Source organism: Luteimicrobium album (assembly GCF_030161555.1).
Lineage (GTDB): Bacteria > Actinomycetota > Actinomycetes > Actinomycetales > Cellulomonadaceae > Luteimicrobium > Luteimicrobium album.
In genome coordinates this window covers 2608290-2723632 of the sequence record NZ_BSUK01000001.1, presented here as the reverse complement: position 1 = coordinate 2723632, position 115343 = coordinate 2608290, and the positions used below count along the sequence as shown (strand labels likewise).

The window sequence follows — 115343 nt, the reverse complement described above, 5'->3', positions numbered from 1 at the left end:
ACGGCAGCGGTGCGGGCACGTCCACGCCGAGCAACGCGCGGCCCTCGGCCCGGTACAGCGAGCCCCACATGCGCGCGCCGACGACGAGCGACCCGCCGACGTACAACCCGACGACGGTCACGCCGAATCCGACGCCGGCGCCGATGGTGAAGAAGAAGTACGCGAGCCCGACGGAGCTCGTCACGAGGGTGCACACCAGGAAGAGGAGCTCGCTCCAGGTGCGGCGCCGGAAGGGGCGCTGAAGAACCCGACGGGCTCGGGCCGCGCGCGGGTGGGCGGGGAGGCCTCGGGGCGGGGCGGCTGCGGGGCGGGCGCCTGGGGGCTGGGTGCGGTCGTCGTGCTCATGCCTCCATCCTGTCGGCCCGGAGCTCACCGGCCCACCGGGCCGACCGCCAGGTCACACGGGGGACGTCCCCCGTGTTTCTTCGCATCCGCTGAGTGCGTAACTTTTGTGCGACACGCCGGGTGTGTCGCACAAGAGTTACGCACTCAGCGTGGTGGGGGTGCCGTCCTCCTTGGCCGCGAGCGCCGCCCGGCGGCCGGGTGCTGCGAGCACCTGGACCGCCACGACGAGCACGACGACGACGAGCGCGATCCAGAACGCTACCGCGCCCGTCGGGTAGTGCCAGAACACGAGGACCAGCCCGCCGAGCGCGATCAGCACCACCGTGAGCACGAGCGCGTACCGCGCGATCCAGACCTCCCAGGGCCGCGGCTCGCGCGTCGTGTCCCCGGCGCGCCCGCCCGATGCGCGTCCGACCAGCCACATGAACCCGTCCCGCACGGCCTGGGCGGCACCGCTGGGACCGACGAGGAAGGTCGCGAGCGCCACGATCAGCGCACACACGAGCACGAACCGGAGCGTGGTGCGCAGGGGTTGGACGACGGCGTCGAACACCGCGGCGGCGGCGTGCGTGGGCAGGACGTGCGCCGGAACGGCCCCGAGGTAGACGGCCCGGCCGATGGTCACGCCGAGGCCGAGGGCGATCATCGCGACGGCCAGCGCCGACGCGACGATGACGACAGCCCGACGGCGACTCCCCCGTGGCGCCACCCCGACGGCGGCCGCAGCGACGAGCAGCGCGATCCAGGGCAGCCAGGTCGCGGCGTGGTCGAACCAGCGGGTCCAACGCTGGGCCTTCGCGATGTCGGAGGACTGGAAGACGGTGATGGTCGTGGAGACCTGCGGGATGTTGCTCGCGAACGTCAGGCCGCGCGAGACGAGCTGCTGCTTCACGGCGTCGACGACGGGTCCGAGGTTGACGACGACGGCGCCGTCCGCCGTCGCCGTCACGGCGCGGCCACTCCCCCGGTGAGGACAGCGACGACGTTGGCGTGCGCGGCACGGTTGGCCTGGACCCACAGGTTCGCGAAGTTGTCGGACCGCACGAACCGGGTGACCTGGTCCCCGATGAACCCGTTCGCCTGGCCCGCGAGGACCGGGGCGAGGCCCACGATCGCGTCGGGCACGCGAGGCGCGTTGTCCGTGATGGCCGTCAGCGCGTTCCGGGTGAGGGTCTCGAGGTCGAGCTGCTGCACGATCGCGTCGGTGACCTTGGTCGCGACGGCGTTCTGCACGTCCGGGTCGTCCGCGAGCGGAGCGACCGTCGCGACGTACCGGTCGGTGTCGAGGAGCTGGCTGCGCACGTAGCGCGCGCCGACGGCCGAGATCGCGAGGAGCGCAGCCAGCACCACGAGCACACCCGTGGCCGTCCAGCGCAGCCACCCCTCGGCCGGCCTGCGTGCCCCGCGACCTGGCCGCCGTCGGGCGCGCCCGGGCTCTGCCCGCCCGACGGCGCAGCCACCGCCCGGAGGCGCGTCACCTCCGCGCGGAGGGACTCCAGCTCGGTGCGCTCGCCGTCGGTGAGCGGCGTGTTCTCGGTCACGCGACCAGCGAACCAGACGGCGGGCGCGGTGCGCCTCATCCGCGCGGGATGAAGCGCACCGTGTCGCGGTCAGTAGCGGTAGTGGTCCGCCTTGTAGGGGCCCTCGACCGGGATGCCCAGGTAGTCGGCCTGGTCCTTGCTGAGCTCGCTCAGCCGGACCCCGAGCGCGTCGAGGTGGAGGCGGGCCACCTTCTCGTCGAGGATCTTGGGCAGGCGGTACACCTGGCGCTCGTACTGCCGGACCGTAGGGTCGCCGCTGCCGTCGGCGCGCGAACCGTCGGTGCCATCGGTGAAGAGCTCGATCTGGCCGATGACCTGGTTGGAGAACGAGTTGCTCATGACGAACGACGGGTGGCCCGTCGCGTTGCCGAGGTTGAGCAGGCGCCCCTCCGACAGCACGATGATCGACCGGCCGGCCGCCTGCCCGTCCGGGCCGGCCTCGGTGAACGTCCACTCGTGGACCTGCGGCTTGATCTCCGTGCGCACGACGCCCGGGACCTGCGCGAGGCCCGCCATGTCGATCTCGTTGTCGAAGTGGCCGATGTTCCCGACGACGGCCTTGTCCTTCATCGCGACCAGGTGCTCGGTGCGGATGACGTCCTTGTTGCCGGTCGTGGTGATGAAGAAGTCGGCCTCGCCGACCACGTCCTCGAGCCGCGCGACCTGGTAGCCGTCCATCGCGGCCTGGAGCGCGCAGATCGGGTCGATCTCGGAGACGATGACGCGCGCGCCCTGGCCCCGGAACGCCTCGGCCGCGCCCTTGCCGACGTCGCCGTAGCCCGCGACGAACGCGACCTTGCCGCCGATGAGGATGTCGGTGGCGCGGTTGATGCCGTCGGGCAGGGAGTGGCGGATGCCGTAGCGGTTGTCGAACTTCGACTTCGTGACGGAGTCGTTGACGTTGATCGCCGGGAACAGGAGCTGGCCCTGCTCGGCGAGCTGGTACAGGCGGTGGACGCCGGTGGTGGTCTCTTCGGTGACGCCGAGGAGGCTCTCCGCGATGGTGGTCCAGCGCAGCGGGTCGGCCTCGAGCGCGCGGCGCAGCACGGCGCGGACGACGTTCGCCTCCTCCGAGTGGTCGGGCTCGCCGGGGCGCGTGTCTGCCGGGACGGCGCCGGCGCGCTCGTACGCGACGCCCTCGTGGACGAGCAGGGTCGCGTCGCCGCCGTCGTCGAGGATCATGTTCGGGCCCTGCACGCCCCCGTCCTCCGACGGCCAGACGAGGATCTGCTCGGTGCAGTCCCAGTACTCCGGGAGGGACTCGCCCTTCCACGCGAACACGGGCACACCCTGCGGGTCCTCCGGGGTGCCGTGCGGCCCGACGACGATCGCAGCCGCGGCCTCGTCCTGCGTGGAGAAGATGTTGCAGCTCGCCCAGCGCACCTGGGCGCCGAGCGCGGTGAGGGTCTCGATGAGGACGGCGGTCTGGACCGTCATGTGCAGCGAGCCGGCGATGCGGGCGCCCGCGAGCGGCTGGGTGGGGCCGAACTCCTCGCGAAGCGCCATCAGGCCGGGCATCTCGTGCTCGGCGAGGCGGATCTGGTGGCGACCGGCCTCCGCGAGCGCCAGGCTGCGGACCTTGTAGCGGCCGGGGACCTCGTCGAAGTGGCCAGCGGACGAAGCGTTCTCGGGCATACGTGCTCCTTGGACTCGTGCGCTGGGGGCTCCCGTCCGCGCGGGGTGGACGCCGCCGGGGTGGGCGGCGGATCACGTCCAGGGTAGTCGGGAACGCCGACGGCGAGGGCGTAGCAATCGAACGCGCGGGCGCGCGCCCGCGCGCGGTACCGATTGTTGACCGATATCGCAACGTCACAACGGCATAACAACCCGAGATCGGCTCTCATCCGCACCATTCTGCGGATCGTGCCCGCCCGATCCGAGGCGATCCAGTGTTGATTGCCCCCGGCGAGTTCGAGATTTGCCCAGCATTTTGGCAAGGTGGCACGTCGGCATGGCGCCGGGTCCACCGGGACCCCGGCCCTCGCCCTGCGGGTCTCGCCGCGCCTCGGCGCGCGACCCGTGGGTCGCTGGGGGTCGTGCACAGCGCCGCCGCACAGAACGTGACGGAGGTGGAGGTTCGCATGAGTGCGACCACAGCCCGGACCACCGGGAACGATGCTCCCGCGGTCCGGGTCGAGAACGTCTACAAGGTCTTCGGGCGCCGCGCCCAGAAGGCGGTCCGGAGGCTCCAGGAGGGCGCGACCCGCGACGAGGTCAAGGACCTCGGCACCGCCGCGGTGATCGACGTCAGCTTCGACGTGGCTCCCGGCGAGATCTTCGTCGTCATGGGCCTGTCGGGCTCGGGCAAGTCGACCCTGATCCGGATGATCAACGGGCTCTGGACGCCGACGAGCGGCCACGTCCGGCTGGGCGACGACGACCTCACGGCCGTCGCGGGCTCACGTCTTCGCGAGCTGCGCCGCACCCGGGTGTCGATGGTGTTCCAGCACTTCGCGCTGCTCCCCCACCGGACCGTCCTCGAGAACGCGGCCTACCCGCTCGAGATCCAGGGCGTCGACAAGGCGGAGCGTCGCGAGCGTGCCGCCCGGGCGCTCGACCTCGTCGGCCTCGAGGGCTGGCACGACTCGCTGCCGTCGCAGCTCTCGGGCGGCATGCGCCAGCGCGTCGGCCTGGCCCGCGCGCTCGCCGCCGACACCGACGTCCTGCTCATGGACGAGGCGTTCTCGGCGCTGGACCCGCTGATCCGCCGCGAGATGCAGGAGCAGCTCATCGAGCTGCAGCGCACGCTCGGCAAGACGATCGTCTTCATCACGCACGACCTCAACGAGGCCATGCACCTGGGCGACCGCATCGCCGTGATGCGCGACGGCCGCGTCGTCCAGATCGGCACGCCGGAGCAGATCCTGTCCGAGCCGGCCGACGACTACGTCGCCCAGTTCGTGAACGACGTCGACCGCACCCGCGTCCTGACCGCCGCGTCGGTCATGACCCCGACGAGCGAGCCGGACCCCGCCGCCCCGGGCACCGCCGCGACCCCCACGCCCGACGGCGTCCCCGTCGTCGCGGACGACACCCCCTCGCGGAGCTGTTCGCCCCCGCCGCGGAGAGCGACGTCCCGCTCACGGTGCACGACGACGCAGGACACGTCGTCGGGCACATCGACCGCGAGGCACTGCTCGAGGCGATGGTCCCCGAGCAGGGCACCACGCCCGACCCGGCGGCCGTCGAGGACGGCACGCCCGTCGAAGCGGTCGCCGCGACGGAAGGAGCAGCCCGATGATCGCCGCAGCACTCTCCGCCACCACGGCGGCCGTGAACGACGAGACGGGCACGGTCGTGCCCCGCATCGACCTCGGCGAGTGGGTCGACAGCTTCGTCGACTGGCTGACCACGAGCTTCACGGGCTTCTTCGACGGGATCAAGAACGTCCTCGAGGGCGCCTACGACGGCGTCCACTGGATCTTCGAGACGCCGCCGTTCTGGGCGGTCGCGCTCGTGCTCGCGCTGCTGGCCACGTGGGCCAAGTCGTGGCGGCTGGGCGTGACCGTGCTGGTGGGCCTCGTCGTCGTCGCGGGCGTCGACCAGTGGGACCACGCGATGGAGACCCTCTCCCTGGTCCTCGTGTCCGCGGTGATCGCGCTCGTCATCGCGATACCGCTCGGGATCTGGGCGGCCCGCAACGACCACGTGTCGCGCGTCGTCCGGCCGGTCCTGGACTTCCTCCAGACCATGCCGGCGTTCGTCTACCTGATCCCGACGGTCGTCATCTTCCTCACCGGCACCGTCCCGGGGATCGTCGCGACCGTCCTCTTCGCGCTCGCGCCGGGGGTCCGGTTCACCGAGCTGGGCATCCGGCAGGTGGACTCCGAGGTCGTCGAGGCGGGCCGCGCGTTCGGCGCGACCGACCGCCGCACCCTGCGCCAGATCCAGGTCCCGCTCGCGCTCCCCACGATCATGGCCGGCGTCAACCAGGTCATCATGCTGTCGCTCTCGATGGCGGTCGTCGCCGGCATGGTCGGCGCCGGCGGCCTCGGCGGGGACGTCGTGTCCGCGCTGCAGCAGATCGACGTGGGGCTCGGCTTCGAGGCCGGCCTGTCCGTCGTGATCCTCGCGATCCTCCTCGACCGCGTCACCTCGGGCCTCGCCTCCCGCGCCCCGGTCTCCCGGGCGCTGGCGAAGGTCCGCGCCTGACCCGGGCTGCGCCGTCGGGCATCCGTGCCCGACGGCGCACGCCCTCTCCCCGTCCGGCCGAACGGCCGGTCCCCCGACCCAGGTGGGCGTCAGCCTGCCGAAGGAAGGAAATCCCTGATGTTCACCGCACGCCGCACCCGCTACGCCGCGGCCACCGTCGCCGTCTCCGCGCTCGCGCTCAGCGTCGCCGCCTGCTCGTCCGACGACGACGCGTCCGGCTCCGACAAGTCCGGCTCGGCCGGCGACAAGACCATCTCGATCGCGCTCCCGCCCGCCGGGTGGGACGAGGGCACCGCCGCCTCGTACGTGATCAAGAAGGTCCTCACCGACCAGGGCTACACGGTCAAGACGCAGTCCGCCGACCTCGGCATCATCTTCACGGGCCTCGCGGGCGGCAGCTACGACATCTACGCCGACACCTGGCTCCCCGTGACGCACGCCGCCTACATGAAGAAGTACGGCGACAAGCTCGAGGACCTCGGCACCTGGTACGACGGCGCCAAGCTCACGATCGCCGTGAACGAGGACTCGCCGGCCCAGTCGATCGAGGACCTCAAGAAGTACGCCAAGGACTACGACAACAAGCTCGTCGGGATCGAGGCCGGCGCGGGCGAGACCGGCGTCGTGAAGAACGACATGCTCCCCGGCTACGGGCTCGACGACCTGAACTTCCAGACGTCGTCGACATCCGCGATGCTCGCGTCCCTCAAGAGCGTGGAGCAGAGCGGCAAGAACGTCGCCGTCACGCTGTGGCGTCCCCACTGGGCGTACACCCAGTTCAAGATCCGCGACCTCGAGGACCCGAAGGGCCTCATGGGCGACGCCGAGCAGATCCACGCCTACGCGCACAAGGGCTTCGCCGCCGCGCACCCCGACATCGCGGCGTGGATGAAGAACTTCAAGCTCACCGACACCCAGATCGGCGAGATCGAGAACCTCATGCGCAACGACGACCGGTTCAAGAACGACCCGGAGGGCGCCGTGAACGAGTGGCTCGAGAAGAACCCCGAGTTCATCAAGAGCCTCACCGGCGACGCCGCGGGCGCCACGGAGACGTCCGGCTCCTGAGCCTTCTCCCTGCCCGACGGCGCAAGGCCGGCACCCGAGCGGGTGCCGGCCTTGCGTCGTGCTCGCCGACGGTGATGTGCGGCCGCGCGAGACCGCGTCGTCGAGGGGCCGATTTCCGCGCGTCGGAGCCGGCCTGACGAACGGATCTCTGCCTCTCGTCGAGAAGTGTTCGCCGCAGCTGTTCCCCGACCGGCGCGGTCCTCCGGGTCGAGAACTGCCAGAACGGTGGTGGCCGCTCCGCGACGGTCGCGTGCCCCGACGACGACGCCGAGTCGCAGAAGTACGTCGCCATCGCCGGCGGGTCCAGGGCAGCGCGGTCGACGCCCAGTCGCACACTGAGGGTGTGGGCGCTGTGCGTCCCGACCGACACCATCCCGATGCAGCAGGTCGACCTGGACAACCGACGACGCTGCCGTCGTCGCTCGGTTCAGCCGTTCTTGGAGGCGCGGTAGCCCGCTGCCTCGGCTGCACCCCGCGTCGTGAAGCAGATCTCAGGCTTGGTGCGGCTGTACCAGCGCCCGCCCGGCACGTGGTAGATGCCGCTGTCCGCGTTGCCCTTGATGGGCGCCCAGCTCGGGCAGTTCCACTCGCTGATCGGTGCCGTGTGGTTGGGGCGCTTGCCCTTCTTGATGACGAGCTTCTGGGTGAGCGACCTGGACTTCGTCTTCGACCAGACCTTCGTGGTCGTCGTCTGCTTGGCCTGGTAGCTCTTCTTGAGGTCGTCGCCCGCGTTCAGGGTGGCGCTGAACGGCTTCCCCACCTGCGGGACGACGCGTGTCGTGAGCTCGTCCAGGTTGTCGCCGAAGCCGTAGTACGTGCCATCACCCATGTCGAGGAACATCATCGACTCCTTGCGGGCACCGTCGAAGCGGGACGACGTGCACGTCGCAACGAGGTCGCCGTAGCCACCGTCGAGATCGACCTTGCTCGCCGTGCAGGTCACCGTGACGTCGGTCCCGAAAGCGACGCCGACCTTCTTCTTCGTGACGGTCTTCGTCGTCGTCTTGACCTTGTAGGTCTTGTAGGTGGCCTTCGTCGTCACCTTGTACGTCCCGGCCGCGAGCTTCACGGACTTCTTGTTCTTGGCGACCGTCTTCTTGCCGTGCTTCACGGTGAGCGTCTTCGACTTCACCGAAACCTTGCCCGACGCCATCACGCGCGGCTTGATCGTCGTCTTGCCCGCGTAGGGCGCGGTCTTCGTCGCGATCTTCTTGATCGTGACCTTCGTCGGCGTCGTCTTCGCAGCCGAGACGGCGACCGTGCGGACGGGCGCAGCCTGCGCCGTCGTCGCGACGACGGCCGAGCCCGAGACCAGCAGCCCGCCCACGAGGGCGGTGGCGAACAGGGAACGGAGCGAGCGCATGAAGACTCCTGGGGCGGTCGGCACAGCGAGGGCCGACGACGGGGCGGACGGCTGATCGTAACGTTCCGAGCGTCATGCCCACAGCCACGACTCAGGCCGAACCGGGCACGGGCGACCGACCTCACCCGCGAATTCACCCGGTCCGATCAGCAACGAGACGAGGCGAGGCCGGCGCCCGTCGACGGACGCCGGCCTCGTGAACGAGCGACTCTGGTCAGCCCTGCGTGAAGTACTGCGTCACCGGCTTGGCCCCCGACGAGTCGGTGATCTTCCAGATGCCCTTCGCCGCGTCCGCCTTGGAGACCGTCGGCGAGGCGACGAGCGTGAACTGGTAGAAGCCGTCGTACTGGAGCGCCTTGGGCGTCACCGTCGCCGGGTACGCGACGCCTTCGACGACGAGCCAGGCCGCGAGGTCCAAGGTCTCGTCCGCGTGGGGGTCGAGCGCGAGGCCGAGGAAGCGCGAGGTCACCTTCGCGCTCGTGTCGTCCCCGACGACGGTCGTCGCGCCACCGACGGCGTCCGTGTCGAGGCCGACCGCCCAGCTCGTGAGGAAGCCGCCGTTGTCGGGGCCGTAGGGGTCCGTCGGGGACGACCCGACGGTGATGTACGAGTCGTCGCTCGCGACCTTGCCGGCCTTGTTCGACACGACCACGCGCAGGTCGTCGTACGACGTCGTCTTCGCCGTGAACGAGAAGCTCGAGCCGGTCGCGCCCTTGATGGAGCGGTACACGACGTCGTCGCCGTCATCGGTGAGGTCGGCGTACTGCCACTGATAGGTGAGGCCGATCCCGCTGGCCTGGACACGGAGCTTGACGGTGGCGCCGCTCGCGACGTCGAGCTCCTCGACCGGCTGCTTGGTGATCTTCGGCTTCGTGATCACGGTCAGCTTGGCCGATGCCGACGTCACGTGCCCCGCCTTGTTGCGGACCGACACCTTGTAGCGGTAACCGTTCTTGGCGGCGCTGGTGGTGAACGCGTACGTCGCCTTGGTCGCGCCGGACACCTTCGCGTACGACTTGCCGGGTGCGGCGCCGTACCACTGGTAGCCGAGCGCGTTGCCGGTCGCCCGGACCGAGAACGTGGCCTTCTTCCCCGAGACGACGGTCGCCGCGTGCGGCTGGCGAGTGACGTGGGGCTTGAGGGCGACGGTGAGCTTGGCGCTCTTCGAGGTCACGGAACCGTGAGCGTTCCTCACGACGACGCGGTACCGGTGCCCGTCGACCGACGCCTTCGCCTTCACCGTGTACGACGTGTGGGTCGCCTTCGCGATCTTCTTCCACGTCTTCCCGTTAGTGCTCACGTACCAGCGGTAGGTGAGGCCGACGCCCGACGTCTTGACCCGGAAGGTCGCCTTGTGGCCGGTCACGACGACCACCGACTTCGGCGACGACGTGACGTGAGGCCTGGCGGTGGTACTGGCCGCGAGCGTGACCGACGACGCGGCGTGCGGCGCGGCGAGAGCGGTCGCTCCGGGGGCCGTGACGCCCGCAGCGACGACCGCGGCGAACGCGGCGGCTGCGGCGGCGCGCCGGCCGCCCACGAAGAGCTGACGCATGGATCCTCCAGGGGACGAGCGTGAGTAGAAGTCGGACCGTCCTGGACGTTCGTGGAGGACCCGCCAGTAGGCCGGCCGTGAACGTAGCACCCGGAGCGACACATCCCGCCGCTGCCTGCGCGATTTCACCCGGTGGCCCGTCGCTCACGTGGACGGCGGGCCGCCGGATTCGACATTCCGACCAGGTACTCTCGTGCCGCCGAGCAGACGCATCGGCACTTCATGGGAATCTCTGGGGGGACCATGCGCCGACGGCGTGCCATCTCGCTTGCCTCGACACTCGTGGCGAGCGCCCTGACCGTCTCGTTGGCGGTCCCTGCGGTGGCGGCGTCGCCGTCGCCGCAGCCGACGTCACCGTCGAGGACGCTCGCGTCGCCGTCGGCGGGCGGCGACCAGGACGACACGCTCCCCTACGCCCCGCGCTCGACGCCGCCCGCGGACCTGTCGCCGCTGCTCCGTTCCGAGTCCTTGGGCACGCTGTCCGCGGCGACGGCGTCGTCGACGGTGCACCAGCTCGACGTCGTGATCGCGACGCCGAGCGGCCAGAAGAGCACGGTCACGGACACCGACGTCCGCTCGCTCGTGACCGACGTGTCGACCTACTGGTCCGGTCAGACCAACGGGCGCGCGAGCTTCGCCGTGAAGACGATCAAGCGGGTGACCGCGGCCGCGGTCTGCACCCCGACCGGCAACCCCGTCCCGGTCATCACCAAGCTGTGGACGCAGGGCTCGAAGGCGGTGTCGGGCAAGGACTGGTGGGCCGGCGGCTACCCGACGTCCGGCCCCGTGGCGCGTGAGCACCTCGTCGTCCTCTACCCGTTCGCGGCGGGCGACACGACCGGCGAGGACACCTGCAACTCGATGCTGGGTCTCGGCACGACGCCGACCAAGGCGTCCGTCGGCAACAACGGTCTGACGTTCGCGCTCTTCGGCGCGTCCGACGCGTCGTCCGACCACGCGAACGCGCCTCAGTTCTACACGTCACGCCAGTCCCTCGCTCACGAACTGGGCCACAACTTCGGTCTGCAGCACGCGAGCGCCTGGTGGTGCGTGAGCGGTGCGAGCGACGGCGCGTTCTCCTCGCCGTCGTGCCTCATGTCGAGCTACATGGACCCGTACGACGTCATGGGCGCCGGCTACGGCAACAAGGGCATCCCGGCCCTTTCGGGTCCGCAGAAGGTGCGGCTCGGCCTGCTGTCGTCGGCGCAGCGTCGCACCGTGACCGACACGTCGAGCCTCGCGCTGACGCCCGTCCCGGCGACCGAGAAGGGCGCGCCGACCGGCCTCCAGGCCGCGCAGGTCAAGGACCCGTCGACCGGCGAGACGTACACGGTCGAGTACCGGCCGTCGCTGCCCGGCGTGACGTTCCCGGTGGTCCCCGACTGGCCGGGGTATCCGTTCGGCCCGTACGACATGGGCGGCACGGGCCAGTACACGATCGACGACGGCGTCCGGATCCTGCGGCTGTCGACGACGCAGGGTTCGGACGTCTGGGGCGACTGGAGCAAGAACGAGCAGTCGCTCGTCCCGATCGGCGCCGCCTCGAACCGCACGTCGTTCCTCCCCGCCGGCAAGACGTTCACGACCCGCAGCGGCAAGGTCTCGATCCGGGTGGCCGCGCAGGGCACGACCGCGTCCGTGTCGTTCGTCGTCCACCGCAAGGCCCGCTTGTCGGTCACCCGGTCCGCGACGACCCAGCGCTACCGGCAGACGGCGGTCAAGGTGACCGCGCGCACCGCCACGACGAACGGCGTGCGCCCCACGGGCACGGTGACCTTCAAGGACGGTTCGAAGACGCTGAAGACGGTGCGGACGTCGTCGGCCGGGGTGGCCGCCTACACGCTGCCGAAGACCCTCTCCGTGAAGACGCACTCCGTCACGGCTACGTTCACGCCCGACGCCGCCACGAAGGCCCGCAGCATCGAGGCCATCGCGGTGGGCGCCAAGGTGAAGGTGACCAAAGCGTCGTCGGCAGCGAGCGTGAAGCTGGCGCACACGACCATCAAGAAGGGCGCGAAGCCCAAGGTCACGGTCAAGGTCTCCGTCAAGGGCATCCCGAAGCCCACGGGGACGATCAAGGTCTACGAGAACGGCCACAAGGTCAAGACCGTGAAGCTGACGTCGTCGAAGAAGGGCAAGGTCACGGTCACGCTGCCGAAGACGACGAAGCGCGGCACCGTGAAGATCGTCGCGAAGTACTCGGGCTCCTCGACCGTTACCGCCAAGACGACGAAGTCGGTGAAGCTCAAGGTCCGCTGAGATCACCCATCAGTCGGGTCAGGTGGGTGTCGAGCGCCCGCTCGACGCACCCACTGCAATGTCACCGTTCGGCGACATGGCTGCAGTGTCGTCGAACGGCGACATTGCGCCGAGCGGTCAGATGACCCCGAGCGCCAGCATCGCGTCGGCGACGCGCGTGAACCCGGCGACATTGGCGCCGAGCACGTAGTCGCCGGGGCTGCCGTACTCGTCGGCGGTCTCGAGGCACCGGTCGTGGATGCCGCGCATGATCTCCTCGAGGCGCTGCTCGGCGTGCTCGAAGCTCCACGAGTCGCGGGACGCGTTCTGCTGCATCTCGAGCGCGCTCGTCGCGACGCCGCCCGCGTTCGCAGCCTTGCCGGGCGCGAAGGTGACCTTGGCGTCGGTGAGCACCTGGACGGCGTCGGGCGTGCAGGGCATGTTGGCGCCCTCGGCGACGACGGCGCACCCGTTCGCCACGAGGGCGCGCGCCTCGCGCTCGCCGATCTCGTTCTGGGTGGCGCAGGGCAGCGCGACGTCGCACGGACCCGCCGGCGACGTAGCGGGCTCCGGGCCGCGCGTCGGCGTACTCGGAGATCCGGGCGCGCCGGGTCTCCTTGACGTCCTTGAGGAGCTCGAGGTCGATGCCGGCCTCGTCGACGACGTAGCCGCCCGAGTCGGAGCACGCGACGACGGTCCCGCCGAGCTGGTGCACCTTCTCGATCGCGTACGTGGCGACGTTCCCGGAGCCCGAGACCACGACCTTGCGGCCGTCGAGCGACTCGCCGCGCGAGCGCAGCAGCTCGTCGACGAAGAAGACGACCCGGTAGCCGGTGGCCTCGGCGCGCACCAGCGAGCCGCCCCACGTCAGGCCCTTGCCGGTGAGCGCCCGACTCGTAGCGGTTGGTGATGCGCTTTACTGGCCGAACAGGAACCCGATCTCGCGGCCGCCGACGCCGATGTCGCCCGCCGGGACGTCCGTGTACTCGCCGATGTGGCGGTACAGCTCCGTCATGAACGACTGGCAGAAGCGCATGATCTCGCCGTCGGACCGGCCCTTGGGGTCGAAGTCCGAGCCGCCCTTGCCACCGCCGATCGGCAGGCCGGTGAGGAGTTCTTGAAGATCTGCTCGACGTACTGCGGGTTGCGGTCGAGCACGGGCCCCAGGCTGGAGAGCACCTCGTGCGCCGCCTGGTGGAACTCCGTCTCGCCCGGGTTGCGCCTGACCAGCTCGTCGTAGACCGGGCCGAGCCTGTCGTCGATCACCGTAACGTCGTCACTCCTCCTCGCGGCCCCGTGGTCGCATCGATGCCTCGGCCACCATAACGGCGGCACACCGAAGGGCGCCGTGACGCCTCGCACCATCAGGCGGCTGTGTGTGAGGTCACGGCGCCCCGGGCGCCACGAGGAGATGCTGCGTTACTTGACGGCGACCGTGTCCTTGCCCGCCGACGCGGCGTAGCTCGGGGTCCCGGCGAACCGGACGCTCCACGTGCCGGCCACCGACTGGGTGCGCTTCACCGAGTACGTGCCCGACGACGACGTCGTGACGGTCGCGACCTTCGACGCACCCTTCGCGCCGGCCGGGTCGAACCAGACGGTGAGCGTCATGTGGGGGTACGACGTGTAGCGCAGGGTCCCGCGGACGGCCGTCGCGTGCGTCAGCCTGCCCGCGACGGTCACCTTCGCACCCTTCTTCACGGGCTCGGGCGACGCGTCGGCGGAGACGCGGGTCTTCTTCTTCACGACGGTGACGCTGTCGCCCGCCGACCGGACGGCCGCGTAGTACGTCGAGCCGGCGTACTCGGCGCTCCACACCCCGGTGGTCTTCGCGGTGACCTTCTTCGTGAACCGGCCCGAGGCGTCGGTCGTGGCCGTGCCGACCTTCGTGTGCGGGGCCGCGCCGGCAGGGTCGAAGTACACGTCGACCTTGCGTCCGCTGTAGCCGGCGTACTTCCCCGTCGACTGGCCGTAGCGCGTGAGCTTCCCGTTGACCGTGAGGGTCTCGCCGACGGCCGCCGGCTCGGGCGCCGCGTCGAGCGTCAGCGCGGTCGGGAGCTTCACGCGGAAGACGTTGTCGAGGTAGGCGGACGGGTCCTCGGCCTTCGCGTCGGCGAAGACGGCCGCCTCGACGTCTCACAGCCCGGTGCGCACGGAGTCGGGCAACGTGAACGTGGTGGTGAGCGTCGTGGGTACGGACGTGGGCGTGAGCTCGTCGATCCCGAGCTCGTCGGGCCCGGTCGCTTCGTGAGGACCGACGATCACGTCCGCTTCTTCGTCGCCGACGAGCGCCCGGTTGAGCTTCGCCGTGACCTTGACCGACACGGTGTGGTGCGGCTTGAGCGTCACGCTGGTCGCGGACACTGAGAGCACCTTCACGGGCGCGGGTGTCGACGTCGCGGCGACGGCGGGCGCGAGGGCGCCCGCGACGACGAGCCCGGCAGCCGCAGAGCTCGCGGCGATGATTCGTCTGAGCATGGGTTCCCCGTTCGCCGTCCCGCTGTTCCTCAGCGGGTCCGTGGCGCGGGACAGTGGGGGACGCTATGCGATCCGGGGTGACGCCCGGTGGACGTCAGGGAAACGGCGACCGAACGGCCCGACCCGGTCCACGTGCTCGCGTCGGGCGCGTTGCGTTGTCTCACAGATTGGCATCCGTGTCCACGATGCGGCAACACCCGCCCTATCATCGCCGAATGCCTTCCGGCAGCACGGCCAGCGACACGACCGGCCGCCCCTCGACCACCCGTCCGACACGGCCATGAGCGTCGACCCGGCCCTCGTCCTCGGGGGTCTCGTCGTCGGCTTCGTGGTCGGCCTCACCGGAATGGGCGGCGGGGCTCTGATGACGCCGATGCTCATCTTCGTGTTCAAGGTCGACCCGCTCATGGCCGTCTCGAGCGACGTCGTCGCGAGCCTGTTCATGAAGCCCGCGGGCGCCGTCGTGCACCTGCGCCGCCGCACCGTGAACCTTCGCCTCGTGGGCTGGCTGTGCCTCGGCTCCGTGCCGGCCGCGTTCTCCGGCGTGCTGCTGCTGCGCGTCCTGCCCCTCGGAGACGGGTTCGACGACGCAGTGAAGGTCGTCCTCGGCGTCGCCCTCCTCCTGGCGTCCGCGGGCCTGGTGGTCCGCGCCGTGCTCCAGATGACCCGCCGCAGCACGCCGTTCGGCGAGGGACCAGCCGAGCCGTCCTCCCCCGACGTCGTCGTCCGCCCCGTGCCGACCGTCGCGCTCGGCGCGGTCGCAGGGCTCCTGGTCGGTATGACGTCGGTGGGCGCCGGGTCGATCGTCATCGTGATCCTGCTGCTCATGTACCCCGCGCTCCAGGCGTCACAGGTCGTCGGGACCGACCTCGTGCAAGCGGTCCCCCTCGTCGCCGCGGCGTCGCTCGGACACCTGCTCTACGGCGACTTCTCCTCGGCCTCACGACGTCGCTGCTCATCGGCGCGATCCCCGGCGCCTGGCTCGGCGCGCACGTCTCCAGCCGCGCGCCCGGCGGGATCATCCGGCGGGCGCTGGCGATCCTGCTCCTCGCCTCCGGGCTCCGGCTCGTCGGGCTGCCGATCGGGTGGGTCGCAAGCGCGGCCGTGGTCGCACTCATCCTGGGGAACGTGGTGTGGATAGTGGTGAAGCGGCGGCTCGTCGCTCTGACACCGATACCCGCACGGGTGCCGTGACGCGCGAGGGCCCCTCTCCGGCGGAGAGGGGCCCTCGGCTGCACGACGGACGCGCGGCTACTTCACGTCGACGTGATCCTTGTTCGACGTCGCCGCCGCGTAGGTGCTCGTCCCCGCGAACGTCACCTGCCACGTGCCGTCGACCGACTGGGCGAGCTTCTTGGAGAACTCACCCTTCGCGTTCGTCGTCACCGTGGCCATCTTCGTCGCACCCTTCGGACCGACCGGGTTGAACCACACCGTCAGCGTCTTGCCGTGGTACGACGTGTAGTGCGCCTTGCCTCGCACGGACGTCGCGTGGGTCAGGCGGCCCGCCACGGTCAGCCTGGAGCCCTTCTTCGCCGGCTCCGGCCCCGCGTTCAGCGTCAGGTGCGTCTTCTTCTTGGCCACCACCACGTTGTCGCCGTTCGAGCGCACTGCCGCGTACGACGACGTGCCCGCGAACTGCGCGCTCCACACGCCCGTGGTCTTCGCCGTGAACTTCTTGGCGAACCGGCCCTTCGAGTCCGTCGTCACCGTGGCGACCTTGGCGCGCCGCGCCTTGCCCGCGGGGTCGAAGTAGACGTCGACCTTCTTGGCCTTGTAGACCGTGTCCTTCTTGGCGGTCTGGCTGTAGTGGGTCAGCGCACCGGCCACGGTGATCGTCTCGCCGTAGGCGGCCGGCTCGGGCGACGCGTTGACCGTGAACGCGGTCGGCAGCTTCACGTGAAAGCGCGCGGTCACGTCGACGAACGGGTCCACCTGACCGCTGTAGACGTCGGAGATGGTGCCGTCGAAGACGCCGACCTCGGCACCCCAGCTTCCCACCGGAGTGTCGGACTCGAGCGGGAAGGAGGTGCTGAGCGACTTCGCGCCAGGCGCTCCGTCGAGCGGCACGAGCACGACGTCGTCCGAGTCCCACGGCCCGACGACGACCGCCGCGACTTCACCCTTGACGAGCGCGCGGCTCAGCGTCGCCTTGACCGGCTCATGGGACATCCGGTGGGGGCTTGAGGTCGAGTCCGCCGGCGGCGAGGAGCATGCGGAGGCGGTAGTTGTCGCGGTTGCGGTAGCCGCGGGCGAGGCGGCGGTGGAGTTCGATGAGCCCGTTGATGGCTTCGGTGGGTCCGTTGTTCTGGCGGCCGGTGGTGAAGTAGGCCAGGAATGCCCCGGACCAGCGCCGCAGGGTCCGGCCGAGGCGTGCGACTTCGGGGATCGGGCAGGTGTGGAACGAGTTCAGGACCTTCTCGGCGCGCTTGCGGCCCTCGGCGAGGTCCGCGGCGCGGTAGGCGGCGCGTAGGTCCTGGGCACACTGCCACGCGACGAACACTTCTTCGTGGGCCTCGTTCGCTTCGATCGCACGGGTCAGGCGCGCCCACTGCTTGTCGGTGAGGTTCTCGGCCCCGGCACGCAGGATGGTCTGGATCCCCAGCAGCGGGTCGCCCTTGCGTCCGCGGTGCCCGGTCGTGGTCTGCTGGACGCGGCGTCGGACCTCGTCGACCACGGCGGTGCCGAGCTTGACGACGTGGAACGCGTCCAGGACCGCGGTCGCGTCCTCGAGCTGTTCGTCGATCGCGGACTTGTAGCCCCCGAACGGGTCGAGCGCGGCGACGCCGATCCCGGCCCGGAAGCCTTCGCCGCGCTCGGTGAGCCAGTCGACGTAGGCCTTCTTCGATCTGCCCGGGACCAGGTCCAACAGGCGGGCGTGCACCCGACCCCCGCCGTCGCGGGTCAGGTCGACCATCCCAGTCAGCTCCTTGGGGCCCTTGGTGCGGCGGTCACCGTGGTGCCACACGTGCTCGTCCACACCCAGCGACGTCACGCTGGCGAACCGGGACTCATCGCCCGCCAAGTCCTCCAGGACCGGCCTGACCGCGCGCCACAGCGTCTTCCACGCGACTGCGAGGCGGCGGGCCAGACCAGCGATCGTCGCGTGATCATGACGCAGCTGCCCGATCGCCCAGATCACCGCCCGGCGCGTGAGCGACCCGCGCGGGCGCACCAGCGCGCGATGCTGCTCGACGAAGGCCCCTACGCCGCATCCCGGGTCCGGGCACCTCCAGGTGCGCTGACGCCACCGCACGACCACGGGCTGTTCACCGGGCACGTCGTGCAGCACCCGCACCCGCCGACCGCGCGCCTCGGCCACGACCCCGCAAGCCGGACAGCCCATCACCTGTGACGGTGTGGAGACCGTGACCGTCAACCGCGTCGGGCCACGCTCGACACGCTCGACATGAACACCCTCGACACCCAACAGGGCATCACAGCGCGGGCACGGCTCGATGGTGGGTGCGCCGACACACCCCGTAGCGTTGGACAACGTCGAGGTCCTCGAGAAGAGCAGAGAGCTTGGTCGCCTCTGATCCTCGGGGACCTCGACCCCATCACTCCAGCACCACGCTCACCGGCGAGCCGCCCCCACCCGATGTCCCATGAGCCCCTTGACCGTGAGAGTGCGGGTCGCGTGGGGCTTCAGGACAACGTCCGCAGCCGAGACGTGAACGCTCAGCGGGACCGGCGAGGCCGTCCCGTCTGCCGCCACTGCGGGCGCCATCGTGCCCGCGAGCAGCAGACCTACGGCCGCGGATCCCGCGGCAACGATCCGTCGAATCATGGATCCTCACTTCTTCGTCCCGCTGTTCCCCCCATGGGCCCGTGACGCGGAACGGTGGACGGATCCTATGTCACCGTCAGGCAGGCTCCGGCGCTCGGCGCAGAAGCCAACCCGTGGGCGGGCGCACCATCCAGTGGGTCGCTCGCTCGACCAGCGGCGATCCAAGGAAGGCCGCGAGGACGACGCCGGCTATCGCGGCGGTGACGGTGCCCGCCGCGCCCCACGCACCCCCGGGCAGGCTCTGCAGATTCAGGGGAAAGATGATCGCCGCCTGCAGCAGGTACACGGTCAGCGAGTTCCGGCCGACAACCGTGCACCAGGTCTGTGCGCGCGACGTGACCGCGAGGACCGCTGCGGTACCGGTGATCCCGATGGCGAGGAGGAGGAGCCGGAGCAGTGCGCCGTCGAGCCAGCCATGGCCCGCCGACTCGTAGGAGCCACGCAGGTAGAGGTCGGCGTGCGCCAGCCTGGGTGAGTAGATCCACGCCGGGATCGCACCCAGGACGAGCACTCCTGCACCGACCCACCGCGCCCACGTCCGTCTCAGGATCTCGAAGTACTCAGGTCGCAGCACGAGGCCGAGCACGAAGTACGGCAGGAACCCGAAGATCCGCCCCAGCGTGAAAGTCGTGCCCAGCGATGAGTCCAGGGGCACGGTCACGAACAGGATCACCGCGAGGATGAACGGGTACCGCAGCACCCGCAGAATCGGTGTGGCGAGCCGCCACACGAACAGGGCGAGCAGGAACCACAGTGCGAACGAGGGGTTGAAGAGCTTGACCGAGAAGCCGCCCGTGACGAGCCAGCGCTCGACCTCGTGGATCGTCCGGAAAACGACGTACGGCACGAGCAGCGTCGCGACGAGCGCCTTCGACTGACGCGCGCTCGCGGTGAACGACTTCGACAGGTAGCCCGAGATCAGCACGAACGCCGGCATGTGGAACGCGTAGATCCACGTGTAGAGCGCGTCGGACGATCGTGTACCCATCTGCTCGATGAGGTGTCCCACGATGACGAGGGCGATGAGGATCGCGCGCGCATTGTCGAACCATGGGTCGCGTGGCTTGTGTGGTTGGAGGCCCCCGTCCTCGGCGAGCGCAGGCTCGGCAGGGGGATCGTCTGAACAACAGTCATCGACTTCACGGTAACGCGAGTACCGCCGCGTACACGGCGGCTGGAAACACGGTGGGTGTCGCTCGCTCTGGGCACCCCACGCACCGGTGCAAGGTGGCGAGGCGCACGCTCGGCACGCGTTACACCGGCTGCGGTGCCTTCTCACGCGCGAACAACCACCCTGTCGGGGGCCGAACCAGCCAGCGGGTGGCGCGCTCGACCCACGGCGAGCCGAGGAGAGCGGCCCCGGTGAAGCCGGCGACCACTGCGGCGGCGGTGACATACCAGTCCCAGTCGCCGTGGAGGGTGCCGTTCAGCTTGAGCGGGAAGATCAGGGCTGCCTGCAACAGGTAGACGGTGAGGGAATTGCGCCCGACCACGGCGAACCAGTGCGATCCACGGGGCGTTATCGCGAGGATCGCCGCGCTGCCCACCAGGCCGCCGATCAGGACGACCAGGTGGTGCGCGGGGCCCGAGATCCAACCTTCGCTCAGCGAATGGTACGAGCCGCGGAGGTAGAGATCACCCCGGCGGACGACAGGCGCGACAACCCAGGCGACCGCGAAGCCAGCGGCGAGCACGACCGCGCCGGCCCAGCGCACCACGGTTCCGGAAAGCAAGCGGAGGTGCCGGTGCTCGAGCACCAGACCGACAACGAAGTACGGCAGGAGCCCGAAGACCCGTCCGAGGCTGAACGTCGATCCGAGCGACTGATCGAAGGGTGCAAGGACGAAGAGCACCACCGCGAAGAGGGCGGGGTAGCGCAACACCTTCAGTACCGGGGTGAGCAGCCGCCAAACGGCAAGGGCTAGCAGGAACCACAGGGCGAACGAAGGCACGAAGAGCTTCAACGAGTAGCTCCCGGTCACCCAGTAGCGTTCCAGCTCGTGGATCGCGCGGAAGACGACGTAGGGCACAAGCAGGGTCGCGACGAGCGCGCGCGACTGACGCGGACTGGCGGTGAACGACTTCGAAAGGTAGCCGGAGACGAGCACGAACGCCGGCATGTGAAAGGCGTAGATCCAGGTGTAGAGGGCGTCCGCTGATCGCTGGGACATCTCCTCGACGAGGTGCCCGACGATGACGAGGGCGATGAGGATCGCGCGTGCGTTGTCGAACCACGGGTCACGCTGCTTCGCGGGCCTGGCGGTCGAGCCGACGATCGCGGTCTCAAGGTTTGACGCAGTCACCGGCTCACACTAGCGGTCGCACAGTATCAGCATGAACGTGCACGACCAGCGTAGTTATGCATGCGACGAGCGGCACCCGTGGGAGGTCATCCCCTCCTAGAGACGACCGGTTTGGTCCGACGCGACGCCCTGATCGACCGGTCGAAGGCGCGGGCGCTGTCTCTCTCGTCGAAGACGGTCTCGAAGCCGTTGCGGTGGAGGAACTCGAGGTAGGTGGCGAACCGCTCGGGCTGGAGCCTGTTGAAGTCGGAGTAGTCGGACCGCTCGTAGAGCTCCGCTGCGGTGGGCGGCTCGTCGAAGCTGTCGATCAGGGAGTGCGGGATGCCGTGGTACTCCGCGAGCTCGAGGGTGCGGGTGTCGTGCGCGAGCAGGTGCGCGGGCGTCCCTGCGAGCAGTGCCGCGATGTTGCCGTGGAGCCGGCTCCCGAAGGCGAACCGCTGCTTCTTCATGGAATCGATCCACGCCCACGGGCTCGGGTAGTACAACAGCCGACCTTCACGGTAGAGCGAATGCTCCGTGTGGATCGGTGTCCGGGGGTCACGCTTCGTGAGGTCGAACGTGTCCTCATCCGTGATGATGAGACGGGCCGAACCAGAGTCCTGAACAGGGCTCGTGAGACGCGGGTAGAGCGCGGCGTTCCGCTCGACGATCCCCCCATGCCCGCGACGCGGTAGTCCACGTTCATCGAGACGCGGGAGCGTCGACTGAGGGGACGTCGCCCCTTGCTGATCCGTAGACCAGGACCCCAGGTGAACAGCGAGGGGCAACCGATGACGTCCACGCGGTCCGCGTCAAACCCCAGGGAGACCAGGTAGCTCTGAGTGATCGGGCCACGAACACCGATGCTCTCCGAGCGCTCGAGCACGGCCTTCACGAAGCGTCGAACGACGTCGTCGTGCCGTTCGAGCTTCGCGTCGTTGGCCGACGAGCTCGACCCCGTCCGCCCCATGCGAACGCGGCCGGTCTCTGGATCGACGGCGTCAACGGGCGCCTGCGCGCCGACGCCGATCACGGTCACCGGCATGTCGAGGCCTTCGACGATTCGCGTCAGCCCCTCGAGCCCTTCCGAGAACGAGACGCGGAAGGCGTTGGACATAGGGACGACGAACCGGTCGAACCGCTTGTTGACCTTGGCGAGCCACTCTGCCGGGTCCTCGAGCGAGTGGGCTCGGAAGGCACCCGCAGTGATGTCAGCCGACTCCGTGCTCAACGAGCGGTAGACGCCGTTGATGTAGAGGAGATTGCCGAGATTGCTCCCGATCCGCCGCGTCGACGTGATCGGGTCAAGGCGCTCACTAGGAGCTTGCGGCGAGCGGATCAGAATCTTCTTCACGGATCTCACCGTCTCCAGGTGGTTCTCGGATAGCCGCGGCACCGCTCACACATTCCATAGACCGAGGGCGGCACTTTTGGCAGCACAACCTAGCACATTTCGTAAGAATTACTTGTCACTCGTGAACGTTCCGCAGCCAACGTAGACGGGGTTCGACAAGGGTTCGCGTCAGCCACCTGACGGGGAGTATCGACGTCACCGCCGCAAGGAGGAGGGCGCTCCCGACGATCGCGATCGTCGGGAGCCAGCCCGTGCCGTTGCCGAGCACGTCGTAGCGCGTGCGCAGAACGTAGATGGGAACGAGATGCAGCATGTAGACGTACATCGTCGCGACGGCGCCCCACGCCGTGACGACAGGTATCACGCGGGGAACGACCGACACGACCGCAGCCACCAGCAGACAGGCCAGGCCGATGCAGCCAAGACGTACGAGACCTCCGTACCAATGAGCTTCGCCGATGTCTGCGAAATTCGACTGCGCTTGGAGCCAGGCCCGCAGCGCATGCTGCCTCGAGAACGACTCCGTGAAGATCGCGACGGCCAGAGTGCCGGCCAACACGACACCGGACACGACGCGCACGACCGGCAGCCGCAGGACGCGCAGGACCGGACGGATCGCGCCGTGGCGCGCCAGCGCCCATCCGAGCACGAAGAACGGCAGGAAGCTAAAGATCCGGGACGCGTCGAACTGCCAGCCGACACCGTCGAAGTAGCCCATCGTGCACGCCAGCATGACCGCCCAGAGCACCGGCCAGCGCACGCTCGCGAACAGAGGAACGCTCAGGCGCCAGACCGCGAGGGCGACGAGGAACCACAGGTGCCAGTACGGCGACGCGAGGTTGAGCACGAAGCCGCCCTCCACCCACCAGCGAAGGAGCCCCCAGAGCACGGAGAAGGTCACGTAAGGGACTACGAGCTGGCGTACCACGACCCAACCCCTGGACGGTGTCACCTCGTCGCTTCGAAGCACGATCCCGGAGACGAACGCGAACAAGGGAACGTGGAAGGCGTAGATCCACAGGTAGAGCCCGTACGCGAGCTGGTCATGAGTCCGCGCCTCCACCGAGTGACCGATCACAACCAGTGCGATCGCAACCCAGCGCAGCGTGTCCCACAGCGGCTCGCGGGCCGTGGCGCCCGCGCCGGATCCCGATGAGTCGGGCGACGACGAGGGTGTCGGGCCGGCGTCGGCGCGGGAAGCCGTGTCCACGGGCAAGGGGCTACGCCTTTTCCAGCGCAGGCGCGTCACCGCGAGGGACGAAGACAGCGTCCACGAACCGTCGCGCCGCGTGCCCGTCCTCGAGCGAGAGGTAGCCGTCGGTGAACGACGCGTACGCCCGAGCGTAGGTGGGTACCCACGTGTCGATCGTCCGAACAAGCTCGGCCACCTCGTCGCCGGTCGAGACGAACGGGCCCGGAGCGGTGGGCTCGAAGTCGAAGAGCCAACCCCGCCCCTGCTTGTACTGTTCGAGGTCAGGCACGAGGAAGATCATCGGCTTGCCCGTGACGCCGAAGTCGAACCGCAGCGACGAGTAGTCGACCACCGCGACGTCGGCCGCGAGGTACAGGTCCGAGACCTCCGGGTACGCGGTCACGTCGATCACGTTCGCACCGAACCGGCGGCTCTGCCCGGACCGCGCGTTGAAGGCATGCCCCCGCACAAGCAGCCTCGCGCCGTCGCCAAGAAGTTCAGCGACGTGGCGGACGTCGAGCGTGTCGACGAACGGCGCCGTGTGCCCGTCAACCGACGTCCAGTCCCGGAACGTCGGGGCGAAGAGGACCACCCGCTCGCCCTCAGCAATCCCCAACGAGCTTCGCACCTCGGCACGGAGCGTGTCGGCACGCTCGGACCGGAGCACGTCGTTGCGGGGGTACCCGATCTCGAGAACCTCGCCGTCGTAGGCGAACTCTTTCGTGAGGTAGGGGGTCGCATAGGGAGCCGGCGACACGAGATAGGACCACTGCTCGGCACGCTTGTCGTAAGACTCGATCTGCTCAGCGGAGAAGCCGGCCGTCGTCCAATAGCCGTGACCCATGGCCTTGAAGGGATAGCCGTGGAACGTCTCGACCACCACCTGCCCCGGCGGCGCGTCGTGATAGGCAGGCTGATACATGTTGTCGATGTAGTACTTCGCCGAGCGGAGGAGCTCGTACCACCGCGCGCTGTTGTGGAGTACCCGCTCGACGCCGGGCGGGCTCCAGACCGACTCGTCACGGACCGCCCAGTAGATCGGCAGCGTAGACCCCCGCCGCAAGAGCTCCTCGGTGATCGCCAGACCATTGCACGTGACGGTCTCCGCGAAGTAACTCCGAAGCAGAAGTCCGTCCAGGTCGGCTTCCTTGACTACGGTCGCCGCCGTCGACTCCTGCAGCCGACGCTGGTGGAACGCCCCGCGCTCGTCCGGCGAGAGCGCGGCGCGCACGGACAGATGCACGCAACCGGACTTCGAGACCAGTCCGCGATATTCCGACAGTCCGTCTTGGTGGGTGTGCGGGACGCCGGCGACGTAGCTCGGATCCGTGAGCAACGGGATCCGACGCACTGTCCCGGTGGCGTCGACGCACTCGAACTCGACGTCGTAGCCACCGACGGGGATGCCGACGGCGGCGAATCTGCCGTTGTCGTATCGCAGCGGCACGCACGCCCGCCAGTACGAGCCGACTCGGGCCAGCTCGGTGCGGAACTCCCTTGTCCGGCTTCGCAGCACTATCGCCCCGTCGGTCCAGGCCGTCCAGCCGACCACACGGACGGCGATCTTGCAGGACGACCCGTCGAATTCGAGCTGCGCCAACCTGGCCTTCAACGCCTCGTCGATGAAGGTCAGGTTCCCGGCCCTGCTCGCCCGATAGCTGCCGCCCGCCCCGTCGGCGCAGTCGTCCTCGCGACCCGACCACGAGATCGACTGCTCCCTTCCCGCGGACGTCACGGCCCGGACGAGCCAGGGGCCTGCCGCACGACCTGCGCACCCTCTGGGGTCGGGAACTCCAGGACCACGTGCAGCGTCCCGTCGTCATTGGGCGCCAGCACCGCGTCGACCGTCTCGTTCCCGTGCTCGCGACGCGCGACCACGGCCACGGGAGTCCTCCCCTGCGTGCTCGTGACGTCGAACTCGAGCCGCCGCTCGACCCGAAGGACGTTCGACGCGCGCTGCGCGGGCCGCGAGACGCTCAGCACCAGCGGATCCGCAGCCGTCGCGCGAGGCGCAATCGCGATCTTGGCGCCGCCTGCGCTCAGCATCGGCCCGAGCTGGTCCGGCGAGCCCCAGCGGTTCACCTCGGTGACGCGTACGCGTCGCAAGGAACCACCATCGGTCTGCAGCTCCAGGTCCAGCGACACGGCGCCCTTGGGGCCCGTGACGAGCCCTGCGACGTCCGAGAGCGGCACCGCCGCTCGAAACCCCACCGCCGGTGCGGCCGCGTCCCACGAACCGGAGGACGGCACCAGGTCCGGGTCGTCGGACTCACACGCGACGATCCGAGTCTCCGACCCGTCCGGGCCGGTCACCACGAGGTGGACCACCTGCCCGTTCTGTCGGTAGTCGACACCCTGGAGGTACGCGAACCCGGCGACCTCCAGCTCGTCGGTGTCGGCGAGATGGCGCAGCTGACGTACCTGGTGCCGCACGAGGAGTCGGTCTACCGGCCAACTCCGCGCCTCAGCAGGCAGGTGGAACGGATGCCCCTCGGGATACCGCGTGCGCCACACGGCCGTGCTTCCCCGCAGGTCATACGAATCGGCCTTGGCCTCGTAGAGCCCTGCTGAGCGGGCGTTGAGGAGTTCGTCCTGCTCATCCCGACGAAGCAGTTCGAGCGCAAGACGGCGCGCAGGCGGCACATCGCCCTCGACTGCGAGGCCACCACGGGAGTCGAGCTCGAGCAGAGTCTCCCGCAGAAGAGACCAGTACTCGGGATCGGCCACGGACGGGCTGTTCAGGTACCAGTGCACGTGCGTCGCGTAGACCGTGAGGAGCCACGCCCGGACCACCACGTCATCGACAGAGAGCTCCTCGAGTTTCTCGGCCGTCAGAGTCCAGGCCGCGATGCGATCGCGCAGGTCCTTGAGCGTGTGGGTCTGCTGGCTGATGGACGAGTTGTCGTCTCGCGCCCGGTAGTCGTAGACGCAGACGTCGAGCGAGACGACCCGCCGTGCCCGCAGCATCATCTCCGTGACGACGGGCTGGTCCTCGTACGCGACGCCCTCACGGAACCGGTAGCCCCCGGCATCCCAGAAGGTTCGGGAGTAGATCTTCCCCCACGTGTAGTTGTTGCGGAGCAAAGGGAGGTGCTCGTCGACGCGGTCGACCGCGACTAGCTCGGCATGCGCCTCTCCGACCCACTGCGGGATCCAGGACCTCGTAGCATTGAAGCGTTGCGGGTACCCGACCGCGATGTCCGCCTCGTGCTTTTCGAGAGCTTGGGACAGGTGGCGGATCGCGTCCCGGGGAAGTCGGTCGTCAGAGTCGACGAACACCAGAAACGCGCCGGTGGAGTGCTCGATCCCCGTGTTCCGAGCCGCGCCGAGGCCGCCGTTCGCCTGTCTGATGACCTTGATGCGACGGTCGGCACGTGCATGGCGTGCCGCCACGGCCCGCGAGTCGTCGGTCGAGCCATCGTCGACGACGACGATCTCGAGGTAGCGGAACGACTGCGTCCGGATGCTCGAGAGGCACTCGTCGAGATACCGCTCGACGTTGTACACGGGCACGATCACGCTGACCTTGCGCTGCCAGGCTTGCCGTTCGGTCTGACGGCGAGCGATGCGCGCACGTACTGCCCGCGTCAAACGACGTGGCGCGCGCATCGCGCGATGCACACCAGTGCTCACTGTGACTACTCCATATCCCGCGCAGGGGTACGGGCGACGGAACACGTCGCCCGGATCGCACGTCTCTCGGCCGCGGTCATGCAACGCACAGCGAGCCTCTGATCCCTTCGGCGTAGAGGATACCGGTCAGTCACTCCCTGTTAACCTGTGCCCGTCCAAAGGGGGCCCGCCGAGTGCGAGGCGGGCGTCTCGGCATGAGTGCGCGTCAAGTCGTCGGGAGTCCAGAGTGCGAACGTACGGTGTGGTCCTAGCGGGGGCGTCGGCGCGCGCCTGGGACTCAGTGTTCCGAAGCAGATGGTGAAAATCGCCGGGAAGACGATCCTCGAGCACACGGTCGAGACACTAGGCGCCTCACCCGAGATCGACGAGCTCATCGTCATGATCACGCCCGGCTGGTCGGAGCAGGTCGCGACGCTGCTGGGCGACCGCTACCCCAAGGTCATGCGCATCCTCGAGGGCGGCTCCACCCGCAACGAGACCACCCGCAAGGTCCTGGAGGCGCTCGGGACCGAGGAGTCGAAGGTCGTCCTGCACGACGCGGTCCGCCCCCTCCTCGACGCGCGCATCATCACCGACTGCGTCCGGGCGCTCGACAACTACGGCGCTGTCGACGTCGTCATCCCGTCTGCCGACACGATCGTGACCGTCGACGAGGACGAGATCATCACCGCCATTCCGAACCGCGCGTGGCTCCGCCGCGGCCAGACCCCGCAGGCCTTCCGCCTGTCGGTGCTCCGCGACGCCTACGCGAAGGCGATGGACGACCCCTACTTCAGTGCGACCGACGACTGCGGCGTCGTCCTCAAGTACCGGCCCGACGTGCAGATCAAGTGCATCACGGGCGCCGAGCACAACATCAAGGTCACGCACCCGGTCGACCTGTTCATCGCCGACAAGCTCTTCCAGCTCGCGTCGCACACCGCTCCGCGGCGCACGTCGGCGCAGCTCGCAGAGGCGCTCGAGGGCAAGACCATCGTCGTCCTCGGCGGCTCCTACGGCATCGGCGCGGAGATGGCCCAGATCGCGCAGAACGCCGGCGCGAACGTCGTCGCTCACGGGCGGTCCACCACCGGCCTGCACGTCGAGAACGCCGACGCCATCGAGGCCGCGCTGGCCGCGGTCGAGAAGGAGCACGGCACGATCGATGCGGTCGTCCTGACAGCGGGCGTGCTCCGGGTCGGACCGCTCCGCGAGACCACGACCGAGCAGATCACCGAGACCATCGGCGTCAACTACCTCGCCGCTGTTCACGTGGCGCGCGCCGCCCACGACTACCTGGCGCGGTCGCACGGACATCTCCTGTTCTTCACGTCGTCGTCCTACACACGTGGCCGTCAGAACTATGCGCTCTACTCGTCGAGCAAGGCCGCAGTCGTCAACCTCACCCAGGCGCTCTCCGAGGAGTGGGCGTCCGAGGGCATCAAGGTCAACGTCGTGAACCCCGAGCGCACCGAGACCCGGATGCGCCTCAACGCGTTCGGCCAGGAGCCCGCGGGAACGCTGCTCAGCGCGGAGGAGGTCGCCGTGGCGTCGCTCGAGACCATCACGTCGGACGTGACGGGTCTCGTCGTCGACATCCGCCGCGACCAGAGCGCGGCCACCGAGGGCGACGCGATCGCGAGCGTGCTCGAGGAGACCGAGCGAGAGCTGGAGCAGCCGCGCTCGTGAATACCGGCCGTCTCCGCGTCGCGCTGGCCTTCGCGCAGCAGCTCGGCGCCACCGGGCTCGTGCTCAACCTCCTCGCCTCCGCGGCACTCGTGTGCTCGGTCGCCGGTGCGCCCACGGCACCCGTCGTGGTGCTCTGGTGCCTCACGGCCGTGGCCCTCGTGCTCCTTGAGTGGACCCGGCGCGGCCAGGTCCTTCGGGGCCGCCAGGGGCTCGGCGACTTCGTCGTGGCCCGTCTTGCCGCCGCTGCCTCTGCGCTCGTCATGAGCAGCCGCACCGGCGTCGAAAGCGTCCTTGTCGTCGCGACGTCCTTGGTCGTCGCCGTCGTACTGTGCGAGCCCGTCCTGCGACGTCTCGCGGGCCGTGGGAACCCCATCGCTGCCAACCTCCCCGGCGCCGCCACCACGCCGGACCCGATGTTCGGCTACGGCTTCACTTTCCTCGCGGACACGGTCGCGGTCGTCGCCCTGTGCGTCACTGCCGCTGCCGGGCTGTCCGCTGTCGTCCCCCTCGTGCTCAGTGTGGCGGCAGCGCTGCTCCTCGTCGTGGCTACAGGCGACGCCCTCCGTCGCTTCGTCGCACGGCGGCGGACGGAGCACCGCCTCCCGGACGTCCTCGCAGCGCACGCACCGACGTTCGCCCTGCACTGGCAGGCGGCAGCGGGCACCGCGTACCAGGTGGGCATGTGGCTCCCTTACCTCGAACGCCTCGGGAAGCCCTTCGTCGTCGTCGTCCGCACCGGCGTCAACCTGCGCGAAGCCGCAGCGCTGACCCAGGCCCCGGTCGTCCTGAGGAGCAGCCCCGAGGACCTCGACGACGCGATCGTCCCGAGCCTCAAGACCGTCTTCTACGTCAACAACGCGCCCCGCAACTCGCACATGGTCCGCTACCCCGAGCTCACGCACATCCAGCTCAACCACGGCGACTCCGACAAGGCCCCCAGCTTCAACCCGGTCTTCCGGATGTTCGACAAGGACTTCGTGGCCGGGCAGGCCGCGATCGACCGGTTCGCTGCCAACGGTGTGCACGTCTCCCCCGACCTGTTCACGATCGTCGGCCGCCCCCAGGTCGAGGACGTCGAGATTGCAAAGAGCCCCATCGCTGACGTCGAGCGCCCGACCGTCCTGTACGCGCCGACGTGGGCCGGCTTCAACGTCGACTCGGCCTACTCCTCGCTCGGTGTCGGCGTCGAGCTCGTGCGGGCCCTCGTCGCCCGCGGCTGCGACGTCGCTTTCCGTCCGCACCCGTACGCACGCCGCACGCCGCAGTTCCGGAACGCCTGCGCTCGGATCATCGAGCTCCTGGACGCCGAGAACACGGCCGGGCGCGGGCGCCACATGTTCGGGACCGAGGCGGAGCAGACCATGTCCGTCACGGACTGCTTCAACCGGTCCGACGCGATGGTCTCGGACGTCTCGAGCGTCGTCGCCGACTTCCTGTACTCGGAGAAGCCGCTCGCGATGGTCGCCGTCTCCGCCGATGTCGACCGGTTCCCCGACGAGTTCCCGCTCGCCAAGGCGTCCTACGTCATCGATGCGCACGCCGGCACGCTCCGCGGGCTCGACGGCGTCCTCGACGCCATGCTCGGCGCGGACCCTATGCGCGACGAACGGCGCAGCCTCAAGACGTACTACCTCGGCGACATCCCCGCGGAGGGCTACGCCCAGCGCTTTCTCGACGAGGCCCGCGCGTACGTCTGACGGCGCGCATCGAGCGCCCCCGCTGAGACGCGCCTGAGGCGACCGAACGTCACCTATACTTCGGCATACGTGCTCGGAACGTCCCCTGCGCGCGGTGATCCGTCCTTGCAGGGGGAAGCACGTGAGTTCTACCCGTCATGCCCGTGCGCGCCGACTCGTCTCGATCGTCGCGGCAACACTCGTCGCCCTCGGTCTCACGACCGCCGGCCTCGGCGACGTCCTTCCCGTCGGCGACGTCTCGTCCGCCGAGGCCGCAGTCGCGCCCGCGCCGAAGGCATCGCTCACGGCCTCTGCCCGGACGTTCGGCACAGGAACCAGCATGACCCTGACCGCGAAGAGCAACGCGACCGCGAAGTCCAAAAAGGTCGTGCTGCAGGCCCACGCGACGGGCACGCCATGGAAGACGCGCTCGACGCGGACCATCGCTGCGAAGACCACCTCGACGACGTTCCGGCTGGTGCCGCCGTCGGCCGCCGTCGCGTACCGCGTCGTCGTCAGCACGAACGTCGGCAGCAAGACGCGCAAGGCCACCTCGAAGACCGTGGTGCTGCAGTGGAAGAAGCCCGCCCTCTCACTCACGTCCGCCCCGAAGAAGTTCCTCGCGGGCAAGAAGATCACCGTCACGGGAACCGCGGTCCGCACCCCCGCCACGACGAAGCTGCGCCTCCAGCGCAAGGTCGGGTCCCGCTGGACCACGGTCAAGACCGTCACCACGAAGAAGGCCAACAGCCCCTTCACGCTGGCCTGGACGACACCGAAGACAAGCTCGTCCCTGACGCTGCGCGTCGTCACCGTCAAGAAGAGCCACGCACCGGCCGCCACCTCGGCGACCTGGAAGACGACCAAGGGCAACGCCGTCTCGATCAGCTCGTCCCTCTCGCGGACCACGTTCCTCAAGGGTCAGAAGACGAGCATCAAGGGCACCGCGACCCGCGTCGGCAAGAAGGCCAAGGTCGTCCTGCAGGAGAAGCACGGGTCCACCTGGAAGAACGTCACCTCGAACCGGACGACGAGCACGGCACGTGCCTACGCGTTCAGCGTCACCGAGAAGGCCGGCAACCACACCTTCCGCGTCGTCGCGCCCGAGACCAAGAAGACCGTCCAAGGCGTCTCCGCGCAGCGGACGCTCAAGCACGCGAGCTGCACCGCCGCCTCGACCCCGTCGGCGCTGTCCGTCTTCTTCACCGACAGCGCTCACCTCAACGGTAGCGGCGTCTCGACGAACCTCGCGCGCGTCATCTGCGCGACCGCGCCGAAGGCCACCGTCTCCGTCTCGCTCTACATCCTCCGCGACCAGGACAGCCAGGCGAAGCGCATCCTCGACGCCCTGCGGTACGTGCACGCCGAGCTCGGCGTGAAGGTCCGCTTCATCCTGGAAACGACGCACGGCGGAACCCCCGTCAGCGTCGCGAACGCCGTCCGCTCCTTCGCTTCGGTCACCACCTGCGACCAGGGCTGCACCAACACGGGCAAGGTCGGCGCGCACGAGCACGACAAGCTCCTCGCCATCAGCGACATGCGCTGGAAGTCGAGGACCGACCCTGTCGTCGTGCTGGGCTCGGCCAACTGGTCGAACCGTCAGCTCAACGAGTACTGGCAGTCGGCCACGATGTTCTACGACGACGCCACCATGTACCGCGACCAGGTCCAGAAGTTCGACCGCATGCGGACGTGCGGGGCGGGCCAGTGCTCCAGCATCAAGACGGTCGGCAGCCGCTCCTGGGTGAAGTCGTCGGCCGGCAACTGGGGCATCGCCGGCGACCCGGTGCTCACCGCCTCCGGCGGCAGCGGCGCGAGCTACCAGTTCTTCCCCTCGGTCACCGGCACCGACGACATGGTCAAGGACCTGCGCGCCATCACGTGCCGCCCGGGCGGCACGATTCGGGTCGGCATGTACCTGACGACGCCGCACCGCGCCAAGAAGATCGGAACCGAGCTCGGCCGACTCCGCAAGGAAGGGTGCGACGTCAAGCTGCTCGTCGGTCAGGGCAGCTCAACGCCCACCCCCAGCAGTCGATCGATGCCTTCACCAACTACGCAGGTGTCACACCTCAGTGCGTCCGCCTCATGCACATCAAGTTCACGGTCCTCCAAGGTGTCACGCGCGGCGGCAAGAGCGGGCAGACCGTCATCGTCGACGGCTCCCAGAACTGGACGTCGTCGGGGCTCGTGAAGAACGACGAGACCGTCTTCACGCTCGCCACGGACACCGCGACCTCGACCCGCGCCGGTCAGATCAAGACGCTGGCGTCCAAGTACGTCTCGCAGTGGAACACGATCCGGAAGCACGTGCAGAAGTGCGGGACGATCGCGCCGTGACGGCTCGGCTGGTCGGTCTCGTCCGGCCGCGCGCCAGCGAGCTGGCCCTGCTCGCGGTCCTCGTCGCCGCCGCGGCCGTCGCACTCGGTGCCGCGCTGGCAGAGAACGGCCCGCTCGTCGCCGTCGCGACCGTCGTCGGCGTCGGGGCCGGTGTGGCAGTCCGCCTCGGCGCCCGGACGGTCGACCGGCCCCTGTCTCGGATCTCGGCCGGGATGCCGACCCGACGCCTCGCACGGTCGGTGCCGGTCGTCCTCTTCGCCGCTCTCACCGTCCCTCGGTGGACGACGGTGGTCGTCGCGCTGGCCGCCTTCACCCTGGTCGCGCTCGGCGTCGTCGCGGAGGCCGCCCGATGGTCCCTGGACCTCGCCGCGGCCCGCACCCCCGTCGCCCGCAACCTGTCCGGTGTCGGCGGCCCATCGAGATCGCGCCGGAGAGCGCACGCCACCGTCCTGTGGTCGGCGGTCGCCGAGCTCGCCGTCCTCCTGCCGGTCCCGTGCGGCGCGTCCGGCTCCGTCGTCACGGTGCTCGCCCTCGCGGGCGTCGCCACGGGACTCGTCCTTGTCACCGGTCTCGCGCGAGCCGTCCGCGCGTCGGGCGAGGGGGCACGCCGGCACCGTCTTGCGGAGATCGCAGACGCGATCGACGCCCACGCACCCACGGTCGTGCTCGTCTTCTCCGGCGACGCCACCGCCACCTACCAGGCGGAGATGTGGTTCCCGACGCTCGAGCGGCTCGACCAGCGTGCTCTCGTCCTGCTGCGTGACCGCGCGGTCTTCGACACGCTCGCACCGACGGGCCTTCCCGTCGTCTGTGTACCCGACGCGCAGGACGTCATGTCCCTGCGGCTTCCGACCGCCCGCGTGGCGCTGTTCCCCGCGAACGTCGCCAACAACATCCACGTCCTCCGGTTGCCCCACGTGCTCTCCGCCTTCATCGGTCACGGCGACTCCGACAAGAACGCGTCGTACAACCCGTACAGCCGCGTCTACGACGAGATCTGGGTCGCGGGGCCGGCCGGCCGAGCCCGGTACCACGCGGCGCGCGTGGGCGTCCGAGACGACGACATCGTCGAGGTCGGTCGTCCCCGGCTCGACGAGCTGGCGCTGGCTCGTTCGACTCCCGCCGCGACGGGCGACGAGCCGACGCTGCTCTATGCGCCGACGTGGGAGGGCTGGGACCTCAGCCAGGACCACGCGTCGCAGCCCGGCATCGGGCTGGCCCTCGTGCGCGAGGCGCTCTCCCGCGACGACATCCGCGTCGTGTACCGACCGCACCCGTTCACGGGTCGCCGCTCCACGGCGGTCAGGCACGCCGACCGCGAGGTCGCGAGACTCCTCCGTCAAGACTCGGCCCGGCGCGCAGCGGAAGGCCGCCCGGTGCACGAGGTCGTCACGCCCGACCAGCGACCCCTCTACGACTGCTTCCGCGAGGCCGACGCGCTCGTCACGGACGTCTCGAGCGTGCTATCGGACTTCCTCGCGACCGGGCGCCCCTACGCCGTGACGAACCCGCGTGGCGTCGGTGCCGCCGAGTTCCTCCGACAGTTCCCCGCCGCACGCGCCGGCATCCTGCTCGGGCCGGACGGCTCGGGGCTCACCCGCCTGCTCGCCGTCGTCACCGGCGCGGCGGACGACGACCTCGCCCAGGTCCGCGGGACGCTGCGGCGCGAGGTCTTGGGCGACCCCACGACACCGGCTCAGGCACGGTTCCAGGACGCGGTCTCCCGGCTCGCAGCGCGAGCCGACGAACGCTCCACCGCGCTCCGTCTGAGCGCTCAGTAGGTCACGGTCGGCGCAGGTCGGGCTCCAGGTAGATCGTCCTCGCGATCGGCACCGCGGCACGCACGCGCGCCTCGGCGTCGTCGATCGCCTGCGCGATCTCGGCCGCCGACTCCGTCGCCGAGACCTCGATCTTCGCACCCACCAGCAGCTCCTCCGGGCCGAGGTGCATGGTGCGCAGGTGGATCACGGACGGAACGCCGTCGCCGACGAGGGCCTCGCGGATCGCCTTCACGTCGGCGGGAGTCGCCGACTCGCCCAGCAGCATCGAGCGAGTCTCGATCGCCAGCACGATCGCGATCACGACGAGCAGCAGCCCGATGGCTGCCGACCCGACAGCGTCCCAGCGGCCGTCGTCGGTCGCCAGGGTCATCCCCACGCCAAACAGCGCGAACACGAGACCGACGAGCGCCCCGAAGTCCTCGAGCAGCACGACGGGCAGCTCGGGCGCCTTGGCAGCGCGGATGTACTGGAAGACCGACTTCTTCCCGCGTGCGTGCTTCGACTCGCGCATCGCCGTGCGGAACGAGGTCCCCTCCATGACGATCGCGGCGAGCAGGACGGCGACCGGAACCCACTGCCACGAGTCGATCGGGTGCGGGTCCTCGAACTTGTGCCACGCCTCGTACAGCGCGAACAGGCCACCGAGCGAGAACAGCACGATCGAGACGATGAACGCGTAGAGGTAGCGCTCGCGTCCGTACCCGAACGGGTGCTCCTCGTCCGCGGCCTTGCGCGCCCGCTTGCCGCCCAGCAGCAGGAGGAGCTGGTTGCCGGAGTCCGCGAGCGAGTGCACGGACTCGGCGAGCATGGAGGACGAGTGGGTGAGCAGGTACGCGATGAACTTGGTGATCGCGATGCCGATGTTCGCGGCCAGTGCCGCGACGATCGCCTTGGTGCCGCCTTCGGTGGACATGAACGGAAGCGTATCGGGCTCGGATACGATGTCGGGGCTCATCCCCCGCTTCGAAGGACCGTCTACCTGTGCCTCTCCTGCGCGACTTGACCACGTTCTCCGACATCGTCAAGGACACGTTTGCGCGGCGTCGCGCACAGGCGACCTGGGACGCGCACCTGAGAGCGCATCCGGCGCCGAAGCCGGGCTCCGTCGAGGCAGTGATCTATTTCGCTGACGCCCCCGTCAATCTCTACCAGGTGCGCCAGTGGTACGAGCCGATGCGTCGCCTCGCGGCGCAGCACCCGACAGTGGTCCTGACGCGGGACGTGGTGACAGCAGCTGCCTTGGCACAGGAAGCTCCGCTCCAGGTCGTGCACCTCGTGACGCTCGCCGAGGTCGAGTCGTGGATGGCCGTCCAACGCGTCCGCCTGGTCTTCTACGTCAACCAGAACACCCGCAACTTCCAGATGATGCGGTTCCGGGACCCGGCGCACGTCTTCATCAGCCACGGCGAGTCCGACAAGGACTACATGGCGTCGAACCAGCTCAAGGCGTACGACCACACGTTCATCGCGGGCCAGGCGGCCTACGAACGGATCAGCAAGAGGCTCGTCGACTTCGACGTGGACAAACACCTGGTACGGATCGGCCGGCCCCAGGTCGACGTCGAGTACGCGGGCCCCACGCTGCCCGACGACGGCCGCACCGTCGTCCTGTACGCCCCCACCTGGGAGGGCGACCGGCCCAGCATGACCTACTCGTCGCTCCGTTCGCATGCTGGGCCCATGCTCGACGTGCTGCTCGCCACGGGACGACACCGTGTGATCTACCGCCCCCACCCCCGGACGGGCGCGTTCGACCCGGAGTTCAAGGCGCTCCACTCCGCCGTCGTCAGCAAGCTCGAGGCGGCGAACGCCGCCGACGCTTCCGCGCGGCACCTCGTGGACACCGACTCGCCCTTCGGTTGGCATCTTGCCGCAGCCGACGTGTGCGTCTGCGACATCTCCGCGGTCGCGTTCGACTGGCTCGCGACCGGCAAACCGCTCCTGCTCACCGAGCCGGCCTCGGGGCAGGCCGAGATCGACCGCCAAGGGCTCGCGGGCTTGGTCGACACGTTCGGTGCGGCCGAAGCGCCGCGGGTCCTCGACGTGATCGATCACGCCTCGACCCCTGAGACACGCTCGAAGTTCGATGCGATCGTCGAGCACTACTTCGGCGACGTGACGCCTGGTGCATCGATGCAACGCTTCCTCGATGCATCGGCTCGCATCATCGAGTCGCGTCATCCTGAGGCACCCGCTGCATGAGCGTCGTCGACGACTCCGAAGCTGCGCCGCGGACGGCCGCCGCAGACGTCGCTCCCCGCAGCACAACGCGTCAGCGGGCCGACATCCAAGCCCTTCGCGCCCTCGCCGTCACGCTCGTCGTGTTGTTCCACTTCTGGCCGGGCCGGATGCCCGGCGGGTACATCGGTGTCGACGTCTTCTTCGTGATCTCGGGCTTCCTCATCACGAGCCACCTTCTCCGCGAGGTCGACCGCACCGGCAGCATCGCGCTCGGCCGGTTCTGGGCACGGCGCGCGCGTCGACTTCTACCCGCCGCCTATCTCGTGATCGCCGCCTGCGTCGTCGTCACACTCGTGGCGATCCCGCACACCGACTGGCAGCAGTGGTTCCGCGAGTTCACCGGCGCCACGCTCTACGTCGAGAACTGGGTGCTGGCGGCCGACGCCGTGGACTACCTCGCGGCCGACAACGCCCCGTCGCCCGTGCAGCACTACTGGTCGCTGTCCGCAGAAGAACAGTTCTACCTCGTCTGGCCTCTGCTGGTGCTGGGTGCGGCGTTCCTGGCACGACGCGGTCTCCTCGGTCGCCGGCGGCTCGTCGCCCTCGTCCTGGGGGTGGCGACCGTCGCCTCTTTCGTGTACTCCCTGCGCGCCACGACGCACGACCCTTCGGCCGCGTACTTCGTGACGCCCGCGCGGGCGTGGCAGTTCGGTGCGGGCGCCCTGCTCGCCGTCTGGGCGGGTCGAACCCGCCACAACCTCCCGTCGGTACCAGCAGCATTCCGCGCGCTCGCCGCGTGGGCGGGGTACGCCCTCATCCTCCTCGGCGGGTTTGCGCTGTTCGACTCCTCGACACCCTTCCCGGGGACGGCCGCGCTCGTCCCGGTCGTCGCGACCATGGCCGTCATCTGGGCCGACGAGCCCGACCATCGGCTGGCACCCAACGCCCTCGCGCGACGGCGTCCCGTGGGTTACCTGGGTGACATCTCCTACTCGCTCTATCTCTGGCACTGGCCGCCGCTCATCATCATCCCGGTGCTCCTGGGGCACGAGCTCGGCCTCGCTGAGCGGCTCATCCTCCTCATCACTGTCGTGCTCGTCGCCGCCGGCTCGAAGCGCTACATCGAGGATCGAACGAGGTTCAGCCACCGCTTCGGTCTACAGCGCACCGGCGTGGCGCTCGGTGCGACTGCCGTCGTCGCGGCACTCCTCGCCGGCACCAGCCTTGCCGGCACCGCAACCGTCGACCGCGAGACGAAGCAAGCGACGGTGTCGACGCAGCAGTACCTGGCCCACCCCCTCCGTGCTTCGGCGCCGCCTCGATGGATCCTGAGCACCCCTGCACCAATGACGACCTCGCCGGCGTCCTCGTGCCCGCTCCCGAGGCCGTCTCGAGTGACTTCGCGAACTACCCAGGCTGCTGGGTCGACGTCGACCAGAGCGATCTCAAGAAGGGCTGCACCTTCGGCGCGGTCGACGACCCCCACGTCCCGCACGTGATTCTCGTCGGCGACTCGCACGCCCGGGCGTTGCTGCCCGCCTTCGTCGCGCTCGCTCAGGAAGGGAAGATCAGCGTCACCGCGCAGCTCAAGGCGACCTGTGCGTGGACGACCGGAAAGATGAACTACGACGACCCTGAGCGGTCACGCACCTGTGAGCAGTGGAAGGCACAGCTCGGGCCGTGGCTCGTGTCCCAGGCGAAGACGACGGATCTCATCGTGACCACCGGGTACCTCAAGACCATCTCGGGTGACGCCGAGCGCCGTGTCGACGACATGGCTGCAGCTTGGAGACCGCTCACCAAGCTGGGTGTGCCGATCGTTGGGATCGCCGACAACCCGTACCACACGTACCTCCCGTACAAGTGCCTGGCGAAGCTCGACGTCGTCCAAGCGGACAGCTGTGCCGTCTCGCAGAAGAAGGCGTTCCCGTTCCCCGACCCGTTCAAGGCGACCGCGAAGGTCGTGCCCGGTGCGAAGTCTCTTGACCTCACCGACTTCTACTGCCGCGATGACGTCTGTCCGTCCGTCATTGGCGGCGTCGACGTGTACCGCGACAACAGCCACATGACGACCACGTTCACCAAGACCCTGTCCCCGTACATCTGGCGCGGGCTGCAACGGCTCGACGTGCTGAACTGACCCATTCCCCACCGGAGGTTGCTGTGCGCTGGCGCAGGAAGACCACACGCCGTCTGCTCCTGGAAGCCACGCAGAAGCAGACGAAGAAGCTCGACGAACTCATCCGGATCGAGAAGGCACAGCTTGCCGCCATCGACCACCTTCGCGGGCAACGGACCGACGCCGTGCTCGCGCACCTCGCGGAGATCGAGTCGGAGTCGGCCGAAGCGAGGCGGAACCTCCAGGCGATCCGCTCGGCCGTGGCCTCGGCGACGTTGCACGAAGTCTCGACCTTCTACGCCGAGCGGCAGCTCGACTTCATAGCGACGCTCGAAGCCGTGCGAGACGACGAGCTCTCGCTCACTCGCTTCGGTGACGGCGAGATCCGCATGATGCTGCGCCCTGAGTACCGGCTCCGGTTCCAGCAGAACCGGCCCGAGCTGCAGCGGGCGCTGCGCGCGATCCTCACGGAGCCGGCGGAACGGACCATAGTCGCGCTCCCCACCTTGTACCACGACCGACACTGGGCAGGTGTCTGGTCCGACTTGTGGCCCGACTTTCGCGAGATCGGCGAGGGATTGCCTCGTTTCGGGAATGCGCACGTTTCGCGCCCACTCTTCTTCCAGCTCTACGGCGACCTTGGCGTGGCGCTCTGGCGGTCGATCTGGGACGGTCGCAGCGCGACCGTGGTGACCGGAGAAGGCTCACGCTTCGAGCTCCTCCCTGCACTCTTCGACGGTCTCAGCGGCGCGCGCTTCGTGCGCACGACGCCGACGGACGCCTTCGCGGAGCTCACGAGCATCCTGGAGCAGCTCGAGGACGACGACTCGGACCTCGTCCTCATCGCGCTCGGTCCGGCGGGATCCGTGCTCGCCCATCTCCTCGCCGCGCGCGGGCGAAGGGCGCTCGACATCGGGCACCTCAGCGACAGCTACCTGAACGTCTTCGAAGGAGGACGGTGGCCCGAGGAGAAGGATCTGACGGCACCGCCGCAGCTCTGATACCCGCGTTCAGGAAGCGAGCTTCCACGGCCAGTCGTAGTACGGGTCCGCGACACCCCAGCCGTCGCCGTACCGCTCGGCGAGGAAGCCCTTCGGATCCGCGGGAGCCCGGAGCGTCTCACCTCGGAACGCCAGCGTCGAGGCGGGCAGGACGAGTGCCGCGTCGATGTCCCTCAGCTTCATCTTCTCCATGTGGAGGCGGGCACGGTCGCCCTGGATGAGCACAGGGAACAGGTCGACGTGGAGCTTCGTCTTCGGGTCGGTCAGATGCAGGTTGAGCGCGGTGGGGCTCTCGTTGCGCCAGATCTTCCAGCCGCGCTCGAGGAGCTTCTCGCACAGCGCGTCGATGAGTGGCCGTGCGTCGTCGCGGTCCACCGCGTCGATCGGGTAGATCATGTCGATGTCGTCGTCATGGACCAGGAAGTCGCCCTCGCGCACCACCCCCAGCAGCGTCCCGTAGCTCATCATGAGCGGGACTCCGAGCGACTCGAACTCGTCGGTGACGCGGCGCATGAGTGCGACATAGGCGTCGCCGTCCTTGCGCAGCGCGCCCACCTCGCGTACGCCGTGCCGCGTCACCGTCAGCTCACCGGCCCCGAGCCGCGCCGATGCGTGGTTGAGCTCACGGGCGAGGCGGTCGAGCGCGGCACGGCTCGGTAGTGCCGCGGCGAAAGACCGGAAGCTGGTAGCCGTGTCCATCCGGAGACGCTCCAGCACCAGCAGGTGGGCGAGGAGGGTCCACTCGTCGTCCGACAGCTCGACCTCGGCCGTCGGTCCACCGGTGGGGAGCACCGCGTACAGGAGCCGTTGTTCCTCGGCGTCGTCGGTGAGCGGGCCTTCCGAGGACCGTTCAGCGAGCAGGCGGACGACCTCCTGCGTAGTGCCGCAGCGTCACTACCGCGCGCTTCGCGCAGGACCAGACCCGTCAACCGTTCCACGAGCGCGAGCGTGCGGTCGGCCGCCTCAGGGCTGCTGGCGTCACCGACGGTCTGCCATGTGCCGCTCTCGTCGAGCACGGCGACCTGGAGGGCGCGCGCCAGGGACCCGAAGGCATCCATGCGGTTGTAGACGCGTACCTCGTCGATCTGGGCGGCCGTCTCGAACCGGACGGACCACCACGGGTTGAGCTGGTCGCCGGTCCGGATCCCGCCGAACTCCAGGCCACGGCGCGGTGCGATCGCCGGTTTGCCGATGCTGCTCTGCTCGACGTTGCGAACCGCAGGCGCAACGCGCTTTCCCTTGCGAGCCACGGTGACGCCCCGGAGCTCGAGCCGCTGCGCCGACGGGCCTGCGAGGAACACCTTCACACCGAGCACCGGCGACGCCGTGACAGGAACCCGCCACAGGCTCGCGTCGATCCCCCGAAGAAGCCGAGCGACGGCAGCAGCAGTGCGACCGGGTCAGCCGTGGACTGCAGCGCCTCGGCAGCGGGCGACGGTGTCGGCTGCGGGCCACGCCGTCGCCCCGAGAACCAGCGTCGAGCGTCCACATCGATCCCTTTCGTCTAGGTTGCGCGAGCGTACCAGCGCTCAGGGGGACCTAGGCCGTCGCAGCCCGGTCGCCGGCCACGGGCGCGGCCACGCCCAGCCCGGGAAGCTTCGCAAGCACCCGCTGGGAGGCATTCCCGTCGTCGAGAGGCGCGAACTCGGCGACGAAAAGGTCGTAGCGCTCGCCGAACTGTGTGCGGTTGTCCTCGACGAGCGCCGCCAGAACCTCGCCCGTGGTCGCGCACAGCGGCCCGGGAGCGATCTCGGCGAGATCGCGATAGAAGCCACGCGTCGTCGACGAGTACAGGGCCAGGTCCGGAACCAAGAAGTAGATCGGCTTCCGGGTCACGGCATAGTCGAACATGATCGACGAGTAGTCGGTGACCAGGGCGTCCGACGCGAGCATGAGGTCGTTGACGTCGGGATAGCTCGTGACGTCGATGACCTCGGGCGGCAGGGCCGCGGCCGACCCCGCTGTGTTGGAGTGGCCCCGATACAGGATGACGGTCCGACGCCCGGTGACGGCGGCGTCGGCCACCACCGCGTCGAAGTCGAGGTAGGTCACCCGACCGTAGCCGCCCGCGCCCTTGAGGTTGTCACGCCAGGTGGGCGCGTAGAGGAGGACCTGGACGTCGTCGTCGATGTCGAAGCCCGCGCGAAGGCGGCGGCGCACGTCAGCGGCGCCCGCGCCGAAGAGGCTGTCGTTGCGCGGATAACCCTCGACCAGCACCGGGCCGCGGTAGTCGAAGGCCTCGGGAAAGATCTCGGCCGAGTACTCGTTCTGTGCCAGCAGCACGTCCCAGGCCGCGGCCTCACGCACCATGAGCTCGCGGTAGGACAGGCTGAGGCTGGCTCCCGGGACGTCGTTGCCGATCCGCTTGAGCGGCGTCCCGTGCCACGTCTGGAGGTAGAGCTGGTGCTCCTTCTTCACGAAGAACCAGGGCCAGTTCGCGTTGTTGACCAGGTAACGCGCGCCGGCGAGGATGCGGAACCACTCGCGAGAGTGCCGCAGCACCGGGGTCGACCACTCCGGGACAGGCGTCGCCAGCGTGGCCACCGACCAGTACTGGGCGATGTCAGGGCGCGACCGGTGCAGCTCCGCGCTCAGGGCCAGGGGCGAGTCCCCGGCGGTCCGCCCGGAGAACGTCTCGAAGAGCACCGCATCGAGCGGTTCGGGCGGGAGCGCACGGTACTCCTCGATCATGCGGGCCTGATCTCGTCGGCTCCGCTCGTCCTCGGCGAAACGCGAGCGGAAACGCACCCAGGCCGCGCCCGCGCCCGGCGTCGAGGTCACGGTCGCAGCGATGCGGCCATTCTCGAGATCGAGGGGAAAGCCGTCCAGCAGCGTTCGAGACGCCGGCAGCCACAGCTCCTGGCCGTCGATGTCCGCCTTGATCACGAAGCCGAAGGTCGTCGACAGGGGGTTGCCACCACGGTCGTCCACCGGGAGGAGGACCGTGAACCGCCCGTCCGGGGCGACCACCAAGGGAGCAGAGACCTCGCCCGCCTTGCCGCTCAGCCGGAGCGTCATGTGCGACGTGTCGCGCGGAGCACGCAGCCATCCGCCGACCGACAGCCCGTCGTCCGTCAGATCGACGGCCGTGATCTGCCCCGTCGCGCGGCCCGACGAGACCAGCACGTTCCCATACTGGGTCGCTCCGAGAACCAGACCGACGACGTCCTCACGTGCAACTGCTGTCGATGCCTGTGCCCATGCGAGGCGACGGCTCACACCGCCGCATGTCGCCGCGATCTTCCAGGGCCGCAGGCCCCAGGACACGCGAGAGCCGACCTGGAGGTCGAACCGCACGATCGCACGGCCGTCGCGCGTCTCGACCTTGCCCGTCGAGGCCAACACGCCCGAGGTCGCCCGGAACGACGTGCCGGTCGCAGGCACCGACGCGAGCTCGAGCTCGACCTCACTGCCCGACACCCGGGCGCCGAGCACCGGGACACGGGCCGGCGAGATCCGGCGGACGGCGAGGTCCTGCGAAGCCTCCTGGCGCTCGACGCACCAGCGCCCGTCGACGGTGAGCGGGCCGAACGAGGGCAGCCGGCCTTCGCCTCGCGGGTCGGGGATCTCGAGCGGCGCCGAGCGGACCAGTCCGTCGACCTCGACCGACACGATGAACCGGTAGGTGTCCGCCGCGTCGAGCTCACCGATCGGGACGGCCGCGCTGAACCCGGACGCGAGGTGCTCGTTCCACGGGTCCCCCGCGCGTCGCTCCGTCGCGGGGTCGTCGTGTCGCTCCACGACGAGCTCGATCTCGTGGCCCCCGACGACACCGCCGTGACGGCGATCTCGGAGTGGTCGGCACGCGCGAGGTCGATGAACGAGAGGTATGCGCTCCCCGTCACGCGCACCGCGGACTCGTCGATCACGACGTCGTCGGTGTGGCTGACAACCTCGACGTCGACGGAGAGGTCGGAGACCACCTCGTCGGGTTCGAGATCGAGTCCGTCGAAGAACTCGGGTGCCAGGACGGGCCGTCCGTCCTGGACGACGCCAGGAACCTTCCAGGTCTGGGTCTCGCGGCGCACGACGAGGCGCGCGATATCGTCACGGTGTCCCTGGTACACGGCGGAGACGAACGGGCGGTCCGCCACGAGGACGTCGCGGATCACGTCATATCCCGCGTCGTCGAGGAAGCCGCGCACGCGTCCGCTCAGGAAGTCCCAGTACGTCTCGTCGGTACGCGGGATCTGCTCGTAGTAGAGGCGCATGTCGAAGCCGATGACCTTCGCCTGCCAGGAGCGACGGACATCCTCGGGGGCCTGGGCCATCGCGTCGTGCAGCGCGTCGATGACTGCCCAACGCCCGGACAGGTCCTCGATCGTCGCCTTCTGCTGCGTGATCGAGGACGTGTCGTCACGGACACGCCAGTGGTAGACGACCTCCGAGAGGACGTCGAACTTGCCGCCCAGGTACGCCTTGGCCGACGGGACCTGGTCTTCGTAGACGCCGGCCGGGTACTCCTTGACGACGCGGAGGAAGAACTCACGGCGGAAGAGCTTGTTCCAGGCGAAGACGTCCTTGAGGATCTCGACGTCGTCCGAGACGGATCGACCCTGCAGGGTCTTCGCGTGGACGCGCTTCGCCCACGGAGGCGTGTGCGTCCCGGTCGAGTCCCACCGCACGAGCGACCCGACCGCGAAGTCCGAGCCGCTCTCGAGGAGCGACTCGAGCATGACCTCGACTGCCCGGGGCGGAACCACGTCGTCGGAGTCGACGAACCAGAGGAACTCGCCCCGGGCGTGGCGGGCGCCAGTGTTGCGCGCGGCCCCGAGTCCACCGTTCGCCTGGTGGATGATCCGAACCCGCTTGTCGCGCCTCGCGATCGACTCGACGATCGCGATCGAGCTGTCCGGCGATCCGTCGTCGACAACCAGGACCTCGAGCCGAGGGTGCGTCTGAGCGAGGATCGAGTCAAGACACTCGGCGACGTACTTCTCGACGTTGTAGACCGGGACGACCACCGACACGAGGTGCCGGCGCCGGCGCAGGGCACGCAGCTCCGCCTGGGCCTTCCGGGGCGCGCGAGTCGCGACGCTGCGGAGGGTGTGCGTGACCGACGACGGCTTCATGCGTGCTGATACTCCTGCTCGGCGAGAACGGTGGACCCGGACCCGGACGGTCTAGACGAACTGGTTGGCCTTTTCCAGGTCCTCCTGGAAGTCGACCTCGACCGCGTAGAGGTCGGAGATGTCCACCGGGAGGAACCGGACGCCGTCCTTCTCGATCGCGAGCTCGAGGCCGCGCTCGAAGTAGTCCTGGTCCTCGGCCTCGTCGAGGCGCTCGACGAACGCCGCCTTGTCCTGCGGGGCCACGTAGTTGATGCCCACGGACTCGCCGAGCGCGTCCACGACCTGCTTCGAGATCTCTTTGATGTACCCGTCCGCGTCGACCGTGTACTTGACCTCCTCCTCGCCGACGGAAGCCGTGTTCACGCAGGTGAAGCTCTGGCCCTGCTCGATCAGCGGGCGCACCCGCTCGAGCACCTGAGGATCGAACACGACGTCGCCGTTGAGCCAGAGGACTCCGCGCTCACCGGTCAGCCGCAGCGCCTTGAGCAGGCTCTTGGACGTGTTGGTGACGTCGTACTGCGAGTTGTAGGCGAAGGTCGCGTCCGGGTTCGCCTCGAGGATCTGCTCGAGCTTGAAGCCGACGACGACCAGGACCTCGGCCTCGCTACCGAAGACGCTCCGCAGGTTGGCCATCTGCTGGGCGTGGATCGTCCGACCGTCCTTCAGCGGGGTGAGCGGCTTGGGGAACGGACGACCGAGCCGCGTCCCCATGCCCGCGGCCAGGATGACGACCTGTACTGACATCTCATGCACCCTTCTCGTCGGCCGCGCTGCTCGCGGCCACGGTGTCGATTGCTCGAGTCTCTCCTGACCTGCGCCCGATGACGTCGTGGCACGCCGCCACGAACCTCTTCGTCGCCGCGCCTGGAGCGACCTCGCCCAGGTAATAGCCGAGGAGCCGCTCCCGCGCCACGCGCGCGCCATCGTCGGCCATCAACGCGCCGACCTTAGCCGAGAACCGCCTGGCGTCATCGGCCGGCAACCCTGGCACGGCCTCGCGCAGCGGGCTCTGGCCCTGCCATACGCGTGAGTCCGCCGGCTCCGTGATCACGAGCGGCCTGTCGAGCGCGAGCCAGTCCACCGCGACACCGGAGATGTCGCACACGAGCAGGTCAGCATCGGCGAAGGACCGCGCGACCGGCACGCCGACGTCCACCCGGTGCCCACCGGGAGCTTCCGCCACGAGGCTACGGAGCTGCGCATCGGCGGCCGCGTACTCCGACGACCGGACCCCCGTGAGGGGTGGGGGCGGTACACGACGCGGAACCGGCCGTCGTCGAGCAGCGACCGGACGAGCGCCTCTCCGTGGGTCGCGACGCTGCCGTAGGCCGCCGTCGACTGCGGCCCCTCCCACGTCGGGGCGTAGAGGACCGTGCGGCGCGTGTCGCCGTTCGCCTCGCTGTGACCCAGGGTCTCGACCTCCTGGAGGAGCTCGTCGATCTGTGGTCGTCCGACCGGCAGACATCGCGCCGTGGCGTCGTAGTCCGCGACCGAGGCGGCAATCCTGTCGACAGCAGCCTGCCCCGCCACGAACGCGTAGTCGTACGCCTTGAGTTGGTTGGACACGGACACCGACTTGTCGCTGTCGCCGTGCATGAGCGACACGTGGACGAGCTGTCCCAGCCGCAGGTTCGTGAAGTTGGCGGGGTTGTGGTTGACGTAGAGGCAGAGGGCAATCGGGCTCCGGCTCAGGAGGTCGTCGAGGGTGGTCGACTCTGCCACCACGACGGCGTCCAGGCCGGAACGCTCCCGCACCGCGCGCGCGGTCCTGGAGTCCTGTAGCACGACCACGACGCCCAGCTCGGCGTCGAGCGCGCGCAGCGTCGGGTACCACTGCTCGATCTGATAGAGCGAGCCCGGCGGGTCGGGGAAGTACACCATGACGCGCTGCGGGAGGCTCCCACCGAGGAGGTCGGCGTCCTCGCCCAGGCGGTCCGGCTGGCCGGACGGGACCACGCCCAGGCGGCGCGCGGTGAGCCAGGCGCGCGAGCGAATACGACGCGCGACGGCGCGAGGCGACGGCATCGTCGGTCAGCTCTTCGCTCGCGACTTGGCCACGAACGCCTTGTACTGCGCGCAGACCTCCTTGGCGGGTCCGTCGGCGACGAGCTCGCCCTGGTGGACCCAGAGCACGCGCGAGCACATGGCCTCGACGGTCGCGAGCGAGTGGCTCACGAGGAACACCGTGCCGGCCTGCTCCCGGATCTTGTTGATGCGCTCCGTGCTCTTGTTGCGGAACGTCGCGTCGCCCGTGGCGAGGGCCTCGTCGATCATGAGGATGTCGGGGACCGCCGACGCTGAGATCGCGAACCGCAGGCGCGCCGCCATCCCCGACGAATAGGCCTTCATCGGCAGGTAGACGAAGTTGCCGATACCCGAGAAGTCGACGATGTCGTCAAAACTGGCCTCGACCTCCTGGGGCGTCATGCCCAGTGCAAGTCCGCCGATCATGATGTTGCGCTCGCCCGACAGGTCCCCCATGAGGACGGCGTTGACGCCCAGCAGGGACGGCTCGCCTGCGACGTACACCGAGCCCTTGGTAGGTGGAATCAGACCAGCGACCGCCCGCAGCAGCGTCGACTTGCCGGAGCCGTTGATGCCGACGATTCCGATGGACTCGCCGTGGCGCGCGACGAACGAGATGCCCTTGACCGCCTTGACCTCGCTCACCGAACCGACGTGCGACCGACCCTGGTTGAGGAGCTTGCGCACGAACGAGTCCTTGCGCTGGGTCGCCGTGCCCAGCTTCTTGCCGCCGAACACGCGGTAGGTGATGTGCAGGTCGTCCACGACCAGTGACGGCTTGGCGTCGTCGCGGATCTCGCGCGGGGCAGCGAGCGTGAGGTCTTCGGCGTCGACCTCGTAGTCGATCTCGGCGTCAGTCACGGCCGTAACGCTCCTCTCCACGCCAGAACAGCAGGAAGCCGACGACGATGAACGAGACGGCCCAGATGGCACCCCAGACCCAACGCGCGGGCGACTGCGGGATCGTGGGATCGTCCATCACGCACGAGCGCACCAGGTAGAGGAACACCGCGACGGGCTGGTAGTCGAGGATCTTCAGCCAGAACTCGTTCGTGACGTGTGTCGAGATGGTCCAGATGACACCCGATCCGTACATCAGCAGACGCATGACGAACGGGATGACGTTGTTGAGGTCCGGCGTGATCGCTACCCAGCGTGCGACGAAGAACGCACAGCCGATGTTGAACAACCACAACAGGGCCATGGCGGGCACGAGGAGCAGCCACTGCCACGTGATCGGGATCGAGTCCATGTCGGGGAGGAAGCCCGAACCGAATGCGAACGCGAGCATCACGATCGTCGCCGGAAGCGCGGTGAAGAGCTCCGACATAACGGACGACGTGGGGAGCACCGCACGCGGGAAGTGGACCGAGCGGACGAGGTTCATGTTCGAGCTGATCGACTTCGCACCCGCCGCGACCGACTGGTCGAAGAACCTGAACGTGAAAGTCCCCAGCACGATGAACGCGATGTGGTTGCCCACGCCCTTCGTCGTGTTCAGGATGAACCCGAAGATCAGCACGTACGTCAACGCGTTCAGCGCGGGATTGAGCAGCGACCAGAGCTGCCCGAGGTAGTTCGTCTGGTTGCGCGCGTAGGCCTTGGACCTCGCCAGGACCGCAGTGAACTGCCGTCGGGCCCAGAGGTTGCGCACGTACTCGCGCAGCGGCGGTCGGACGCCCATCTGCTTGAGGCCGTGCGTCTCGGCAAGGTGACGAAGCTGGTCCGAGGTGAGCGACGGCGTCACAGGAGCCGGGACGGCCCCGGTGGTCGCGGAGGCGGCGGGGGCGGGGGCCTTCCGCTGCGTCGGGACTGTCACGGGAACGAGGTGCTCCTTCGCTCGACCAGGCGGGGTACGAGGCCGGTCCACGACGACGCCCGTCGAAGACCGATACATCCTAACGGGAGCGCGCGCACGTCCTGCGCCGCTCACCGGCGCGGACGCCCATCCTCGCAGGTCGTTCACCGGTCGAGCACCTAGACTTTCCGGACGCGGGCCCCGCGACCGTCTCCCGGCGAGAGGAACGACGATGTACTCCCTGCTCCTGCTCAACGGCGGGATCGGCGCTCGGGTGGCTGCGGGCCGACCCAAGCAGCTCATCAAGGTCCGAGGCCTTCCCATCCTCGTCTACTCGCTGATCGCTGCCGACGCCGTGGCGGAGATCGACCAGATCGTCCTCAACTACCCCGACGGCTGGCGGGACGCCGTGGAACAGGTCGTCGCCGACTACGCGATCCGGACCCCCGTCACGTACGTGCCAGCGGGCGACACGCGCCACGACTCGGTCGCGAACATGCTGTCGTCGGCGACCAACGACGACGTCGTGATCCACGAGTCCGCCCGCCCCCTCGTGAGCGCCGCCGACTTCATGACCCTCCTCGCGGCCCCGGGTCGCAACGTGTCGCTGATGCTCGAGATCCCGTTCACGGTCGCACCCGTCGACCCCGCGACGCGGACGGTCACCGGGTACCTCGAGCGCTCGACCCTGCGCAACGTGCAGCTCCCCCAGAAGTTCGCCAAGGCGGACCTCGAGGACGCGCACCGCCGTGCGGCCGCGGACGGCCTGACGTTCACGGAGGACGCGACCCTCGTCGCGACCTCGGGCCACGAGGTCCGGTTCATCGACGGTTCCGACCGCAACATCAAGGTGACGACGCCGACCGACGTGCTGCTCGCCACGTTCCTGCTGGGGGGCCGTCCCGAGGAGGCCTGGAATGCCTGACGCGACCCCCGCCCCGTCCCGCACGCTCCTCGTCACCGGGGCGTCGCGGGGGATCGGGCTCGAGACCGCGCGCCGCTTCTTGCAGAACGATCCGGCGCTCACCAAGGTCTTCACGCTGGCGCGGCCGTCCCACGACTTCGACGACGCCGTCGCCGAGCTGCGCGCGCTCGCCCGGCCCGGGGTCGAGGTGGTCCGCTACGACGTGGACCTGGGCGACCGGGCCGCCGTCATCGATGTCGTCGACCGCGTCGCCGCCGAGCACGGCAATGTCGACCTTCTCGTCAACAACGCCGGTTACACGAAGCCTGTCCCGCTACAGCAGGTCGACTTCGCGGACTTCGAGCGGACCATCGCCGTCAACCTGTACGCGCCGTTCACGTTCGTTCAGGAGCTCCTGCGCCGAGGCAATCGCTTCGAGCTGATCGTGAACATCGCCTCCACCGCGGGGATCAACGGCCGCTCGGGCTGGCTCACGTACTCGGCGTCCAAGGCCGCCGTCATCAACATGAGCGAAGTCATGCGGTCCGAGCTCGCGATCTACGGCACGCGCGTGGCGTGCATCTCGCCCGGGCGCACCGCGACCGCGCTGCGACGGGTGCTCGCCCCCGACGAGGATCCGGCGACGATCATGCAACCGCAGGACGTGGCGGAGGTCATCGAGATGCTCGCCTCGCCGGTCGGCCGGTTCGTCGACTCGGCCAACCTCGTCGTCCGGCAGTGAGGGCACTCCTGCGGCACGTCCCGAGCGTCGCCGTCACCGCCCTCGCCGCGGCCGCGCTGCTGCTCGCCGCCGTCGATGCGCCGCTGTGGGTCGCCGTCGTCGTCGCCATGGTCGCGCTCGCGGGCACGCTGTGGCTCCTGCGTAGACGCCTGACGCGCCCGGGAACAGGCACCCTGGGCGCCTACGCACCCGCGCGCAGCATCGTCGCTGCGACCGTCGTGGTCTGCCTCGGCCGTACCGACCTGAGCGTCGCCGACTCCCTCGCCGTCTGCGCAACCGTCGCCGCCCTCGTCCTCGTGCCGTTCGAGCCCGCCGCGGGCCGGTTGTGGCGCGCGGGCACGCGACCCGTCGCGCACCTGCCCGGCGTCGAGCTGGACACCCCCGCCCGACGGCGCGGCGCGGCCACGGTCGTCCTCGGTGGCACCCTGGTCCTCGCCGTCTCCGCCGTGAGCGTCTTCGTCGCGTGGTGCGGGGTCGTGGCGTTCGTGGCCGCGTTCGTGCTCGCGGTCCTCACGGCATGGTGGACGCTCGACGCGATCCGTCGGCGTCCCGGGCTCCGGGACACGATCGCCGCGGGGCTCGAGGCCTACGCCGCTCCGGTCATGATCTATCTCACCGGTCCGGGTGGCACCGACTACCAGTTCAAGGTGTGGCAGGACCAGTTCGAGAATCTAGGGCTGCGCGCCGTCGTCGTCGTTCGGGAGACACCGCTCGCCTACAAGGTCGCCGAGCTCACGAGCCTGCCGGTGGTCGGGGCGTCCAGCCTCGCCGACCTCGAGGCCGTCCAGGTCCCGTCCTTCCGCGTGGCGCTGTACGTCAACAACGGCACCAAGAACACGCACAACATCCGGTACGGCGACCTCACGCACGTGCAGCTCCTGCACGGGGACAGCGACAAACCGTCGTCGTTCAACCCGGTGACCGCGATGTTCGACAAGGTGTTCGTCGCGGGGCAGGCCGGGATCGAGCGGTACTGGAACCACGGCATCCCGATCCCCCGCGAGAAGTTCGAGATCGTCGGGCGGCCCCAGGTCGCCGACATCGCGCTGGCGGGCGAGCGACCGGAGGGACCGTTCACGGTCTTGTACGGGCCGACGTGGACGGGCTTCAACGCCGACAACAACTTCGGCTCCCTCCACGTGGGCGCGGAGATCGTCCGCGGCCTGGTGCGGCGCGGATGGACCGTCATCTTCCGGCCGCACCCCTTCTCGCTGCGCGACGCCGCCTCGCGGGCCCACATCGCCGCGATCGAGGAGATCCTGCGCGCCGACGCGGCGTCGTCGGGCCGGGAGCACGTGTTTGGGGAGGACGCGAGCGCCACCATGACGCTCGTCGACTGCTTCAACGCGTCCGACGCCCTGGTGTCCGACGTCTCGTCGGTCCCCGCCGACTACCTGTACTCGGAGAAGCCGTTCGTCATCGTCCAGGTCGACGACGGACCGGTCGACGCGTTCCTCGCCGAGTTCGCGCTCGGCCGGGCCGCGTACGTGGCTCGAGCCGTCGAACCGGCGTCGATCGAAGCGGCCCTCGACGGGCTCGCGCACGACACGATGGCGGACGTCCGGCGCGAGATGCGCACCTTCTACCTCGGCGACATCCCACGCGAGACCTACGCGGAGGCGTTCCCGGCCGCGGTCCGCGCGCTCGTCGACGCCAATCCGGCGCCTGCCGTGCCGACGGAGCGTCTCGATCGCGGCGAGGAGCCGACGGACCCGCAGGAGGACGCGGACGACGAGGACGAGTGACCGCTCGGCCTACGGCACGCGGGCGTCGCTGTCCGCGAGGGCGATCATCCGCTCGCACGCGGTGACGAACGCCGCCATCGAGGCGCCGGGCGTCGTGTCACCCAGGTAGTACTCGAGCAGGGCATGGCGCGCGTCCCGGCCGGGGTCGTCCTCCAGCTCGGCGCGGAGCAGCCCTGCGGCGCCGGCCACGTCGGCCACCGCCAGGCGGGGCACGGTGTCCAGCAGGCGGGTGCTCGCGGTGACCGTCTCGGTGGACGTGGGCACGGTCACCACGAGCGGCCGTCCATTCGGCAACCAGTCCATCGCGACCGCCGACACGTCGCACACCAGCACGTCGGCCGCGGCGAACGCCTCGGCGAGCGACTCGTCGCCGCTGACCCGGTGCCCTGCCTGCGGCTGCGCCTCGGCCGCTCGGGCGAGCCTCTCGCGGATCGTCGCGTCGGCCTCGCCGTACGCGGCGTCACGAACGCCTGAGAGCGGGTGCGGCCGGTACACGACGTCGAACCCGCCGTCGTCGAGGAGACGCTCCACGAGCGCGAGCCCGTGCGTCGCGACCGAGCCGTACGCGGCCGTGGGCTGCGCGCCCTCCCAGGTCGGCGCGTACAGGACGGTTGCCCTGGCACCTGGTGCGACCGGGGGCCTCACGGCCGGCGTCTCAAGCTGCGGGCGCCCGACGATCACGGTGCGCGCGGGCGCGTCGAAGCGCGGCAGGTACCGGTCGAGACGGTCCACGGCGGCCTGTCCGGCGACGAACGAGAAGTCGTACGCCTTGGCCTGGTTGGACACCGAGATGATCTTGTCGCTGTCGCCGTGCAGCAGGGACACGTGCACCATCGACGCGAACCGCAGCATCGAGAAGTTGTCGGGGTTGTGGTTGACGTACAGCGCGAGGCGCACGTCGCTGCGCGAGTAGACGTCGTCGAGCGTCGCATACCGCGCGACGGTCACCACGCGCAACGGCGTCTCGGCCCGGATCGCGCGCGCAGTCCGCGAGTCGGCCGTGACCACCACGAGGGTGCGTCCGGTTCAGCTCGACCAGCGGGCCGTACCACTGCCGGAGCTGGTAGAGCCCGTCGGGGGTGTCCGAGAAGGGGACGACGATCTGCTCGTCGAAGCGGGTGCCGACCAGGTCGGCGTCTTCGCCGAGCCCGTCCGGGGTGCCGGCCGGCAGGAGCCCGAGCTTGCGGATCACTCCACCGCCCGCGGTCCGGATCCGGCGGTTGAGGCTCGCCCCGCGGGCCTTGGACGTCATGACCGCAGAGTCTAGTGGCCGCGGCCGCACCCTCCGGCCCCGCTCATGCGTCGAAGCGTCCCCGCCAGGCCTCGATCGACGACGACGCCGGGAGAGCGCGCGCGTACGCCCGCCGGAGCGCGCCCCACCGCACCGCGGCCCGCGCGTGCAGGAGCAGGATGCGTGCGAGTGCCCGCCGGGCCCGCCGGGGATCGCGCACGAGCGGCGCGGACCCGTCGTCGAACACGACGGCGTCACGCCCGAGCCCGTCGGTCCAGCCGAACGCGCTCGGGCCCGCGAGCGCCGCCACGGACGACCCGCCTCCGGTTGCCGCGGGGCGCACGAGCCCGACGACGGCGCGCAGGGCAGCCTTGCGGGCCGGGACGGGCGTCCCTCCGGCGGCCGGCCGCGCCGACGGTGTCGGCAGCGCGACCACGGGTGTCTGCGGGGCGTCGTCGAGCAGGGCCTGTGCGCGGGGCCGCACCGAGGTGAGGTCGTCGTCGAGCCAGCCGGGGCCGTCGAGCGCTTCGGCCAGCGCGGCGTTCCACAGCTCGGCGGTCGCGTACTGGAGGCTGAGGACGTGCTTGACCTGGTGGACGAACGAGTCGGCCAGGACACCGCGCCCGCCCCCGTAGGCGGCCGCCGTGGCGATCCGGTTGCGATGCAGCGGCCACGACGACCAGGACGAGCTCGTCCCCTTCGTCGCCCACGTGGGGTGATGGACCGCGAACCCCGGCAGCGTCCGGACCGTGTAGCCGGTGCGCCCGGCGCGGAGCCCGTACTCGGCGTCGTCCCACTTGAGGAAGTAGGGCGCGGCGAGGCCGAGGTCGGAAGTCGCGCCGGCGGGCACCACACAGCCCCACCAGCCCCCGTACTCGGCGCGGTCGTCGGGCCGCGTGAAGCTCCACGTCTCCGGGGTGCCGGGGCCGACGTCGACGCCGCCGTGGTCGCCGTCGACCCCGTCCGTCGGGCCCCAGCGGAACGGGCCGCGCGCGACCCCTCGGCGAGCGCCTGCAGACGGGTGGGGGCGGCCGCGTCGAGCAGACCGGTCCCGAAGAACGTCCGGGGCGCGAGCGCAACGAGCGCCGTGAGCCGGCGCAGCGTCTCGGGGTGGGTCTGGGCGTCGTCGTCGTGGAGGAAGACGGGGTCGTCCGGCCATCGGGTGCCGGCCTCGAGCAGGCCGCGCGAGTAGCCGCCGGAGCCGCCGAGGTTCGCCTGCTCGACGAGCAGGACCCGTTCCCCGGCTGCCGCGAGCGCCTCGCGGGCTCCGGGATGGGCGGCGAGGGTGCCGCCCTGGTCGATCAGGACCACGCGCCCAGCGACGCCCGCGAGCGCCGGCGCGGTGAGGCGGGCGAGCTGGGCGAGGGCGTCGTCCTCGGCGCGGAAGGTCGGGACGACGACGGTCAGCGGCCGGATCGTCGCGTCGCTGTCGACGGACCACTCGGCGGCGTCGAGCCTGCCGTCGCTCGCGCCCGCGGTGAGCTCGAGCCAGCACCAGTCGATGTCGGCCGCCGGGACGTCGAGCGTCCACGGCGAGCCGTCGGACAGCTCGGTGCGCGCCAGCTCACGCCGCTCGCCGCCGTGGGAGGCGTGGGCCACGAGACGTCCCCGTCCTTGGACGGTGAGCCGCACCGTGCGAGTCCCCAGGCTCGCCCACCAGCCGACGGGCGCCGCGTTGTGCCACGTCCCGAGATCGAGAGTGTCGCCACCTGCGACGGCGAGCCCGCCCTCGCCCGGGGCGAGCTCCGCAGGACCGCGCCAGAACAAGGGAAGGCGGGCGACGTCGTCGTCGGGGCCGGGGAGGGCGAGGCGCTGCAGCGCAAGAGGTGACGGCACCGGACGATTCAACCATCCGCGTCGGGCCGGGCCTCACGGCCGCGCACGCGAACCGCGAGGGTCCCAGCCGCGGTGCGGTAGGGCGTCACCTCGACCGTCCCGACGGGACGAACCGTCCCAGCCACGTCGGTCGCGAGGGTGTCGTCGGGCACCGACAGCCGTCGCGAGAACGACCGACCGAGCATCGCGAGCTGGAGGCGCACGTCCCAGATCCCGGGGTCGAGGGGGCGCCCGAAGGCAGCATGCGGCGGGTCGACCTCCGCGACGAGCCGCACGACGGCGCCGCCCCGCTCGGGCGCGACGTCGATCCGCGTGTCGACGGGCCACTCGGTGCCGACCTCCCGGTCACGCACCGTGACCTCGCCGGTGGGCCGGTCGACGTCGAGCACGCGCAGGTCGAACGTGCCGTCGTCGGGTAGGCCTGGCACCGACCAGCGCTCGCCGCCCAGGGGGTCGACGACGCGCCGGCCCGGGAACACCATGCGCACGGTCGCCTCGACGCGGAGCGTGCCCGCGCTGGTCCAGCTCGCCGAGACGAGCGCGTCCTTCGCGTGCGCCCGGGTGCGGAGCTCCTGCACGGCCCGGTATGCCTGCTCGTCGCGACGTCGCAGGGCCTGGAGCTGGCCACGGCGGACGAGCGGCTGCCGGTCGTCGAGACGCGCCGGGACGGCGTCGTCGACCCACTGCGCGGTCGCAGCCAGCTCCTCCGCCTGCCGCTCGGGCGAGTGCTTGAGCCAGCTCGCGATGAACGGACGCGTGAACGCCTGCCCGGTCGCGGCGATCTTCAGGGCATCGCTCACGTCGGGCGGACCGCCGAGCGTGTCGACGAGGTTCATCGCCTCCGCGAAGTAGCCCCAGTACTCGGCGGGGACGGTGGGTCGCGACGAATTGTTGCCTCGGTGCTTGATCCACCGGTAGCACGGGTAGGACGCGAGGACGGACACCCGCGGCGACGCGGCGAACACCTGGCCCATCACGTGGTAGTCCTCGAGCCGGACCGGGCCCTCCGGGAACCGGATGGCGTGGTCGAGCAGGAAGCTCCGCCGGAAGAGCTTGTGGACCGTCCGGGACAGGGTCACGCCGTCGCGGACGAGATCGGCGACCTCGACGTCGCGACGCCACAGCGGCCAGTACGGCGTGTTGGCACCGGACTGCACGACCTTGCCCATGACGACGTCCGAGTCGTTGCGCTCCGCCATGGCGCACGTGCGCTCGAGCGCCTCGGGGAACAGCTCGTCGTCCTGGTCGGAGAAGAAGACGTAGCGCCCGCGGGCGTGGCGCACCCCCACGTTGCGGGGACGCCCCGGCCAGCCCGACGCCGGGATCTGGTGCACCTGGACGTTGCGGTGCTCGCGGGCGATCCGGGCCAGACGGTCCGGTGTGTCGTCCGTCGACCCGTCGTCGACGAATACGACCTCGTACTGGTCATCCGGGAGCGACTGGGCCCAGAGGGACGCACACAGGTCGTCGAACCCGACCGACGGGTTGTGCAACGGCACCACCACGCTCACGAGCGGCTCACGTCGGACCCACGGCACGCGCACCCCTGGCCTCCCCTCGTTCCGCTCTTCTCCCACCAGAGCACGCGCCCGCGCCACCCGCCAGACGGCGGCGCGGGCGTCACGAAGTCCTCACCGTACGGGCACACCGTACGGGCGCGCAGCGCCCGCGCCGGGACAGCCCCGCTCAGCGTGCCAGGAAGGTTCAGCAGCGCCTCGTCGGCCTCGTCCGGCCTTCGGGGATCGGCACCACCTCGAGATCCGCGATCAGGTGCTCGTCCCTGAGCCGCGCGGCCGTCGACGCGAAGGCTAGGATCCCCTCCGCCTCGCCGCGGATCACCAGCGTGGGGACGCCGAGCTTCGGTAGGTCGCCCCGGAAGTCCGTCATCCACGTCTCGAAGCAGGCGTACGTCGCGCACGCGGACGGGCCCGCTGCGACCTGGAACGACGCCCGCAGCACGGCGTCGCCGATCCGCTCGGGCGCGAGGACGTCGGTGTTGTAGAAGTCCACGAAGAACGCGTCGAAGTAGGCGTGGAGGTCCTTGGCGATCGCACCCTTGATGCCCTCGAAGGCCTCGCCGGGAACGCCCTGCGGGTTCTCGGCGGTCTGCAGCAGGAACGGCGAGATGACGCCGATCAGCACGGCCTCGGCGACGCCCGCCGTGCCGTAGGTCCCCGAGGTACCGCGTGACCTCGCCCGTGCCCATCGAGAACCCGGCCAGGACGACCTCCTCGTCGAGGGCGAGGTGGTCGAGCAGCGCCTTGAGGTCGGCGGCGAACGTGTCGTAGTCGTAGCCGACCGTCGGCTGGGACGACCCACCGAAGCCGCGCCGGTCGTAGGTGATCACGCGGTAGCCCGCCGCCAGCAGGGCCGTCTCCTGGCGTTCCCACGAGGCGCCGCTCAGCGGGTAGCCGTGGACCAGCACGACGGGACGTCCCGCGCCGTGGTCGGTGTAGCGGAGCTGGATCTCGGTGCCGTTCTCGGTGCCGACGGTGACGAAAGGCATGGTTCTTCTCGCTCTCGGTGCGGGGTGGTCCGTGACTCCACCCTCGCCGCGCGCGTCCCTCCGGCGCGCCCGTACCCCTCCCTGGTCGATGCCCTGGCGGGAGCGCGTCGCCCTGGCCGCAGACACGACAGCGTGTTGAATGGGCGCATGCGCGGCATCATCCTCGCCGGCGGCTCCGGCACTCGCCTGCACCCCATCACCCTGGGCACGAGCAAGCAGCTCGTCCCGGTGTGGGACAAGCCGATGATCTACTACCCGCTCTCGACGCTGATCCTCGCGGGGATCCGGGATGTGCTCGTCATCACGACGCCGCACGACGCGCCGCAGTTCGAGCGGCTGCTCGGCGACGGCTCGCAGTTCGGGATCTCGATCACCTATGCGGTCCAGCCCGAGCCGAACGGGCTCGCGCAGGCGTTCGTGCTGGGTGCGGACTTCGTCGGCAGCGACCACGTCGCGCTCGTGCTCGGCGACAACATCTTCTACGGCCCCGGGCTCGGGGGCAGCTCCTGCGCTTCGAGTCGATCGACGGCGGAGCGGTGTTCGCGTACCGGGTCCAGGACCCGACGGCGTACGGCGTGGTCGCGTTCGACGACGCCGGCAAGGCCCTCTCTATCGAGGAAAAGCCGGCGCATCCGCGGTCGAGCTTCGCGGTGCCCGGCCTGTACTTCTACGACAACGACGTGGTCGCGATCGCCCGGGACCTCGAGCCGTCGGCGCGCGGCGAGTACGAGATCACCGACGTGAACCGTCACTACCTGTCCGCCGGACGGCTGCACGTCGAGGTGCTCCCCGTGGCACGGCGTGGCTCGACACCGGGACGTTCGCGTCGCTCCTCGAGGCCAGCGACTATGTGCGGGCCATCGAGAACCGCCAGGGCCTTAAGATCGGCTGCCCCGAGGAGGTCGCCTGGCGTCGTGGGTTCCTCAGCGACGACGAGCTCCGCGCGCGCGCGGAGCCCCTCGTGAAGTCCGGCTACGGCACCTACCTCCTGCGCCTGCTCGAGACCGAGTCCGCGACGTAGTACGGCTGCCGGTATACCTCGCGCGGTATACCGGCGGCCGTACTACTTCGCGAGGACCGCGGGGGCCGCCTCGGCCCAGCGCTCGCGCCAGTCGCCGATCGGCTCGACGCCGACCCGCCGCAGCGCGTCGTGCCCCAGCACGGAGTAGGCCGGGCGGGGGCGGGGCGGACGAACGCCTCGGACGTCGTCGGGCGCACCGCCTCCGGGTCGCGGCCCACCGACGCGACCGCGGCGCGCGCGAAGTCGAACCACGTGGCGTCCCCCGACGACGTCGCGTGGTAGATCCCGCCGGGCGCCTCGGCGGCGACGAGCCGGACCGCGAGGTCCGCGACGTCACGCGTCCAGGTGGGCTGCCCGCGCTGGTCGACGACGACGTCCACGCCCCCGCGCTCGCGCGCCACCCGCACGATGGTCTTGGGGAAGTTGCCGCCGCCGGCCCCGTAGAGCCAGGCCGTGCGGAGCACGAGATGGTCGAGGCTCGCGGCGAGCACGGCCCACTCTCCTGCGGCCTTGGTCCGCCCGTAGGCCGAGCGGGGGCAACGGGCGCGTCCTCGGCGTACGGAGCGTCGGCGTCGCCGGCGAAGACGTAGTCCGTCGACGGGTGCACGAGCCGGGCAGCCCCAGCGGCCGCTGCCCGCGCGAGGTTCGCGGCCCCGACCGCGTTCACCGTGAAGGCGTCGGCCTCGTGCTCCTCCGCGGCGTCCACGGCGGTGTACGCGGCCCCGTTCACGACGACGTCCGCGCCGTCGAGCGCGTCGCGGCAGGCGGCGGCGTCGGTCACGTCGAGCTCGGCGCGCGTCAGCGGGACGACGTCGTGTCCGGCCACGCGAGCCGCAGCGACGACGTCCTGCCCGAGCATGCCGGCCGCGCCGACCACGATCCACCGCACGATCCCGAGGCTACCCGGCCGTAGGCTCGGCCTGTGGATGTCCGAGAGCTCTCCGTCCCCGGCGCCTTCGAGGTGACCCCCAGCAGTTCGGCGACCCCCGAGGCGTCTTCCTCGAGTGGTTCAAGGACGCGCCCTTCACGGCTACCGCCGGGCATCGGTTCGACCTGCAGCAGGCCAACCTCTCGGTGTCGGCCGCGGGCGTCGTGCGGGGCATCCACTTCGCCGACGTCCCGCCCAGCCAGGCCAAGTACGTGACGTGTGCCAAGGGAGCGGTGCTCGACGTCGTCGTCGACATCCGGGTCGGCTCGCCCACGTTCGGCCGGTGGGACTCCGTGCTGCTCGACGACGTCGACCGGCGCGCGATCTACCTGTCCGAGGGCCTGGGGCACGCGTTCATGTCGCTCGAGGACGACTCGACGGTGCTCTACCTGTGCTCGGCGCCCTACGCTCCCGGCCGGGAGCACGGCATCCACCCGCTGGACCCGGAGGTCGGCGTCGCGTGGCCGACGACCGCACGCGACGGCAGCCCGCTGACACCGCTCCTCTCGGACAAGGACGAGGCGGCACCGACGCTCGTCGAGGCGCGGGAGCAGGGCCTGCTCCCCCGGCTCGAGGACGTCGAGGCGTTCGTCGTGACCCTCCCTGACCTCGAGCCTCAGCCCACGATCACGTGCGCGCTCGTGGCCGATGTTCCCACCTTGTCCGACGCCACGACGACCCTGAACACGCGGCTGCCGTTGGTCGAGCGCGTGACAGTGAACGTCGACCTGCCGACCGCGCCGACAGCGGCCTTCGGCGTCTTGGTCGAGCGCGTTCGCCAGCCATGCGCCGTCAGCTCCTGCAGGCGCATCGACCCGGAAGGGTAGGACGTCGCCGTGATCGTGACGCGCCGGGTGTGAGCCACCGCCTTCTTCGAGACCTTCACGCGACGCTCGGTCCGCACGCTCCACGATGACGAGGTCGAAGCGAGGAAGCTGGTGTCGCCGACGACGACGGCACGGTAGACCGTCGAGGCGTACTGCCGGGTCGCGAACGTCGCGCAGCCGGTGCCCCCGAGGTCGTTTTCGACGTCACGGTCTTCCAGGTTTTCGCACCGCCGACTCTGCGCTGCAGGCGCACGCCGGCCTTGACCATCGTGCTGCCGCTGCGGACGCACACCTGGAGCCGCTCGGTCGCACCGCGTGGCACAGGCCCAAAGCTGCCACCGGATAGGTCGGCGAGGGTGGTACGGGTGGGCACACGCGGCACGGTGACGGTCCGACTGGCCGACGACGGTTGGAGCGTGCCGTTACCTGCGAACGCGACCGCTACCGTGTGGGCACCGCCCGGCAGCGAGAACCCCCAGCTCGACGTCTGGGACCACGGATAGGTGCTGAAGGTTGCCGCCTTGTGACCGTCGACGGAGACGACGAGCGGTACCTCGCCGACCTCTGGAGACGAACCGGCCGCGTTCCTCCCCGCTGTCAGGCCCGCCGTGACCTCCGCGTGGAGCCCACTCACCGTGAGGCCGGTGATCGTGAGGGTCGTCGGCGCCCTTTCGTCCTTGACCGGCTGGGGTGCGTCGGTCGAAGCCCCGGGATAGCCGACGTCGCCGTGGTAGACCGCCGTCAGGCTGTCGGTCGGACGCACGCCCGCGAGCGTGGTCGACCCGACGCTCTTCGCGCCCCATTCCGGAAAGGTGACGGAGGTGCCCGCGAGATCGACGTGGCCGACCACCGAGCCGTTCCGCAGGATGTCGACGGTCCCCGTCGGCGCGAGGACAGTCGCCCAGGGCAGGAAGGTGTGCTTCGCGTCGAACGTGGACACTGTCACCGTGGCTCGGACCGGCGTGTCGGCCGGCCCGCTGCTCGGGATCCACGCGCTGAGATCGACGTGGACGATCGGCACGGTGGTCGTCACAGTGACCGGAACCGACTGCACGGACTCCCCGTTGCCCGGGTCGTAGGTGAGATCCAGGTCGTTCGTGCTGCCGTACGCCGGGGCGGCGGCGTCCGCCCAGCTGTACCTGCCCGACGCGACGGTCGCGGTCGCGAGAACCACGCGGTCAGTCGGATCGCTCAGCAACACGCTGCCGGACGTCGCCGGGTCCCCGGTGGCGCACGTGGACACGGTGCCGCTGCCTGCGAACTGCCGCCCGTAGGACTTCGTCTGGGTGAACGTCACGACGTACGGCTGGGTGCACGTCTCCTGGACGGGGGCCGTGTCGTCGGCGACTGCCGCCGTCGGCACGACGACTGCGGGCGCAAGGACGCCCGCGACCAGGATGAGCAGGGAGGCGGCGAGGCGGCGGTTCCGCATGGTGCGATCTCCGAAGAAGAGGACCTGAACCACGCTGGACTGCGGGCCGCCCGGATCTTACATCCTGTGGGCAGCCGGGAGCTGCTCAACGGGCGGGGGCCGGTCCGGTGACGCGACGAAACCGCTCAGGCCTGGCCCGACGCGCGGTACTTGGCCTCCGTGGCTGCCTTGCGCGGCCTCCACCACGCCTCGTTGGCGCGGTACCAGTCGACGGTCGCCTCGAGGCCCTCGCGGAAGTCGGTGTACCGCGGCGTCCAGCCGAGCTCGGTGCGGAGCCGCGTGGAGTCGATCGCGTACCGCAGGTCGTGTCCGGCGCGGTCGGTGACGTGGTCGAAGTCGTCGGCGTCGCGGCCGAAGACCTCGAGCAGGGTCCGGACGACATCGAGGTTGGACTCTTCGCCGTCGGCCCCGATGAGGTAGGTCTCCCCGGCTTCCCGTCCTCGATGATCCGCCAGACGGCCGCGTTGTGGTCGTCGACGTGGATCCAGTCGCGCACGTTGAGGCCGGCGCCGTAGAGCTTGGGCCGGACGCCGTCGATGAGGTTGGTGATCTGGCGCGGGATGAACTTCTCGACGTGCTGGTACGGCCCGTAGTTGTTGGAGCAGTTCGAGATGGTCGCCTGCACGCCGAACGACCGCACCCAGGCGCGCACCAGCAGGTCGGAGCCGGCCTTGGTCGACGAGTACGGGGACGACGGGTTGTACGGCGTCTCCTCGGTGAACTTCCGGTCCGTGGCCGGGTCGGCCGGGTCGCGGAGCGGCAGGTCGCCGTAGACCTCGTCGGTCGAGATGTGGTGGTAGCGCACGCCGTGGCGGCGCACCGCCTCGAGCAGCGTGAACGTCCCCACGAGGTTCGTCCGCACGAACGGCGACGGGTCGGCGAGCGAGTTGTCGTTGTGCGACTCGGCCGCGAAGTGCACGACGATGTCCGCATCGGCCACGAGCCCGTCCACGAGCGCCGCGTCGGCGACGTCGCCCTGGACGAACGCGACGCCGGCCGAGACCGGTGCCAGCGAGGACAGGTCGCCCGCGTAGGTGAGCGCGTCGAGGACCGTGACCTCGGCACCCGGCCGCGTGCGCACGGTGTGGTGGACGAAGTTCGCGCCGATGAACCCGGCCCCGCCCGTGACCAGAACCTTCATGTCCCTCTGTTCTCCGTCAGACCCGCACGCGCGGTGCGAGCCTGTTGTCCACCATCGACAGCGCCGACCCGATGGCCATGTGCATGTCGAGATACTGGTAGGTGCCGAGCCGCCCGCCGAAGTACACGCCACGCTCGTCGTGCTCGCGCTCGGTGAGCCCACGGTACGCGAGGAGGCGCGCCCGGTCCGCCGGCGTGTTCACGGGGTAGTACGGCTCGTCCCCGCGATCCGCGAACCGCGAGAACTCGCGCATGATCACGGTCCGGTCGTCCGGGTACTCGCGCTCGGGGTGGAAGTGCCGGAACTCGTGGATCCGCGTGTACGGCACGGCGAGGTCCGCGTAGTTCATGACGGGCGTGCCCTGGAAGTCGCCGACGTCGAGCACCTCCTGCTCGAAGTCGAGCGTCCGCCAGCCGAGCTCGCCCTCGGCGTAGTCGAAGTACCGGTCGACCGGGCCCGTGTAGACGACGGGCACGTTCCCGACGACGGCGTCCTTGTGCACGGGCTGCGACGTGTCGAAGAAGTCCGTGTCGAGCCGCACCTCGATGCGCGGGTGGTCGGCGAGCCGCTCGAGCCACGCGGTGTACCCGTCGACGGGCAGGCCCTCGTGGGCGTCGTTGAAGTAGCGGTTGTCGTACGTGTACCGCACGGGCAGGCGCGAGATGACGCTCGCGGGCAGCTCGGTCGGGTCGGTCTGCCACTGCTTCGCGGTGTAGTCACGGATGAACGCCTCGTACAGCGGCCGCCCGATGAGGGACACGCCCTTCTCGTCGAGGTTCGCGGGCTCGCGCCCCGCGAGGACGGCGTCGAGCTCGGCGGCCTGCTCGCGCACGAGCGCTCGGGCGGCGTCGGGGCCGTAGGCCGACCGGAAGAACTGGTTGATCGTCCCGAGGTTGATCGGCATCGGGAAGACCTCGCCCCGGTACGTCGTGTACACGCGGTGCACGTAGCCCGTGAACGCCGTGAACCGGGTCGCGTACTCCCAGACCCGCTCGTTCGACGTGTGGAACAGGTGCGCGCCGTACCGGTGCACCTCGATGCCCGTGGTGGGCTCGTCCTCCGAGTAGGCGTTCCCGCCGATGTGGGAGCGCCGCTCGACGACGAGCACGCGTGCGCCGTGCTCGTTCGCCATGCGCTCCGCGACGGTCAGGCCGAAGAAGCCCGATCCGACGACGACCAGATCAACGTCCACCCGTGGCCTCCTGGGCTCCTTCGACGCCCTCGGAGGGCTCCTTGACGATCAGCGTGCGGTAGGCGGCCTTGCGGAGCGCCTCGGGGACGAGACGGTAGCCCCCGCGAACGACGACGTTGCGAACGTACTGCGATCTGCTGGTGAACCCCTCGTCGCGCAGGGTGCGCTGGAGCCGCAGCTCGGAGCGCAGGAGCCGCGTGCCGCCGCGCCGCGCGTACGCACCCGCCCCGACCCGGTACAGCACGAGCGGCTCGGGGACGTTCGCGACCTGCGCACCGGCCGCGATCATCCGCGCGAACAGCAGGTAGTCCTCCATGAGGTCGAGCGTCTCGTACCCGCCCGCGCCCCGGACCGCCGACCGCCGGTACACCACCGACGGGTGGTTGAACGGGTCGTGGAAGCGCGAGTAGCGCTCGATCTCCTCGGGCGTCGTGGGCGGGGTGCGCGTGCGACCCCACTCCGCCTCGTCCTCCTCGATCTCGACGATCGCCGACCCGACCAGGTCGTAGCCCGCGGTCACCAGGGGCACCTGCACCGCGAACCGGTGCGGCAGCGACACGTCGTCCGCGTCGACGCGCGCCACGATCTCGTGGTCGCAGTGGTCGAGGCCGACCTCCAACGCGGCCGCGAGGCCGACGTTCTGCGGCAGCTCGACGAGGTCCACGTCGACCCCGGGGGTCGACGCGAGCTTCTCGAGCAGCTTCTGCAGCTTGGGCCGCACCGGCCCGTCCCGGACGACCACGACCTGCGTCGGCGGGAGCGTCTGCTCGCGCGTCGCGGACTCGAAGGCGCGCCGGACGAACCGGCGCTTGTCGCCGTCGTACACGGGCATGAGGACGGTGAACGGCTCCGTGTCGAGCGGCGCGAGGCCGTCCGGGCCGAGGTCCTCGCGGGCGACGGTCATGCGCGCCCTCCGGCGACCGGCCGCCCCGCAGCGGCCTCGACCGCGCGGGCCTCCGCCTCGACCGGGCCCAGGCCCTCGAGGACGGCGTCCGCGGGCCGCGGGGCGCTCGCGACGCCGTCGCGCAGGCCCTTCCAGCCGGACGCGAGCAGCGTCCGGCGGTCCTGCGAGCGTGCGACGGTTCGCCCCCACCGGACCAGGGTCGACGCGCCGTATGCGGCCGTGTCCACGGGCCCCAACGCGCGCGACCGCGAGAACATCCAGACCTTGTTGCGGACCTCGTTGTAGAACCGGGGACCCGGGTCGACGTCGGTGCCCGCGAACTTCGCCGTCCGGTGCTCGACGACGCTCGCCGGCACGTACAGGCCCGGCCGGTGGCGCAGCAGGCGGGTGGAGAACTCGAAGTCGTCGTTCCAGATGAAGTAGTCGGCGGCGGGCAGACCGTCCTCGCGCACCGCCCGCGCGTCGACGAGCATCGACACGAACGAGCTCGACCGCACCGGCACCGCGCCCGCGACGTGGGCCCGCCGGACCTCGTCCTGGTCGGCGCGCGGGCGGCGCCGCGGCGTGTTCATGGGGTGCTCGCGCCCGTCCGTCCACACGGCCTTCGAGCCCGCGACCGCGACCGGCTCCCCGCCCGCCGCCTCGAACGCGTCGCGCGCCACGAGGAGCTCCGCGAGCGCCGTCGGCGTGGGGATCGTGTCGTCGTCCATGAGCCAGACCAGGTCCGCCGGGGCGGCCCCGTCCGACGGCGCCACGGCGTGCGCGAGCCCGGCCGCGAAGCCGCCCGCGCCGCCCGTGTTGCGGGCCAGCGCGAGCACCTCGGGCGCGCTGGGGTGCTCGCGGGCGATCGTCAGCGAGTCGTCCGTGGACGCGTTGTCGACGACGACGACGTGGTCGAGCGGGCGGGTCTGGGCCGCGATCGCGTCGAGGGCCGCGGCGAGCAGGTCCCGCCGGTTGTACGCGACCACGACGGCGACGACACGGGCAGGCACGGCTTCCACGCAGCTCCTCAGGACCGGACGGACAACCCCCACATCCTAGGCTGCGCCGTCGGGCACCCCGGGCCGGGCCCGGGTGCCGCGCGGTCAGCTGCGCCCGAGCCCGACCGCCGACACGCGGACCGGCTTGTGGTCGAGCGTCTTCACCACGACCGTCCCGGAGCGCGCCCGGGAGAGGACGACGTCGAGCTGCTTCGCCCAGGTGGTCCGGGAGGCCGCGGTGGAGCGCGTACCCACCCGAACCCCGCCGACGTAGACGGCGAGCCGCCCCTCCCCGGGCCCCGTCCGCACGATCAGGCGCACGCGCTTGACGCTCCTCGCCGTGCTGATGATGATCGTGGCGCCCTTGGCGGACGTCTGGTAGGCGCCGTCGCGGTAGTAGCGGCCGTCCGACTTCTTCGCCCAGCGCAACGAGCCGGTCGACTTCTTGAGCAGCGCCGAGCTCACGGGCCGGGTGACCGTCCGGTAGTGCGCGAACGCGCTCGACCCGCCCGGCCCGACGGCCCGGACCGCGACGTCCCACGTGACGCCCGTGCCCTTCATGGACAGCCGGGCGTGCGTGCTGGTCGTGGTGGCGACGCGGTGCCACGCTCCGCACCCTTGCCGTGGGCCGCGGACCGATCCCAGACCTCGTACCGCGTCGCGCCCTTCGACGCCTTCCACGTGTAGATCTGGGCCGTGCCGGGCCGGACGGCGGCGCTCGCCGGGAGCGCGACCGCCCGGGGGTGGCGGCGTGGGCGGCGTGCGACACCCCGCCCGCCTGGGCGGCCTTCGTGCGCGGGAAGGCGAGCCCGCTCACGAGCTTGGGCTTGCGATCAAGCGCGACGAGCGTGATCGTGCCGCTGATCGTCTTCGCGAGCGGCAGCACGAGGACCGACGCCGCGTGCGCCGTCGTGCTGCGCAGGTCGAGCACGCCCAGCCGGGCGGTGCCGGACCGCACCTCGAGGCGTCCCTCGGTCGGTCCGGTGGGTGCCCGCAGCACCACCTGGCGGACGTCCTTCAGCCCCGTCACGGTCAGGCTGGCGGTCGGGCTCGTCGAACGCCACGCCGCGTCGCGGTAGTAGCCGCCGTTCTTGACGGTCTTCCACGAGGGCGAGCGCGTGACCATGCCCGGGGAGACGGGCCTGGTCGCCTGGGTGTGCGTGCGCACCGGCCCCAGCCGGCCGTTGGCGTCGACGGCGCGCACGGCCACGAGCCTCGTCGAGCCCGAGGCCGTCGTGATCACCGCGTGCGTGGTGGTGACGGTCTTGAGGACGGTCCAGTACCGCGTGTCGGCGAGCGACGTCGTCGCGCCGCGCGTCGCCGCCCTGGTGAGGACCTGGTACTTCTTGGCGCCCGGGACGGCCTTCCAGGAGTACGCCGTCGACGCCGCCCACTGGACGGGCGCCTGGCTCGCCGTCGCCTTGACCACGGTCGGCGCCGCCGTCGTGTACTTCACCGCGCCGTACTTCTTCCCGGCTGCGTCGACGCGCGCCTTCACGGCCTTCCGGATCGTCGGGAGCTTCTGGTAGAGGTACGTGCCCGGGCACGCCGTCCCGTTCGTATCCCGGTGCCCGAGGATGACGGGGACCTTCACCTTGATGCCGGCCTTGTGCTTGGGGACGCTGCCCGTGCTCGAGCCCGTCACGAGCGTCGTGTGGCCCGTCGGGTTGAGCCCGTACTCGTAGCCCTTCCAGGCGAGCACCTTCTCGATCCCGGTCAGGAGGGCCGCGGACGGACGGGCCGTCTGGTAGTTGCCCATCGCGGACACCCCGATCGTGCCCGTGTTGTAGCCGCCGGCCTGGGCCCCCAGCGGGTTGTCGTCGATCGCGTTCTGCCGGCCCTGGTAGATGGTGCCGTACTTGTCGACGAGGAACTGGTAGCCGATGTCCGGCCAGTTCCGCGCGCCCGTGTGGTACGCGTAGATGCCGCGCACGATCGCCGGCGCCTGCGCCTTCGAATAGCTGTTCGTGCCCGCCGTGTGGTGGACGTACATGGCCTGGAGCTTCGCTGAGACCTCCGGCCACGACGACGCGCGCTTCTCGTCCGCGCCCCACTGCTTGCGGGTGACGATCTTGGGCTGGATCTCGTAGCCCGTCGCCGCCGACGCGCTCGCGGCCGGCGCGGCGTCCCGCGCGACCGTCGCGTCCGACGCCTGGGTGCCCGGGTCGATCACGTCCACCTGGACGTCGTCGGGCGCGGTGCCGTCCGCGGTGAGGATCCGGACCTGGACGCCGTCCGCGCCACCCGTGATCAGCGGGTCGGTCCCGGGACGTTCTCCGGGCACCCCGACGTCGTCGACGTCGAGCTCCGTCCAGGCCGACCAGGTGCCGTCCTCGAGGACCCGCACGGACGCCTCGACGACCTTCGGCGAGCCGGGCGCCCAGGTGACGCCCGCGACGAGGAAGTGCTGGGTCACGGTCTTCGTCCCGAGCACGGCCAGGGCGCCGGCATCCTGCGCGCCGCCGCTGGGGGCGGGTTCGTCCCGCTCCGCGGGCCGCAGCGCCGTGCGGTCGCGCAGCGCCGTGCGGTCCACGTGACCCCGCACGTGGACGGTGTCGGAGTGCGGTGTCACGACGTGCGCCGCGGGTGCGGGCAGGGTCGCGACGGGCGCGACCACCGCCCCGCCCGCGAGCACCGCCGCGACCGTCAACCGGACCGTCGCCCGGCGTGCTCCGGCCGCCGCTCGCCCCCGCGTGCTCGCAGGCTCGACGCCACCCATGGCGACCCCCTCGTCCCCTCGTGCCCGTTCTGCGCACGTCACGCCGCACACCAGGGTGCGGGGTCGTGCGGTGGCACGCATCTCGGGACGGCCTGCGATCCCACCAGGCGGGACCGGCGCTGGGCGCCTACAGCGGTCGCGCGTCCGACTCCAGCAGCACGGGGATGCCGTCGCGCACGGGGTACGCGAGCGGCCGCTCGGGGTCCGTGGAGTGCAGCTCGGGCTCGCCGTCCGGCCCGACGCCGTCGACGAGCGTCGCGCCCGTCACGGGGCAGCGCAGCAGGTCACGGGCCCACGCGTCCAGGGGGATGGGGGTGCTCATGCCTGCTCCTCGGGGGTGTCGTCGGCCTCGGCCCGGACGAGCGACAGGACGTCGTCGCGGACCTTCTCCATGATGTCCTCGTCGGCGGCCTCGACGTTGAGCCGCAGCAGCGGCTCGGTGTTGGACGCGCGGAGGTTGAACCACCACTGGGGCGTGGAGTCCCAGTGGGAGACGGTGAGCCCGTCGAGCTCGTCGGTCGTGACGGGCCCGGCGCCCTGCTGGGTCACGTACGCCTCGACGACGCGCGCCCGTGCGGCCGACACGTCGGCGACCCGCGAGTTGATCTCGCCGCTCGCCACGTACGGCTGGTAGGCGTCGGCGAGCGCCGACAGCGGGTGCGGCTGGGAGCCGAGCGCGGCCAGGACGTGCATCGCGGCGAGCATGCCGGTGTCCGCGAAGAAGAAGTCGCGGAAGTAGTAGTGCGCGCTGTGCTCGCCCCCGAACACGGCCTGGTGCTCGGCCATCTGCGCCTTGATGAACGAGTGGCCGACGCGCGTGCGGACGGTCTCCGCGCCCGCGGCCTGCAACAGGTCGGGGACGGCGCGCGACGTGATGAGGTTGTGGATCACCGTGGGCGTGCGGCCGGCCTCGAGCTCCTTGGCGACCTCCCGCAGCCCGACGAGCGCGGTGATGGCCGACGGCGACACGGGGTCGCCGTGCTCGTCGACGACGAAGCACCGGTCGGCGTCCCCGTCGAACGCGAGCCCGAGGTCGGCGTCGTGCTCGACGACGGCGGCCTGCAGGTCGCGCAGGTTCGCGGGCTCGAGGGGTTGGCCTCGTGGTGGGGGAACGAGCCGTCGAGCTCGAAGTACAGCGGCACGACGTCGAGCGGGGGCGCGGGCAGCCCGGCGCCCGTCCCGAGGACCGCGGGGACGGTGTACCCGCCCATGCCGTTCCCGGCGTCGACGACGACCTTGAGCGGGCGGATCCCGGAGAGGTCGACGAGCCCGCGCAGGAACGCCGCGTAGTCGGCGAGCATGTCGCGCTCGGTGACGGTCCCGGCGGCGTCGGCCGGCTCGGGCAGCCCGTCGCCGAGGAAGTCGCCCGCGAGCTCGCGGATCTCCGCGAGGCCGGTGTCCTGCCCGACGGGTCGCGCGCCCGCACGGCACAGCTTGATGCCGTTGTAGACGGCGGGGTTGTGGCTCGCGGTGAACATCGCGCCGGGAACACCGAGCGACCCGGACGCGAAGTACAGGCCGTCGGTCGAGCACAGGCCGATGCGGACCACGTCGACGCCCGCGTCGGTCAGCCCGGAGGCGAACGCCTCGACGAGCTCGGGCCCGGACTCGCGCATGTCGTGCCCGACGACGGCGCTCGGCCGGGCACTCTCCCCCGCCTCGGGGAGCACCACCACCCGGGCGAACGCCGCGCCGATCGCGCGGGCGACGTCGGGCGAGAGCTGGTCGGGGACGGTCCCGCGGACGTCGTAGGCCTTGATGAGGGAGGACAGGTCGATGCGCGTCACCCGACGAGGGTATCGGTCTCCTGACCGCCCTCGGGTCGTGAGTCGACGCGCTGCCCGACCAGGGTGCGGGCGTACGCGATGGCGGTCGGTGTGTCGGCGAACACGCGGCCCGCGTCACGCAGGTGCTGGGCGACCGACAGCCGGTCGAGCACGGCGTCGTGGTGCGCCTTGGTCCCCGAGAGGAGGACCACCGAGCCGCGGGCCTCGAGCCGGTCGATCGCGTCGCCCAGGACGCTCGCACCGGTCGCGTCGAGGCTGGTGACCCGCGACATGCGGAGGACGACGACCGGAGTTGCGGCGGCCCGCGTGAGCTCGAGCAGGAACTCGTGCGCGGCCGCGAAGAAGAGGGGCCCGTCGAACCGGTACACGACGATGTGCTCGTCGAGGACCGCGAGCTCCTCGGTGGTGTGCGTGTCGGGATGGGGTACTCCGTCACCGGCCTCGAGCGTCTCGACCCGGGCGGCCCTGACGACGCTGCGCAGCGCGAGCACGACGGCCACCGCGAGACCCACGAGGACCGCGGTGACGAGATTCACCGCGACGGTGACCACGAAGGTGAGGACGAGCACCAGCGCGTCCCCTCGGGTCGCCCGCGCGACAGCCCGCAGCGAGCCGACCTCGACCATCTTGATCGTCGTGGCCAGGAGCACCCCGGCGAGGGCGGCAAGCGGGATCCTCCCCACGAGCGGCGCGAAGGCGAGCACGAGGACCGCGAGCACGACGGCGTGGGTGAACGCCGAGGTGCGCGAACGGCCACCGGTCCGCACGTTGACCGCGGTCCGTGCGATGGCGCCCGTCGCGGGCACTCCGCCCAGGAAGGGCGTCACGACGTTCGCGATGCCCTGGCCGAAGAGCTCGCGATCGGGGTCGTGGCGCTCGTCGACGGTCATGCCGTCCGCCACGGTCGCTGACAGGAGGCTCTCGAGCGCCCCGAGCGCGGCGACCGCGACGGCGGAGGCGGCGAGCGTGCCCATCGCGCCGAGGTCCACGAAGCTCGCGTCGAAGGTACCGATCTGCCGCGGGAGGTCGCCGATGGGCGCGACGTCGAGGTGCAGACCGACCACCGCGAGGGTCGCGAGGACCACGCCGACCATCGAGAAGGGCACTCGGGGCGCGAACCGCTGACCGACCAGCATGAGGACCGCGACCGCGAGCGCGACGACGAGCGTGACCACGTGCGGGGTCCTGAAGAAGTCGACGGCAGCGAACGCGGCCGTCGACCAGACGGCGCCGCCTCGCGCCTCGACGCCGAGAGCGTTGGGCACCTGCTGGAGGAAGATCACGACGGCGATGCCCGCGGTGAACCCCTCGACGAGCGACACGGGCAGCAGCCGTACGAGCCTCCCGAGACGCGCGAAGGCTGCCACGACGAGCACGACGCCGGCGAGCAGCCCGACCATGAGGACGCCCTCGCGACCGAACTTGTGCACGACCGGCAGCAGGACCACCGACATCGCGCCGGTCGGCCCGGAGACCTGGAGGTTCGACCCGCCGAGGACGGCCGCGATCGCACCGGCGACGATGGCGGTCGTGAGCCCCGCGGCCGGCCCCAGACCCGAGGCGACGCCGAAGGCGAGCGCCAGCGGCAGGGCGACCACGGCCACGGTGACCCCCGCGAGGAGGTCGCGTCCGGGGTTGCGCCGCGCCGCCTCCCAGTCCGCCCGAGCGGGGAGCAGCGTCGCGACGACGTCCGCGACCCGGCTCATCGAGCGCCGAGCTCGGTCTGCAGGTCGGCGAGCAGCTCTTCCTGCCCGAGGATCACGGACGTCAACAGCTCCCGCGCGGCCAGCATGAGCTCCGCGACGTTGGGGGCGCTGAGCGCGTAGGTGACCGAGGCACCGTCGCGGGTCGAGGTGACGAGCCGGGCGCGACGCAGCACCGCGAGCTGCTGCGAGAGGTTGGACGGCTCGAGCTCGAGGTCGGCGAGCAGGTCCCGGACCGGCCGCGGCCCGGCGAGGAGCAGCTCGAGGATGCGGACGCGGACGGGGTGGCCGAGCGTGCGGAAGAGCTCTGCCTTGGCTTCGTAGAGCGGTCGGGACATGAGCAACCTCGTGCGGCTCGCGGGATTCTGGGCGGGCGCCCCGAGTGAGAATGTCAGCGATTGAAGAATTCTTCAACTCAGCGACGAACCACCGGAGGCGCAGTTCGCCGGTCTGGAGGCGAGGTCACCCGGCGGGCGCAGGCCCCGTGGCGCCGAGGAGTGCGACCGCCTCAGCAGCGACGGGTGCGCGACGCTCGCCCGTGAACAGGACGTTGTGGTAGCGGCGGTACACGTACTCCGCGCCCGACGCATACGTGAGGTCGGACCCGACCGGGTAGGCCAGCCCGGCGTCGTCGTCCACGTGCCAGGCCCGCGTGTAGCCGCGCTCGCCGAGCAGCGCGTAGAGGGTCGCGAAGTCGTCGCGCGAGAGCACCTCCGCGAGCAGCGCCGGCTGCTCGGCCGTGAGCAGCTCGCGCGCGCCCGCGAGGACGTGGGACTCGTGCCGCTCGACGTCGAGCTTCATGAGGGCGACGTGCGGCCTGCCCTCCGCGGCCCACCAGGTGTCCAGCGTCGTGACCTCGACCTCGGACGTCGCAGCGCCCTTGGCGGCGTCCCGGTCGGCGAACCGCTCGAAGGACGACCCCGTGGCCAGGGGCACGGCGTCGTTGTGGTGCAGGGTCAGGACGCCGGGCTCCGAGGAGACGCCGACGGCGTGCACGTGCACGCGCGTCTCGAGCCCCGAGAGGCGCACGTTCGTCCGGGTGCGCCGGGCGATCCGGTCGACGACCTCGAACGCGTGCACCACGACGTCGGGAGACGACGCCCCCGCGACGAGGGAGAAGATGCCGGTGTGCGCGCCGACGTCGAGCACCAGCTCCGCGCGGGCGGCCAGCGTCGAGAACACCGCGGTCGAGAGGGTCTCGTAGGCGTTGGGGCCGAACCAGAACGTGACCGCGGCGACGAGGTCGTCCTCGTCGAACCACATCCACGCCGGCCGTCCCTCGCCCACCTGGACCAGGACCGGACCCGTGTACGGGTGGCACCGGCGCAGCGCGCGCAGCTCGGGCGACTGGACGCGGGTGTGGACCGAGCGGCCGGTGGCCAGCCAGGGCCGTGCCGCGTGCGCGGCGACGGACTCGCGGGTGCCCCGGCGCGGCGACGGTGCTGCGGGCGCCGGCGCCGCCGCGCGCGACGCGGCGTCGCGGGCGTCGAGCGCGAGCTGCACGCGCCGGTCGACGAGGCGGCGCAGCTCGTCCCCCGCCACGGCGTCCGCCCAGCGCGTCAGCGTCCGGCGCACGCGCCCGCCGCTCACGGCACCCCGGTCCTCAGGTGCTTCCCCCATGGCCCCTCCTCGTCAGCGCCGCGCCTCGCCCAGCCCCAGGCGACGGCGCACGTACCGCGCGCCTCGGCCGACGGTCGTCGCCGGCGCGGTCGGGTCGCTCACGACCTCCAGGGCCCGGCGCACCTGTTTCGCGCGCGCCACGTCGCCCTCGGCGTAGAACTCCTCCCGGCGGTCGCGGAGCCACGTGCGCGCGATCCCGGCCCGGCCGCCCGGCCGGCGGGTGCGGCTCTCGAGCGCCATGGTCTTGGCGTGCAGGCGGCTCGACAACCAGACCTCCAGCTCGCCCAGCGGCACGCACTCGCGCTCGTCCGGCATCTGTCCGGTGAGGAGGTGGTGGATCCGCGCGAGGTTGTCCAGGGAGACGTCGTAGAGCCGCTCGCGCTCCTTGGTCGCGCGGCCCTGCATGACGTCGTACTCGTCGTGGCAGCGCTCGACGTTCGCCACGATGCGAGCAGCCAGGTCGGGGTCGTCGACGTCGATCAGCAGGTCGTCGACGCCCACCTCCCGCGCGAAGTAGACCATCTTCGGGGAGGTGTCGATCGGCACCACCAGCGACCCGGCGCCGAACGGGACCATCGCCCCGTGCCCGCGCGTCGAGACGACGATCGGGACCTGCGAGAAGTACCGCGGCCCTGACAGCATGTCGCGGCCGTCGGTGTTCATCTCGACGAACGTGAAGTCGTCGAAGCCGTGCGCGCGCAGGTAGTCGGGGACCGCGGTGTCGAACTTCGCGAAGAACGACGCGAGCTCGATCTCGTACCCGGCCGCCTTGAGCGACCGGCACGCCCGCAGGACCTGTTCGGCGACGCGGTCGTCCGTCTCGGACGGCGAACGGGTCACCTGCAGGGTCACCCGGCGCGCGTTCTCCGGCACCGCGTGCGGGTCGCCGGCGCCGTCCACGAGGTGCCGCACGAACGTCGTCGGGCACGGTTGGAACACGATCTTGTCGTGGAACCGCTTGTCGACGATCTCCTTGAGCCGCTCGATCGAGCCGTGGTTCCGCAGACCGACGAAGGGCGAGTCCTCGATGACGGCCTCGAAGTGCTCCTTGAACACCGGCGCGAGGCCCGTGTGGTTGCGGTACAGGTTGAAGCCGACGGCGAAGACGATGGTCCGCCGCATCGCCCGGGCGGTCTCCACGCTCGACCTGAAGGCCCACCCCGACAGCTCGTGGTTGCGCGGGATGATGATCCCGCCGCCCGCGATCAGGCCCGCGTCGAAGGTGTTGGCGCGCTCCACGAGCCCCGGCCCGATCGTGAACCGGTTGTCCGCGCCGTCCTCGACCCGGAAGTACCGCCGGCCGCCGAACGAGTGGAACAGGTACCGGATCGCCTCGGCCAGGATCGCGTCGCCGTAGTTGTTGTGGGTGTACAGCTGCCACGAGAACAGCCGGACGGGCTCGTGCGGGGCTGGGGGCGTCGTCATGCGATCTTCCCTCGTCTCAGGCAGCCGCGAGCGCGTCGCGCCCCGGCTGCCACGCGTCCATGAGCCCGGTCGTGCCCGACCCGGCGGCGTCGTCCTGCAGGGCACCCGCGAGCATCCGCGCGTCGGTGGCCGACGGCGCCGCGATGAGCTGCGCGAGCGCCCAGGTCGCGGAGTCCGGGCGCATCGCCAGCAGCGGGACCCGCGCGCCGAAGCGCGCGAAGACGTCGTCGACGAAGTCCCCGATCCCCCGCTGGATCTCCGCGTTGCGCCGGTCGGTGGCGACGGTCGGCCCGAGCACGGGGCGCCCGTCCGGTCCGAACCCGTGGCACTCGGGAAGCGCCACCGGCGTCAGCAGGTACTCGAGCACCGTGCCGTGGCGGAAGAACGTGCGGTCCTGCGACCACGGCTCGAACCGGGCACCGGTGATGACCGCGTACTCCAGCGCGTGCTCCATGCCCGTGAAGTACAGCCCGTCCACGCGCCGCCCCAGGCTCGCCATGATCGCCCGCTGCGACGACCCGGAGTACCCGAGGTCGACGACGACCGGACGCTCCGCGCCGGCGAGCCGCTCGGCGTAGTACCGGCGCGCCCCGGCGCTGCGCTCGGCGCACGCGGCCGCGACCTCCTCGGCGTGCTCGACGAGCACGGCGGTGAGCGCCGCCGCGTGCTCCCGGCCGAGGGGTGCGTCGAGGGCGGGGACGCCGGCCCGCGCGAGCGCCGGCTCGAGCAGAGACACGACGCCCGGCCCGAATCGCGTCGTCAGCAGAGTCCGCGGCGTGTTGGCGGGGTTGAGCCCGTGCACGAAGCGGGTGCCTGCGACGTGCGCCGGGTCCCCCGAGAACACCTGGAAGGCCGCACGCCGCGACGCCAGGAGGTAGCGGGCCGGCGGCAGGTCCGGGTCGCTCGCGCGCAGCCGCTCGTAGATGCCGTGCGGCACGTACCCGTCGCGCGCGAGGAACGAGACGTCGTCGTAGGCGAGGTCGCGGACCTGGCGCGCGACCCAGAGGGTCCAGCCCAGCAGCGCGGGGCCCGCGATCCCGTAGCCGAGGGCGTACGGGCTGCCGAGCGACACGCCGCCCTTCGGGAACGCGACGAACGGGTTGTCGAAGAACCGCTGCGCGACGACCCCTTGACCAGGGACAGGCCCTTCTCCTCGCGCACCCCTTCCAGAGCCCGCCGAGCGCGTGGGTGCGCCGGGCGGCGTCGAAGGCGGACGGGACGTGCAGCGTGGCGATGCCACGCTCGGCGGGCCGCTCGACGTCGGACAGCGGGTTGTCCCCGACGTGCAGGAGCGCGTCCGGCGCGATCCCGAGGTCGCGCAGGACGACGTCGAAGAGCTCGCCACCCGCCTTGGTCGCGTCCGCGTCGGCGGACGCGAAGACGAACGCGGGCTCGACGGGCAGGAGCGGCCCGACGAGGTCGAGCAGCTCGGCCGCGGAGTAGAAGGTGTCCGACACGAGGCCGACGCGCCGGCCCAGGCGCTGCGCGAACAGCATCAGCGCCACCCCGAGGGCGCGCGGGGCCAGGAGCTGCTCCTCGAGCGCGACCTCCGCGGCGAGGAGCGCCTTGCCGTGCGTCGCGCCGCCGAGCAGGCGCGCGGTCTGCTCGGCCACGGCCTCCATCGGGTACTCGTCGCGCTCGGCACCCGCGGCGCGGTCGGCGGTGCGGAGCGTCTCCACCGCGGCGTTGCGCGCGTTGCTGAACCGCGCCATCGGGGGCAGGTCGGGCGCGAGCTCGCGGTCGAGGACGCTCACCAGGTCCGACGCGCGCGAGACGGGTCGCACGACGAGCGTGTCGAACACGTCGAAGGAGACGTAGGGCGCGATCGAGGTGCGGAGCGTCCGGAACGCCTCGGGCAGGCCCGGCGTCACAGCCCCGCCGACGCCGTGCACCGCCGCCAGCAAGGGGTCCTCGGTCGTGGGCGGCACCGAGTCGACCTGGCGCTCCAGCACGGTCCACGGGTCCACGCCGGAGTCGACGGCAGGCAGCCGGTCGACGCTCGGGACCCGGTCGCGCAGGGCCAGGTAGTTCGCGAGCTGCCCGGTGCGTTCCGCGCCCAGGCTCGCGGACATCCGGAGCCCGAAGTCGACGTCCATTAGGAACGACGGGACGCCCAGCAGGTGCGGGGCGGTGAGCAGCAGCGTCGAGTTCACGGCCACGACGGCGGCCGGCCGCGAGGTCGCGATCAGGACCTCGAGCGGCAGGTCGCGGTCCGTCATGAGGGTGAGCCCGCCGGCGGCCGCCTCGGGCAGCGACGCCGCGATCGCGTCGTAGACCGCGGACGCGTGCCGCGGGTGCGGCTTGTACGCGACCCGGTACCCCTTGGCGAGGAGGTCCTCCACGGTCCGCCGGTAGACGGCGACGAGCTCCTCGGTCGACACCGAGTCGCCCTTGCGGTCGAAGTACTGCTCGACGAGCACCACCGTGTCCGGCGTGAGCCCGGCGTCGTGCCGCCCGCACGCCCGCTCCAAGACGCCCGTGAACGCGGTCGCGTCGATCTCCTCGAACAGCTCGGGGTGGTCGAGCGCCGAGAGCGGCGCGAACGCCCCGAGGTAATGGTGGTACTCGACCCGCACCACGCGGTCGAGGAACTGCAGCGGACGCAGGTTGTCCGGGTACAGGCCGGCCATGCCCTCCTCGAACAGGCTCACGCCCGCCTCGGGGAACGCGCTCGCGAGCGCGTCGAGCAGCCAGTGCGAGTGGGACAGGAACATCCGCAGCTGCTGCGGCGCCTCGCCTCCGCACAGCCTCGCCATGCGCGCCGAGTCCGCGAGGATCTCCAGGTACCGCGCCGGGTCGCGCAGGAACGCGACGCTCTTGACGCCCCGGAGCCGGCGGATCCGCCTCCGCAGGACCGGCTCGTCGGCCGGGTCGGAGAACAGGACGACGACGTGATGGTCGTCGCCCGGCCCGACGTACCGCGAGGCGAACGAGTTGACGGCCGAGTACAGGCCCGTGACCAGGTGCAGCGTCCTCATGCGCCGAGCCCCACCGCGCGCCGGCCGGCGGTCGTGCACATCCGCGCCCACGTGCCCGCCGACGCCCGGCGCTGCCCGCGGCGCCGCTGGACCTGCGCCAGGACCCGCAGGTTGCGCACCGACCCGGGCCAGCGTTCGAGGTTGCGCAGCGCGACCCGCTCGGCGTCGTCGAGCCGGCCCGCCTCCATGAGCTCGCGCGCGACGAGCCACCGCTTGGTGCTGGCCGCGGTGGCCGGCGCACCCACCGGGAGCGCCGTCGTCGACCCGGGCTCGGCGTCGGCGGCGCGCGGCGCCGACGCGGCGGCCCCGACCCGCGCCCGCTCGCGCGCGAGCTGCCACAGCGTCAGGTAGCCCAGGTAGTCCGGCCCGAGCTGATCGATCCACAGCCCCACGAGCGACTCGGGCAGCTCCGGGTCCCGGTTCCACGGCTTGGGCCCCACGAAGTGCAGCACCTTGACGTCGCCCAGCCCGACCACGCCCGGGTTCGAGTCGAGCATCCGCCAGAGCGTGTTGTACGCGCTGTCGAGCCAGTCGATCTCGGGGAAATAGCTGTTGAGGAACCCCTGGTCGCCGCCGTCGTACGACTCCAGCGTGCCGTTCTTGGCCATCATGTCTCGGAACACATCGGCGTCCGGCGTGAACGCGAAGACGCCGCTGTTGAAGATCTCGCGGTTCAGGGTGAAGCCGAAGTCCGGCGCCGCGGACAGGCCGTCGCCGTCGAACAGGTCGTCGAGCCCGTCGAGCACGACCGTGTCGGCGTCGAGGTAGACGCCGCGGTCCAGGAACGTCAGCGCGAAGACCCCGAGCTTGGAGAACGTGTACTCGAACCGGCCCTGGTGCTTGCCGGCGAACAGCGCGTTGCGGATCCGGGGCGCCCGCACCACCGTGAGGTTCTCCGGCAGGAACGGCACGTCCGGCAGCCGGTACCCCGCCGGGACCAGCGCGAGCAGCGGGTAGGACGACACCTTCGCCAGGGAGCGCGCCATGGCGAGCGCCCCCCAGAAGTAGCCGTCGTCGTCGAAGTAGGTCACGTACGCGACCCGCCGCTCGCCCGACGGCGTCTGCCGCAGCGCGTAGAGCTGGTGCGGCGCCAGGTCGGCGTCGGGCTTGGCCTCGGGCGTGATGCGCGCGCCGGCGACGGCCGGGGCGTGCGAGACGAACTGCTTGAGCGGCTCGCTCGCGGCGCCGTCGACGATCTCCGCCCCGGGGAACCCGTCACGAAGCCGCTTGAGGTGACCCAGCTCGTAGGAGTAGGCGACGCGGCTCGTCGACCGGAGGCCCGCGCCGACGGCGTCCTCGGTCAGGATCGAGCGGCGGACCTTGCCGACGTAGGTGCCGTCGGCCTGGCCGTCGAGCACCACCACGCGCTCGAAGCCGAGCGACAGGGCGGTGCCGAGCATGACCGTGAGCATGCTCGGCGGGTGCGGGTCGCCGAGGACGGCGGCCGTCGTCGGCGTCCGCACGAGGTAGTCCGCCCAGTCCTCGACCTGACCGGCGCGGACCATGCTCTCGAGGGTGTGCCCGACGAGCTGCTGCGCGCGGCGCAGGTCGGTGAGCACGGCCCCGATCTCGTAGTCGCCGCGGTAGACCGTGGCGCGGACCTTCTGCAGGGCGGCCTGCCGCGGTGCCACGAACCAGGCGGCGATCGCCCGGCCGAACCAGAAGTGGTCCTCGGCCGACACGTCGCCCTCGCGGAACACGTACGCGTCGGCCGGGAGGCTCGCGTAGTCGATCTCCTCGAGCGACACGCGCGCCGTCACGAGGACGACGGGACGCGTGACGTCCAGCCGGTTGAGAACCTCCACGGGCCTGCCCTTCCCGGCCCCGGAGGGCCTTTCCGTCATCGTGCTGCGGTCGGTCGGCCGCCGGGTCCGCTAGGCGTCCGACGGGGCCGCTGCGTGCGGGTCGGGGAGCACGCGGCGCCCCGCGGCGCGGACGTGCTCCCACAGGTCTGCCTGGAGATTACTCACGTCCTGGCGGTACTCGGCCTCGCGAGCGAGCACTTCGGAAGAACGTTCCAAGAGTTCATCGGCGAGCCCGTCGTCGTTCACCTCGAAGCCCCATTCGGTCCGCCCGAGGTCCTCGAGGAAGTACCGGGCCTTGGGGTGGGAGACGATGCTGAGGACGGGCGTCCCGAGCCCGAACGGGATCATCGCGGCGTGCCCACGCATCCCGACGACGAGCGACGCGTCCGCGTAGAGGCGGTACCGTTCGGAGAGTCTCGGTGACTCTCTCTTCCTGTTTCATCGGCCTCTGCCCCGCGGGTGCGGGGACTTGCGTGGCCTCGACAGGCGTTTCGGGTCTCCGGGGAACTGCCCGGCGACCGTGTGCTTGGTCTACGCGGCAAGGCGTAGGAGATTGATCGCGGCCGTCCGGTCACGATCGTGGACGGTCCCGCAGGGGCAGGTCCAGATCCGGTCCGCGAGGGTCAGGTCGTGGTTGACCGCGGCGCAGGTCGGGCAGGTGCGGGTCGAGGGGAACCACCGGTCCGCGACGACCACTTTGGACCCGTACCAGGTGGCCTTGTAGGTCAGCTGGCGACGGAACTCGGCCCACCCGGCATCGGCGATGTGCCGCGCCAGGCGCCTGTTCTTGACCATGCCCGCCACGGACAGGTCCTCGATCACGATCGTCGACTTGGTTCTCGTCAACGACGTGGTGAGCTGGTGCAGGAAGTCCGCCCGGGCGTGCGCGACCTCCAGGTGGACCTTCGCGACAGCGGCGGCAGCCTTGGCCCGGTTCTTCGAGCCCTTCTGCTTACGGGCGAGGGCCTTGTTCGCGCGCCGCAGCCGGCGCAGCTTGTGCCCGAGGTGGCGCGGGTTCGGGACCTCGACCACGGTGCCGTCATCGGCCGCGATCGTCGCGAACGTCGTGATCCCGAGGTCGATCCCGACCACCGGGCCGCCGGTGGGCGCCCTGTGGCGGGCGTTGATGTCGGTGCGGTCCACCTCGACCTGGAACGCGACCCACCACCTTCCCGCCCGCCGTTCGAACCGTGAGCCCAGGACGCGGGCGCGCCGGTCGGCGATGCGGTCGGTGAGCCACCCCATGTCCTCACGCGTGGAGACCTTGCCGATCGTCGGGACGTGCACCAACCGCGACGTGGCGGGGTGGGCGGTGTGAGCGTCGAACCGGCAACTCGCGCCGTCCTTGCGTCGCCGGAACCTAGGGAACCCGACCCGTCGACCCTTACGAGCCGCCGTCTTGGACTTGGCCCAGTTGCCCAGTGCGGCCGCCAATGCCCGGCACGCCTCCTTCGGCACCCGCGAGGACAGCCCTTCATCGCTGAACCACGGGTAGGCCTGGCGGTGGGTGGCCCGCCAGTACTTCTCGAGCGCGGGCGCCGACCAGCCCATCGCGGGCGTCAGCTCGTCGTCGCGAAGACCGTAGGTGCGTTCCGCGGCGCGCTGTCCCATCACCGCCACCACGTGTGCGAGGCAGTGGTTGAACACGACCCGGTGCAGACCGGCGTGCTGCGCCAACCGGGACCCCTGGGCAGCGTCGGGTGCGAGCTCGACCCGGAACCCCTGCAACGTCACGGGCCCACCCTCCCACCCGGTGCCGACATCGCCGCCACCGCAGCATCCGCCTGCCCGCGCGCGGAGCGGCGTCCCTCGGGCACGCGCAGAACGAGGTCAAGATCGCCGTCGGGTCCCGTACCAGGTCGTCGTCGACCTCGGCCAAGTCCAGCACGACCAGTCCGCGCCCGGCCGCTCCGAGCGCCGCCTGCAGGTGCTCCACCCCGAACCTGGCAGCACGGTCACGATGCTCAACCACGATCGCCTCACCGGCGGTCCGCGAGCAGTCGGGAGAACTTCACCCGGCGGGCGTTCAACCCGGAACCCACCTCGGGCACCACCGAGTCCAGGCGCAGCCCACGCTCCAATGCCCCGAGCGTGACGCGGCCGACCTGACGCTCCAGATCCGCCTCCTGATCCGCACCCGAGACCCAGCAGTACCCCACCGTCCGGCCTCCTCGGCCGGCCGATTGGCTCAGGACGAGGTACCAGCCAGTCGCCGCTTTCACGACCGAGACAGGCATGTTCCCCTCGCGCGCCCACTTCCACGCCGTCTGATAGTGGACACTCTGCTCACGAGCCCAATCCGACTACCTCGCACCACTGAGACCGCCACATCACCACTGAGAATCGCTGACAAACACGCGAACAGTTCGCAATCCTCACACCCTGGCACCGCGCGGTGAACGCGGGCTGAACCGCAGGATCCGGCGACGGCCCCGACGACGGTCAGTCGGCCTCGCGCAGCACGCGCAGGTGGGCGCGGCGGCCGTCGGGCGTGGGGTCGGGTTCCGCGGCCTGCGCGGCCCCCGCGCGCCGGACGGCCTCCGCGAGCGCCGACAGGTCGTCGGGGCTGGGCGGCGGCTCCTCGAACCGGTCCGCGAGCCGCACGACGTCCCAGCCTCGTGGCACCGTGAGCTTCTGGGCGTGGTCGGCGCACAGGTCGTAGCTGTGAGGCTCGGCGTAGTGCGCGAGGGGCCCGAGGACCGCGGTGGAGTCCGCGTACACGTACGTGAGCGTCGCGACCGCTGCTCCGGTGCACGCCGTCCGCGAGCACTGCCTGACCGATTGCACGGAGGGAACGGTACTCCTGGTCCGGGCCGTCGTGGTCGAGGCGCGCTGCTTCCGCCCGCCCGCACCGCTGCGACGCACGTCGCTAGGCTCGGAGGGTGACCTCCTCCGCTGCCTTCCCCGGCCCCTCTGACGGCGCAGCCGCCCGGTCGCTGCCCGTGCCCGCCGACGGCGCAGCCGCGCGCCCGTTCCCGCGTCGCCGCGACCGTCGTGGCCGGGGGCCGCGCGGGCCGCTGCTCCCGCCCGGCCTGCCGGCGGCGCGCACCCGTGCGGACCGGTTCGACGACCTCGTGCTCGGCACGGTCGAGCGCCTCGAGGAGCGGTGGGGCGCCCAGCTCGAGGGCACGGAGTTCGCGGTCGAGGACGTGCCGCCGTCGGACCCGGCGCCCTGGGAGGAGTCGGTCCCCCTGGGGCGGTGCTTCCCGGCCGAGTCGGGGCAGCCCGCACGCGTCGTGGTGTACCGCCGGCCGGTCGAGGCGCGCGCGATCGACGACGACGACCTCGCCGACCTGGTGCGCGACGTCGTCGTCGAGCAGGTGGCGCACCTGCTGGCGCGCACGCCCGAGGAGATCGACCCGCGCTACGACGGCGACTGACCGCGACCCGTCAGACCGAGGGTCCCGTATCCGTGCACCACGTTCTGACAACCGCCCGCCGCCCTGTTCGTGTCAGAACCAGGTCCCTGTATCCGTGCACCACGTTCTGACAGGTCGGGTCAGGGCAGGCCGAGGGTCGGGTCCTCCTGGGCCGCGACGGTCCCGCCGGACGACACGCTCGGCACGGGCGCGAGCACCGAGACGAGCTGCCCGGACGCCCCGCCCGTCGGCACGCCCGACGACGCAGCCCCCACCGAGGTCACCACGCCCCAGGCGACGGTCGCCCCGCCGCTCGGGGTGACCGCGTCGACGGCGACCCCGGCGACGTCCTTGCCGGGCGCGAGCGCCCCGACGTCGAGCACCGCGCTGGTGCCCGCCGCGACGGTCGTCGGACGGCTGAGCATCTGCGCGCCGCTCGCGTCGAAGAGCCGCACGGTCGCCTTCGCCTCACCGGAGACCTTCGCGTCGGTCGAGCGGTCGGCGGGGAGCGCCGTCAGCACGACGGCGTCCGACGTGCCGGCCGGGAGCGCGACCTCGCCGGCGTCCGGCGACCCCGCGGGCGGGGCGTCGGGCACCGCCTGCGCGGGCACCCAGGCCCGGTCCCACGCGGTGTGCGGGTCCGACGGCGCGGGCTGACCGGCGGCCCCGGTCGTCCCGGGGCGCTGCTCGACGATGCCCGCCACCACCTTCTGGTCGGCGTCGACGGTCACGGTGTACGTCCCGGCGGGCAGCCCGCCGAGGGGCACGTCGACGACCTGGCCGGCGTCGAGCGCGACCTGCTCGGCCCCGCGCAGGTGCACGCGCCCCGACGGCCCCCACAGGCTCACGGTGGCCTTCGCGGCCTTGCTCGGAGCGAGGAGCCGCAGCACGGGGGCGCGCGTGTCCGCGATGGCCTCGCCGCGGCTCACGACGCCCGCGAGCGCCAGGTGCTGGGCGGGCGCGGACCCGGGCACGACGTCGTCGACGCCCTGCGGGACGATGCCGGAGAGGGTCGAGTGCTGCAGGTACGCGCTCACGAGCCCGCCCGACGCCTTGACCTGGACGACGAGCCGGTCCACGCCGGGGGCCGCCGCCTCGAGCAGCCGCACGACCTCCTTGCCCGCGGGCACGACGAGCGACGCGGAGCTCGCGAGCGGGATCTCGCCGTCGGGTCCCCACGCGCGGACGCTGACGGTCGCGGGCGTGAGCCCGGGGTTCTGCAGGACGAGCTGGGTGCTGCTCCCGACCTTGGTGTCGCCGCCGGCGAGCCACGCGACGGTGCCGGGGGTCTGGCAGCTCGCGGCGACGAGGCCGCGCAGGTCGCCGGACGTCGTGGTCGAGGCGACGCTCGCGGCGACCCGGTCGGCGCCGGTGTCGGGGGCGGGCGCGCGCAGCGCGAGCCCGCCGGGGACGGTGTCCTGGCGCAGCACGCTCGCGGCGTCCCCGCCGGGCGACGCGGCGAGCGTGGCGACCTTCGAGCCGTCGAGCTGCTGCAGCGTGCCGGCGCCGGACGCGAGCGCGAGGGCGCCGAGCCGCGTCGTGGTGGGCACGGGCGAGGCGCGGAACTGGGCGTCGCCGCCCGAGTCGGGGTCGGTGAGCCGTGCGGGCCCGGGGCAGACGAGCATCCGGTCGCCGGGCGCGACGTCGACGGTCGAGGTCCGGTGCGCGAGCCGGTCGGAGGCGGGGGCGGTCAGGTCGGGCAGGACGTGGGGCACGAGCGCCGCCCCGCCCGCGACGAGCGCGACGGCCACGATCCCGGTGCCGCCGAGCAGCGTCCTCCGCCACAGCCGGCTCATCGCAGCACCACCCGCCGACGGCGCACGGGCAGCGCGAGCAGCACCACCACGAGAAGGAGCACGCCCGAGGACCAGAGCCAGAGCGCACGGTGGGGCGCGTCGTAGGTGACGACGAGATGGCCGGCCTTCCCGGCGGGCACGGCGAACTCCTGCTGCCACGTGTCGTCGCCTCCGGTGGCCGCGAGCGTGCGCCCGTCGAGCGTCGCCTGCCAGTGCCGGTGCGCGTGCGAGGCGAGGACGAGCGTCGTGGCCGCGTCGCGGGCGGGGAGCGTCGCGTCGACGCCCGAGTCCAGCGACGACAGCGAGCGGAGCACCTTCCCGTCGGCGTCGCGCAGGGTCGCCCACGCGCCGCCCGTGGACGTCTGCGCCGCGCTCGTGCCCGACAGGTCGACGCGCCAGAGCACGGAGTCCTGACCCTCGGTCACGCGGGCCAGGCCCGGGACGGTGTCGAGCCGTGCGGTCAGCGCGGTGCGGGCCGACCCGCGGGTCGTGCCGTCGGCCGGCAGGAGGACGCCCCCCACGCCGAGGTCGGACATCGCGTCCGCGAGCCCCCGCGACGACGGCGCGACGCCGTCACCCGCGAGCTGGGCGACGACCTGCGCGAGCCGCGCTTCCGGGCTGGCGGACGCCGGGGCGGTCCCGTCGAGGGCCGCGCGGGCCGTTCGGCCGTCGACGACGACCGACGAGTCGACGAGCTGCGTCCCGTCGGCGCGCATCAGGGTGTAGCGGACGGTGGGGACGGCGCCCGTCGTCGGGACGGCGTCGAGCAGGAGGAGGCGCGCGCCGGCGGCCTGCATCTGCTGCCCGACCGGCGGGACCACGGGCGTCCCGGCGAGCGTGAGGTCGCCGACCGTGTGGTGCGTGGTGTCGACCTGCTGCGCGACCCAGGTCCCCACGGTCGCACAGGGCACGGCGAGCGCCAGCCCGACGACGGCCGCCCGGGTCACCTGCCTGCCCCGGTGCGGCTCGTCGTAGCGGCCGCGCAGGACGGTCCGTTCGGGCAGGCCGAGGAGCGCGGCGCCGAGGAGCCCGGCCACGACGAGGCTCGTCCCCGCCCCCGGCCACGCGCGGACGAGGCCCGAAGCGCTGGTCGCGACCGTGACCGACGGGGCGACGACGGCGATCGCGAGCCCGGCCGCGGCGACGACCCAGCCGACCCGGGCCGCGACGGGCCGGCGCGAGCGCACCACCGCGACGAGCGCCACGACGGCCACCGAGCCGACCAGCGCCACCGACACCGCGGTCGCCCAGGTCCCCGGGGCCCCGAGCGCGGACGCCGGGTCGGCAGGCCAGCCGAGCGCACTCTGCCAGGGCTCGACGGCGTCATACCCGGTGGGGTTCCCGGATGTCGCGAGCAGCAGGCGCCACCCGCCGCCCTCGCGTCCCCACGTCCGGCCGACGTGCCACAGGAACGGCCCGAGCACGACGAGCGCCGGGACGGGCACGAGCAGGAGCCGCACGTACCGGCGGGGGCGCGCCGACGTGACCACGGTCGCGAGCGCCGCGACGACCACCGCGACCACGCAGACCGCGAGCAGCGCCGGCGTCCCGGCGGCGACGGGCACGAGCAGCAGGGCGGCCGCCGCGAGGGCCCCGAGCGAGGGCGTCGCGAGCCGCCGGGCCGGCCCGCGGCCCGCGGCGTCGAGCGGGCCGGCCGCGGGTGCGATGCGGTCGTCCACCACGACCCCGACGCCCCGCAGCGTCGCGAGCACGAACCAGGGCAGCGCGGCGTGCGCGACGAGCGCCCCCAGCCGCCCCTGCCCGACGGCGAGCAGCAGCGCGGGCGACGCGGCCCAGACGAGCGCCGCCCAGGCGCGGGCCGGGATCCACCGGGTCAGGGCGCCGGCCGCGAACCAGGCGCCGAGGCCGGCCGTGAGGAACGATGTCGCCAGCAGGAGGTTCACGGCGACCTGCACGTGCCCGAACGTGAGGACCGACGCACCGAGCACGACCGCGAGCACGGGGTCGGCGGGCGCCGCGTGGCCGAACCCGGACTGCACCCACCCGCTCGTCGCGGCCGACCAGAGCTCACCCCAGCTCGACGACGCGGGCAGGAGCGCCCCGCCCACGAGCCGCTCCCCGGACGCGAGCGCGCCCGCGAGCGACGCGAACACGAGCCCGGTGAGCACCACGAGGGCGAGCGCGACGACGCCGAGGGTGACGCGCCGCCGGGTCGCGAGCTGCGCGAGCTCTGCCCGCTCGAGCTCGCTCGGCGCGAACGCCGAGCGGCGCTGCTCGGCGGCGCTGAGCCGGCGGTCGCGCCGCTGCGCCGCACCCTCGCGCCAGTCCTGCTGGAGCGGGCGGACCGCCCGGCGCGGGACGGTCGAGGTGCGGTGCACGGAACGGCGCGCCCGCACGAGGCCGGGCACCCGCACCAGCACGAGCAGCGGGGCGAGGAGCTCGTCCCGCGCGTGCGCGGGCTGCTTGAGCGCAAGCCGGTACATGGCGCGGAACGGTGCGCACACCACGAGCCAGACGGCCAGCACGGGCAGGAACAGGAGCGGCGCCCCCACGAGCCGCAGGTGCAGCTCGCTGCGGCGCCGTGCGCCGAACGACTCGTCCGCGGCGTCCTCGAGGTCGTCGTCGTCGACCCGCAGCGCGGCCGCCGGGTCGGCCGGGTCCACCCGGTGCAGGCTGAGCTGCGCGTGCTCGACGACGGCGCGCGGCACGACCACGACGCGATGCCCGGCGAGACGGGCCCGCCGGCACAGGTCGAGCCCGTCGCCGAACGCGCCGAGCTCGGGGTCGGTCCCGCCGAGCTCGTCCCAGACGCCGCGGCGCACGAGCGCGCCGGCGAGCCCGACGCCGAGCACGTCGTCGCGCGCGTCGTGCTGCCCCTGGTCGATCTCGTGGGGCTCGACGACGGACACCCGGCGCCCGGCCCGGGACGTGGTGACCCCGACCTCGACGAGCTCAGGGATCTGCCGGCCGTCGTCGGCGAGGGTCGCGGGGCGGGGGTCACGGGTCGTCCAGCGGCGCTGCTTGGAGCCGGCGACCGCGACGGCCGACGAGTGCTCGACGGCACGCAGGAGGGCGCCGAGCGCGCCCGCGTCGGGAGCCGAGTCGTCGTGCAGGAGCCACAGCCACTGGCCGTCGGGCTCTTCGCGGAGCGCCGCGGCGACGCCCTCGCCGAACGTGCGCGCCCGGGGCGCCGCGACGAAGCGGGCGTCGCCGAGCTGGAGGTCGGCGTAGCCGCTCGTCGCCGTCGACGTCGCGACGTCGACCACGACCAGGCGGGTGGGGGCACGGTGCTGCGCCCGGACCGCCGCGAGGGTCCGCCGGAACCAGGGGTTCGCGCCGCGCGTGACGATGACGGCGGTCACGCTCGCGACGACGGGGACCGTGCCCGTCACGGCGGACACGACCGACGCGCCGGCGTCCGCCGGCGCCGTGGACAGAGCACTCGCGTCGTTCATGGCTCCGCCATCATGCGACGGGCCGGAGCGGAACCGTGGGACGTCAGGGAGTCGGCGCGGCGACCCCTCGCGTCGGCGCGAGTCTCGTCAGCGCGGGTTCAGATCGCGCGGCGCTTCAGCTTGCGGCGCTCACGCTCGGAGAGGCCGCCCCAGATGCCGAACCGCTCGTCGTGCGCGAGCGCGTACTCGAGGCACTCCTGCCGGACCTCGCAGCCGGAGCAGACCTTCTTGGCCTCGCGCGTCGAGCCGCCCTTCTCGGGGAAGAACGCCTCCGGGTCGGTCTGGGCGCACAGCGCCCGCTCCTGCCAGCTGAGCAGGGAGTCCTCCTCGGCGTCACCGAAGAGGGAGACGACCGGGGCGAGGCCCAGGTCGTGGTGGACGAGCTGCGCGGGCGCCGCCTCGGCGCCGTAGCTCGTCGTCGCGTCGGACGGAAAATCGCCGCCGTCCCCGTCGAGAAGGTTCCACATGTTTCGCCCCTTTACCTGCGGTCCTCGTGAAGAAACTGCATTGGTAGAATTACACGCGTGTCATCCGTGAGCGTCAAGCCGAAATGTGGTAGCGCTCCGGGGACGAGGGGTGAAGTTCACGTGCAGATCGGCGTGTCGCAGGACGCGGGCGGCGCGTTCTCACCACCTCTAGGCTGAGGGCATGGAGCCCGCCGCCACCCCCTCGACCAGCACCGTCGCCTCGTCCTCCGGTCGGCCAGGAAGCACGGGTCAGAGCGCGTCCGCGCTGCTCACACGGGTCGCCGCGGCGGGCGGCGCGCCACGCCTCACCTGGTACGCCGACGGCGGCGAGCGGATCGAGCTCTCCGGTGCCGTTCTCGGCAACTGGATCACCAAGACGGCGAACCTCCTCGTGGAGGAATTCGATCTCGGTCCGGAAAGCACGCTGACGCTCGATCTTCCTGCGCACTGGCGGGGTATCACCTGGGCACTGGCCGCATGGCGCGTGGGCGCCTGCGTGGACCTTCGCCGTGACGCACCCCCGGCGCCGTCGTCGCGACCGACGACCCCGAGCGGTGGGCCGGCCGCGGGGCCGACGTCGTCGCCGTGAGCCTCGCGCCGCTCGCCCGCAGCTTCGGTGCTGCGCTGCCTCCCGGGGTCCTCGACGCGGCGGCCTCCGTCATGACCTACGGCGACGTCCTCGGGTACGCGCCGCCGACCGACCCGGCCGCACCCGCGCTCGTGATGGCCGAGGGCGCCGTCACGCACGCCGCGCTGGTCGACCACGCGCTCGGCGGAGCCGCCGGGGCACCCGCCCCCGGCGCGCGGACCCTCGTCGTCGCGCGCGAGCCCGGCGCGTTCCTCCTCGACGCCGTCGCGACGTGGGCGCGGGACGGCTCGCTCGTCGCCGTGACGCCCGACGTCGCCGCCCTCGCCACCTCCGACCCCGCACGCTGGGAGCGCCTCGTCGCCGGCGAACGGGTCGACGTGCTCCTCGCCGACGGCGCGGACGAGCCGCGGACGCGATGAGCACCGGCCGGCCGCGGGTCCTCGTGGTGGCGTTCACCCGCCACCAGGACGACGTGCGCGTCCGGCGCCTCGTCCACGCCCTGGCCCGCACGGCGGACGTCACCACCGCCGGATACGGATCCGTCGTCGCCGACGCGCTCCGCCACGTGACGCTCGGCCCCGCCGACAGCCCGCACCCGCCCGCCACCGCCGTCGCGACGGGCTGGCTGGCCCGCGGCGTCTCCCCGCTGCTGCGCTCCGCCGCTGCCCGCGCCACGGCCGCCGCCCTCGCGGGCGACCGGTGGGACGTCGTCGTCGCGGTGGGCGCCGACACCCTCCCGGTCGCGCGGCACCTCGCCGACGGCGCCGCGGTCTGGGCGGACGTGCGCGCCTGGCCCGACGCGGGCGCGCACGGACCGTTCGCCCCGCTCGAGCGCGACGCCCTGCTCCGGGTGCTGCACGAAGACCTCCCCCGGTGCGCCGCCGTGACGGCCGCGTCCGGCGCCCTGGCCGACCTCGTGCGACGCGAGGTCCCCGGGCTCGAGCCCGACGTCGTCGTCGTGCAGGACACCTGGCCCCGGGCCGACCTCGCGCCCACGCCCGTGGGCGACCCGGTCCGGCTCGTCCGCGCGGGCGTGGCCCGCGCCGGCGTCGGGCTGGAGACCACGGTCGAGGCCATGCGCGCGCTCGGGGACGGCTGGAGCCTCGACCTGCTGCTCGCCCCCGGGCCCGACGACACCGTCCTGCGCCGGCTGCACGAGCGGGCCGCCGAGCTCGCGCAGGTGCGGATCCTGCCCGCGCCCGACCCGGACGACCTGCCCGCCGCGCTGCACGGCTACGACGTGGCCACCTGGTGGGTCCCGCCGACGACGACGCAGGCGTGCGCCGCGCTGCCGTCCTTCCTGCTCGCCGCGGTGCAGGCGAGGTGCGCGCTCGCCGTCGGACCGGCGGCCCAGGCCGAGCGCCTCGTACGGTCGTACGGCCTGGGCGCGGTCGCCGTCGACGTCTTCGCGGCGACCTGCGCGGCCTCCGTGCGGCGCCTCGGCCGGGACGGGATCGTCGCCGCCAAGGAGCGGGCCGACACCGCCGCCGGCGAGCTCTCCCGCGGCGCGGACGACACGCGGCTCGACGGGGTGCTCGACCGCCTGCGCCTCGGCTGAGATGCTGGCGCGGTCAGGAGCAGGCCCTTCTCCACAATCCCTCCACCGCACGCGCTCCCACGCCGCGCGGGGCCTGCGCAGCGCTCCGCTTAGGATCACATCCCGTGACGACGAACAACGCCGCCGAGAAGGGCGCCCCCCGACACGCCCGCTTCCTGCGCACGCACGTCGTCGCGAAGGTCATGGGTCTGGTCCTCGTCGCGGCGATCGCGGGGGTCAGCAGCGGCGCCTACGCGTTCGTCCGGCACTACCAGGGGAACATCGACTCGAACGACACGACGTTCCTCGCCGCCAAGGACAAGAAGACCAAGGACCCGAGCGACCCCGACGCCGGGCACGACCTCAACATCCTCATCCTCGGCTCCGACTCCCGCGGCGGCGCGAACGGCAAGATCGTCAAGGACGACAACGGCGGCCAGCGCTCCGACACCACGATCGTCCTGCACATCTCGGCCGACCGGAAGCGCATGGAGGCGGTCTCCATCCCGCGCGACTCGATCGTCGACATCCCCGCGTGCCAGATCGACGCGAAGGGCCACTCGACGGGCGCCGCGCCCGCGACGATGTTCAACGCGGCCTTCTCGTTCGGCGCGGACAAGGCCAAGGCCGAGGGCGGTGACGCGTCAGCCCAGATCGCCGGCGGCGCCGCGTGCACGTGGCAGACGGTCGAGTCGACGACGGGCATCACGCTCGACGGCTACGTGGTGCTCGACTTCAGCGGCTTCGAGGGCATGATCAACGCGCTCGGCGGGGTGCCCATGTGCATCCCCACGAAGACGGTCGTGCCCAAGGCCGACCTCGACCTCGACGCCGGGTACCAGACGCTCAAGGGCAAGGAGGCGCTCGGCTACGCCCGCGCCCGCGAGGGTATCGGCGACGGTTCCGACACGGGCCGCATCAAGCGTCAGCAGGAGCTCATGGGCGCGATCTCCAACAAGGTCTTCGCCCAGAACTTCCTCACCGACGCCCCCAAGCTCTTCAAGTTCCTCGACGCCGCGACCAAGTCGCTGCACACGTCCAAGACCGACGGCGGGCTCAACCTCAGCTCGGTGACCAGCCTCGTCGGGCTCGGCCTCAGCCTGCGACACATGTCGTCGTCGGACGTCACCTTCCTGACGATCCCCAACGGCCCGTACCCCGCCAACCACAACCGCCTGGTCTGGACGGAGCCCGCCGCCTCCGAGATCTGGGACAAGCTCGCCGAGGACAAGCCGCTCACCGCGGCCGAGGAGAAGGCGGCGAAGAAGGCCAAGGCGTCGGCGACCGCGAAGGCGACGAGCAAGGCGACGTCCGGCACCTCCGACAAGTCGTCGGGCACCACGAAGAAGCCGACCACTCCCGCCACCCCGAAGGACCGGGACAAGGACGGCATCACCGCGGCCGACGTCGTGAGCTCCAAGGGGGCCTGCACGTCATGACGCCCGACCCCCGGTCTCTGCCGCCGAGCTTCACCCCGCAGTCGGGGCGCGGGTCGCGCCCCGACGCGGCAGACGGCGTCATCAAGGTCGGGCCCGACGGCACCGGTGGCGACACCCCTCCTCCCCCGCCCGCACGGCCCGCGTCCCGGGTGACGCGGCAGTCGAGCGGCCCCGTCCCCGTCGACCGCAGCGGCGGCCGGGCACGCAGCGGCTCCGGGCGCCCCCGACGATCCCGCCCGCGGGCGCCGGCGTCACCCGGGCCCCGCGCGCGACGGCGACCGACGAGCGCCGTCCGCGGACGTCCCCCACCGCACGCGCCCCCAGCGCGCCGCCGCCGGTGGTGGCGGCGCCGGGCGCCGGCCGGGCGAGGGCTCACCCGCCGGGACCGCCCCCGGCGCCGCCGCACCGGGCCGGATCCGCCTGCGCAAGGGCCGCATCGCCGCGATCGTCGCCGGCGTCCTCGTCGTCGGGATGATCGCGTGGCCGATCGGCCTCGTCGCGTGGGCCAACGGCAAGCTCGACCACGTCGACGCGCTCTCGGACGCCAACGACACCCCGGGCACCACCTACCTGATCGCGGGTTCCGACTCGCGCTCCGACGGCGTCGTCAAGGACGGCACCTCGGGGGCGCGCACCGACACGATCATGCTGCTCCAGGTGCCGGACTCCGGGACGACGTCGCTGATCTCGATCCCCCGCGACTCCTACGTGAAGATCCCCGGGCACGGCAGCAACAAGATCAACGCCGCCTACGCGTTCGGTGGCGCCCCGCTGCTCGTCAAGACCGTCGAGAAGCTCACCGGGATGCACGTCGACCACTACGCCGAAGTCGGGTTCGGCGGAGTCGAGGGTCTCGTCGACGCCGTCGGCGGCGTGCACCTGTGCCTCGACTACGACGTCGACGACAAGAAGTCCGAGCTCAAGTGGAAGGCCGGCTGCCACGACGTCGGCGGCAAGACGGCGCTCGCGTTCTCGCGGATGCGCTACTCGGACCCCACCAGCGACTTCGGCCGGACCGAGCGCCAGCGCCAGCTCGTCGACGCGATCTCGCAGAAGGCCGCCAAGCCCAGCCTGCTCTTCAAGCCGGCCACGCAGGTCAAGCTCATCGACGCGGGCACGGGTGTGCTGAAGGTCGACGACGACACGAACGTCGTCGACCTCGCGAAGCTCGCGATGGCGTTCAAGGCCGCGAACGGCAAGGACGGCGTGACGGGGCTCCCGCCGATCTCGGACCGCGACTACCGGCCGGGCGGCGTCGGCTCGAGCGTGCGGCTCGACCCGGACAAGGCGCCGACGTTCTTCAAGAACGTCATGAACGGCAAGCTCAAGGCCGGCACGGTCAACTCCGAGACGTCGTCGAAGGGCTGACCCGGCCTCGACGGTCAGGCGCCGAAGCCGACGCGCCCCGAGCGCGACGCCCGCAGGCGCGCGCCCTTCTCCCGGGCCTGGTCGCCGAGGCGCTCCTGGAACGCGGACATCCGGTCGCGCAGCGCGGCCGCGTCGTCGCCCGAGCCGGCCCCGAGGATGCGCGCCGCGAGCAGCCCCGCGTTGCGTGCCCCGCCGACCGACACCGTCGCCACGGGCACGCCCGCCGGCATCTGGACGATCGACAGCAGCGAGTCCATGCCGTCGAGGTGGGCGAGCGGCACGGGCACACCGATCACGGGCAGCGGCGTGACCGACGCGAGCATGCCCGGGAGGTGCGCGGCACCGCCGGCGCCCGCGACGATCACACGCAGGCCGCGGTCCGCGGCCGCCCGGCCGTACTCGATCATCTCGGTCGGCATGCGATGCGCGGACAGCACGTCGACCTCGACGGGCACGCCGAACTCCGCGAGCGCGTCCGCGGCGGCCTGCATCACGGGCCAGTCGGAGTCCGACCCCATGACGATCCCGACGAGCGGCGCCGCCTCCTGCGCCGTCCCGTCACCTGCGGCCTGCTCGCTCATGCCTGCTCCTCGCTCGTCTCGGTCGTCGTGGTGGTCGGGGTGTCGGCGGCTGCGTCGTCGTCGCCGCGCAGGAGCGCCGCGGCCGCTTGGGCGCGCTCGCGCGTCGTCCCGAGGTCGTCGCCGCTCACGTTCACGTGCCCCAGCTTGCGCCCCGGACGCACGTCCTTGCCGTACAGCCAGACCCGGGCCACGCCGTCGGCGAGGACCGCGGGCAGCGCGTCGGTGAGCTCCGCACGCTCCGAGCCGAGCACGTTCGCCATGACCGTCCACGGCGCGACGGGTGCGGTGTCGCCCAGCGGCAGGTCGAGGACGGCCCGGAGGTGCTGCTCGAACTGGCTCGTCACCGACCCGTCGATGGTCCAGTGACCCGAGTTGTGCGGGCGCATCGCGAGCTCGTTGACGAGCACCCGCCCGGGTTCGCCCGGGGCCTCGCCGGGGACCTCGAACAGCTCGACGGCGAGCACCCCCGTCACACTGAGCCCCTCGGCGACCGCCACCGCGACCTCGCGCGCCCGCGCCTCGAGGGCCGGGTCGAGGTCGGGTGCGGGCGCCGTGACCTCGGCGCACACGCCGTCGCGCTGCACCGACTCGACGACCGGCCACGCCCGGACCTCCCCGACGGGCGCCGCGCCACCAGCGCGGCGAGCTCGCGGCGGAACGGGACCTTCTCCTCGACGAGGAGCTGCGGTCCGCCGTCCTGCGCGGCCGCGAGCCAGTCCGCGACGTCGTCCGGGGTGCGCACGACGCGCACGCCCTTCCCGTCGTAGCCTCCGCGGCTCGTCTTCACGACCGCCTCGCCGCCGACCTCCTCGAGGAACGCGGCGAGCTCGCGCGCGCCCTCTGCCGCGTCGACGTCGAGGGGCGCCCAGCGCGGGCACGGGACGCCGAGGGCCGTGAGCCGGGTCCGCATGACGATCTTGTCCTGCGCGTGCCGCAACGCGTCCCGGCCCGGACGGACCGCGACGCCCTCCTCCTCGAGCGCGGCGAGGAGCGCGGACGGCACGTGCTCGTGCTCGAACGTGAGGACGGCGGCCGCGTCACCGTCCTCCGGGGCGACGAGCGCACGGACCGCGGCCTCGTCCGCGGCGGCACCCACCGGGGCCTCCGCGAGGACCTGGGCCGCGGACCCGTCCGGCGACTCCACGAGCACCCGCAGGCGGACGCCCAGACGGGCGGCTGCGGGTGCCATCATGCGGGCGAGCTGCCCGCCGCCGACGACGGCCACGACTGGTGCTGACACGGTCCCTGAGCCTATCGGACCCCCGCGCCCCCTCCGCCCGTAGGACGGGAGGTCACAGGCTGCTGCGCTACGGTTCCAGGATGACCGACGCGATGCCCGACGCCACCGCCGGAGGTGCGGGCCGGACCGGCACACCCGAGGCCGAGCGCCACGCCGCCGTCCCCTTCGTGCTCGCCGCGTCCGAGGCGCCCGTCACCGACGCCGCGCACGTCGCCGCCGACACCGGTGTGCGCCGCCCGGGTCGCGAGCGTCTGGCAGAGCTCGCGAAGTTCGGCTCCGTCGGCGCCGTGTCGTTCGTCGTCGACATGGGCCTCTTCAACCTGCTGCAGTTCGGCCCCGGCCACCTGCTCGCCGAGAAGCCCCTGACGGCGCGCGTCGTGTCCGTCGCCGTCGCGACCCTCGTCGCGTGGATCGGCAACCGGCTGTGGACGTTCTCCGATCGGCGCACCGAGAACCGGCCCCGCGAGCTCGCCGGCTTCCTCGTCGTGAACGTCGGGGGCCTGCTCATCGGCATCGGCGTGCTGGCCCTGTTCGTCTACCCGCTGGGGCTGGACTCGCCGCTCGCGAAGAACGTCGCGAACCTCCTCGGCATCGGGCTCGGCACCGTCTTCCGGTACTTCGCGTACCGCCACCTCGTCTTCACGGGCGACCAGGCTCCCCCGAAGTAGGCCTCCCGGCGGGGTACTTCGCGAAGTACCCCGCGCGGACGCCTGCCTCGCGCGAGGGGCCGGTCAGGCGCCGTCGGACCTGCGCTTGCCCTTGCGGCCCCGCGCGCTCGAGACGGTCGCCCCGGCGGGCAGCACCACGCGCGGGTCGAGCGTGTGCGGGACGCCCGCGAGGAACACCGAGAACACCGCCGGGCGGCGCTGCGACAGCTCGAGCCGGCCGCCGTCCGCGGCCGCGAGGTCCCGCGCCAGCGCGAGCCCGAGCCCCGTGCCCTTCCCCGACGTCACCTCGCGCTCGAAGATGTTCGGTGCGAGCTCGTCGGGCACGCCCTCGCCCTCGTCGGCGACCTCGATGACGATGGACCCCGAGCGTCCCGGGCGTGAGCGCACCGTCGTCGTGCCGCCGCCGTGCGTGAGCGAGTTCTCGACGAGCGTCGCGAGCACCTGCGCGAGCGCGCCGGGCGTGGCGAGGACGTAGGTGTCGAGCGGGATGTCCACGACGAGCCGGCGTCCGGCGGACTCGAAGCTCGGCAGCCACTCCTCCTCCTGCTGACGCACGACCTCGACGAGCCGCACCGCCTCCGTCGTGCCGCCCTGGGCGCGGCGCGACCGCGTGAGGAGGTCGTCGACGACGGTCACGAGCCGTTCGACCTGCTCGAGCGAGATGCGGGCCTCCTCCTGGACGGCCGGGTCGTCGGACATGAGGGAGATCTCCTCGAGCCGCATCGACAGGGCCGTCAGGGGGTACGGAGCTGGTGCGAGGCGTCGGCGGCGAACTGGCGTTCGGTCGCGAGGCGGCTCGCGAGCCGGTCGGACGTGCGTGCGAGCTCGGCGGCGACGAGGTCGAGCTCCTCGACGCCCGACTCCTCCATCTGCGGGCGCACCTGTCCCGAGCCGAGCTGTTCGGCGGACGCCGCCAGGTAGACCAGGGGTGCGGAGAGCCGGTTCGCCTGGATCACGGCCATCGCGACGCCCGCGAGGATCGCCACGAGGGCGGCGGCGACGACGAACAGCACGATCCGCATCGACTGCCAGTACAGCGCCCAGTACGAGACCTCGAGCGTGACGAGGGCCCCTCGGACGTCCGCACCGCCCGCTGCTCGACACGGCCCTGGATCTCGTCGCCCGCGGCCAGGGTCCGCCCGTTGTAGACGACGGTCGCGTGGGCGGGAACCTGGTTGTGACCGCCGGTCGCGACGGCCACGCTCGCGTCCGAGGCCAGCGCCTCGTCACCGTTGGCGATGGCCCGGTCGACCGCCCGCGCGAACGTCTGGGCGCGGCGCTCCAGGCTGTCCAGGTCGTTGTCGTGGACGTACTGGGCGCCGAAGAACGCGAGGGGAATCCCAGCAGCAGCACCGCCACCGCCACTGCGGCGACGGTGGCCTGCAGCATCCGCTGACGCACGGCTCAGACCTTCCCGACGCGACCGAGGGGCACGTGTGTCGTCGTGCCCGTGTCCCCCGCCTCAGTGTCCTCCGGTCTCGAACCGGAAGCCGAGCCCGCGGACCGTCGCGACGTAGCGCGGCGAGTTCGCGTCGTCGCCGAGCTTGCGACGCAGCCAGGAGACGTGCATGTCGAGCGTCTTGGTCGAGCCGGCCGGCTCGGCGCCCCAGACCTCGCGCATGAGCGTGTCGCGCACGACGACGCTGCCCGCGTTCTGCACCAGGACGCGCAGGAGGTCGAACTCCTTGGTCGTGAGGTGCAGCTCCCGGTCGCCCTGGAAGGCGCGGTGCGCGGAGACGTCGACGACGACGTCCTGCGCGACGAGCTCCTCCTCGTCCGGCCCCGCGTCGCCGTGCGTGCGACGCAGCAGCGCCCGGACGCGCGCGAGCAGCTCGGCGAGCCGGAACGGCTTGGTGACGTAGTCGTCGGCGCCCGCGTCGAGACCGACGACGAGGTCCACCTCGTCGGCACGCGCGGTGAGGACGAGGATGGGGGTGGTCATGCCGGCGCCGCGGATCGCCCGCGCCACGTCGAGCCCGTCCATGTCCGGCAGACCCAGGTCGAGGACGACCACGTCCGCGGCCTCCGCGGAGTCGATGGCACCTTGCCCGGTGCCTTGCACGACGACGTTGTATCCCTCGCGCGTCAGCGCACGTGCCAAAGGCTCGGCAATCGCCGTGTCATCCTCGGCCAGCAAGACGTTGGTCATTAGGCCATGCTAGAGCATCCCCCGGACCGGAGTCTCCCGTTTCGCGGGAACTCGTCCGTACCGTCCCGGGGCCGCGACCTGACGTCCCGTACACCCGCAGGAGCACGTGGCACGCCGACGGGTCGCCCCCGGGCGGACGCGCCGTCCGCCTCGCCGATCCTACGCTGAGGCGATGGGCTGGTACGAGAACGCCACGCGCTGGACCGAGCAGCACCGGTTCGGCGTCGACGCGACCGGTGCGGCCGCCCTCGCGTTGTTCCTCGTCGCGGCGAGCGCCGCCGAGGGCATGTCCACGCACGGCGGGGTCTGGTTCGCGCTCGCGCTGTGCGTCGCGCTCGCGTGGCGGCGGACCCGGCCGGCCGCCTCGGTCGCCACCGTCTACGCGCTGGCCCTGGTCCAGCTCATGGTCGACCAGAGCGCGTCGGTCGCCTCGGTCGTCGCGGTGCCCGTGGCGCTGTACTCCGTCACCGTCGTCGGGCCCCGCTGGGCGCACCGGACGGCCATCGGCACGGGGCTCCTCGGCGTCCTCGTCGCCTCCGCGCTCATGGCGGACCGCGGCCTCGGAGCCACCGCCGCCGCGCGCCAGGCCGTGGTGCTCGCGGTCTTCGGCGGCGTCGTCCTCCTGGCCGTGTGGGCGTTCGGCCTCGTCCGGCGGTCGCGCCGCGAGACCCTCGAGGCCCTGCGCGACCGCGCCGAGCGGCTCGAGGTCGAGCGCGACCAGCAGACCCGGCTCGCGACCTCCGCCGAGCGGACCCGGATCGCACGCGAGCTCCACGACATCGTCGCGCACTCGCTGTCCGTGATGATCGCGCAGGCCGACGGCGGCCGGTACGCGGCCGCCACCGACCCCACCGCCCCCGAGCGGTCGCTCACGACGATCGCCGAGACCGGCCGCGCCGCCCTCGCCGACATGCGGCGCATCCTCGGCGTGCTGCGCGCCGACACGGACGGCCCGCCGGCGCCCGGCGGCGTCGTCGTCGGGGGCGGGGAAGCCGCAGGTGGCCGCGGAGCAGGGCGCGCCCCTCGGCCCGCAGACGCACCCGCCGTACCGAGCGCACCCACCGCGCTCGCGCCGCAACCGTCGGTCGAGGGGCTCGAGGCGCTCGTCGAGCAGGTACGTGCCGGCGGGCCCCGCGTGTCGCTCGTCCGGGTCGGCACGCCGCGACAGCTCCCGCCGGGTGCGGCACTCACGATCTTCCGCGTCGCCCAGGAGGCGCTCACCAACGTCCTCAAGCACGCCGGCCCGTCGCCGAACGTGACCGTGGTCCTGCGGTGGGACGCGGACGCCGTCGTGCTCGACGTCCAGGACGACGGCCGCGGGGCGGCAGCCGCGAGCGACGGCGGTGGGTACGGGCTGCTCGGGATGCGCGAGCGGGCCGCCGTCTTCGGGGGACCGTGGCCACCGGGCCGCGCCCGGGCGGCGGCTACCGCGTGCACCTCGAGCTCCCGTCCCGGCTGCCTGACGGCGGCTTCGCCGTCCCCGAGCCCGACGGCGGCACCCCGGTAGAGTCCGGCACGTGAGCGCTCAGGGGAACGGTCCGACCGAGGGTGCGGGCGCGGGAAGCGGTGCGCCCGTGCGGGTGGCGCTCGTCGACGACCAGCAGCTCGTCCGTGCCGGGTTCCGCATGGTCATCGACTCGCAGCCCGACCTGGAGGTCGTCGTCGAGGCCGGGGACGGTGCGCAGGCGCTGCGGCTCCTCGCGTCGCACCCCGTCGACGTCGTCCTCATGGACGTCCGCATGCCCACCCTCGACGGTCTCAGCGCCACCGCGCAGCTCACGGCCGGCGCCGCCGAGACGGGTGCCGCGGTCCCGCGGGTCATCGTGCTCACCACGTTCGACCTCGACGAGTACGTGCTCGAGGCGATCCGGGCGGGCGCGAGCGGGTTCCTCCTCAAGGACGCACCCCGGAGGAGATGCTCGCCGCGATCCGGACCGTCCATGCCGGGGATGCGGTCATCGCGCCGTCGTCGACGCGCCGGCTTCTCGAGCACCTCGTGACCGCCCTGCCCGCCGACGCCGCCGTCGACCCCGACGCGCAGCACGCCCTCGACCAGCTCACCGACCGCGAGCGCGAGGTGCTGGTCCTCATGGCGCGCGGCCGGTCGAACCTGGAGATCGCCGCCGAGCTGTTCGTGGCCGAGGCGACCGTGAAGACGCACGTCGGGCGGATCCTCGCGAAGCTGGGCGCGCGCGACCGCGTGCAGGCCGTCGTCACGGCGTACGAGGCGGGTCTGGTGCGCCCGGGCTCCCCGGACTGACCCTGTCCCTGGACCTGTCAGAACGTGAGGCACGTCGGGGGCCTTCATGTTCTGACAGGTCAGCATCGCCACCCTCGTGTCAGAACGAGCTTCCCGTATACGGGTCCCACGTTCTGACAGGTCGGCGGTCGAGGGCGGCGAGGTGGCCCCGGACGATCGCGAGCACGCGCTCCGGCTCGTGCCGTGCCGCCCCCGCGGGGATGCGGATCCGCACCGTGCGGCTGTCCGACCCGAGCTCGGCGTCGCGCAGCAGGTCGTCGTACCACTGCTCGCGCTCCATGTGCCCGACGCCGTCCACCTCCACGACCAGCCGTCCACCTCCCCGCAGCCGCCACTCCACGTCGAGGAAACGCACCTTGCCGCGGGCGTCCCGACGACGTTCCTGCCGCGACGGCTCCGGCAGCCCGGCGCGCCGGCACAGCCGGGCGAAGTCGATCTCCTCGAGCGACTGCGCGCCACCGATCACGTCGAGCAGCGCGAGCTGCATCGTCCGCCGGTGCCGGATCCGGCCCTGCGCGCTCGAGCTCGCCCAGCAGAGCGTCGGGCGTCGTGAGCCGCTGCTGGACCACCGCCGCCATCAGCCCCGAGGCGGTGCGCCACGACCGCTGCCACGCCGCCGCGTCGATCGCGGCCCGCTCGATCCCGTGCGCGGGGAGCCCGGCACTGACCGTCACGTCTCCCGCATCGTGCCGGCGGGACTCGTGCACGACGAGCCACGGGAACCGAGCCGGTTTGTCGCCTCGCGGGACGACGACGTGCACCGGCTCGCGATGCCAGCCGCGAAGCCCGTGCAGCTCGAGCGCCGTCCAGCACGCGAGCGCCACCGGGACGGTCTCCGCCCCGAGCACCGCGGCCCAGTACCGCGCCTCACGGATCAGCGGTCCGCAGTGCAGGACGAGGATCTCAGGCGCGACGAGCCGCCAGCGCCGGGCCGCCACCTGATAGTCGACGTGGCGAGCCGTGACGCCGAGGGCCGCGAGCTGACGGCGGGAGCACACGCCGTGCTGACGGGCCGCGAGCTCGCGCAGCCCGGGGACGACGTCGAGGACGTCGGGCCGACCGGTCATGGATCCCAAGGGTGGTGGGTCGGGCGGTCGCTCGGGGGTGGGGTGTCGTGGCCTGTGGACGACCACCCGCAACGCTCGCTTGTGCGCAGCCTCCGCCCCGTGGGACGACTCGCGTGCGCCCCGGTGGCGGCCACCACCGGGACCCGACCCCACCCCGATCCGAGGTGAGGTCACCGCCCGGACCGGGCTCCGTCGTCGGGCCGTCAGACCCGAGCGCCCGTATACGGGACTCTCGTTCTGACAACCCGGGTGCGCGACGGACGTGTCAGAACCTGGCACCCGTATACGTGAAGCACGTTCTGACACGACGCTGGGTGGGTGCGGGCACGGACCGGGTACGACCTGAGGATGACCCCCGCCGTCGATCGACCCGACCGCCGGGCGACGCGGGCGCCTCGGCGCCTTCCGTAGCGTCGAGGGCACGGCCCGCCCCGGCCCGTCCAGACCCTGCACCGACCGAAGGAGCCACCGTGGCCCCGTCCGACCAGCCCGCCCCGACGACGACGTCCGCCCCGCCCGCGGCGTCCGTGCTGCAGCCTCCCGCGAGCCCGGTCGCGGTCCGGGCCCGCGCCCTGACCAAGACGTACGGCCGCGGCGAGGCGGCGGTGCGCGCGCTCGACGCCGTCGACGTGGACTTCGAGGCCGGCGCGTTCACGGCGATCATGGGGCCGTCGGGCTCGGGCAAGTCGACGCTCATGCACCTGCTCGCGGGCCTCGACTCTGCGACGAGCGGCAGCGCGTACCTGGGCGGCACGGAGGTCACGCACCTCACCGACAAGGAGCTCACGCTGCTGCGCCGCGAGCGGGTGGGCTTCGTGTTCCAGTCGTTCAACCTGCTGCCCATGTTCACGGCGGAGCAGAACATCACGCTCCCGGTCGAGCTCGCGAACGGCGCCGTGGACCGGGCGTGGCTCGAGATCCTCGTCGAGACGCTGGGGCTGGGGCAGCGCCTCACGCACCGCCCGTCGGAGCTCTCGGGCGGCCAGCAGCAGCGCGTCGCGATCGCGCGCGCCCTGATCACGAAGCCCGAGGTGGTGTTCGCGGACGAGCCGACGGGCAACCTCGACTCGCGCTCCGGCGCGGAGGTGCTGAGCTTCCTGCGCCGCTCGGTGCGCGAGCTCGGCCGCACGATCGTCATGGTCACGCACGACCCTCGGCCGCCGCGTACGCGGACCGTGTCGTCCTGCTCGCCGACGGCCGCGTCGCGGGCGACATCCAGGACCCGACGCCCGAGGCCGCGCTCGCCGGCCTCGACGCCCTGCGCTCGCTCGACGACGCCACGGTGGCCCCCGATGATCCGGCTCACGCTCGCGCAGATGCGCCGCAGCGTCGCACGGCTCGCCGCCGCGGGCATCGCGATCGCGATCGGCACGGGCTTCGTCGCCGCGACCCTCGTCGCGTCCGACCTCATCCGCACCGCCACGACCGACTCGGTCGCCGCCCCGTACGCGCGCGCCGACCTCGTGGTGACCGCCGACGGCGAGCAGCTGGGGGCGAAGGACGTCGCGGACGTCGCGGCGACCCCGGGCGTCGCTGCCGCGGCACCCCGCGCGATGAGCTGGGAGGACGTCGCCGCCCACGGCAAGACCCTCAACAGCGCGTTCACGGGCCTCCCGAGCGACACCCGGCTCGAGCCCCAGCGCGTGCACGACGGCGCGTTCCCGGCCTCCGACGACGAGGTCGCCCTGCCCGTCGGTCAGGCGGAGCGCCTCGGGGTCGAGGTCGGCGACACGGTCACCGTGACCGTCACGGGCGCGTACGACTCCCAGGGAGCCCAGCCGCCCGCCGAGAGCCGCCGGCTGCGGGTCGTCGGGACCCTCGACGACCCGTACGGCGCCTGGACCGCGTCGGGCGGCGCAGGGATCGTGACCGCCTCGACGCTCCGGCACTGGCAGGACGTCGAGGCCGGGCCGGGTGCGACCGTCACGTACCCCGCCGTCCTGGTCGCCCTCGACGCCCACGCCTCCACGGCCCAGGCGAGCGACGCGCTCAGCGCGCTGTCCCTGCCCGACGGCGCCCGCGTCCTCACGCGCGACGCCCTGGCCCGCGAGCTGGCCGCCCAGGCGACCGGCGACGACGACGTCTTCACCTACGTGGTCCTCACCTTTGCGGCGATCGCGCTCGTCGTCGCGGCGCTCGTCATCGCGAACACGTTCCAGGTGCTCGTCGCGCAGCGCGCCCGCACCCTCGCGCTCCTGCGCTGCGTCGGCGCGTCGAAGGGCCAGCTCGGTCGGTCGGTCGTCTTCGAGGCCGGCGTCCTCGGGCTCGTCGGGTCGGCCGTCGGCGTGGTGCTCGGGACGGGCCTCGCACAGCTCGTCCTCACCGTGCTGAGGAGCCGCACGACGACGCCGCTCCCGTCCTCCATCGACGTCTCCCCCGTCGCGGTGGTGGTCCCGCTCGTGGTCGGGACCGTCGTGACGATCGTCGCGAGCCTCGCGCCCGCACGCACCGCGACACGTGTCGCGCCCCTTGCGGCGCTGCGCCCGGCCGAGGCGCCGACGCTGACCAGCCGGGCCGGTCGCGTCCGCGGTACGCTCGCGCTCCTCGCGACCGTCGGCGGGCTCCTGCTCCTCGCCGTCGCCGTCCTCGCCGGGACCCAGGGCTCGCCCGAGATCGGGCTGGCGCTCGGCGTCCTCGGCGGTGCCGTCTCCTTCGTCGGCATCCTCGTCGGGTCGGTGTTCTGGATGCCGCGCGTCGTCCACGCTGCGGGCACCGCGCTCGGGAAGGCCGGCGCCAGCTCACGGCTCGCGGCCGCCAACACGCTCCGCAACCCCCGCCGCACGACGGCGACCAGCACCGCGCTGCTCATCGGCGTCACCCTCGTCGCCATGATGGCCACCGGTGCGGCCAGCGCACGCGTCGCGCTCGGCTCCACGCTCGACGAGCACTACCCGGTCGACGCGATCGTCACGTCGTACGGGTCGGGCGACGGGCCGGGCGAGATGACCTCGGCCCTGCAGTCGACGCTCGCCGACGTCGACGGCGTGCGCCGGGTCGTCCCGGTCAGCCGGGCCAACGCGACGCTCACGTCGGGAGGCACGTCGTCGGGCATCGAGCTCGAGGGCGTGGAGCCCGCCGCCGGCCGCGAGGTGCTCCGCACGCCGGAGGCGCTCGCCGGGCTGGACGACCGCGAGATCGCGGTCAACCCCGCATCGCGCGACCTCGGGTCGACCAAGCTCGAGGACGGCGACACCGTGACGCTGCGTGCAGCGGACGACGACGGCGACCCGACCGGCCCGTCCGTGCGGCTCCAGGTGCGCGTCGTGGATCTCGGCGACGTCGGCGCCTACGTGACGCCTGCGGTCTTCGCGCGGGTCGCGCCGCACGTCGCCCCCGACACCGCGTGGCTCGCCTTCGCGGACCACGCCGACGCGGCCGACACGCTCGCCGCCGTCCAGGACGCGGTCGCCGACCAGGACTCCTCGATCAGCGTCGTGGGGCCCGCCGCCCAGCACGCCGACATGGAGAAGGTCGTCGACACGATCCTCGCGATCGTCCTCGGCCTGCTCGCCGTCGCCGTCGTGATCGCGCTGGTCGGGGTCGCCAACACCCTGTCCCTGTCCGTCCTGGAGCGGCGGCGCGAGTCCGCGACCCTCCGAGCGATCGGGCTCACGCGCGGCCAGCTCCGGTGGATGCTCGCGCAGGAAGGCATGCTCATCGCGGGCGTCGGCGCCGTCGTCGGGATCGTCCTCGGTGTGGCGTACGGCTGGGCGGGGGCCGCCGCGGCCCTCGGCTCGTTCGGGTCCACGCCGCTCGTGGTGCCGTGGTCCACGATCGGCGTCGTCCTCGTGGTCGCTCTCGTCGCGGGGCTCGCTGCGTCCGCGCTGCCGGGGCGGAGCGCGGCCAGGACGTCGCCGGTGGCGGCGCTCGCCGTCGAGTAGCCACCGTCGGGCGGGGAGGGCACACCTCCCCGCCCGGCTCCAGCCGTCGCGCTAGCGGCGGACCTCGATGAGCAGGACCCAGGCGTTCACCATCGAGGAGACGACGACGGCGACGATCCCGACCACGAGCCACCACAGGCCCGCGTCGACGCCGGCGACGAGCAGGACCGCGCCCACGAGGAACGGGACGTGCTCGGCGGCCGCGAGGCCGATGCTCACGGCCCGGACCCCGGTGGTCATGCCCTCCGCCTCGGCGTGCCCCTGCGTGCGGATGGCCGCCACCTGCACGAACGAGGCCGCCACGGCGAGGACCAGGGCCGGGATGCCCAGGCCGCCGAGCGTTTGGCCGGCGGGCAGGATCAGGAGGGACGCCGCGATCGCGAGGACGAGCGACGCGATGGTCGTGCGGGCGCCCGCCACGGTGACCTTCGAGCCCATGATCTCGGCGACGTTCACCGACATCGCGACGACGAGCAGCCCCGCGAGCGCCGCGGTCGCGCCGGCCGCGGCGACGCCGAAGTCGGACCAGCCTTCGAGAAGGGTGTGCGTCACCTGAGCGAGGCTAGCGAAGCTACGCGTCGCCGTCCCGCGGAGCCCGGTCGGTGGTGAGCGCGACGACGCTCGGGACCATGAGGAGGACCAGCAGCACCACGGACACGAGGACGAGCAGCCCGGCCCACGGCGACCGGGTCTCCTGCCACCACGTCACCCCGACGAGCCCCTGGAGGATCTGCCAGGTCGCGACGGGCGACCGCGCCCACCGCGCACCCCCGTGCAGCGCCCGGCCGGCCGCACCGAGGAGGGCGGCGAGGGCCAGCGCGAGGACGACGAGCGCGATGCTCGTGCCGGCGGCGTCGGACTTCCCGCGCACGAGCTCGACGAGGACGACGACCCCCCGACCGCGAGGCCGACCGCCTCGAGCAGGGTTCCCCCGACGAGGCAGCGGAGGGTCCAGGGACGCTCGGGCCGGCCGGGTGCCGGGGCGGGGGTGCTCACCGGACCATTGTCCCGCACGGGTCCATGCGGCGAGGAGGAACCGCCGGCGACGACGATGTGGGACATGTGACCAAGATCTCGCGGTCACCCCGAAGAAACCTTGTCGTAACTCTTGTGCCGGGCGCCTCCTCCGGGGAGACTTGATTTCAGAGTCAACAACCCCCGCAGAACCCAGAAGCGAGTTCGCCCGGACGTTCGACACGACGCACCTTCTGCGTCACCCGCACCAAGCCCCTCTGGCTTTGCTCTGTCGCGCCCACCGGCCTGCTCGTCGAGGGATCTCCCCCGCCCACAAGGAGCGTGAGATGGACTGGCGTCACCGTGCCGCATGCCTCGACGAGGACCCGGAGCTCTTCTTCCCGATCGGCAACACCGGTCCGGCCCTGCTGCAGATCGAGGAGGCCAAGGCCGTCTGCCGCCGGTGCGAGGTCGTCGACACCTGCCTGAAGTGGGCGCTCGAGTCGGGTCAGGACGCGGGCGTCTGGGGCGGCATGTCGGAGGACGAGCGTCGTGCGCTGAAGCGCCGCACCGCGCGCGCCCGCCGCGCCGGCTGACACCACCACGCCGCACGAAGGCCGTCACCCCTCGGGGGTGACGGCCTTCGTCGCGTCCGGGCCCGACGGCGCCGGGCGGGCTCATTTGCCCCCGACGCGCAGGCGGACCTCCAGCTCGACCACGGTGCCGCCGCCCTCGCGGTCCTTCCAGGTGATGGTGCCGCCGAGCTCGTTCGAGACGAGGGTGTTGACGATCTGCGTCCCCAGCCCGGACATCGGCCCCTTGCCGTCGACGAGGCCCACGCCGTCGTCACGGACCACGACCTTGAGCGAGTTCTCGGACCGTTCGGCGACGATCTCGACGGTGCCCGTCGGGCGGCCGGGAAAGCCGTGCTCGACGGCGTTCGTGACCAGCTCGGTCAGCACGAGCGCGAGCGGGGTCGCGTCCTGCGCCGGCACGAGCCCGAAGCCGCCCTCGCGCACCGTGCGGACGTGGGTGTCCGCCGACGCGACGTCGGCCGCGAGGCGCAGCGCGCGCGACACCATGTCGTCGAACTCGACCTCCTCGTCGAGCGTCTGCGACAGGCTCTCGTGGACCATCGCGATGGTCGCGACACGCCGCATCGCCTCCTCGAGCGCCTCCTTCGCCTCGGGCACGTCCATGCGCCGGGCCTGCAGCCGCAGCAGCGCGGCCACGGTCTGGAGGTTGTTCTTCACGCGGTGGTGGATCTCGCGGATCGTCGCGTCCTTGGTGATGAGGTCGCGCTCGCGTCGCCGCAGCTCGGTGACGTCGCGGCACAGCAGCACCGCGCCGATCCGCTGGCCGTGCTCGGTGAGCGGGAGCGCTCGCAGCGACAGCATGACGCCGCGCGCCTCGATCTCGGTCCGCCACGGCGCGCGGCCCATGACGACGAGCGGCATGGCCTCGTCGACGGTCGACTGGGGCTGGTGCTCGATGAGGTCGGTGGTGATCTCGATGAGCGCACGCCCCACGAGCGGCCCGATGACGCCGAGCCGATGGAAGCAGCTCAGCGCGTTGGGGCTCGCGTAGAGCACCTCGCCCTCCGAGTTGAGGCGCAGCAGCCCGTCGCCGACGCGCGGGGCGCCGCGCCGCTGGCCGGTCGCCGCGCCGGGCGACGGGAACTCGCCGCGCGCGATCATCGCGACGATGTCGTCGGCGGCCTCCACGTAGTTGAGCTCGAGCCGGCTGGGGTCCGGCCCGAGCCGAGGTTCGTCTGCCGGGCGAGGACGGCGATGGCGCGCCCGTCATGGACGACGGGGATCGCCTCCTCGCGGACCGCGTAGGCACCCAGCCAGCGCGGTTCGCGCGCCCGGTGGATCTCGCGCGTCGTCAGGGCCTTGGTGAGCTGCGGGAGCTGACCCTCGGGCGGGCGCGTCCCGACGACGTCGTCGTAGTGCACCGTGGCGCCGGTCGAGGGCCGCGCCTGGGCGATCGCCTCGAACGAGCCGTCGCGCGTGGGCACCCACAGCACGAGGTCGGCGAACGCGAGGTCGGACACGACCTGCCAGTCCCCCACGAGCAGGTGCAACCACTCGGCGTCGGCGGGCGTGAGATCCACGTCGGAGGTGATGAGGTCGCTCATGGCTGGCACGACCCCAGCCTACGCACGCGCACGCGCGACGCGTTCCACAGCCTCCGCTGCCCGTCGAGCACTCGTCCCCGGGCCCCGCGCCGCCGTGTGTCGGGGATAACGATTCGGACTCGACGCGCGGATGTCCAGCGCCCTGACCAGCACCTTTGCCTCTCGCTCAGGTTGCGGGGCGGTCACGGCGCCCGACAGGCGCTTGACATCGGGCGGGGTTCGGCACGACCGTTGGTCCTCGGATGGAAGCGCTCCCACCCTCCGAGGTGGTAGCGCTCCCAACCCGATCGGAACAACCCATCGACAAGGGAGTCACCGTGCTGACGCACCGTCCGTCACGCCCCGCCCGCCGCATCATCGTGGCCGGAGCGTCCGTCGCCGCCCTGGCGCTCACGCTCACTGCCTGCAGCTCAGATGACGGCGGCTCGGGCTCTTCGAAGACCCAGGACGCCAACGAGAAGATCACTCTCACGGTCGCCACGTTCAACAACTTCGGCTACACCCAGGACCTCCTGGACTCGTACACGAAGACTCACCCGAACGTCACCGTCAAGCAGGAGATCGCCGCGACGTCCGACGACGCCAAGGCCAACTTCACCACCAAGCTCGCCGCCGGCGGCGCCGGCCTGGCGGACGTCCAGGCCGTCGACATCGACTGGATGCCGACCGTCCTGCAGTACGAGGACAAGTTCACCGACCTGTCCGACAAGAGCCTCGACGGCCGCTGGCTCGACTGGAAGGCCAAGCAGGCCACCGCGCCCGACGGCAAGCTCCTCGGCTACGGCACCGACATCGGCCCCGAGGCCATCTGCTACCGCCAGGACCTCTTCGAGAAGTACGGCCTGCCGTCCGACCCCGACAAGGTCGCCGAGCTCCTCGGTGGCAAGGACGCGACCTGGGACAAGTACTTCCAGGTCGGCGAGCAGTTCGTCGCCGCGTCGAAGGGCAAGGTCGCCTGGTACGACAGCCCGGACGGCACCTACCAGGCCATGGTCGGCCAGCTCGCCAACCCGTACGAGAACTCGGACGGCACGCCCAAGGACCTCTCCTCGAACGCCGACATCAAGGCGCTCTTCGAGAAGGTCGCCACCGAGTCCAAGGACAAGGGCCTGTCGGCGCACAACCAGGAGTGGCAGCCCGACTGGACCGCCTCCTTCCAGAAGGACGCGTTCGCCACGATGGCCTGCCCGCCGTGGATGACCGCGTCGATCGAGACCAACTCCGGCGGCGTCAAGGGCTGGAACATCGCCAACGTCTTCCCCGGCGGCGGCGGCAACTGGGGCGGCTCGTTCCTGGTCGTCCCCGCGGCCGGCAAGCACACCGCGGCCGCCAAGGAGTTCGCGGCCTGGCTGACCGCGCCCGAGCAGCAGCTCGCGGCGTACAAGCAGGCCAACAACTACCCGAGCCAGGTCGAGGCCCAGAAGGACTCGGCCGTCGCCGACTCGACCAACAAGTTCATGAACAACGCGCCCGTCGGCAAGATCTTCGCCGACCGTGCCGCGGCCGTGACCGTGACCCCCTTCAAGGGCCCGAACTACTTCACGATCAACAAGGCCGTGACCGACGCGCTGGTCGCCTACGACGTCCAGGGCAAGGGCAGCGTCGAGAGCAACTGGAACGCCGCTGTCGACGCGTACAAGGCGCTCGGCCTCGGCTGACACACCTCGCACGCACGGGGCCCGGTCCGGCGCACGCCGGACCGGGCCTCCGGCCCGTCGTCCGCCACGTCCCAGAGGAAGCATCATGACCGCCCTGACCACCGCACCCACGCCGCCGCGCGTCGGGCCGCCCGAGAAGCGGCGCCGGCGGGTCGGCTTCTCCCAGAGGCTCAGCCGCTGGGACGTGAAGGTCTCGCCCTACCTGTACATCTCGCCGTTCTTCATCATCTTCGCGATCACCGGCCTGTTCCCGCTGCTGTACACGGGCTGGGTGTCGCTGCACAAGTGGACGCTCATCGGCGGCGAGGCGGGCTACACCGGCTTCGACAACTTCACCGCGATCTTCCAGCAGAGCGAGTTCTGGCTCTCGCTGCGCAACACCTTCATGATCTTCCTGCTGTCGAGCGTGCCGCAGGTGATCATCGCGATCGTCCTGGCGGCGATCCTCAACCAGAACATCCGCGCCAAGACGTTCTGGCGCATGGGCGTCCTGATCCCCTACATCGTCGCGCCCGTCGCGGTCGGTCTGATCTTCGGTCAGCTCTTCGCCGACCAGTACGGCGTCATCAACACCGCGCTGCACGCCATCGGGCTCCCGAAGATCGGCTGGCACAGCAACACCTTCGCGAGCTGGTCCGCGATCGCGACCATGGTGAACTTCCGCTGGATCGGCTACAACACGCTGATCTTCCTCGCCGCGATGCAGGCGGTGCCGACCGACCTCTACGAGGCCGCCGTCATCGACGGCGCCGGGCGGATGCGCCAGTTCTTCTCGATCACGCTCCCCCAGATCCGCGCCACGATCATCTTCGTGGTCATCACGTCGACCATCGGCGGCCTGCAGATCTTCGACGAGCCGCGCACGTTCGACGTCTACGGCACCGGCGGCCCGAGCCACCAGTGGGAGACGACCACGATGTACCTGTGGAACCTCGGCTGGGGCCCGCAGCAGAACCTCGGCCGCGCCGCGGCCGTCGCCTGGCTGCTGTTCGTCGTCATCGTGATCTTCGCGCTCATCAACTACTTCGTGTCCTCGCGGATCTCCACGTCCGAGGCGCGCCGCGGCACGAGCAAGCAGGGCCGCGGACGACGCAGCTCGACCGACCGGAAGGGAGCCGTCCGATGAGCTCCGTCCCCATGACCGCCCAGACCGCCGGCAAGGGTGCGGCCCGCGCCGCAGCGCGCCGCAGCGGCGGCAGCACCGGCTTCGGCGCCGAGCGTCGCCCCCGCTGGCTCACCTACACGATCCTCGCGGTCGTCGTGGTCGTCTCGATCGCGCCGCTGTACTACACGCTGCTGCTCGGCTCGTCCGACCAGCAGACGATCTCGAAGCACGTCATCCCGCAGTGGCTCCCGGACGCGAGCATCTTCGACCGGTTCAGCGACGTCATCAACAGCGGGTCGTTCAACTTCACGAAGGCGCTGTCGAACTCGATCATCATCTCGGTCGTGACCGCGTTCTCCGTCGTGCTCTTCTCGACGCTCGCCGGCTTCGCGTTCGCGAAGCTCCGGTTCAAGGGACGTCGCGGGCTCCTCGTGTTCGTCATCGCGACGACCGCGGTCCCCACCCAGCTCGGTGTCATCCCGCTCTGGATCATCGTCACGGACCTGGGCTGGCAGAACCAGATCCAGGCCGTCATCGTCCCGGCGCTAGTCTCCGCGTTCGGCGTGTTCTGGATGACGCAGTACCTCGAGGCCGCGCTGCCCTACGAGCTCATCGAGGCCGCGCGCGTGGACGGCGCGTCCATGATCCGCACGTTCTGGTCGATCGCCCTGCCCGCCGCGCGTCCTGCGGCCGCGATGCTGGCCCTGTTCACGTTCATCCAGCAGTGGACGAACTTCTTCTGGCCGTCCATCGTGCTCTCCCAGGACAACGCGACGCTGCCCGTCGTCGTGAAGCTCCTGCAGGGCAGCTTCCACACCGACTTCTCGCTGGTCATGGCGGGCGTGTTCCTCACGACCGTGCCGCTGATCATCGTGTTCATCCTCGCCGGGCGCCAGCTCGTGGCCGGCATCATGCAAGGAGCCGTCAAGGGATGACCCCGCGACCCACGACCACCCACCCGCTCACCTCGTCCGCCGTGCCGGGCGTGCCGCTGACCGCGGCGACCCCGCACGACGCGACCGTGCGGATGCCCGACGGGTTCCTCTGGGGCGCGGCGACCGCGGCCTACCAGATCGAGGGGGCGGCCCACGAAGACGGGCGCACCGACTCGATCTGGGACGCGTTCGCCCGCGTCCCGGGGGCGGTCGTGGACGCCGAGGACGGCGAGGTCGCGTGCGACCACTATCACCGCTACGCCGACGACGTGGCCCTCATGGCGGGCCTGGGCCTCGGCACCTACCGGTTCTCGACGTCGTGGTCGCGCGTGCGGCCCGACGGCGGCCCGGTGAACCCGAAGGGCCTCGACTTCTACTCGCGCCTCGTGGACGAGCTGCTCGACCACGAGATCCTCCCCTGGGTCACGCTCTACCACTGGGACCTCCCCCAGGCCCTCGAGGACCACGGCGGCTGGACCAACCGCGACACCGCGTACCGGTTCGCCGAGTACGCCGCCGACGTGCACGACGCGCTCGGCGACCGGGTCGGCGTGTGGACGACGCTCAACGAGCCGTGGTGCTCGTCGTTCCTCAGCTACACGGCGGGCGCGCACGCCCCGGGCGCCGCTCCCGCGAGGCCGGGCTCGCCGCCGCGCACCACCTCATGCTCGGCCACGGGCTCGCGACGGCCGAGCTGCGCCGTCGGGCGCCGGGCGCGAACCTCGGGATCACGCTCAACCTCACGGTCACCGACCCGGTCGACCCGACGGACGAGCGCGACCGCGACGCGGCCCGCCGGATCGACGCGCAGTTCAACCGGGTCTTCCTCGACCCGATCCTGCGCGGCGCCTACCCCGCCGACCTCCTGACCGACCTCGCCGAGGTCGGGCTGGACGGGGCCGTCGACGACGTCGTGCACGACGGCGACCTCGCGGTGATCTCGACGCCGATCGACACCCTCGGCGTGAACTACTACCACGGCGAGGCCGTCTCCTACCGGACCCCGGAGCGCGAGCTGCACGGCAGCGCACCGGTCTCACGCCCGACGTCGTCCCCGTACCCCGCCGCCGACGGCGTGCAGGTGCACCCGCGCCCGCTCCCCGTCACCGCGCAGGACTGGGAGGTGCAGCCCGAGGGGCTCACGCGGGTGCTGACCCGGGTCCACGAGGAATACACGGGCGAGCGCGGCATCGCGCTCTACGTGACCGAGAACGGCGCGGCCTACGACGACGTCGTGGCCGCGGACGGTTCGGTCGACGACCAGGACCGGCTCGCGTTCGTGGACCTGCACCTGCGGGCCATCCACGACGCGATCTCCGCGGGCGCCGACGTGCGCGGGTACTTCGCGTGGTCCCTGCTCGACAACTACGAGTGGGCGTGGGGCTACTCGAAGCGCTTCGGCGTCGTCCGGGTCGACTACGAGACCCAGGAGCGCACGGTCAAGGCCTCGGGCCGGTGGTACGCGGACGTCGCTCGCGGCAACGTGATCCCGCCCCTTCCCGCCGCGAGCCTGGCCGCCCTGGGCTTCGCTCCCGACACGCAGGAGTGACACCGGTTGTTCCCGGGACTCGGACGACGGGATGATGCACGGATGAGCATCGACCGCCCCAGCACGGCACCGACCCTCGACGAGGTCGCGCATGCCGCGGGTGTGTCGCGCTCGACCGCGTCGCGCGCCATCAACGGCGGCGACCGTGTCTCCCCCGAGGCCCAGGCCGCCGTCGACGCCGCCGTCGCCCGGCTCGGCTACACGCCGAACCGGGCGGCGCGGTCCCTCGTGACCCGGCGCACCGGCTCGGTCGCGCTGGTCATCCCCGAGCCCGACGGGCGCGTGCTCGCCGACCCGTTCCTCGCGGGCACGCTGCGCGGCGTCGGGCACGCGCTCGACCCCACCGACCTCCAGCTCGTGCTGCTGATCGCCCGGCCCGGCGAGCACGCGGGCCGCATCGCCCGCTACCTCAAGGGCGGGCACGTCGACGGAGCGATCATCGCGTCCCACCACCAGGGCGACGAGCTCGAGAACGCGATCCTCGCCGCTCGCCTCCCGGCCGTCTTCATCGGCCGTCCCGCCGTCGAGGCCGAGTCCCTCGTCTACGTCGACGTCGACAACGTCGCCGCCGCCCGGCGTGCCACGCAGCGCCTCGTCGACGCCGGACGCACCCGCATCGCCACGATCGCGGGCCCGCTCGACATGTCCGTCGGCCACGACCGGCTCGAGGGCTGGCGGGCCGCACTCGCCCACGCCGGGCTCGCCGTCAACGCCAGCGCCGACGGCGACTTCACCCTCACGGGGGTGCGATCGCCATGCAGCGGCTGCTCGACGACCACCCCGACCTCGACGCGGTCTTCGCGGCCTCCGACCTCATGGCGCAGGGCGCGCTGCGCGTGCTCCAGTCTGCCGGGCGCAGCGTGCCCGGGGACGTGTCGGTGATCGGCTTCGACGACCTCGGCGTCGCCGCCGCCACGACCCCGCCACTCACCACGCTGCGCAACCCCGTCGAGCAGATGGCGCGCACCGCGACGAACGTCCTGCTCGACGAGCTCGAGGGGCGCGGCCGTGCGACCCGTCCCATCCTGTACCCCGCCGAGCTCGTCGAGCGCGCCTCGGTCTGAGACGTCGGTCGGGCCACCCGGTTGCCCCGAGGGGCTAGCCTGC

Annotated in this window: 94 protein-coding genes and 18 pseudogenes (1 of these 112 only partly in view); 43 read left to right on the top strand and 69 right to left on the bottom strand. The window is 71.6% G+C overall.

Going from position 1 to position 115343, the window contains the following annotated elements; translation table 11 throughout:
- The 5 genes from QQK45_RS14000 to ahcY form a co-directional block, all read right to left on the bottom strand.
- Positions 1 to 184 carry the start of a sensor histidine kinase gene (locus QQK45_RS14000; protein WP_284293803.1) on the bottom strand. It extends 971 nt beyond the left edge of the window, so 184 of the gene's 1155 nt are visible here — the first part of the coding sequence; it begins with the start codon at positions 182 to 184; the stop codon falls past the left edge of the window.
- Complete coding sequence (locus QQK45_RS13995; RefSeq protein ID WP_284293801.1) at positions 181 to 345, bottom strand: hypothetical protein; 165 nt, start codon at positions 343 to 345, stop codon at positions 181 to 183. Before QQK45_RS13995 ends, QQK45_RS14000 begins: the two co-directional genes overlap by 4 nt.
- Positions 346 to 481: 136 nt before the next feature.
- Positions 482 to 1294: a hypothetical protein gene (locus QQK45_RS13990; RefSeq protein WP_284293799.1), complete on the bottom strand. Its 813-nt coding sequence runs from the start codon at positions 1292 to 1294 to the stop codon at positions 482 to 484.
- On the bottom strand, positions 1291 to 1701 hold the full coding sequence (locus QQK45_RS13985) for a hypothetical protein (RefSeq protein WP_284293797.1): 411 nt from the start codon (positions 1699 to 1701) through the stop codon (positions 1291 to 1293). Before QQK45_RS13985 ends, QQK45_RS13990 begins: the two co-directional genes overlap by 4 nt.
- 254 nt (positions 1702 to 1955) lie before the next feature.
- Complete coding sequence (gene ahcY, locus QQK45_RS13980) at positions 1956 to 3521, bottom strand: adenosylhomocysteinase (RefSeq protein WP_284293795.1); 1566 nt, start codon at positions 3519 to 3521, stop codon at positions 1956 to 1958.
- Positions 3522 to 3967: 446 nt separating this feature from the next.
- Here ahcY and QQK45_RS13975 point away from each other — a divergent pair.
- Positions 3968 to 4777, top strand: a pseudogene (locus tag QQK45_RS13975) (quaternary amine ABC transporter ATP-binding protein); the annotation flags it as partial.
- Here the strand turns inward: QQK45_RS13975 and QQK45_RS13970 are convergent.
- Positions 4771 to 4977, bottom strand: a complete 207-nt coding sequence (locus tag QQK45_RS13970; RefSeq protein WP_284293792.1) for a hypothetical protein — start codon at positions 4975 to 4977, stop codon at positions 4771 to 4773. The pseudogene QQK45_RS13975 and the gene QQK45_RS13970 overlap by 7 nt on opposite strands.
- On the opposite strand from QQK45_RS13970, the gene QQK45_RS13965 reads away from it, so the two are divergent.
- From QQK45_RS13965 to QQK45_RS13955, 3 genes are all read left to right on the top strand, one after another.
- Positions 4972 to 5127 carry a hypothetical protein gene (locus tag QQK45_RS13965; protein ID WP_284293789.1) on the top strand — a complete coding sequence of 52 codons (156 nt, stop codon included), beginning with the start codon at positions 4972 to 4974 and terminating at the stop codon, positions 5125 to 5127. The genes QQK45_RS13970 and QQK45_RS13965 overlap by 6 nt on opposite strands.
- Complete coding sequence (locus tag QQK45_RS13960) at positions 5124 to 6038, top strand: ABC transporter permease (RefSeq protein WP_284293787.1); 915 nt, start codon at positions 5124 to 5126, stop codon at positions 6036 to 6038. Before QQK45_RS13965 ends, QQK45_RS13960 begins: the two co-directional genes overlap by 4 nt.
- Before the next feature lie 117 nt (positions 6039 to 6155).
- Positions 6156 to 7106, top strand: coding sequence for a glycine betaine ABC transporter substrate-binding protein (locus tag QQK45_RS13955; RefSeq protein WP_284293785.1), 951 nt, complete (start codon positions 6156 to 6158; stop codon positions 7104 to 7106).
- Between the two features lie 427 nt (positions 7107 to 7533).
- On the opposite strand, the gene QQK45_RS13950 is transcribed toward QQK45_RS13955, so the two are convergent.
- Both QQK45_RS13950 and QQK45_RS13945 read right to left on the bottom strand, forming a co-directional pair.
- A complete protein-coding gene (locus QQK45_RS13950; protein WP_284293783.1) occupies positions 7534 to 8469 on the bottom strand; it encodes a sunset domain-containing protein in 936 nt (311 codons plus the stop codon).
- A 214-nt stretch (positions 8470 to 8683) separates the two neighbouring features.
- Positions 8684 to 10024: a DUF8696 domain-containing protein gene (locus QQK45_RS13945; protein WP_284293782.1), complete on the bottom strand. Its 1341-nt coding sequence runs from the start codon at positions 10022 to 10024 to the stop codon at positions 8684 to 8686.
- Positions 10025 to 10306: 282 nt separating this feature from the next.
- Here QQK45_RS13945 and QQK45_RS13940 point away from each other — a divergent pair, with 282 nt between their 5' ends.
- Positions 10307 to 12283, top strand: a complete 1977-nt coding sequence (locus QQK45_RS13940) for an Ig-like domain repeat protein (RefSeq protein ID WP_284293781.1) — start codon at positions 10307 to 10309, stop codon at positions 12281 to 12283.
- Between the two features lie 117 nt (positions 12284 to 12400).
- Here the strand turns inward: QQK45_RS13940 and gdhA are convergent.
- The 3 genes and pseudogenes from gdhA to QQK45_RS13925 all read right to left on the bottom strand — a co-directional run bounded on the left by gdhA (position 12401) and on the right by QQK45_RS13925 (position 14740).
- Positions 12401 to 13525, bottom strand: a pseudogene (gene gdhA / locus QQK45_RS13935) (NADP-specific glutamate dehydrogenase).
- A 156-nt stretch (positions 13526 to 13681) separates the two neighbouring features.
- Positions 13682 to 14326: a hypothetical protein gene (locus QQK45_RS13930; protein ID WP_284293780.1), complete on the bottom strand. Its 645-nt coding sequence runs from the start codon at positions 14324 to 14326 to the stop codon at positions 13682 to 13684.
- 72 nt (positions 14327 to 14398) lie between these two features.
- Positions 14399 to 14740 carry a hypothetical protein gene (locus tag QQK45_RS13925; protein ID WP_284293779.1) on the bottom strand — a complete coding sequence of 114 codons (342 nt, stop codon included), beginning with the start codon at positions 14738 to 14740 and terminating at the stop codon, positions 14399 to 14401.
- Positions 14741 to 15020: 280 nt separating this feature from the next.
- Between QQK45_RS13925 and QQK45_RS13920 the strand changes: the two genes are divergently transcribed.
- On the top strand, positions 15021 to 15881 hold the full coding sequence (locus QQK45_RS13920) for a sulfite exporter TauE/SafE family protein (RefSeq protein WP_284293777.1): 861 nt from the start codon (positions 15021 to 15023) through the stop codon (positions 15879 to 15881).
- Between the two features lie 110 nt (positions 15882 to 15991).
- On the opposite strand, the gene QQK45_RS13915 is transcribed toward QQK45_RS13920, so the two are convergent.
- The 9 genes from QQK45_RS13915 to QQK45_RS13875 all read right to left on the bottom strand — a co-directional run bounded on the left by QQK45_RS13915 (position 15992) and on the right by QQK45_RS13875 (position 26877).
- Positions 15992 to 16912, bottom strand: coding sequence for a hypothetical protein (locus tag QQK45_RS13915; protein WP_284293774.1), 921 nt, complete (start codon positions 16910 to 16912; stop codon positions 15992 to 15994).
- Positions 16902 to 18236, bottom strand: a complete 1335-nt coding sequence (locus QQK45_RS13910; RefSeq protein WP_284292520.1) for an ISL3 family transposase — start codon at positions 18234 to 18236, stop codon at positions 16902 to 16904. Before QQK45_RS13910 ends, QQK45_RS13915 begins: the two co-directional genes overlap by 11 nt.
- 370 nt (positions 18237 to 18606) lie before the next feature.
- Entirely contained in the window at positions 18607 to 19809 is a 1203-nt protein-coding gene (locus tag QQK45_RS13905) for an acyltransferase family protein (protein WP_284293772.1), read from the bottom strand.
- Positions 19784 to 20833, bottom strand: a complete 1050-nt coding sequence (locus tag QQK45_RS13900; protein ID WP_284293771.1) for an acyltransferase family protein — start codon at positions 20831 to 20833, stop codon at positions 19784 to 19786. Before QQK45_RS13900 ends, QQK45_RS13905 begins: the two co-directional genes overlap by 26 nt.
- A gap of 86 nt (positions 20834 to 20919) precedes the next feature.
- Complete coding sequence (locus QQK45_RS13895) at positions 20920 to 21318, bottom strand: polysaccharide pyruvyl transferase family protein (RefSeq protein ID WP_284293769.1); 399 nt, start codon at positions 21316 to 21318, stop codon at positions 20920 to 20922.
- A complete protein-coding gene (locus QQK45_RS13890) occupies positions 21279 to 22166 on the bottom strand; it encodes a polysaccharide pyruvyl transferase family protein (protein WP_284293767.1) in 888 nt (295 codons plus the stop codon). Before QQK45_RS13890 ends, QQK45_RS13895 begins: the two co-directional genes overlap by 40 nt.
- Before the next feature lie 115 nt (positions 22167 to 22281).
- Positions 22282 to 23376, bottom strand: a complete 1095-nt coding sequence (locus QQK45_RS13885; RefSeq protein WP_284293765.1) for an acyltransferase family protein — start codon at positions 23374 to 23376, stop codon at positions 22282 to 22284.
- A gap of 10 nt (positions 23377 to 23386) precedes the next feature.
- Positions 23387 to 25093, bottom strand: a complete 1707-nt coding sequence (locus QQK45_RS13880; RefSeq protein WP_284293763.1) for a CDP-glycerol glycerophosphotransferase family protein — start codon at positions 25091 to 25093, stop codon at positions 23387 to 23389.
- A complete protein-coding gene (locus tag QQK45_RS13875) occupies positions 25090 to 26877 on the bottom strand; it encodes a glycosyltransferase family 2 protein (protein WP_284293761.1) in 1788 nt (595 codons plus the stop codon). Before QQK45_RS13875 ends, QQK45_RS13880 begins: the two co-directional genes overlap by 4 nt.
- 408 nt (positions 26878 to 27285) lie before the next feature.
- On the opposite strand from QQK45_RS13875, the gene QQK45_RS13870 reads away from it, so the two are divergent.
- The 5 genes from QQK45_RS13870 (at position 27286) to QQK45_RS13850 (ending at position 34456) form a co-directional block, all read left to right on the top strand.
- A complete protein-coding gene (locus QQK45_RS13870; RefSeq protein WP_284293759.1) occupies positions 27286 to 28659 on the top strand; it encodes a bifunctional cytidylyltransferase/SDR family oxidoreductase in 1374 nt (457 codons plus the stop codon).
- Complete coding sequence (locus QQK45_RS13865) at positions 28656 to 30356, top strand: CDP-glycerol glycerophosphotransferase family protein (RefSeq protein ID WP_284293757.1); 1701 nt, start codon at positions 28656 to 28658, stop codon at positions 30354 to 30356. The genes QQK45_RS13870 and QQK45_RS13865 overlap by 4 nt, the downstream gene beginning before the upstream one ends.
- A 319-nt stretch (positions 30357 to 30675) precedes the next feature.
- Positions 30676 to 32529 carry a phospholipase D-like domain-containing protein gene (locus QQK45_RS13860; protein WP_284293755.1) on the top strand — a complete coding sequence of 618 codons (1854 nt, stop codon included), beginning with the start codon at positions 30676 to 30678 and terminating at the stop codon, positions 32527 to 32529.
- Positions 32526 to 32675 (top strand): hypothetical protein, encoded by a 150-nt coding sequence (locus QQK45_RS13855; RefSeq protein WP_284293753.1) that lies wholly within the window; start codon positions 32526 to 32528, stop codon positions 32673 to 32675. The genes QQK45_RS13860 and QQK45_RS13855 overlap by 4 nt, the downstream gene beginning before the upstream one ends.
- The gene (locus QQK45_RS13850) at positions 32672 to 34456 is read left to right on the top strand and encodes a CDP-glycerol glycerophosphotransferase family protein (RefSeq protein WP_284293751.1); all 1785 of its coding nucleotides are present in this window, start codon (positions 32672 to 32674) and stop codon (positions 34454 to 34456) included. The genes QQK45_RS13855 and QQK45_RS13850 overlap by 4 nt, the downstream gene beginning before the upstream one ends.
- A 1-nt stretch (position 34457) precedes the next feature.
- On the opposite strand, the gene QQK45_RS13845 is transcribed toward QQK45_RS13850, so the two are convergent.
- Complete coding sequence (locus QQK45_RS13845) at positions 34458 to 35369, bottom strand: cation diffusion facilitator family transporter (RefSeq protein WP_284293749.1); 912 nt, start codon at positions 35367 to 35369, stop codon at positions 34458 to 34460.
- Between the two features lie 68 nt (positions 35370 to 35437).
- On the opposite strand from QQK45_RS13845, the gene QQK45_RS13840 reads away from it, so the two are divergent.
- Genes QQK45_RS13840 through QQK45_RS13825 form a run of 4 tightly spaced genes read left to right on the top strand, consistent with a single transcriptional unit; the run spans position 35438 to position 39757 of the window.
- Positions 35438 to 36658, top strand: a complete 1221-nt coding sequence (locus tag QQK45_RS13840; RefSeq protein ID WP_284293747.1) for a CDP-glycerol glycerophosphotransferase family protein — start codon at positions 35438 to 35440, stop codon at positions 36656 to 36658.
- Positions 36655 to 38136: an acyltransferase family protein gene (locus tag QQK45_RS13835; RefSeq protein ID WP_284293745.1), complete on the top strand. Its 1482-nt coding sequence runs from the start codon at positions 36655 to 36657 to the stop codon at positions 38134 to 38136. Before QQK45_RS13840 ends, QQK45_RS13835 begins: the two co-directional genes overlap by 4 nt.
- Complete coding sequence (locus QQK45_RS13830; RefSeq protein WP_284293743.1) at positions 38133 to 38777, top strand: SGNH hydrolase domain-containing protein; 645 nt, start codon at positions 38133 to 38135, stop codon at positions 38775 to 38777. Before QQK45_RS13835 ends, QQK45_RS13830 begins: the two co-directional genes overlap by 4 nt.
- A 23-nt stretch (positions 38778 to 38800) precedes the next feature.
- Complete coding sequence (locus tag QQK45_RS13825; protein WP_284293742.1) at positions 38801 to 39757, top strand: GT-D fold domain-containing glycosyltransferase; 957 nt, start codon at positions 38801 to 38803, stop codon at positions 39755 to 39757.
- A 9-nt stretch (positions 39758 to 39766) separates the two neighbouring features.
- Here the strand turns inward: QQK45_RS13825 and QQK45_RS13820 are convergent, their stop codons facing one another.
- From QQK45_RS13820 to QQK45_RS13785, 9 genes and pseudogenes are all read right to left on the bottom strand, one after another.
- Positions 39767 to 40549 (bottom strand): LicD family protein, encoded by a 783-nt coding sequence (locus QQK45_RS13820; RefSeq protein ID WP_284293741.1) that lies wholly within the window; start codon positions 40547 to 40549, stop codon positions 39767 to 39769.
- A 164-nt stretch (positions 40550 to 40713) separates the two neighbouring features.
- Positions 40714 to 41007 (bottom strand): annotated as a pseudogene (locus QQK45_RS23290) (galactose-binding domain-containing protein); the annotation flags it as partial.
- Between the two features lie 289 nt (positions 41008 to 41296).
- Positions 41297 to 43498 carry a CDP-glycerol glycerophosphotransferase family protein gene (locus QQK45_RS13815; protein ID WP_284293740.1) on the bottom strand — a complete coding sequence of 734 codons (2202 nt, stop codon included), beginning with the start codon at positions 43496 to 43498 and terminating at the stop codon, positions 41297 to 41299.
- 803 nt (positions 43499 to 44301) lie between these two features.
- Positions 44302 to 44829, bottom strand: a pseudogene (locus tag QQK45_RS23285) (glycosyltransferase family 2 protein); the annotation flags it as partial.
- A 51-nt stretch (positions 44830 to 44880) separates the two neighbouring features.
- Positions 44881 to 45573 carry a phosphocholine cytidylyltransferase family protein gene (locus QQK45_RS13805; protein WP_284293738.1) on the bottom strand — a complete coding sequence of 231 codons (693 nt, stop codon included), beginning with the start codon at positions 45571 to 45573 and terminating at the stop codon, positions 44881 to 44883.
- 1 nt (position 45574) lies between these two features.
- Positions 45575 to 45910 (bottom strand): hypothetical protein, encoded by a 336-nt coding sequence (locus tag QQK45_RS13800; RefSeq protein WP_284293737.1) that lies wholly within the window; start codon positions 45908 to 45910, stop codon positions 45575 to 45577.
- The gene (locus QQK45_RS13795) at positions 45877 to 46854 is read right to left on the bottom strand and encodes a CDP-glycerol glycerophosphotransferase family protein (RefSeq protein WP_284293736.1); all 978 of its coding nucleotides are present in this window, start codon (positions 46852 to 46854) and stop codon (positions 45877 to 45879) included. The genes QQK45_RS13800 and QQK45_RS13795 overlap by 34 nt, the downstream gene beginning before the upstream one ends.
- 6 nt (positions 46855 to 46860) lie before the next feature.
- Complete coding sequence (locus QQK45_RS13790; RefSeq protein ID WP_284293735.1) at positions 46861 to 47715, bottom strand: ABC transporter ATP-binding protein; 855 nt, start codon at positions 47713 to 47715, stop codon at positions 46861 to 46863.
- The gene (locus QQK45_RS13785) at positions 47708 to 48673 is read right to left on the bottom strand and encodes an ABC transporter permease (RefSeq protein ID WP_284293734.1); all 966 of its coding nucleotides are present in this window, start codon (positions 48671 to 48673) and stop codon (positions 47708 to 47710) included. Before QQK45_RS13785 ends, QQK45_RS13790 begins: the two co-directional genes overlap by 8 nt.
- 211 nt (positions 48674 to 48884) lie before the next feature.
- Here QQK45_RS13785 and QQK45_RS13780 point away from each other — a divergent pair, with 211 nt between their 5' ends.
- Genes QQK45_RS13780 through QQK45_RS13770 form a run of 3 tightly spaced genes read left to right on the top strand, consistent with a single transcriptional unit; the run spans position 48885 to position 52043 of the window.
- A complete protein-coding gene (locus QQK45_RS13780) occupies positions 48885 to 49577 on the top strand; it encodes an IspD/TarI family cytidylyltransferase (RefSeq protein WP_284293733.1) in 693 nt (230 codons plus the stop codon).
- The gene (locus QQK45_RS13775; protein WP_284293732.1) at positions 49570 to 50298 is read left to right on the top strand and encodes an SDR family NAD(P)-dependent oxidoreductase; all 729 of its coding nucleotides are present in this window, start codon (positions 49570 to 49572) and stop codon (positions 50296 to 50298) included. Before QQK45_RS13780 ends, QQK45_RS13775 begins: the two co-directional genes overlap by 8 nt.
- A complete protein-coding gene (locus tag QQK45_RS13770) occupies positions 50295 to 52043 on the top strand; it encodes a CDP-glycerol glycerophosphotransferase family protein (RefSeq protein ID WP_284293731.1) in 1749 nt (582 codons plus the stop codon). The genes QQK45_RS13775 and QQK45_RS13770 overlap by 4 nt, the downstream gene beginning before the upstream one ends.
- 9 nt (positions 52044 to 52052) lie before the next feature.
- Here QQK45_RS13770 and QQK45_RS13765 read toward each other — a convergent pair whose 3' ends face one another.
- The 5 genes and pseudogenes from QQK45_RS13765 to QQK45_RS23275 all read right to left on the bottom strand — a co-directional run bounded on the left by QQK45_RS13765 (position 52053) and on the right by QQK45_RS23275 (position 57616).
- Entirely contained in the window at positions 52053 to 53054 is a 1002-nt protein-coding gene (locus QQK45_RS13765) for a CDP-glycerol glycerophosphotransferase family protein (RefSeq protein ID WP_284293730.1), read from the bottom strand.
- A 284-nt stretch (positions 53055 to 53338) separates the two neighbouring features.
- A complete protein-coding gene (locus tag QQK45_RS13760) occupies positions 53339 to 54124 on the bottom strand; it encodes a hypothetical protein (protein ID WP_284293729.1) in 786 nt (261 codons plus the stop codon).
- A gap of 179 nt (positions 54125 to 54303) precedes the next feature.
- Positions 54304 to 54873: pseudogene (locus QQK45_RS23280) on the bottom strand (glycosyltransferase family 2 protein); the annotation flags it as partial.
- Positions 54874 to 55118: 245 nt separating this feature from the next.
- The gene (locus tag QQK45_RS13750) at positions 55119 to 56621 is read right to left on the bottom strand and encodes a glycosyltransferase family 2 protein (protein WP_284293727.1); all 1503 of its coding nucleotides are present in this window, start codon (positions 56619 to 56621) and stop codon (positions 55119 to 55121) included.
- Complete coding sequence (locus QQK45_RS23275; RefSeq protein ID WP_431310277.1) at positions 56618 to 57616, bottom strand: alpha/beta fold hydrolase; 999 nt, start codon at positions 57614 to 57616, stop codon at positions 56618 to 56620. Before QQK45_RS23275 ends, QQK45_RS13750 begins: the two co-directional genes overlap by 4 nt.
- Positions 57617 to 57763: 147 nt before the next feature.
- Here QQK45_RS23275 and QQK45_RS22385 point away from each other — a divergent pair.
- The 3 genes and pseudogenes from QQK45_RS22385 to QQK45_RS22375 form a co-directional block, all read left to right on the top strand.
- A pseudogene (locus QQK45_RS22385) lies at positions 57764 to 58168 on the top strand (sugar nucleotidyltransferase); the annotation flags it as partial.
- Positions 58153 to 58344, top strand: a pseudogene (locus QQK45_RS22380) (sugar phosphate nucleotidyltransferase); the annotation flags it as partial. The pseudogenes QQK45_RS22385 and QQK45_RS22380, both read left to right, overlap by 16 nt.
- Positions 58345 to 58466: 122 nt before the next feature.
- Positions 58467 to 58637 (top strand): hypothetical protein, encoded by a 171-nt coding sequence (locus QQK45_RS22375; RefSeq protein WP_348525388.1) that lies wholly within the window; start codon positions 58467 to 58469, stop codon positions 58635 to 58637.
- Between the two features lie 42 nt (positions 58638 to 58679).
- Here QQK45_RS22375 and rfbD read toward each other — a convergent pair.
- Positions 58680 to 59496, bottom strand: a pseudogene (gene rfbD / locus QQK45_RS13735) (dTDP-4-dehydrorhamnose reductase).
- 63 nt (positions 59497 to 59559) lie between these two features.
- Between rfbD and QQK45_RS13730 the strand changes: the two are divergent.
- Positions 59560 to 60167: pseudogene (locus tag QQK45_RS13730) on the top strand (dTDP-4-dehydrorhamnose 3,5-epimerase family protein); the annotation flags it as partial.
- 280 nt (positions 60168 to 60447) lie between these two features.
- Here QQK45_RS13730 and QQK45_RS13725 read toward each other — a convergent pair.
- From QQK45_RS13725 to QQK45_RS13700, 6 genes and pseudogenes are all read right to left on the bottom strand, one after another.
- Positions 60448 to 61824, bottom strand: coding sequence for a hypothetical protein (locus QQK45_RS13725; RefSeq protein ID WP_284293725.1), 1377 nt, complete (start codon positions 61822 to 61824; stop codon positions 60448 to 60450).
- A gap of 125 nt (positions 61825 to 61949) precedes the next feature.
- Positions 61950 to 62965, bottom strand: a pseudogene (rfbB, locus tag QQK45_RS13720) (dTDP-glucose 4,6-dehydratase).
- Positions 62966 to 62981: 16 nt separating this feature from the next.
- Positions 62982 to 64157: a UDP-galactopyranose mutase gene (glf, locus tag QQK45_RS13715; RefSeq protein WP_284293724.1), complete on the bottom strand. Its 1176-nt coding sequence runs from the start codon at positions 64155 to 64157 to the stop codon at positions 62982 to 62984.
- Positions 64147 to 65061, bottom strand: a complete 915-nt coding sequence (locus QQK45_RS13710) for a glycosyltransferase (protein WP_284293723.1) — start codon at positions 65059 to 65061, stop codon at positions 64147 to 64149. Before QQK45_RS13710 ends, glf begins: the two co-directional genes overlap by 11 nt.
- On the bottom strand, positions 65058 to 66062 hold the full coding sequence (locus tag QQK45_RS13705) for a glycosyltransferase (RefSeq protein WP_284293722.1): 1005 nt from the start codon (positions 66060 to 66062) through the stop codon (positions 65058 to 65060). The genes QQK45_RS13710 and QQK45_RS13705 overlap by 4 nt, the downstream gene beginning before the upstream one ends.
- A gap of 84 nt (positions 66063 to 66146) precedes the next feature.
- Complete coding sequence (locus tag QQK45_RS13700; RefSeq protein ID WP_284293721.1) at positions 66147 to 66602, bottom strand: hypothetical protein; 456 nt, start codon at positions 66600 to 66602, stop codon at positions 66147 to 66149.
- A 182-nt stretch (positions 66603 to 66784) separates the two neighbouring features.
- Here QQK45_RS13700 and QQK45_RS13695 point away from each other — a divergent pair, with 182 nt between their 5' ends.
- Both QQK45_RS13695 and QQK45_RS13690 read left to right on the top strand, forming a co-directional pair.
- On the top strand, positions 66785 to 67120 hold the full coding sequence (locus QQK45_RS13695) for a hypothetical protein (protein WP_284293720.1): 336 nt from the start codon (positions 66785 to 66787) through the stop codon (positions 67118 to 67120).
- Positions 67121 to 67132: 12 nt separating this feature from the next.
- On the top strand, positions 67133 to 67570 hold the full coding sequence (locus QQK45_RS13690) for a hypothetical protein (protein ID WP_284293719.1): 438 nt from the start codon (positions 67133 to 67135) through the stop codon (positions 67568 to 67570).
- A 20-nt stretch (positions 67571 to 67590) separates the two neighbouring features.
- On the opposite strand, the pseudogene QQK45_RS23595 reads toward QQK45_RS13690, so the two are convergent.
- The 8 genes and pseudogenes from QQK45_RS23595 to QQK45_RS13650 form a co-directional block, all read right to left on the bottom strand.
- Positions 67591 to 68760 (bottom strand): annotated as a pseudogene (locus tag QQK45_RS23595) (N-acetylmuramoyl-L-alanine amidase); the annotation flags it as partial.
- Positions 68761 to 68887: 127 nt separating this feature from the next.
- On the bottom strand, positions 68888 to 69082 hold the full coding sequence (locus QQK45_RS13680; protein WP_284293717.1) for a Trm112 family protein: 195 nt from the start codon (positions 69080 to 69082) through the stop codon (positions 68888 to 68890).
- Positions 69079 to 70547: pseudogene (locus QQK45_RS13675) on the bottom strand (phosphomannomutase/phosphoglucomutase). Before QQK45_RS13675 ends, QQK45_RS13680 begins: the two are co-directional and overlap by 4 nt.
- Entirely contained in the window at positions 70544 to 72253 is a 1710-nt protein-coding gene (locus tag QQK45_RS13670; protein ID WP_284293716.1) for a SulP family inorganic anion transporter, read from the bottom strand. Before QQK45_RS13670 ends, QQK45_RS13675 begins: the two are co-directional and overlap by 4 nt.
- Complete coding sequence (locus tag QQK45_RS13665; RefSeq protein WP_284293715.1) at positions 72250 to 72588, bottom strand: ArsR/SmtB family transcription factor; 339 nt, start codon at positions 72586 to 72588, stop codon at positions 72250 to 72252. Before QQK45_RS13665 ends, QQK45_RS13670 begins: the two co-directional genes overlap by 4 nt.
- Before the next feature lie 124 nt (positions 72589 to 72712).
- Positions 72713 to 73870: an FkbM family methyltransferase gene (locus QQK45_RS13660; protein ID WP_284293714.1), complete on the bottom strand. Its 1158-nt coding sequence runs from the start codon at positions 73868 to 73870 to the stop codon at positions 72713 to 72715.
- A gap of 12 nt (positions 73871 to 73882) precedes the next feature.
- On the bottom strand, positions 73883 to 75295 hold the full coding sequence (locus tag QQK45_RS13655; RefSeq protein WP_284293713.1) for a polysaccharide pyruvyl transferase family protein: 1413 nt from the start codon (positions 75293 to 75295) through the stop codon (positions 73883 to 73885).
- Between the two features lie 16 nt (positions 75296 to 75311).
- On the bottom strand, positions 75312 to 76367 hold the full coding sequence (locus QQK45_RS13650; RefSeq protein WP_284293712.1) for a hypothetical protein: 1056 nt from the start codon (positions 76365 to 76367) through the stop codon (positions 75312 to 75314).
- A gap of 148 nt (positions 76368 to 76515) precedes the next feature.
- On the opposite strand from QQK45_RS13650, the gene QQK45_RS13645 reads away from it, so the two are divergent.
- Positions 76516 to 77394 carry a hypothetical protein gene (locus QQK45_RS13645; protein ID WP_284293711.1) on the top strand — a complete coding sequence of 293 codons (879 nt, stop codon included), beginning with the start codon at positions 76516 to 76518 and terminating at the stop codon, positions 77392 to 77394.
- Positions 77395 to 77445: 51 nt separating this feature from the next.
- Here the strand turns inward: QQK45_RS13645 and QQK45_RS23265 are convergent.
- The 6 genes and pseudogenes from QQK45_RS23265 to QQK45_RS13615 form a co-directional block, all read right to left on the bottom strand.
- Positions 77446 to 78273: pseudogene (locus QQK45_RS23265) on the bottom strand (polysialyltransferase family glycosyltransferase); the annotation flags it as partial.
- Entirely contained in the window at positions 78270 to 80078 is a 1809-nt protein-coding gene (locus QQK45_RS13635; protein ID WP_284293709.1) for a glycosyltransferase family protein, read from the bottom strand. The gene QQK45_RS13635 and the pseudogene QQK45_RS23265, both read right to left, overlap by 4 nt.
- A 69-nt stretch (positions 80079 to 80147) precedes the next feature.
- A complete protein-coding gene (locus QQK45_RS13630; protein WP_284293708.1) occupies positions 80148 to 80444 on the bottom strand; it encodes a hypothetical protein in 297 nt (98 codons plus the stop codon).
- Between the two features lie 165 nt (positions 80445 to 80609).
- Positions 80610 to 81812: an IS607 family element RNA-guided endonuclease TnpB gene (gene tnpB / locus QQK45_RS13625; protein ID WP_284293707.1), complete on the bottom strand. Its 1203-nt coding sequence runs from the start codon at positions 81810 to 81812 to the stop codon at positions 80610 to 80612.
- A 245-nt stretch (positions 81813 to 82057) separates the two neighbouring features.
- Complete coding sequence (locus QQK45_RS13620) at positions 82058 to 82315, bottom strand: recombinase family protein (protein ID WP_284293706.1); 258 nt, start codon at positions 82313 to 82315, stop codon at positions 82058 to 82060.
- 205 nt (positions 82316 to 82520) lie between these two features.
- Positions 82521 to 82865, bottom strand: a complete 345-nt coding sequence (locus QQK45_RS13615; RefSeq protein ID WP_284293705.1) for a DUF3499 domain-containing protein — start codon at positions 82863 to 82865, stop codon at positions 82521 to 82523.
- Between the two features lie 95 nt (positions 82866 to 82960).
- Here QQK45_RS13615 and QQK45_RS13610 point away from each other — a divergent pair, with 95 nt between their 5' ends.
- The gene (locus QQK45_RS13610) at positions 82961 to 83458 is read left to right on the top strand and encodes a metallopeptidase family protein (RefSeq protein ID WP_348525238.1); all 498 of its coding nucleotides are present in this window, start codon (positions 82961 to 82963) and stop codon (positions 83456 to 83458) included.
- Positions 83459 to 83577: 119 nt separating this feature from the next.
- Here QQK45_RS13610 and QQK45_RS13605 read toward each other — a convergent pair whose 3' ends face one another.
- The 3 genes from QQK45_RS13605 to QQK45_RS13595 form a co-directional block, all read right to left on the bottom strand.
- Positions 83578 to 85233 (bottom strand): DUF5719 family protein, encoded by a 1656-nt coding sequence (locus QQK45_RS13605; protein WP_284293704.1) that lies wholly within the window; start codon positions 85231 to 85233, stop codon positions 83578 to 83580.
- Positions 85230 to 88649, bottom strand: a complete 3420-nt coding sequence (locus tag QQK45_RS13600; protein ID WP_284293703.1) for a glycosyltransferase — start codon at positions 88647 to 88649, stop codon at positions 85230 to 85232. The genes QQK45_RS13605 and QQK45_RS13600 overlap by 4 nt, the downstream gene beginning before the upstream one ends.
- A gap of 98 nt (positions 88650 to 88747) precedes the next feature.
- Entirely contained in the window at positions 88748 to 89017 is a 270-nt protein-coding gene (locus QQK45_RS13595; protein WP_194174438.1) for a WhiB family transcriptional regulator, read from the bottom strand.
- A 280-nt stretch (positions 89018 to 89297) separates the two neighbouring features.
- Here QQK45_RS13595 and QQK45_RS13590 point away from each other — a divergent pair, with 280 nt between their 5' ends.
- The 5 genes from QQK45_RS13590 (at position 89298) to QQK45_RS13570 (ending at position 94049) form a co-directional block, all read left to right on the top strand.
- Positions 89298 to 89705, top strand: a complete 408-nt coding sequence (locus tag QQK45_RS13590; protein WP_284293702.1) for a TIGR03089 family protein — start codon at positions 89298 to 89300, stop codon at positions 89703 to 89705.
- On the top strand, positions 89702 to 90124 hold the full coding sequence (locus QQK45_RS13585) for a hypothetical protein (RefSeq protein WP_284293701.1): 423 nt from the start codon (positions 89702 to 89704) through the stop codon (positions 90122 to 90124). The genes QQK45_RS13590 and QQK45_RS13585 overlap by 4 nt, the downstream gene beginning before the upstream one ends.
- Complete coding sequence (locus tag QQK45_RS13580) at positions 90121 to 91263, top strand: glycosyltransferase family protein (RefSeq protein WP_284293700.1); 1143 nt, start codon at positions 90121 to 90123, stop codon at positions 91261 to 91263. The genes QQK45_RS13585 and QQK45_RS13580 overlap by 4 nt, the downstream gene beginning before the upstream one ends.
- 104 nt (positions 91264 to 91367) lie before the next feature.
- Positions 91368 to 92681: an LCP family protein gene (locus QQK45_RS13575; RefSeq protein ID WP_284293699.1), complete on the top strand. Its 1314-nt coding sequence runs from the start codon at positions 91368 to 91370 to the stop codon at positions 92679 to 92681.
- Between the two features lie 471 nt (positions 92682 to 93152).
- Positions 93153 to 94049, top strand: coding sequence for an LCP family protein (locus QQK45_RS13570; RefSeq protein ID WP_284293698.1), 897 nt, complete (start codon positions 93153 to 93155; stop codon positions 94047 to 94049).
- Positions 94050 to 94063: 14 nt separating this feature from the next.
- On the opposite strand, the gene purE is transcribed toward QQK45_RS13570, so the two are convergent.
- Positions 94064 to 94630, bottom strand: a complete 567-nt coding sequence (purE, locus tag QQK45_RS13565) for a 5-(carboxyamino)imidazole ribonucleotide mutase (protein ID WP_284293697.1) — start codon at positions 94628 to 94630, stop codon at positions 94064 to 94066.
- Positions 94627 to 95870 (bottom strand): annotated as a pseudogene (locus QQK45_RS13560) (5-(carboxyamino)imidazole ribonucleotide synthase). The gene purE and the pseudogene QQK45_RS13560 overlap by 4 nt, the downstream one beginning before the upstream one ends.
- A gap of 80 nt (positions 95871 to 95950) precedes the next feature.
- Here QQK45_RS13560 and QQK45_RS13555 point away from each other — a divergent pair.
- Positions 95951 to 96538 (top strand): GtrA family protein, encoded by a 588-nt coding sequence (locus QQK45_RS13555; RefSeq protein WP_348525237.1) that lies wholly within the window; start codon positions 95951 to 95953, stop codon positions 96536 to 96538.
- Positions 96539 to 96601: 63 nt separating this feature from the next.
- Here QQK45_RS13555 and QQK45_RS22370 read toward each other — a convergent pair whose 3' ends face one another.
- From QQK45_RS22370 to QQK45_RS13545, 4 genes are all read right to left on the bottom strand, one after another.
- Positions 96602 to 97261, bottom strand: a complete 660-nt coding sequence (locus QQK45_RS22370; protein WP_348525236.1) for a sensor histidine kinase — start codon at positions 97259 to 97261, stop codon at positions 96602 to 96604.
- A gap of 11 nt (positions 97262 to 97272) precedes the next feature.
- On the bottom strand, positions 97273 to 97551 hold the full coding sequence (locus QQK45_RS22365) for a hypothetical protein (RefSeq protein ID WP_348525235.1): 279 nt from the start codon (positions 97549 to 97551) through the stop codon (positions 97273 to 97275).
- Complete coding sequence (locus QQK45_RS22360; protein ID WP_348525365.1) at positions 97491 to 97823, bottom strand: hypothetical protein; 333 nt, start codon at positions 97821 to 97823, stop codon at positions 97491 to 97493. Before QQK45_RS22360 ends, QQK45_RS22365 begins: the two co-directional genes overlap by 61 nt.
- Before the next feature lie 177 nt (positions 97824 to 98000).
- Entirely contained in the window at positions 98001 to 98687 is a 687-nt protein-coding gene (locus QQK45_RS13545) for a response regulator transcription factor (RefSeq protein WP_284293696.1), read from the bottom strand.
- A 172-nt stretch (positions 98688 to 98859) separates the two neighbouring features.
- Here QQK45_RS13545 and QQK45_RS13540 point away from each other — a divergent pair, with 172 nt between their 5' ends.
- Both QQK45_RS13540 and QQK45_RS13535 read left to right on the top strand, forming a co-directional pair.
- Positions 98860 to 100194 carry a sensor histidine kinase gene (locus QQK45_RS13540; RefSeq protein WP_284293695.1) on the top strand — a complete coding sequence of 445 codons (1335 nt, stop codon included), beginning with the start codon at positions 98860 to 98862 and terminating at the stop codon, positions 100192 to 100194.
- 118 nt (positions 100195 to 100312) lie between these two features.
- A pseudogene (locus tag QQK45_RS13535) lies at positions 100313 to 100947 on the top strand (LuxR C-terminal-related transcriptional regulator).
- Between the two features lie 79 nt (positions 100948 to 101026).
- On the opposite strand, the gene QQK45_RS13530 reads toward QQK45_RS13535, so the two are convergent.
- On the bottom strand, positions 101027 to 101434 hold the full coding sequence (locus QQK45_RS13530; RefSeq protein ID WP_284293694.1) for a PDDEXK family nuclease: 408 nt from the start codon (positions 101432 to 101434) through the stop codon (positions 101027 to 101029).
- Between the two features lie 1110 nt (positions 101435 to 102544).
- On the opposite strand from QQK45_RS13530, the pseudogene QQK45_RS13525 reads away from it, so the two are divergent.
- Together QQK45_RS13525 and QQK45_RS13520 are read left to right on the top strand one after the other, a co-directional pair.
- A pseudogene (locus QQK45_RS13525) lies at positions 102545 to 103287 on the top strand (ABC transporter ATP-binding protein); the annotation flags it as partial.
- Between the two features lie 19 nt (positions 103288 to 103306).
- Entirely contained in the window at positions 103307 to 105895 is a 2589-nt protein-coding gene (locus tag QQK45_RS13520; RefSeq protein WP_284293693.1) for an FtsX-like permease family protein, read from the top strand.
- A 51-nt stretch (positions 105896 to 105946) separates the two neighbouring features.
- On the opposite strand, the gene QQK45_RS13515 is transcribed toward QQK45_RS13520, so the two are convergent.
- Together QQK45_RS13515 and QQK45_RS13510 are read right to left on the bottom strand one after the other, a co-directional pair.
- Positions 105947 to 106447 carry a hypothetical protein gene (locus QQK45_RS13515; protein ID WP_284293692.1) on the bottom strand — a complete coding sequence of 167 codons (501 nt, stop codon included), beginning with the start codon at positions 106445 to 106447 and terminating at the stop codon, positions 105947 to 105949.
- A gap of 19 nt (positions 106448 to 106466) precedes the next feature.
- On the bottom strand, positions 106467 to 106766 hold the full coding sequence (locus tag QQK45_RS13510) for a hypothetical protein (RefSeq protein WP_284293690.1): 300 nt from the start codon (positions 106764 to 106766) through the stop codon (positions 106467 to 106469).
- Positions 106767 to 107196: 430 nt separating this feature from the next.
- Between QQK45_RS13510 and QQK45_RS13505 the strand changes: the two genes are divergently transcribed.
- On the top strand, positions 107197 to 107445 hold the full coding sequence (locus tag QQK45_RS13505) for a WhiB family transcriptional regulator (RefSeq protein ID WP_036946793.1): 249 nt from the start codon (positions 107197 to 107199) through the stop codon (positions 107443 to 107445).
- 81 nt (positions 107446 to 107526) lie between these two features.
- Here QQK45_RS13505 and QQK45_RS13500 read toward each other — a convergent pair.
- Positions 107527 to 108989: pseudogene (locus QQK45_RS13500) on the bottom strand (sensor histidine kinase).
- A gap of 317 nt (positions 108990 to 109306) precedes the next feature.
- Here QQK45_RS13500 and QQK45_RS13495 point away from each other — a divergent pair.
- The 6 genes and pseudogenes from QQK45_RS13495 to QQK45_RS13470 all read left to right on the top strand — a co-directional run bounded on the left by QQK45_RS13495 (position 109307) and on the right by QQK45_RS13470 (position 115300).
- Positions 109307 to 110647, top strand: a complete 1341-nt coding sequence (locus tag QQK45_RS13495; protein ID WP_284293689.1) for an ABC transporter substrate-binding protein — start codon at positions 109307 to 109309, stop codon at positions 110645 to 110647.
- An 85-nt stretch (positions 110648 to 110732) separates the two neighbouring features.
- The gene (locus QQK45_RS13490) at positions 110733 to 111773 is read left to right on the top strand and encodes a carbohydrate ABC transporter permease (RefSeq protein ID WP_284293688.1); all 1041 of its coding nucleotides are present in this window, start codon (positions 110733 to 110735) and stop codon (positions 111771 to 111773) included.
- Complete coding sequence (locus QQK45_RS13485) at positions 111770 to 112687, top strand: carbohydrate ABC transporter permease (RefSeq protein WP_284293687.1); 918 nt, start codon at positions 111770 to 111772, stop codon at positions 112685 to 112687. The genes QQK45_RS13490 and QQK45_RS13485 overlap by 4 nt, the downstream gene beginning before the upstream one ends.
- A 92-nt stretch (positions 112688 to 112779) precedes the next feature.
- Positions 112780 to 114236 (top strand): annotated as a pseudogene (locus QQK45_RS13480) (GH1 family beta-glucosidase).
- Between the two features lie 42 nt (positions 114237 to 114278).
- Positions 114279 to 115118, top strand: a complete 840-nt coding sequence (locus tag QQK45_RS13475; RefSeq protein WP_348525234.1) for a LacI family DNA-binding transcriptional regulator — start codon at positions 114279 to 114281, stop codon at positions 115116 to 115118.
- Positions 115001 to 115300 carry a substrate-binding domain-containing protein gene (locus QQK45_RS13470; protein WP_348525364.1) on the top strand — a complete coding sequence of 100 codons (300 nt, stop codon included), beginning with the start codon at positions 115001 to 115003 and terminating at the stop codon, positions 115298 to 115300. Before QQK45_RS13475 ends, QQK45_RS13470 begins: the two co-directional genes overlap by 118 nt.
- Positions 115301 to 115343 lie beyond the last annotated feature (43 nt).

What these genes read in the sequence shown, in the direction of transcription:
- QQK45_RS13570 (WP_284293698.1), top strand. Translation starts at nt 93,153, where the DNA reads ATGATCGCGTGGCCGATCGGCCTCGTCGCGTGGGCCAACGGCAAGCTC.
- QQK45_RS13835 (WP_284293745.1), top strand. Translation starts at nt 36,655, where the DNA reads ATGAGCGTCGTCGACGACTCCGAAGCTGCGCCGCGGACGGCCGCCGCA.
- QQK45_RS13505 (WP_036946793.1), top strand. Translation starts at nt 107,197, where the DNA reads ATGGACTGGCGTCACCGTGCCGCATGCCTCGACGAGGACCCGGAGCTC.
- QQK45_RS13955 (WP_284293785.1), top strand. Translation starts at nt 6,156, where the DNA reads ATGTTCACCGCACGCCGCACCCGCTACGCCGCGGCCACCGTCGCCGTC.
- QQK45_RS13995 (WP_284293801.1), bottom strand. Translation starts at nt 345, where the DNA reads ATGAGCACGACGACCGCACCCAGCCCCCAGGCGCCCGCCCCGCAGCCG.
- QQK45_RS13620 (WP_284293706.1), bottom strand. Translation starts at nt 82,315, where the DNA reads ATGCCTGTCTCGGTCGTGAAAGCGGCGACTGGCTGGTACCTCGTCCTG.
- QQK45_RS13540 (WP_284293695.1), top strand. Translation starts at nt 98,860, where the DNA reads ATGGGCTGGTACGAGAACGCCACGCGCTGGACCGAGCAGCACCGGTTC.
- QQK45_RS13680 (WP_284293717.1), bottom strand. Translation starts at nt 69,082, where the DNA reads ATGAGCACCCCCATCCCCCTGGACGCGTGGGCCCGTGACCTGCTGCGC.
- QQK45_RS13545 (WP_284293696.1), bottom strand. Translation starts at nt 98,687, where the DNA reads ATGACCAACGTCTTGCTGGCCGAGGATGACACGGCGATTGCCGAGCCT.
- QQK45_RS13475 (WP_348525234.1), top strand. Translation starts at nt 114,279, where the DNA reads ATGAGCATCGACCGCCCCAGCACGGCACCGACCCTCGACGAGGTCGCG.
- QQK45_RS13960 (WP_284293787.1), top strand. Translation starts at nt 5,124, where the DNA reads ATGATCGCCGCAGCACTCTCCGCCACCACGGCGGCCGTGAACGACGAG.
- QQK45_RS23275 (WP_431310277.1), bottom strand. Translation starts at nt 57,616, where the DNA reads ATGCCTTTCGTCACCGTCGGCACCGAGAACGGCACCGAGATCCAGCTC.
- QQK45_RS13775 (WP_284293732.1), top strand. Translation starts at nt 49,570, where the DNA reads ATGCCTGACGCGACCCCCGCCCCGTCCCGCACGCTCCTCGTCACCGGG.
- QQK45_RS13925 (WP_284293779.1), bottom strand. Translation starts at nt 14,740, where the DNA reads ATGCTCAGACGAATCATCGCCGCGAGCTCTGCGGCTGCCGGGCTCGTC.
- QQK45_RS13520 (WP_284293693.1), top strand. Translation starts at nt 103,307, where the DNA reads ATGATCCGGCTCACGCTCGCGCAGATGCGCCGCAGCGTCGCACGGCTC.
- QQK45_RS13860 (WP_284293755.1), top strand. Translation starts at nt 30,676, where the DNA reads ATGACCCTGACCGCGAAGAGCAACGCGACCGCGAAGTCCAAAAAGGTC.
- QQK45_RS13555 (WP_348525237.1), top strand. Translation starts at nt 95,951, where the DNA reads ATGACCGACGCGATGCCCGACGCCACCGCCGGAGGTGCGGGCCGGACC.
- QQK45_RS13590 (WP_284293702.1), top strand. Translation starts at nt 89,298, where the DNA reads ATGGAGCCCGCCGCCACCCCCTCGACCAGCACCGTCGCCTCGTCCTCC.
- QQK45_RS13660 (WP_284293714.1), bottom strand. Translation starts at nt 73,870, where the DNA reads ATGGGGGAAGCACCTGAGGACCGGGGTGCCGTGAGCGGCGGGCGCGTG.
- QQK45_RS13920 (WP_284293777.1), top strand. Translation starts at nt 15,021, where the DNA reads ATGAGCGTCGACCCGGCCCTCGTCCTCGGGGGTCTCGTCGTCGGCTTC.
- QQK45_RS13655 (WP_284293713.1), bottom strand. Translation starts at nt 75,295, where the DNA reads ATGACGACGCCCCCAGCCCCGCACGAGCCCGTCCGGCTGTTCTCGTGG.
- QQK45_RS13670 (WP_284293716.1), bottom strand. Translation starts at nt 72,253, where the DNA reads ATGAGCCGGGTCGCGGACGTCGTCGCGACGCTGCTCCCCGCTCGGGCG.
- QQK45_RS13945 (WP_284293782.1), bottom strand. Translation starts at nt 10,024, where the DNA reads ATGCGTCAGCTCTTCGTGGGCGGCCGGCGCGCCGCCGCAGCCGCCGCG.
- QQK45_RS13845 (WP_284293749.1), bottom strand. Translation starts at nt 35,369, where the DNA reads ATGTCCACCGAAGGCGGCACCAAGGCGATCGTCGCGGCACTGGCCGCG.
- QQK45_RS13780 (WP_284293733.1), top strand. Translation starts at nt 48,885, where the DNA reads ATGTACTCCCTGCTCCTGCTCAACGGCGGGATCGGCGCTCGGGTGGCT.
- QQK45_RS13600 (WP_284293703.1), bottom strand. Translation starts at nt 88,649, where the DNA reads ATGAACGACGCGAGTGCTCTGTCCACGGCGCCGGCGGACGCCGGCGCG.
- ahcY (WP_284293795.1), bottom strand. Translation starts at nt 3,521, where the DNA reads ATGCCCGAGAACGCTTCGTCCGCTGGCCACTTCGACGAGGTCCCCGGC.
- QQK45_RS13485 (WP_284293687.1), top strand. Translation starts at nt 111,770, where the DNA reads ATGAGCTCCGTCCCCATGACCGCCCAGACCGCCGGCAAGGGTGCGGCC.
- QQK45_RS13870 (WP_284293759.1), top strand. Translation starts at nt 27,286, where the DNA reads ATGGTGAAAATCGCCGGGAAGACGATCCTCGAGCACACGGTCGAGACA.
- QQK45_RS13710 (WP_284293723.1), bottom strand. Translation starts at nt 65,061, where the DNA reads ATGACCGTCGCCCGCGAGGACCTCGGCCCGGACGGCCTCGCGCCGCTC.
- QQK45_RS13915 (WP_284293774.1), bottom strand. Translation starts at nt 16,912, where the DNA reads ATGTCCCATGAGCCGGTCAAGGCGACGCTGAGCCGCGCGCTCGTCAAG.
- QQK45_RS13805 (WP_284293738.1), bottom strand. Translation starts at nt 45,573, where the DNA reads ATGTCAGTACAGGTCGTCATCCTGGCCGCGGGCATGGGGACGCGGCTC.
- QQK45_RS13580 (WP_284293700.1), top strand. Translation starts at nt 90,121, where the DNA reads ATGAGCACCGGCCGGCCGCGGGTCCTCGTGGTGGCGTTCACCCGCCAC.
- QQK45_RS13795 (WP_284293736.1), bottom strand. Translation starts at nt 46,854, where the DNA reads ATGCCGTCGCCTCGCGCCGTCGCGCGTCGTATTCGCTCGCGCGCCTGG.
- QQK45_RS22370 (WP_348525236.1), bottom strand. Translation starts at nt 97,261, where the DNA reads ATGCGGCTCGAGGAGATCTCCCTCATGTCCGACGACCCGGCCGTCCAG.
- QQK45_RS13950 (WP_284293783.1), bottom strand. Translation starts at nt 8,469, where the DNA reads ATGCGCTCGCTCCGTTCCCTGTTCGCCACCGCCCTCGTGGGCGGGCTG.
- purE (WP_284293697.1), bottom strand. Translation starts at nt 94,630, where the DNA reads ATGAGCGAGCAGGCCGCAGGTGACGGGACGGCGCAGGAGGCGGCGCCG.
- QQK45_RS13490 (WP_284293688.1), top strand. Translation starts at nt 110,733, where the DNA reads ATGACCGCCCTGACCACCGCACCCACGCCGCCGCGCGTCGGGCCGCCC.
- QQK45_RS13630 (WP_284293708.1), bottom strand. Translation starts at nt 80,444, where the DNA reads ATGCGTGGGCACGCCGCGATGATCCCGTTCGGGCTCGGGACGCCCGTC.
- QQK45_RS13725 (WP_284293725.1), bottom strand. Translation starts at nt 61,824, where the DNA reads ATGCGGAACCGCCGCCTCGCCGCCTCCCTGCTCATCCTGGTCGCGGGC.
- QQK45_RS13605 (WP_284293704.1), bottom strand. Translation starts at nt 85,233, where the DNA reads ATGAGCCGGCTGTGGCGGAGGACGCTGCTCGGCGGCACCGGGATCGTG.
- QQK45_RS13665 (WP_284293715.1), bottom strand. Translation starts at nt 72,588, where the DNA reads ATGTCCCGACCGCTCTACGAAGCCAAGGCAGAGCTCTTCCGCACGCTC.
- QQK45_RS13530 (WP_284293694.1), bottom strand. Translation starts at nt 101,434, where the DNA reads ATGCAGCTCGCGCTGCTCGACGTGATCGGTGGCGCGCAGTCGCTCGAG.
- QQK45_RS13700 (WP_284293721.1), bottom strand. Translation starts at nt 66,602, where the DNA reads ATGAAGGGCACGGGCGTCACGTGGGACGTCGCGGTCCGGGCCGTCGGG.